The organism is Pseudomonas sp. ADAK13, assembly GCF_012935715.1.
Classification (GTDB): domain Bacteria; phylum Pseudomonadota; class Gammaproteobacteria; order Pseudomonadales; family Pseudomonadaceae; genus Aquipseudomonas.
The window spans coordinates 230686-341614 of sequence record NZ_CP052860.1; the positions used below are offsets into that span (position 1 = coordinate 230686).

A 110929-nucleotide genomic window follows, 5' to 3' on the forward strand; every position below is an offset into this window, starting at 1 on the left:
ATTCGCCAGGTGGAGCGCCAGCTCAATTATCCCCTCGGCATCCTCATGGACCTGCAAGGGCCGAAGCTGCGGGTCGGGCGCTTTGCCGAGGGCAAGGTACAACTGATTCGCGGCCAGGCCCTGCGCCTGGACCTGGACCCGACACCCGGTGACCAGCGGCGGGTAAACCTGCCGCACCCGGAAATCATCGCGGCCCTGCAGCCCGGCATGGACCTGCTGCTGGACGACGGCAAGCTGCGCCTGCGGGTGATCACCAAGCATTCCGAGGCCATCGACACCACCGTGCTCAATGGCGGCGAACTGTCGGACCGTAAAGGCGTGAACGTGCCCCAGGCATTGCTGGAACTCAGCCCGCTGACCGCCAAGGACCGCCGCGACCTGAGTTTCGGCCTGGAACTGGGTGTGGACTGGGTGGCGCTGTCGTTTGTGCAACGCCCGGAAGACATCCGCGAAGCCCGTGAATTGATCGGCGACAAAGCCTTCCTGATGGCCAAGATCGAAAAGCCATCGGCGGTGCAGCGCCTGCAGGAAATCGCCGAGCTGAGCGACGCGATCATGGTCGCCAGAGGGGACCTGGGGGTGGAAGTGCCGGCGGAAAGCGTGCCGCAAATCCAGAAGGACATCATTGGTGTCTGCCGCCAGTTGGGTAAACCGGTGGTGGTGGCGACGCAGATGCTTGAGTCGATGCGCTTCTCCCCGGCGCCGACCCGCGCCGAAGTCACCGACGTGGCCAACGCAGTGGCTGAAGGGGCGGATGCGGTGATGCTGTCGGCGGAAACCGCTTCCGGTGAATACCCGCTGGAAGCCGTGCTGATGATGAGCAAGATCATTCGCCAGGTGGAAAACGGCCCGGATTACCAGGCCCAGCTGGACGTCAGCCGGCCCAAGGCCGAAGCCACAGTGTCGGACGCCATCAGCTGCGCGATTCGCCGTATCAGCAGCATCCTGCCGGTGGCGGTGCTGGTGAACTACAGCGAGTCCGGCACCTCCAGCCTGCGGGCGGCGCGGGAACGGCCAACGGTGCCGATCCTGAACCTGACGCCGAACCTGTCCACGGCGCGACGCTTGAGCGTGGCGTGGGGCGTGCACTCGGTGGTGAATGACCGGCTGCGGCAGGTGGACGAGGTGTGTTCCACGGCGCTGGAAATTGCCCAGGCACAAGGTATGGCGCAGCGCGGGGACACGTTGGTGATTACCGCGGGGGTGCCGTTTGGGCAGCCGGGCTCGACCAACTCGCTACGGATAGAGACGTTGATCTAGCGCCTGTAAGGGCCTCATCGCGGGCAAGCCCGGCTCCCACATTTTGATTTGTGAACCCGTTCGAATGTGGGAGCTGGCTTGCCTGCGATGGGGGCAACTCGGTCCCTCAGACTCACCCACCATGCCCAACCAACCCTGCCCCGACTGGGCCGAAGCCCTGCTCAACGGCTTCAGCCAGATTTTCCTGCAGCGCCACCCGCTGTGTGGCCTGCTCTGCCTGCTGGCGATCCTTGTCGGCGCCCCGGCCCTGCTCGGCGGCGCGCTGCTGGGTGGTGTCGCCGGGCTGCTGACCGCCCAACGCCGCGCCTATCCCAAGGCCGAGCGCCAGGCCGGCCTCTATAGCTACAACGGTGTGCTGCTCGGCTTGCTGATCAGCCAGCACTTCACCTGGTCGGCACTGCTACCGCCATTGATTCTCGCCTGCGGCGGCCTCAGCGCGATCCTTACTCGCCAATGGCTCAAACGCGCTGCCAACCCCGACGACCTGCCCGCCTACACCGTACCGTTTGTGGTACTCGGCTGGCTGCTGCTCGGTACCTCTTCGCCCACCGCCTTCACCGCCAGCGAACCCGGCACCTGGGCACTGCTCTGCGCGCCATTTAAAGGGCTGGCCCAAGTGATCCTGATGGACCAGCCCCTGGCCGGCCTGTTGATCGCCCTCGGCCTGCTGCTCGCCAGCCGCCGCGCCGCGTTGTGGGCGTTGGCCGGCGCCAGCCTCGGCGTACTGATCGCCCTGTTGATGGACGAACCCGCCAGCGCCCTGCTCGGCCTACACAGCTATAACCCGGCGCTGGCCGCCCTGGCCCTCAGCCAGCATCGCCGCCAACCCTGGCTGCCGCTGATCGGCATTCTGCTGGCGATCATCCTCACACCCGGCTTCACCGGCCTGAACCTGCCCGCGCTGACCGCACCGTTTATCCTCGCCACTTGGCTGGTGCGCGCCAGTCATCGGATGATGCAGAAAGCCCGCATGGACAGCCCGTTCGAATCACCCTAGGCTTCGCTGATCTTCAATTCAGGCGGGCTTTATGGACAGCAACAACGACTGGCGTCAGCGGCTCTACGTCATGGTATTCCAAAGCGACACCGTCGCCGGACGGCGCTTCGATGGCATCCTGCTGCTGATCATACTTGCCAGCCTGGTCATCGTGATGCTCGACAGCATCGACCAGATCCACCAGAACTACGCCGATGTGCTGGCCTATATCGAGTGGGGCTTCACCATCATTTTCGCCATCGAGTACGGGCTGCGGCTGTACTGTTCGCCCAAGCCGTTGCGCTATGCCTTCAGCTTTTATGGGCTGGTGGATTTGCTGGCCATCGTGCCCGGGATCCTGGCGCTGTATTACAGCGACGCGCAGTACCTGCTGATTATCCGGATCATCCGGATGCTGCGGATCTTCCGCGTGCTCAAGCTCGGGCCGTACCTCAAACAGGCCAACTACCTGATGTCGGCGCTGCGGGGCAGCAAGCAGAAGATCGTGGTGTTCCTGGTCAGCGTCTGCACCCTGGTGACGGTGTTCGGCACCTTGATGTACGTGATCGAAGGTCCGGAACACGGCTTTACCAGTATTCCCAAGGGCATCTATTGGGCAATCGTGACGCTGACCACCGTGGGCTTTGGCGACATCGTGCCGAAGACCCCGCTGGGCCAGGTGATTTCGTCGCTGGTGATGATCACCGGTTATTCGATCATCGCGGTGCCCACCGGGATCTTCACCGCCGAACTGGCCAACGCCATGCGCGGTGAGCAATTGCAAACGGATTGCCCGGTGTGCAAGAAAAACAGCCATGAGCCCAATGCAGCGTTTTGCTCACGGTGTGGCAGCGCGCTTTTCAAGAAACTGGAATAAGCAAAGTTCTTTTTAATCTTTAAGCGACTATGCGCCCCCCGTTATAGTCGCTGGCATATTGCCCCCATGCGTTTCAAAACCTTCTCGAACAACAAGGAATGAGCAGTGAAAAAACTCGTTAGTGCCTCTCTCCTGGCCGCCGGCCTCGCACTGGCTGGCGTCGTCCAGGCCGCCCCGGTCACCCTGCTCAACGTCTCCTATGACGTGATGCGCGACTTCTACAAGGACTACAACGCCGCCTTCCAGAAACACTGGGCGGCCGAGCATCCAGACGACAAGCTGACCCTGCAGATGTCCTTCGGTGGTTCGAGCAAACAAGCGCGCTCGGTGATCGACGGCCTGCCGGCTGACGTGATCACCATGAACATGGCCACCGACATCAATGCCCTGGCAGACAACGGCAAACTGGTGCCGGACAACTGGGTTACCCGCCTGCCGAACAACAGCGCGCCGTTCACCTCGGCCACGGTGTTCATCGTGCGCAAAGGCAACCCGAAAGCCCTGAAAGACTGGCCTGATTTGCTCAAGGATGGCGTGCAAGTCATCGTGCCGAACCCGAAAACCTCCGGTAATGGCCGCTACACCTACCTGTCGGCCTGGGGTTATGTACTGAAGAACGGCGGTGACGAGAACAAGGCCAAGAAGTTTGTCGGCGACCTGTTCAAACACGCGCCTGTGCTGGACACCGGTGGCCGTGCCGCTACCACCACGTTCATGACCAACCAGATCGGCGACGTGCTGGTGACGTTTGAGAACGAAGCCGAAATGATCGCCCGTGAATTCGGCCGTGATCAGTTCGAAGTGATCTACCCGAGCGTCTCCGCTGAAGCCGAGCCGCCGGTGTCGATCGTCGACAAAGTGGTCGAGAAAAAAGGCACCAAAGTGGCTGCCGAGGAATACCTGAAGTACCTGTGGTCGCCGGAAGGCCAGGAAATTGCTGCCAACAACTACCTGCGTCCACGTGACCCGAAAGTGCTGGCCAAGTACACCGACCGCTTCCCGAAAGTCGACTTCCTGTCGGTCGAGAAGACCTTTGGTGACTGGCGCACCGTGCAAAAGACCCACTTCAATGATGGTGGGATTTTTGACCAGATCTACAGCGGGCAGTAATCCGCTCTAACTGAAGAAATGCAGGCCAGTGTGGGAGCTGGCTTTTGTGGGAGCTGGGCTTGCCCGCGATAGCCTCACCTCGGTTTGTCTGATAGACCGAGGTGCCTGCATCGCGGGCAAGCCCGGCTCCCACACAAGCCAGCTCCCACATTTGTTTCCGTGTTCAGCCGTTACATCGGCGGCGTCACACCATCCTTGCCCGCCGAAATCGCCTGGGCCGTCACGCTCCCATCCGCGCCCTTCGCCGCAAACATCACCACCTTCACCCCAGGCTTCAGCAAGCTGCGATCACCCGGCTCAAGGTTGACGATCGGCACGTCATCCGGCACCACGATCTTCTGCTCGCCGCCCTTGTACTTCACGGTCAATGTCCGGCCCTTGCTCACCACCAGGTCACCCACGGTGCCGTTGGTCATGCTGCTGCCTTCCTTCAGGTCGAACGCACGGTGCCCGTCACCTGTGCCTGCCATGGCCGGCGGGAATACGTGGACTTCCAGCGCCGTCAGGGTGCCATCCGCGTTGGGCATGGCCGCCGACCCGATGTAACTGCCAGGCTTGATGTCTTCGATTTTGGCCAGGGTGACGGCGCGTACCAGGGTGTCCTTGGTCAGGTTCACGGTGACGTCCTCACCGCTGTTGACCTTGACGTGCATCGCATCGCCGTCGATGGCGGTAATCGCACCCCGCACGCCCACACGCGGGGCATCCTGGGCCTGGGCGACGCCAACGGTCATCAGCGCGGCCAGGCTTGAGGCCAAGAGCATCTTGTTGAAAGTCATCTTCATGGCAGTCGATTTCCTGTTTATGCAGTTGTGACTGAATGTATCATCGACCTTCAGCCCGAAAGTTAACGTTTCAGTCATTAATGCCCGGCATGAGTGTTATCACCACAAACGGGCTACTCCCGCCCGGGGCCAGTCTTTATGCTCGCTCGCCTCTTTCCTTCGCTTTTATGAGAACACCATGAACGCTACGCCCCACGCTACAAGCACCATGACCCGAGGCATGGTGATGCTGTTTGCGTTCTGTTGCGGCGCCATCGTCGCCAACATCTACTACGCCCAACCGATCATCGAGCTGATTGCCCCGGACATCGGCCTCACGCCGGCCATGGCCAGCCTGATCGTGTCCCTGACCCAGATCGGCTATGCCTTGGGCCTGTTCTTCCTGGTGCCGCTGGGCGACCTGCTGGAAAACCGCCGGCTGATGATCATCACCACCGTGGTGGCCATCGCCAGCTTGCTGGGCGCAGCCTTCACCGAACAGCCGAACCTGTTCCTGCTGGTGTCGCTGCTGATCGGCTTCAGTTCGGTGTCGGTACAAATCCTGATTCCCCTGGCGGCGCACCTGGCACCGGCGGAATCCCGTGGCCGGGTGGTCGGCAGCATCATGGGCGGTTTGCTGCTGGGTATCCTGCTGGCCCGGCCTGTGTCCAGCGTGGTGGCTGACCACTTCGGCTGGCGCGCCATGTTCATGGCTGCCGCAGCCCTGATGGCGTTTATCAGCGTGGTGCTGATGCTGACCATCCCCAAGCGCCAACCCGATCACGCCGCCAGCTACGGCCAATTGCTGGGTTCCCTGGGCACCTTGCTGCGCCGCCAGCCGGTGCTGCGCCAGCGGGCGTTTTACCAGGGCTGCATGTTCGCTACTTTCAGTCTGTTCTGGACCGCCGCCCCACTGGAACTGTCCCGCAACCATGGCCTGAGCCAAAGCCAGATCGCCCTGTTCGCCCTGGTGGGCGCCCTCGGCGCTATCGCCGCCCCCATTGCCGGGCGCCTGGCGGATGCCGGCCACACCCACCGCGCCTCACTGCTGGCGATGCTGTTTGCGGCGCTGAGCTTCCTGCCCGCCTTCGTGCACCCGCTGTACAGCGTGATTGGCCTGGCGGTCACCGGCGTGGTCCTGGACTTCTGCGTGCAGATGAACATGGTCCTCGGCCAACGCGCCATCTACGCCCTCGACGCCAACAGCCGCAGCCGGCTGAACGCGCTGTACATGACCAGCATCTTCATCGGCGGCGCCTTCGGCTCGGCGATTGCCAGCAGCGTGTACGAACACGGCGGCTGGCTGGGGGTGATGCTGGTGGGCAGCGCGTTCCCGCTGGTGGCATTGTTGCGGTTCCTGAGTGCATCGCGCCAAGGGGCGGTGGCCACCGCCTAGTCAAACTTACAACCGCACCAACTTCTCCAAAGCCGCATCCGCCAGAAATGACGAGCGGCTTTTTACTTTGTGCTCGCGCACATAGCGGTCGATACGCTGGATCACATAGCCGGGCAAGGTCACGTTGACCTTCTCGGTCTTGCCCAGATAGGGCGAAATGTCGAGTTCCAACATCCCCCAGCCCATCCCCGCGTATTCCTCATTGTCATGGTGGGCGGCCACCGACGTTGGCATCGGAATCACCCGACCTTCTGCCGCGATCTCCTGCAGCATGATGTGCGCCACCTCGACGGCGGCGTTGTACGCCTCTTCAAAGCTGTCCCCGGCGGTCACAGCGCCCGGAATATCGGGGATCTGAATACCGGTGGCGACAAAGTCATCGCCCCATTCGATACAGATTGGGTATTGCATGGAAAATCTCCTTAAACCGTCCTAAAACGAAAACAGCCCGGCACGTTTCCTGATACTTCGCACGGTGCCCAGGGACAGATCCTTCTTGGGATGGGGCACCGGTATCGTGTACGGGTTATAGCGATGGGTGAAAAGATGATGGCTGCCCGTCACCCGATCCAGCACCCAACCTGCCTCTTGCAGCTCTTTGATCAATAGCCTGCTTTGCACCACAGCCTCCTTGCTCCGGCCTGAATAAAAGTAACTCTAGAGTTATCTTTACTCAAGCACAGAATTCGTCAGTCTGACTGGTGGCTGTTTTACTGGATGTTGGAAACCCATCAATTCATGCCCTTAGGGAATGAATTCTATGCCAACCGACTGACTTCCCCCCTTATCCCAAAGGCCCCATGATTCCCGAAACGCCACCGCCAAAAGGACATCCCGATGGACCGCCTCACCGCCATGGAAACCTTCGTCCACGTCGTCGAGACCGGCTCGTTTTCCTCTGCTGCCAAACGCATGGGCATTGGCCAGCCCGCCGTGTCCAAAGGCATTGCCCAACTGGAGGCCCGGCTGGCGGTCAGGCTGCTGATGCGTTCCACCCGGGGACTGACGCCCACCGAGGCGGGCCTGGCGTTTTTTGAGAAGGCCAAGCGCGCGGTCGACGAGGCCAACGATGCCGACGACGCCGCCCGGGGCGCCAGCAATGGGCTGTCGGGCACCCTGCGCATCAGCGCGGGCGTGACTTTTTGCCGTTTACAGATCATTCCCAACCTGGGGCCGTTCCTTGAGCAACACCCCGGCCTGAACGTCGACGTCGTACTCGACGACCGCCTGCTCAATCTGGTGGAAGAAGGTATCGACGTCGCGCTGCGCATCGGCAACCTGAGTGACTCCGGCCTGACGGCCCGCAAGATTGGCCAAAGCCCCTGCCGGATTTTCGGCACGCCCGCCTACTTTGAACGCCATGGCGAACCCCACTCCCCGGCAGACCTCCTGCACCACCAGGCGGTGATCTATAGCTTGAGCGAAAGCACCTGCTGGACCTTCACTCAGGGTGCCCATCAATACCCGGTGGTCGCTCACGGGCGCCTGCGCGTCACGTCCTCCGAAGGTATTCGCGCTGGTGTGCTGTCCCACCATGGCGTGGCGATGACCGCCGAATGGATGTTCATGCCGGAGATCGCCAGTGGCGAGGTCAAGGCAGTCCTCACCGACTGGGAACTGCCGCCACGGGACTTGTGGGCCGTGTTGCCCACAGGCCGGATGGTCAGTGCCAAGGCCCGGGCGTTTATCGAGTTTGTGGAGGGTGTGTTGCGCTGATCCTTACCCGTGAAAGCGCGGAATGCGCCCATTCAGAGACGGCCAGTAACTGAACACACACGGGCTGCTCAGCAGACCTTGCTGACGACGCTGTAAATCCTGGATCGCCTGCGCGGCAATGCTGAGCGCGATTTTTTGACCCGGACACTGATGCCTTCCCAGGCCGAAACTGAAGGTTCGTCGTTGCTGGCGCTCGAGTAAAAATCGCTCGGGTTCCGGGTTCGCCGCAGGATCCCGATTGGCCGACGCCAGCAACACCAGCACAGTGTCTCCAGCCTCCAGAGTCCGGCCGCCAATGGTGCAGCGGCTGGCCACGAATCGTCGGGTGTTCTGCACCGGAGAATCGTAGCGAGCGACCTCCTCGACCAACGCAATGGTGAGGGTCGGCGTACGCTGGACGAGTTCCAGCAGATCGGGGCGCCGATGCAGTGTGACCAAGGTGTTGCCGATAAGGCCTGCACTGGCTTCGCAGGTCTGTGACAGCAGCCCGATCAGATTGGCGATCAATGCGTCAGGGGCTTCCCAGGTACTGGCTTCGTAGTTGCGAAGGATGTGCTCCCGCAACCCTGTTTGCGCCAGCAACCCGCTGAACATTTCCCTTAGCCGGCTCGCCCCGATGTGCGCATCGCGGATCTGAGTCTCACTGCTCAGCGGTGAAAGGCAGGCGACAAAATCACGTGTCATCCGGGCGACTTCCCCCAGTTGGTCGCCTGGAAAACCCAGCCAATGCGCGACTGCCGACACCGGTAACGTGAACATGAATTCGTTCAAATCAGCCGCCGGGGGACCGATGCGGGTTATGACATCCGCAGTCACCACCGAAGCCAACGCAGGCTCGATGACCGCCCTGGGGCACCGATGGCCAGCGCCTTCATTCATGCGCATCAATGACGCAAACACCTGCCCCGCCGCGCCTTGCGCAATAGCTGCAGGCACCGGCTCATGCAGCGGCCGCACCCGGCAATCGGGATGCGTCAGAACGGCCTCGACCGTCCTGGCAGTGCTGGCGATCCATAGCCCGAGACCTTCATCGAACAGCAGCTCGCCGTTGAGCCTCAAGCCTGCGTAATACTCATAAGGGTTGTTGTGTGTCGCAGCTTCCAGCGGGGTCATTCAGTACATCCTGTGCCTAAAGAACCGCTACTATCTGCCACCGCACACGGCAACGATTCGTTCAGGAACGAAATATGAATGCCCACCACGAAGACTCTGCCCTCTCCCGGGTCGCCGGCGCGATTGCGGAACCTGCACGGACCAAAATGCTTTGCGCACTGATGGACGGCCATGCGCGCACCAGCACCGAAATGGCAGTCATCGCCGAGGTCAGCGCCTCCACCGCCAGCGCCCACTTGGCCAGGCTCAAGGATGACGGGCTGGTGAAGCTGCATACTCAGGGCCGGCATCGGTATTACAGCCTCGCAGGCCCTCACGTTGCCCAGGTGATTGAAGCGCTGATGGTGATCAGCCAAAACACTGCAACGGCGTTCGTTGCAACCACGCCCAATCGCTTGCAGTTCGCACGGACCTGCTACGACCACATGGCCGGGACGTTGGCCGTGCGCCTGCATGACCATTTCATCGAGGCCGGCTGGCTGATGGGTGACGGCACCTACCAACTCACGCAAGCCGGTGAAAAAGCGATGACCGAATTGGGTGTTGATGTGCAAGCGCTTCGCGTCCAGCGGCGTCGTTTCGCCTGCTCGTGCCTGGACTGGAGCATGCGCCGCCCGCATTTGGCCGGGGCGCTGGGGGCGGCTTTTCTGCAAAGCGTTATCAGCCGCCAGTGGGTCACCCAGGACCTGGATAGTCGTGCGCTTGGGCTTACGCCAAAGGGGCGAAAAGCACTGACAGTCCAGTTTGGAATAAAGCTTTGAGAACGATGAAGGCTCAATGTGGCGAGTTCAACAGTTGGGTTAAATCACCCTGCCATCCCAGCCCACGGTCACGTTGCGCGGCAACTCGCGCCGATGCTGCATCAACCACGCATCCAGCGTATGCCCCACATGAGTCAGCACGCCCAACTCGGCGCCGACGTCCTCAATGCACTGCAACGCCAGCGTCAAATCATTGTGATTACGCGGCGCCTGCGGCTGGGGCGGCATGGAGCAGTCGAGTACCAGCACATCCAGCGGTTCGCGTTGCAGCCAGTCGCGGGTGGCGGGTGGCAGGCCGACGGTGTCGGTGAGGTAGGCAATGCGCCGCCCTTCGCCTTCCAGCAGATAACCCAATGTGGGTTTGGAATGCAGCAGCGGCAACGCGGTGACGCTCAGCTCACCAAACCGGCGGGTTTCAAACTCGCCAAACGGCTGGCTGAAATCCAGGATGCCGGGGTGCTTGTACAGGTCGGACAAACCTTGCGCATCCACCGGCCCATGGACCGGAATCACCAGGCCCTGACCCCAGCGCAAGTGCAGCAGGCCTTGGGCGTGATCGGCATGGTAGTGAGTCTGGAAAATCCCGTTGAAACTGCGCGGCGGGAAGCGCTCGGTGAGGTCGGGCAACCCGCTGTCGATCAACCAGCGCTGGTCGCCGCATTCGATCAACGCGCTGCACGGGCGTCGCCGCAGGCTCTCGTCACTGCGGGCCAGACCACAAGCGGCGCACTCACAGCCATACACCGGGACTTGCCGCGCATCGCCGGTGCCCAGCAGCGTCAGGCGCATGCGGATTGCCCGTCGAGGCAGCGAAGCAGGCGCTCGACCGTGTGTTCCAACTGGCCGGAGTTGTCGAGCAGGAACACGTCCGGTGCACTGCTCAAGCCCTCGGCGAATCGCGCATTGCGCGCCAGCCGCTGATCGATATCGTCCAGGGATTCGCGGCCCCGCGCCAACAAGCGCTGGCGCAACACCGCCTGCTCCACCGTCAGCAACACCACCAGCAGGTTCGGGTAACGCAGCCGGGTCTGCGCCAAATGCCCGCGAGAGCCGTTGACCAGCACGTCGTGCCCCGCCGCCAGCCACTCATCAATCTCCCGGGGGATGCCATAGGACAACCCGTTGGCGTGCCAGCAGAGGGCAAACGCGCCCTCGGCCTCCATCGCGGCAAACTGCGCCGGGCTCACACCCTGCGCGGCTTCGCCCACCGCTTCTGCCGAGCGGGTGATGACCCGCCGCACAATGCGGCAGCCACGCTCGGCCAAACGCGGTCGTGCGGCATCCAGCAGGCTGTCCTTGCCCGAACCCGATGGTCCGATGAGATAGATCAACCTGCCCGCCATCAAAACACCCTCTTCGCTTGTCGCCAGACTTGTTGAACCACTGGCAGTCCGTCGCGGCTTTTTTTCGCTTGCACCAGGTCGGCCCGCAGGCCCAGGGCGATTTCGCCGCGATCGCTTAGGCCCGCGGCGTGTGCCGGCGCCAGGCTGATCATCTTCACCGCCCGGGAAAGATCGCCGCCGTCCTGCTGATCGGCCAGCACGAACGCCGCCTGCAGCAGGCTGGCCGGGTAGTAGTCACTGGAAAGTATATCCAGCAATCCCTCGGCAGCCAGGCCGGCGGCGGCCACATTACCCGAGTGGGACCCGCCACGCACCACGTTCGGCGCGCCCATCAGCACTTTCATGTTCAGCGCCTGGCAGCCACGGGCGGCTTCCAGGGTCGTGGGGAACTCCGCGATGGTCATGCCGTAGCGCGCCGACTCCTCGACATGCGCCAACGTCGCGTCGTCATGACTGGCCACCGACAGCCCGCGCGCCAGGCAATGCTCGACGATCGCCGCACGGTAACGGTCGCTGTACTCCCTGGAGTTGGCCATTTGCAGCACGATGAATGCGTCCATGGTCTCGTCGTTCAGGTGGTACTTGCCCATGTAGTACTCACGGTACTTGGATTCGAGCACGAACTGGCGCTGGCCCGGCGAATGGTCCATCACCGACACCAGGCGCACCAGCGGGTTTTCCACCAGGTCGCGGAACACGCTCAACGTGTCCGGGTGGCACAGCTCGCAACGCAGGTGCAGGTGGTGTTCGGCGCGGGTCAGGCCGGCGCTTTCTGCCGAGGCGATGGCATCGAGCATCGCCGGCAGTTTTTTCATGCGGTTGCCCTTGGGATTCACATCGCCGATGGACACCGCGTCGAACACCGTGGTGATGCCGGCCGCGATGATCTGCGCATCATGGCTGAGCACCGCCGAGGTCGACGGCCAGTCCACTCCGGGGCGCGGGGTCATGTGTTTTTCCAGGTTGTCGGTGTGCAATTCCACAAGGCCCGGCAGCAGGAAATCACCGCCCAGGTCCTGGGCCTGGGGCAGTTGGCTGCGGCCTTCGGCGATGTCGACGATCAGCCCGTCACGCAGCACCACGCTGCCAAGGAACATGCGCTCAGCCGTCACCAGCTGGGCATTACTGAGGATCTGTTCAGCGGGCATGGGCGTATTCCTCTTGGGCAACAGGCGCGGGGGTCATGTCGAAATGGCGGTCGGCGACCGCTTCACGGGCGGCGCGGTCGTGGAAGATGCCGATCAATGCAGCACCGGCGGCCTTGGCTTCGTTCATCAGTTCCAGCACCACCTGGCGGTTGCTGTCATCGAGGGATGCGGTGGGTTCGTCCAGCAGCATCACCGGCCAGGCCACCATGAAGCCGCGGGCGATGTTGACCCGTTGCTGCTCGCCACCGGAGAAGGTGCCGGGCGCCAACTGCCACAACCGCTGGGGGATGTTCAGGCGCGTCAGCAGGTGTTCGGCGCGTGACTGGGCATTGGCCTTCGACCAGCCACGGGCCAGGGCTGGCTCCATCACCACGTCCAGGCAAGCCACACGCGGGATCACCCGCAGAAACTGGCTGACGTAGCCCAGGGTCTGCTGGCGTACCTGCAGAATGTCCCGGGGCTCTGCACCGACCAGCTCCAGCCACTCACCGGCATGCTGCACACGGATGCTGCCGCCCGCCGGCAGATAGTTGCCGTACAGGGTACGCAGCAACGTGCTTTTACCGGCGCCGGACTGGCCGTGCAGCACCAGGCACTCACCGCCCTTCACACTGAATTCCACCCCGCGCAGCACGTTCAGCACCACGCCGTTCTGCTGGTGCAAGGTGAAGGTTTTCGAGAGGTCACGGACCTCGATCAAGGCATTCGTCATGGCTGCAATACCGAAGACACCAGCAGTTGAGAGTAAGGGTGCTGCGGATCGTCGAGGATCTGGTCCGTCAGCCCGGATTCCACCACCCGCGAACGGCGCATCACCATCAGGCGATCGGCCAGCAGACGCGCCACGGCGAGGTCGTGGGTCACGATCACCACGGCCAAATCCAGCTCGCGCACGAGGCCGCGCAACAGGTCGAGCAAGCGCGCTTGCACCGACACATCCAGGCCGCCGGTGGGTTCGTCCATAAAGACCAGGCGCGGGCTGGAGACGAGGTTGCGGGCGATTTGCAGGCGCTGCTGCATGCCGCCGGAGAAGGTCCGGGGCAAGTCGTCGATGCGCTGCGGGTCGATTTCCACCTGGCCCAGCCAGTCGAGACCGGCACCGCGCAGTTGCTGGTAATTGCGTACGCCCTGGGCCATCAGGCGCTCGCCGATGTTGGCGCCGGCCGAGACGCCCATGCGCAAGCCATCCCGTGGGTTTTGCTCGACAAAGCCCCATTCAGTGCGCAGCAAGGTGCGGCGTTCAGCTTCGCTGGCGCTGTACAGATCCAGCCATTCGCCGTCCTTGCCGCGATAGCCGATGTTCCCGGCCTGCGGCGGCAACCGCCCGCTGAGCAACGAGAGCAAGGTGGATTTGCCCGAACCGGATTCGCCGACAATCCCCAGCACTTCGCCGGGGTACAAATCGAAGCTGACGTCCTGGCAACCCTTCTCCGGGCCGTAGAGCAAAGACAGGTCACGTACGTGTAGCAAAGGCTGGCTCACTGGTTGTTCTCCTTGACCCGCTGGGCGCAATACCAGGTGTCGGAACACACAAAACTCTGGGTACCGGCGTCGTCCAGAATCAGCTCATCGAGGAACGATTCATGGCTGCCGCAGATGGCGCAGTTGTGCTCCCACTTCTGCACTTCGAACGGGTGGTCTTCGAAGTCCAGGCTGGTGACCTGGGTGTACGGCGGCACCGCGTACAGGCGCTTTTCGCGACCGGCACCGAACAGCATCAGCGCCGGGCTCATGTCGAGTTTCGGGTTGTCGAATTTCGGGATCGGCGATGGGTCCATCACGTAGCGCTCGTCGACCATCACCGGGTAGGCGTAGCTGGTGGCGATATGGCCGAAGGTGGCGATGTCTTCGTAGAGCTTTACGTGCATCACCCCGTAGTCATTGAGGGCGTGCATGGTGCGGGTCTCGGTTTCCGACGGTTCGATAAAGCGCAGCGGCTCCGGGATCGGCACCTGGTAGACCATGATCTGGTCAGCCTGCAACGGGGTTTCCGGAATGCGGTGGCGGGTCTGGATCACCGTGGCGTCCGGGGTGCTTTCGGTGGTGGCAACCCCCGCCGTGCGCGCAAAAAAGCGGCGGATCGACACGGCGTTGGTGGTGTCGTCGGCGCCCTGGTCGATGACCTTGAGCACGTCATCGGCCCCCAGAATCGCCGCGGTCAGTTGCATGCCACCGGTGCCCCAGCCGTAAGGCAGCGGCATCTCGCGGCCACCAAACGGCACCTGGTAACCGGGGATCGCCACGGCCTTGAGCAAGGCGCGGCGGATCATGCGTTTGGTCTGCTCGTCGAGGTAGGCGAAGTTGTACGCCGGGTCACGCGCAGGCGCTTGAGTCAGGTCATTCATGGCGGGTGCCCTCGGCCGGTTGGCGCAGTTTGCGGATCAGTTCCAGCTCGGACTGGAAGTCCACGTAGTGAGGCAATTTGAGGTGGGACACGAAGCCCGCCGCTTCGACGTTGTCGCAGTGGGACAACACGAATTCTTCCTGCTGGGCCGGCGAGACGATCTCTTCGTTGAACTCGCTGGCCCGCAGCGAGCGGTCCACCAGGGCCATACCCATGGCCTTACGCTCGGCATGCCCGAACGCCAAACCGTAGCCGCGAGTGAACTGCGCCAGCTCGGTGGCCGAACCGACGAACTGGTTGACCATCTCGCACTCGGTGACTTCGATGCTGCCCAGGCAGACCGGGAAGCCCAGCTCTTGCGGGTCAATCCACACCTCGACCTCACCGATGCGAATCTCGCCGGCGAACGGGTGGTTGCGGCCGTAACCGCGCTGGGTGGAGTAACCCAGCGCCAGCAGGAAACCTTCATCACCACGGGCCAGGGCTTGCAGGCGCTGGGCACGGTTGGCCGGGTATTCCAGCGGGTCGCGGGTGATGTCGGCGACGCTGCCGCTGTCGTCGGATTCGTTCTTGATCAGGCCTTCCTTGGCCAGCAAACCCAGGACTCTCGGGCATGCTTCCAGGGTCGCATCCGGCGTGGTGTGCGGGCCCGGGTATTCACCTTCGGCCAGCAGCGCGAAGTCCAGCAGGCGATGGGTGTAGTCGAAGGTCGGGCCCAGCAGTTGCCCGCCCGGAACGTCCTTGAACGTCGCCGACAAACGCCGGCTCAGGGACATCTGCGCGGTATCGATCGGCAGGCTCGGGCTGAAGCGCGGCAACGTGGTGCGGTAGGCCCGCAGCAGGAAGATCGCTTCCACCAGATCCCCCGCCGCTTGCTTGATCGCCAGCGCGGCCAGTTCGGTGTCGTACAGCGAGCCCTCGCTCATCACCCGGGCGACCGCCAGTGGCAGTTGCTCGCGGATCTGCTCCACGCTCAGCTCAGGAACAGACGTATCGCCCCGGCGTTTTTTCGCCAGCAGGCGGTGGGCATTGTCGATGGCCTGTTCGCCACCCTTGACGGCTACGTACATCAGGCACGCTCCTGTGCAATTCGGGTACTGCGGGGCAGGCCGATCAGGTGATGGCCGGCGGCGAACAACACGTCCAGGCCACGGGGAAACGTCTCGCGGCGCTGGCGCTCCAGCCAGAAGGCCTGGGGCACCGGCAGGTTGACCTGACGCTGGGTCTTGATCCCCGGGCCGTGCCAGTTCAAGGCACGACCGGCTTCCAGGTCGGTCAACTGAACCAGCAACGTGCAGGACTGATCGGGGTAGCGATCGTTGCCGTGGTCGAAGCCGCTGAGGTCGAGCAGGTCCTGTTCACCGAGCAAGGCGAACGCGGCCTCTTCCCGGCGCGTGGTCAGCGGGCAGCCGCAATGGAACGCCAGGTTGGCGCGAATCAGCGGCGTGTCGAAACTCGGCGCCAGCCACAGCGGCGTGTCCGTATCCAGCAACGCCAGGCACAGTGCATAGGTGGCCGGTGCCAGGCCTTCAAGGCTGGGCGCAGCGGGCAGGGACTGGATCAAACCGGGCTCGGCGAGGGCCTTGAGGGCCCCGCGAAAACCGCGCTGGGCGTCCAGCACCGGGTCTACAAAAGCCGGTTGCAAGCGTTGGGCATTCATCAGTTTTCTCCTCGAACCAGGGTGAAAAACTCGACCTTGGTGGCGGCGGTATCGGCCTCTTTTTGCGCCCGGCGTTCGGCCTGCGCGTTGGCCAGTGAGCGGATCAGATCGCTGAGCCAGAGACTCGGGTGCGCGCCCTGCAAATGCGCATCTGCCAGGGCCGCCAGTTCGGCATGGACCTTGTCGCGCCCGGCCAAATAGCTGTAGCCGGTGCGGCCGTCAGCCAGGCGCACCACACAGCGGGTCACGCTCATTTCGCCGACGTTGAACGGCGCGCCATTGCCGCCCATGCGGCCGCGCACCAGGGTCATGCCGATTTCCGGGGCGCGGATCAGTTGGTAATCCACGTCGCGCAGAGCGTCTTCATGGGGCAGCAATTCACTGCGAAAGGCGCGGGCGAGCACGCCGATCCAGTGTTGACGCGGGGACAGGTTCATCAGGGTCTCCATCAGGTCACCACTTGGTACTGGAAGCGATCCGAACGGCTGGTGGACTGCGCCAGCTCCACCGGGCGGCCGTCGCGATCGCGGGAAAGGGTAAATACGGTGAGCGCCGGCAAATGCCGGGGCATCAGCAGCAGCGCGGCTTCGTCGCGGTTGGGCAACCGCGCGCCGATCAGGCTTTGGGTGCGGGTCAACGGCATGTCGCGTTCACGCAGGTAGTGGCGAAGCGAGCCACCGTTGTAGTCCGCCAGCAGCGGCGCATGGCTGGCGCAGTAGCGGTGGCGGATCAGGCTGACCGGCTGGTGGTCGAGCTTGCGCAGGGTTTGCAGCTCGATCATCGGCGCCATCTCGGCGATACCCAGTTGTTGCGCCTCGTCGCGACTGGCGAAGCAGTAACGGCGCTTGAGCAACAGCGCTTCCACGCCTACGCCCTGGGCCGACAACGACTGGCTGTAGGAGGTCTCGGCGCCCATCGGGTAAATCAGCGGGCGGTCGAGCACTTGCGTGCCCTTGCCCTGGCGGCGCAACAGGCTGCCTTCGAACACCAACTCGTCGATGGCGCGGCGCAGGGTGTGGCGGTTCACACCAAAGCGTTCGGCCAATTGCACCTCGCCCGGCAGGAAGTCGCCGGCGTGATAGCTGCTCAGTTCACGGCGCAGGATATCGGCGAGTTCGCGGTACACCGGCTCATCTTGTCTAGACAACTGCATGCTTAAAAAAAGCGCCCTGGGGCACCCCTCCGTCGTCAGATGAACTGCTTGCGCAGGCGTTGGGACAGCACGTCGATACAGCTCACCACCACGATGATCACCAGCAGCACCGCGCAGGTCTGCACGAACTGAAAGGCGCGGATGTTCTCCCACAGGATCACGCCGATACCGCCGGCACCGACCATCCCCACCACCGTCGCCGAACGTACGTTGGCCTCGAAACGGTAGAGCGCGTAGGACACCCACAGCGGCATCACTTGCGGGATCACGCCGTAGATCACCTCTTGCAGGGCACTGGCGCCGGTGGCTCGGACGCCTTCAACGGGGCCGGGGTCGATGGCTTCGACGGCTTCGGCAAACAGCTTGGCGAGGACGCCCGTGGTGCTGATCCACAAGGCCAGGACACCGGCAAAAGGACCGAGGCCGACCGCGACCACAAACAACATCGCGAAGACCATTTCGTTGATCGACCGGAACGCATCCATCACCCGGCGCAACGGTTGGTGAATCCACCAGGGCGTGATGTTCTCAGCGCACAGAATGCCCAGCGGCACCGAGCAGACAATCGCCAGCACCGTGCCCCAGAGGGCGATCTGCACGGTGACGATCATCTCCTTGAGGTAGGAGCGCCATTCGTGGAAGTCCGGCGGGAAGAAGTCGGCGGCGAAGGTCGCCATGTTTCCGGAGTCGCGGTACAGCGCCAGCGGGTTCATTTCGGCGCCGTGCCAGGCCCAGGCCAGCAGGACCAGGAACAGGCCCCAGCCCAGGTATTGCGGCCAAGTCCTTTTGCCCACTGCTTCAGCATGCAAGGTAGTCATGGGTCACTCTCAATAAGTGTGTGGGCAAGGCTTATGTGGGAGCCGGGCTTGCCCGCGATAGGATCGACTCGGTTTTACTGTCAGACCGAGTTGCCTGCATCGCGGGCAAGCCCGGCTCCCACACAAGCCCGGGCCTACAGGGGGTTAGCCGTTGGCTGCGGTCTTCTTGTCCAGTTCGGTGATGCGCTCTTGGAGCTTCGCGAGGTCGGCGTCGATGTCGGCGAGTTTCTTGGCCTTGTCGGCGGCTTCCAGGTGGTCGTCGGCGCTGATGGTGGTGCGCTGCTTGAACAGCTCCAGCTGGCGGATCGGCAACAGCTGGTCGTCGCTGGACTTGAGGAACTTGCCCAGTTGCATGTTCTTCAGCACGGCCTTCTCTTCGTCGGTGTCACCGTAGTTGGCGAAGAAATCGCGGATCTTCGTCTTCTCGCTGTCGCTCAGGGCCTTGCTCCACACCATCGGATCGGCCGGGATCAGCGGCGATTTCCAGATGACTTTGAGCATGGCGGCCTTGTCCGGCTGGGTGACTTCCAGGCGGTCCCAGCTTTCAGTGTTGAAGGTGGCGACGTCCAACTGCCCTTTGGCCACGCTCAGTGCGTTGACTTCATGGCTGGAGTTGAGGGTGCGTTTGAAGGCGGTGGCAGCGTCGACGTGGTTCTTGGCGAACACGTAGTAGCCGGGTACCAGGTAGCCCGAGGTGGAGTTCGGGTCACCGTTGCCGAAGGTCAGGTTCTTGGCGTTCTTGAGCATGTCATCGACGTTGTTGATCGGGCTGTCCTTGCGCACGATCAGCACGCTCCAGTAACCGGCGGCACCGTTGGCGGCGGCGGTCTGGGCGAAGATTTCGCCGTTGGAGCGGTCCACCGCTTCCATCGCCGCCTTGTTGCCCAGCCAGGCCACGTCGACCTTGTTGAAGCGCATGCCCTGGATGAGGCCGGCGTAGTCGGAGGCGAAGGTGGCGTTGATGGTGAGGCCGGTCTTCTTGTGCATGTCATCCAAAAATGGCTGCCAGATGCTCTTGAGGTTCTGCGAAGACTCGGTGGACATGATGCCGAAATTGATCGCCTTGTCGGCGGCCTGGGCATTGCCCATGGCCACGCTGGCTAGCAGGACTGCGGACAGAAACACATGACCGATACGGTTCAACATGGAGAGGATTCCTGTGGGTCGTTATTGGGGTTTCAAGCGCGGGCCAGGGCCAACCGTGCGGGGACGACGGGTGTGCGGGTCTGGTCGGAAAACATCAGGCTGGTGTCGACATCGGCACCGTACAAATCATTGAGGAACTGGCTGCTCAGCTCACTTGCGTGGCCGTCGAAATGAATCCGGCCGCCCTTGAGCGCCACGGCTCGGGGGCAATAACGCATGGCGTAATCCACCTGGTGCAGGGTGACCACCACGGTCTTGCCGTCGCGGCCATTGATGTCGGCGAGGATCTCCATAACCTTGCGCGCCGACTCCGGGTCGAGCGAAGCGATGGGTTCATCGGCCAGAATTACTTCGGCGCGCTGGGTCAGGGCCCGGGCGATCGCCACGCGTTGTTGCTGACCACCGGACAAAGTAGAGGCACGTTGTCCGGCGAGATCCGCCAGGCCGACGCAGGCCAGGGATTCCATGGCGAACTGTTTTTCCTCGGCATTGAACAAACCGAGGTTGCCGCGCCAGCGCGGCATGCGGCCCAGGCAACCGAGCAGCACGTTGTCGAGCACACTCAGGCGATTGACCAGGTTGAACTGCTGGAAGATATAGCCGATGTCGGAGCGCAGGCGCCGCACCTTGCCATTCAACCGGCCGCTGGCCTGCACTTCCCGGCCCAGCACCTTGACGCTGCCGCCGTTGCTCTTGTCGCAACAGGCCAGGCCCGCGAGGTGGCGCAGCAAGGTGGACTTGCCGGAGCCGGAAGCGCCAATCAGCGCGACCATCTCACCGGTGGCCACGGTGAGTTCGAGGTCGACCAGTGCGGACTTCTTCGCAAAGGTCTTGTTCAGATGATCGACATGGATAGCTGGAGTCATGGGCTTCTCTGTCTGGTTGAACAGCCGTCCGTGGCTGCGTTTGAGTTCAAACGACAGTAGGCGCGGGCTGTGTCAGCCCTATGACTTGCACATGTCCGGAGTAAAACCGTTTGATGAAGGTTTGATGAAAGGTTGGAGCTGACGTTGAATACCTAACCAGTGGCGAGGGAGCTTGCTCCCGCTGGGCTGCGCAGCGGCCCCAAACCCGGGTGACACGGTCTGTCAGATGTACTGAGGTGGCTGACTTGGGCCTGCTGCGCAGTCCAGCGGGAGCAAGCTCCCTCGCCACAAGGTCTTCGCCCGGCATTGGAAATGTGCCGGACTGTGGTGCAATAGCTGGCCGCCAATATGCGCAAGAGGGCTATGTGATGGGAAAAGACAAGGCATGTCCGGTCGTTCTGCGAACCCGCCAATCCCTGGAAATCCTCGCCTTCAAACACCCACTGGCAGGCCTTCAACTGGTCAAGGGCAGCGTGGAGCCTGGCGAAAGTACAGACGCAGCTGCGATTCGGGAATTACAGGAAGAAGCCGGGATAACCGGCAAGGTGATACGTGACCTGGGCACTTGGCACTCAGCGTCCACGGGGCATACATGGGCCTTTCACCAATGCCAGGTCGCGGAAGAGCTGCCAGATACCTGGACACATTTTGCAGAGGATGATGGTGGCCACAAGTTCCAGTTCTTCTGGCATCCACTGGCGAGCGAACCGTCAGAAGAGTGGCATCAGGTGTTTAAAGATGCCCTGGAGTTTCTAAAGCCGCGTCTTGCCGAAGTATCGCTTCAGGAATAATCAAGATCCCGGTAGATCGGTGATTTTTCCTACGATCTCTATGGCTTGCAGCAGCCTTAACTCGCCGCTAGCCTCTCCAAGTCGCTGCTCATCAGCGATCGGGTTTGGTCGCCCGGGTTAGAATGGCGCACAGTGCCGCGCAAGCGGCATTATCGTGTTCGCTTTATGGCGAGCTGTGCGTGGGAGGGCCCTGGCCCTGCCGGGTTTCCATTCCCTGGTCGACCAACCTGCGTACAACTCGCCACCCTCCTGCTTGGTCGCAGATGTGGTGAGCTCCAATTGAATGGAGAGTCATTGCATGTACAAAGTCACGCCCAATCCGCCAGAAACGTCTGGCTCCAAGTCTGAAAAAACCAAGCTTCAGGACGCCGCCCTGCGGGCTATCGATCACTACCTGAAACCCGCCGAAACCAAAGCGTCCACCAATCAAAAAAAACACTTCAGTCTGTTCACCGTATCAGCCAACGTTGAAACGGAAGCACTGCTGAGCAACGCCTACGAAACACTCCAGTCTGCCAATGCAATGGCGTTGGACCTTTCCGAAAACATTGATGGCAAAGACCGCAGCCTGGTATTGGCGATGCAACAACTGCTGGAGTTGGGATTGTTGTTGGTGGATAGAGCGCTGGATCGAGAGTGCCCGGTGGCCTGATCAAAACCGAAATCCAACTGGCAACATAAATCCAATGTGGGAGCGGGCTTGCTGTGGTGAGGGGGCTTGCTGTGGTGAGCGGGCTTGCCCCGCGCTGGGCTGCGAAGCAGCCCCATCAATCTGTAGTGAACCCGACGGGGGACAAGCCCCCTCACCACAGCAAGCCAGCTCCCACATTTTGATCTTCATCAGGTCCAAATTCGTCGGTGTTATTGGGCGGTGCGCGCCCGCAGCCTTGGCATCACAAAATCCAGAAACGCGCGCAACTTCAGCGGCAACGGCGACTGCCCTTTGTGCACCAGGCTAATGGGCAGCGGCGCCGACTCGAACGCCTCAAGCACCACCGCCAACGCCTCTTCCCGCAGCGCATCCGCCACCTGATACGACAACACCCGAATCACCCCAACCCCCAACGTCGCCGCCGCAATCGCCGCTTCTGCGGTGTTCACCGACAACCGCGAATGCACCGGTACCGAGAGCCCGGTTTTACCCGCGCCAAATCCCCACGCCCCTTGCGACGCCAGCACTTCGAAGGTGATGCAGTCATGTCCCGCCAAGTCCTGGGGTTCGGCTGGTACACCGCGACCGGCCAGGTACGCCGGACTGGCACACACTACCCGCCGCACCGTGCCGACCTGCATAGCCTTCAGCGAGCTGTCGGGCAACTCGCCAATGCGTACCGCCACATCGCAATGCTCTTCCATCAGGTGCACAACCCGGTCGGTGAGGATCAGGTTGATGTCGATCTCCGGGTACTGCGCCAGGAATTCCGCCACCACCGGCACGAGGTGCAGCCGCCCGAAGACCACCGGTGCAGTGACGACCAGTTCGCCCCGAGGCTGGGAATATTCGCCAGTGGCCGCGCGCTCGGCCTCGCCGATGTCTTCAAGAATGCGCCGGCACGCGTCGAGGTAGGAGGCGCCGGCATCGGTCAACGACAGCTGGCGCGTGGTGCGGTGCAGCAGGCGGGTCTTCAGGTGCTTTTCCAGTTCGGCCACCTTGCGGCTGACGCTGGCCAGCGGCATGTCGAGGCGCCGCGCCGCAGCGGTCAGGCTGCCCGCATCAACCACGGCAACGAAGATGGACATGGATTCAAGGCGGTTCATGGCAACCTATCAAATTCTGGAAGGATGATTCCGAATCCTAGGGGATTATCCTGCCAAGCGCGAGTGCGTAACGTTGGCCACTCATCTCCGCCCCCCGGAGACCTGCATTGAAGGAGAGCGCCGTGAGTGGCCAGCCGATGACATCCCAACCTTCCACAGCGCCTGCGGTTCCGCCGCGCGGCAAGATCATCATGATGGCGGTGATCGCCGGCGCGGTGATCACCAATATTTACTGTACCCAGCCGATTTTGCCGTTGATTGCCTCGGACCTCGGCGTGGACGTGACCACCGTCGACCTGGTGGCCGGTTCCGCCCTGCTGGGGTTTGCCACCGGTCTCGCGTTGCTGTTGCCGATGGGCGACCGCTTTGACCGGCGCAAACTGGTGCTGGGGCAAATCGCGCTGGCGTTCTGTTTCGCCCTGGCGGCGGCGTTTTCACCGGGTATCTGGGCGCTGGTCGCGGCGTCATTTGGCTTGGGGATTGTGAGCTGTGTGCCGCAGCAACTGGTGCCGTTCGCGGCGGTGATGTCGCAGCCTCATGAACGTGGGCGCAACGTGGGAACGGTGGTCAGCGGGATCATGGTCGGCATTCTGCTCGGGCGCACGATCGCCGGCGTGGTCGGTGAGGCTTATGGCTGGCGGGCGGTGTACGCGATGGAAGCGGCCTTCATGATCCCGGTGTGGATCGCCGCTGCCAGGTTGCTGCCACGGGGCGTACCGAGCACGAACCTGTCCTACCCTCGTCTGCTGGCTTCGCTGTGGCCGCTGATGCGCGACAACAGCCCGATCCGCCAATCAATGATGGTGCAGGCGTTGTTGTGGGCTTGCTTCAATGCGTTCTGGGTGAACCTGGCGGCGTTGCTGGCCCACGGGCCGTGGCAGCTGGGCAGCGCGTGGGCCGGCGGTTTCGGGATCATCGGTGCGGCGGGTGCGCTGGCGGCGTCACTGGGTGGACGGGCTTCCGACCGGTTGGGCTCACGCAAGGTGATTGGGGCGAGTATCGGGATTGTGACCTTGGCGTTCCTGCTGCTGGCGGGCGCGCAAACCTCGATTATCTTGCTGGTGCTGGGGGTGATCGTGCTGGATATCGGCGTGCAGTCGGGGTTGGTGTCGAATCAGACGCGGGCGTTTGCGGTGGATCCGAAAGCTCAGGGCCGCATCAATAGTTTGTACATGACGGCGACGTTTTTTGGCGGCGCGGTGGGGGCCACGGTCAGCGGCTGGTTGATGGCGCGGTTGGGCTGGATGGGGATTGTGGAGTTTGGGGTGATGCTGGGGGTGATTGCGGGGGTGATCCATTGGATCAGTGGCGCAGGCCAGGCCGAATATCAACAACAGTAGAGGTCCTGTGGGAGCCGGGCTTGCCCGCGATGGCGGTGTGTCAGCAACCACTTCATAACCTGATACACCGCTATCGCAGGCAAGCCAGCTCCCACAGTTGATTGCATTTCATGCCCATGAAAAAGGCGACCCGAAGGTCGCCTTTTCTTATTGCGCGTACTGCTTGCTCAACCCCGGCGGCACGCCATGGACGTCGGTCTCTTCCCAAGGCCCGTTCGGGCTGATGGACCGGCTCCAGCCGTTGCTCCAGCGGTAGTACGTGCGCTGGCGATAGAACGTATCCGGCTGCTCGTCCAGCACGTACACCTGCATCTTCCCGTCCCAGTGGCTGGCAGCACCTGGCGGCGGTGCGAAGGTCGGCGAAGAGCTCGGCACCGGCTTCGACGGTTTGATCACCGGGCCCGAGGGCTGGGTGCCTGGCTGTGTGCTCGGCTGGGTCGACGGCCCGGTGGGCGGGATGGTCGGCCCGGTAGGCGACGGTGGCCGATGGACCGCACAAGCACTCAGCCCCAATACCAGGCTGAGCAGGGTGATACGTGCAATGGCGGTCATGGGCATTTCCTCGAATTATTTATCCGGACTGTCGATGGTCAGCTGCTGCAACGCAGTAGTGCTGCTGGCCAAGGGTTGGCTGCGGCCGATCCACTCGCCAGCGGTGGGAACACCTGCCCGGGATATGCGCGCAACCAGTTGGACTTCGGGAAAGTTGGACAGTTTCAACTGCGGCATCATCGCGTCGGCATCGCCCAGTTCGACGGTGATTGGCAGGTCGGCCACGGTCACGCGCTTGGCTGCCAGCGGCGCCGGCGGGCCTTTGACGGCGCGGGCGAAGATGAACACGCTGTCGGTCGGCAAGGCCTTGGCCTTCACGTCCGCCGCCAGGTCCACGCGCACTTGCATCTGCTTTTGCGCCTTCACGGGTGCCACGGTACCGCCGCTCTCTTTGAGCTTCTCGGCAGCCCGGTCGATCCCGCCTTGCAGCGCGGCGCGGGAGTTGTCTTCCGGCGGCAGTTGCGCCAGCAGGCGGTTCCAGTAGTCGATCGCTTCCTGGTACCGCTGGCCTTCAAAGGCCGCGATACCCAGCAGGCCGAGGCTGGTGACTTCTTTCGGGTCGAGTTTCAGGGCTTCGTCGGTCAAGGCCTGGACCTTGGGCGACCACTGTTTGTTGTCGGCAAAGTACTGGGCCTGGGCCCACTGCCCGAGCAACTCCGGCTGGCGACCGGCCAGGGCCACGGTGCGTTCGAAGACTTTCGCTGCGTCGGCCGAGCGGTCCTGGGCCATGTAGGCACGGCCGAGGAAGTACAGGCCTTCCGGCGAGTCCGGTTGGGCCGCTGCGGCGCGCTCCAGACGGCGGGTCATGTCTTCCATGGACACCGGCGGTTGGGAGAATTCGCGGGTCAGTTCGACCTTGTCGCTGGCGCCATAATGCAGGTACAGCGCCACGCCCAATACCGGCACCAGAAACGCAGCCAGAAACGGCAGCGGTTTGCCGAGGCGCGACTCCCGAGGCTTTTCCACCCCTTCGGTGTCCGCCAACAGCTCACGGGCCGCTTCAGCACGACCGCTGTCCAGTTGGGCGGCATCCAGCACGCCTTCGGACTGCTGGGTTTGCAGTTCCGCCACACGTTCTTGATACAGCGCCACGTTCAGCGCGGTGCGATCCTCTTCACGCTGGGCACGACGGCCGCGTAACACCGGGATCAACAGGAAACTCAAGGCAATCAGAAGCAGCAGACCGGCTGCGAGCCAGAAATCAATCATCAGTTTTTTTGTCCAGCAGTTGGTCGAGGCGTTGACGCTCATCGACGGAAAGCGAGTCCGAGCCATCGGCCGGGGCGACACGACGGCGGCGCACAATCACCGCCATCACCACCACGCCAGCGAGCAACAGCCCGGCGGGGCCGAACCACAGCAGCGCGGTCTTGCCGGTGAGCGCCGGCTTGTAGCGCACGAAGTCACCGTAGCGGTCGACCATGAAGTCAATGATCTGCTGATTGTCCTTGCCCTCGCCGAGCATGCGGAAAATCTCTTTGCGCAGGTCAGCAGCAATCGGCGCGTTGGAGTCGGCGATGTCCTGGTTCTGGCACTTGGGGCAGCGCAGTTCCTTGGTCAGTTCGCGAAAACGCTCGCGGTCCCCGTCCTTGGCAAATTCGTAGGTGTCGATGGCGGCGTGAGCCACGCCGACCATGCTCAAGCCCAATACAGCGGCGGCTAACCAACGCTTCATGGCTTGGCCTCATCCACCAGCGCCTGGTACTTGGCGGCCAGTTGCTCGCGCCACACCACTTCGTCGATCACGCCCACGTACTTGTCGCGGATCACGCCCTTGGCGTCGATGAAGAAGGTTTCCGGGGCGCCGTACACGCCGAGGTTCAGGCCGAGGTTGCCGTCTTCGTCGCGGATATCCAGCTGGTACGGGTTGTGGAATTCTGCCAGCCACTTCAAGGCGGCAGCGTTGTCGTCCTTGTAGTTGATGCCGTAGATCACCACGCCGTTCTCGGCCAGCTTGTTCAGCACCGGGTGCTCGACACGGCAGGAAATGCACCAGGTGCCCCACACGTTGACCAGCGCCGGTTTGCCCTGCAAATCCGCTTGGGTCAGGGTTTTGTCGCCCTGTACGGTCGGCAGCGAGAACGCCGGGAACGGCTTGCCGATCATCGCCGAGGGCAGCTCGGCCGGGTCCAGGTACAGCCCGCGATACAGAAACACCGCCACCACCAGGAACGCCGCCAGCGGTAACACCATCAACCAACGCTTCATACCGCTGCTCCTTGCAGGCCGAGGGCTTCACGCACCCGGCTCTTGACCTTGACCCGATAACGCCGGTCCATCGCGGCCAGCAAACCACCGAAGCCTGTGAGCAGGCCGCCGAACCAGATCCAGCGCACAAACGGTTTGACGTGGACCCGCACGGCCCAGGCGCCATCGCCCAGCGGTTCACCCAGGGCGACGTAGAGGTCACGGGTGAAACCGGCGTCGATCCCGGCTTCGGTCATCATCGAGCTTTGTACGGTGTACAGACGTTTTTCCGGGTGCAGCACCGCGACTTCCTTGCCGTTGCGCACGACGCGCACGGTGCCCTTGTCAGACGTGAAGTTCGGGCCTTCGAAGTGCTTGGCGCCTTCGAAAATGAAGTGGTAACCGGCCAGGTCCATGGACTCGCCCGGCGCCAGACGCAGGTCGCGCTCGGCGCTGTTCTGGCTGGACAACACCACGCCCAGGGCGCACACGGCGATGCCGATATGCGCGACCTGCATGCCCCAGTAGCTGCGGGTCATGGTCGGCAGGCCCTTGATCAGGCCTTTGTGACGGGTCTTGTCGATCAGGTCGCGCACGCCGGCCAGCAATACCCAGGCGGCGAGCATGAAGGTAGCGAGCACGGCCCAGTTGAAGTCGCCGTAGGCAATCCCGGCGATCACCGCCAGCGCGGCGCTGCCCAGCAGCACCGGAGTCAGCATGCCCACCAGCCATTTCACCGGGGTGTCTTTCCAGCGCACCAACACGCCGACCGCCATCACCACCATCAACAATGCCATCAACGGGATGAACAGTGCGTTGAAGTACGGCGGGCCGACGGACAGCTTGGCGCCGCTCAGGGCATCCAGCACCAACGGGTACAGGGTGCCGAGCAGGATCATCGAGGCCGCCACCACCAGCACCAGGTTATTGCCCAGCAGCAGGGTTTCCCGGGACCAGAGGTTGAAGCCGACGTGGCTCTTGACCACGGGGGCGCGCAACGCAAACAGCGTCAGCGAGCCGCCGACCACAAACAGCAGGAAGATCAGGATGAACACGCCGCGCTCCGGGTCGGAGGCAAACGCGTGAACCGAGGTCAGCACGCCGGAACGCACCAGGAACGTACCCAGCAGGCTCAGGGAGAACGCAGCGATGGCCAGCAACACGGTCCAGCTCTTGAACACGCCACGTTTTTCCGTGACCGCCAGCGAGTGAATCAGCGCCGTGCCCACCAGCCAGGGCATGAAGGAGGCGTTCTCCACCGGGTCCCAGAACCACCAGCCGCCCCAGCCAAGTTCGTAGTAGGCCCACCACGAGCCCAGGGTGATGCCGATGCCGAGGAACGCCCAGGCGACGATGGTCCAGGGTCGCGACCAGCGCGCCCAGGCCGCATCAAGACGCCCACCGAGCAACGCGGCGATGGCAAACGCGAAGGCTACCGAGAACCCTACATACCCCATGTAGAGCATCGGCGGGTGCACGATCAGGCCGATGTCTTGTAGCAGCGGGTTGAGGTCGTGGCCGTCTACCGGGATCTGCGGCAGGATGCGGGTGAACGGGTTGGAGGTCATGATCAGGAACAGCAGGAAACCGATGCTGATCATGCCCATCACCGCCAGCACCCGGGCCAGCATCACTTGCGGCAACTGGCGGGAGAAGATCGATACGGCAAAGGTCCAGCCGCCAAGGATCAATGCCCACAGCAGCAACGACCCTTCGTGGGCGCCCCAGACGGCGCTGAACTTGTAGTACCAGGGCAAGGCGCTGTTGGAGTTATTGGCGACGTAGGCGACGGAAAAGTCGTCGGTCATGAAGGCGTAGGTCAGGCAACCGAAGGCGAACACCAGAAAGGCGAACTGGCCCCAGGCGGCCGGCTGGGCCAGGCTCATCCACAGGCGATCACCGCGCCAGGCGCCCAGCAGCGGGACCACGGCCTGGACGATGGCAAAGCACAGGGCGAGGATCATCGCCAACTGGCCCAACTCCGGAATAAACAATGCGGACGTCATGACTTAGCCCTCCTTGGCGGGGGTCGGGGCGGATTGGCCGCTGTCTTTGAGGGCCTTGGTGACTTCCGGCGGCATGTATTTTTCATCGTGTTTGGCCAGCACTTCGTCGGCCACGACCACGCCGTCGGCGTTGAGCTTGCCGAGGGCGACGATGCCCTGCCCTTCGCGGAACAGGTCCGGGAGGATGCCGCGGTAGGTGATGGTCACGGACTTGTTGAAGTCGGTGACGATGAATTTGACGTCCAGGGAGTCGCCGGAACGTTGCAGCGAGCCCTTCTCGACCATGCCACCGGCGCGGATTCGTGTGTCCAGCGGCGCTTCGCCGTTGGCGATCTGGGTCGGGGTGTAGAACAGGTTGATGTTCTCCCGCAGGGCGCTCAGGGCCAGGGTCACGGCAATGCCGACACCGGCCATGATGGCCAGGATGATCAACAGACGCTTTCTACGCAGCGGATTCACTTTTCGGTCTCCCGGCGCAAACGACGCGCCTCTTGTTGCAGGTAACGCTTGCGGGCCAGGATCGGCGCGGCGACGTTGAGGGCCAGCACCGCCAGGCAAATGCCATAGGCCGTCCAGACGTAAAGGGCGTGATGGCCCATGGCGAGAAAATCACTGAAAGAGTTGAAGCTCATCCACGGGCTCCCAGGCTGTTTTGCACTTCGGCCTTGACCCAACTGGTGCGGGCTTCACGCTTGAGCACTTCAAGGCGCATGCGCAGCAGCAGCACGGCGCCGAAGAAGCAGTAGAACCCCAGCACCATCAGCAGCAGCGGCGCCCACATTTCCACGGGCATGGCCGGCTTTTCGGTGAGGGTGAAGGTGGCGCCCTGGTGCAGGGTGTTCCACCACTCCACCGAGTATTTGATGATCGGGATGTTGATCACGCCGACAATCGCGAGTACCGCACAGGCCTTGGCGGCGCTGTCACGGTTGCTGATGGCGTTGCCCAGGGCGATCAGGCCGAAATACAGGAACAGCAGGATCAGCATCGAGGTGAGGCGCGCGTCCCAGACCCACCACGAACCCCAGGTCGGCTTGCCCCAGATCGCACCGGTGACCAGCGCCACCGCAGTCATCCAGGCACCGATGGGCGCGGCGCATTGCAGGGCCACGTCCGCCAGTTTCATCTTCCACACCAGGCCGACGATGCCGCACACCGCCAGCATCACATAGCAGGACTGAGCCAGCATCGCGGCGGGAACGTGGATATAAATGATGCGAAAGCTGTTGCCTTGCTGGTAGTCCGGCGGCGCGAAGGCCAGGCCCCAGACCAGGCCGATGCCGATCAGCAATACAGCGGCGATGCTCAACCACGGCAGCAGTTTGCCACTGATGCCGTAAAACCATTTGGGCGAGCCGAGCTTGTGAAACCAGGTCCAGTTCATGCTGTTTCCATCACGGTTGCTTCTCGTCAATGCGAGGAGCTTAGGGTCTTTACTGACTAAGACAACGCTTGGTCAGACCTCATTATTCGCCGACGCTGATCTTCAGGCCAGCCGCTATAGCAAAGGGTGTCAGGGTTACCGCCAGGGCGGCCAGGCTGCCAAGCCACAGGAGGTAACCGGTCGCCGGCATGCCCTGGAGCGCGGCTTGCAACGCGCCGCTGCCCAGGATCAACACCGGGATATACAAAGGCAAAATCAGCAGGGCCAGCAACAGGCCGCCGCGCTTCAAACCCACCGTCAGCGCCGCACCCACGGCGCCCAGTAGACTGAGAACCGGCGTGCCAAGCAACAAGGAAAGGAGCAACACCGGCAGGCACTCGGTGGGCAACCCCAGCATCATCGCCAGCAGCGGCGCGAGCAATACCAGCGCCAGGCCGGAAAACGCCCAGTGTGCCAGTACCTTGGCCAATACCAGAAGTGGCAGGGGGTGCGACGAAAGGACCCACTGTTCAAGGGAACCGTCTTCAAAATCACTGCGAAACAGCCCGTCCAGCGAGAGCAGGACCGACAAAAGCGCCGCCACCCAGACCAGTCCCGGAGACAAGGTTTGCAACAGTTTAGTCTCGGGGCCGACCGCCAACGGGAACAACGCGATCACAATCGCGAAGAACACCAGCGGGTTGGCCAGTTCGGCCGGGCGGCGACAGAGTAACCGCGCTTCGCGGGCGACCAACAAGGCAAATACACTCATACCGACCACCGGCCCAGATCGAGGTCGCGGTAACCGGCAGGCATGCGCGCCAGCGTGTGGTGGGTGGTGAGGACGACCATGCCGCCCTGCTCGCAGTGGGCCGCCAGATGTGCTTCCAGCTGGGCGACGCCTTGTTTGTCGAGGGCGGTGAAGGGTTCGTCGAGAATCCACAGCGGCGGACCGTCGAGGTACAAACGGGCCAGGGCCACGCGGCGCTGCTGGCCGGCGGACAGGGTGTGGCAGGGAACGTCTTCGAAGCCCTTCAGGCCGACAGCGGCGAGGGCCTGCCAGATGGCCTCACGGCTTGCTGGATGATGCAGGGCACTGAGCCAGCTGAGGTTTTCTTCGGCGGTGAGCACGTCCTTGATCCCGGCGGCGTGGCCGATCCAGATCAGGTTGCGGGCCAGTTCCGTGCGCTGCTCGTGCAGCGGTTTGCCGTTGAGCCGCACTTCGCCCGCCGTCGGCTGCATCAGCCCGGCCAGCAGGCGCAACAGGCTGGTCTTGCCGCTGCCGTTGGGCCCGCTGACCTGCACCATGTCGCCGCCCGCCAGACGCAGTTCGAGGTGTTCGAACAGCATCCGCAGGTCACGTTCACAGGCGAGCGCTACGGCTTCTAGAAGAGGGCTGGTCAAGAGATCGCGGGCCTTTACGGTTCAAGTCGGCGGTGGAACGGCCGTTAAAGAGATGCACATTAACTGCTTTGGCGACCGTTTTTAGAGAGCTGGATCAATCAGTTGTGTTGTTTTTAACGCTCTCTTTGAAGACGGGCGGCATTATACATGTGATGCCCTACTCTAAAGAGGGCAATTTCCCTTGAGACGGCGCGCACGATGACCGGTGAGATCACTCTTCCAACACTTCCTCCGGCGCTTCCGGCCGGGCCTGGCCCCGCGCCGGCGACGGGTGAGCTGCTGAAACTGCTGGAGCCGCAGACCGGCCTGATCGACCCTGGAAAAACCGTGAACGCCGAGGTCCTGGCGCTTAAACAGGGCGGTGATGCGTTTCAGTTGCTGCTCAAGCTGACCCTGGAAGGTGGCCGGCAAACCCTGGTGCAGGCCAGCAGCAGCCAGCCGCTGCCGCTGGGTACCCAGGTGGAAGTCAGCCAGACGCCGTCGGGCAATTTGTCCATCAGCCTGCAGCAGGCGCTGAGTTCCAGCGTTGCCGCACTGACGCGCATCGATACCAACCAGTTGCCGGTGGGCACCCTGCTGCAAGGCAAGGTGCTGACCACCCAGGCGCTGCCCCAGGGCACCAACCAGCCAGTGGTTTATCGCTCGCTGGTGTCAGTCCTCAATAACGTCCTCAGCGGCGCGACCCTGACCGTCGAAAGCCCGCAGCCGTTGCGCATCGGCAGCCTGCTCAGCGCCGTGGTGCAAAGTGCGCAAACCCTGAGTTTTGTACCGCTGAGCGGTCTCAAGGACCAACTGGCCGTGGCCCAGCAACTTTCCACCCAGCAAAGCCGCCAGGGCTCGCTGGACGTGGTGTTCACCGCGCTGCAAAGCCTGCCCGCCACCAGCAGCGACAGCACCTCCGTCGACCTGCGCGCCGCCGCTGCGCGTTTGCTGGCAGCCCTGCCCGACCTGGCCCAGGTGAGCAATCCCAAGGTACTGGCCCAAATCATCCAGAACAGCGGGACCTTTCTCGAAGCCAAGTTGCTGGCAGGACAAAACCCACAGATACCGCCACTGGACATGAAAGGCGCCCTGCTGCGCCTCGTCGCCGACCTGATGCCTGCCCTGCCCGCCAGCACCAACCTCAATGCGATCCTGGCGGCCAACACCCTGGCGCAGATGCTCCCCAGCTTCGTGCGCAGCCCGCTGGGTACCCTCGGCCAGGTCGGCGCCCGACAAGCCCCCGCAGGTTTTCCGCTGCCGGATCGGCTGATGCAACGCCTGGAAGGTGAAAGCGACCTGGAAAACCTGCTGCGCCTGGCCGCCGGGGCCATTTCGCGCCTGCAAAGCCATCAGCTGTCGAGCCTGGAACAGACCGGCACCACTGCCGACGGCAAGCTCTTGACCACCTGGCAGTTGGAGATCCCGATGCGCACCTTGCAGGACATCGTGCCGTTGCAGGTCAAGTTCCAGCGTGAAGAACCGGCCCCCGACAAGGAACAGCCGGAACGCAAGGACAGCAAAGACCCCAAACACATGCTCTGGCGCGTGGAAATGGCCCTCGACATGGAGCCGCTGGGCCCGCTGCAGGTCCAGGCGCAATTGAGCCAGGGCAAACTCTCCAGCCAACTGTGGGCGACCCGGCCCTACACGGCCAGCCTGATCGAAAGCCACCTGGGCAGCCTGCGCGAACGCCTGGTGTCGTCGGGGCTCAACGTCGGCGACCTGGACTGCCACCTCGGCACGCCGCCACGGGGCCCGAAAACCGGGCTGGAACAACGCTGGGTGGATGAAACCGCATGAAAAACCCCAACCCGCCGCGCCAGGCCATTGCTCTCAAATACGACGGCCAGCAAGCGCCGACCCTGACCGCCAAGGGCGACGACGCCCTGGCGGAAGCCATCCTGAAGCTGGCCCGGGAAAATGAAGTACCGATTTACGAAAATGCCGAGCTGGTCAAATTACTGGCGCGCATGGAGTTGGGCGACAGCATCCCGGAAGAGTTGTACCGCACCATCGCCGAGATCATCGCGTTTGCCTGGACGCTGAAGGGCAAGTTCCCGGCGGGATACGACCCGGATGCGGGGCCGGTGGAGCGGGATGTGACGGAAAGAGGCGACGATTATTAATGTGGGAGCGGACTTGATTTGCCCACATTAAGCCGTAACAACGGCGGATTAATCTGTCGCGACCCCTTAATCCCGGAGCACGGCAGTTGAAACGGACTTCAATCCTGGTAGCACTGAGTCTCTGCGTGTTTTCCCTGACGGCAACGGCCAGCAACGAGGCCCATGAATACCTTGCGGCCTGTCGCGAAGCCAGGGAAATGTCGCCGGATGCACCACCTTCCTACCCGTCAGCCTATTGCCTTGGCATCACCACGGGCGTGCTGAGAACACTGGAATACCTGGACGAATTCACCCCCAGAAACCGCCGCCTTTGCCTGCCGGAAAGCTTGGAGCCAGGGCGTTTGGTCGATAGGGTTCTGGCGTACAGCAAGAAATACCCTGCGGCAGAGCGAGGCGGCACGGCCCGGCTGGTCAGGGGTGCAATTACCGAACATTATCCCTGCCCAAAGAAAGGCACCAACTCGCTATAGCGGGAAGCCGCAGCCGCTGATGTATAGCAATTATATCTTTCAAGGTATAGATTATCTCGAACCCGATAGTTCAGGATAACGTCATGAGCCCGATCCGCCCGATCCTCAGTCGAAAGCTACTCGCCGAAGCCCTCGCCCGTGATTTGGCGGGCGAGTCATTTGCCGATTACAGCTCCGGCATGTTCCTCGCGGCCCCTCGCCGCACGGGCAAGAGCACGTTCCTGCGCAACGACCTCATCCCTGAATGCAAGGCGCGCGGCTGGCTGCCGGTTTACGTAGACCTTTGGATGAACCGCGAAATCGACCCCGCCGCGCTGATTTCCGGCGCCATCGGCAAAGCCCTGGGCGAATTCGAAAGCGCCGTGAGCAAAGCAGCCAAGAAAGCCGGTATCGACAAGATCAGCCTGCTGCGCACCCTGAGTTGGGATTTCACCAAGCCTCAACTGCCCGCCGGCACGACGCTTAGCCACGCCCTGGACGTGCTGCACCAGGTCTCGGGACAAATGATCGTGCTGATCGTGGACGAAGCCCAGCACGCCCTCAACAGCGAAAATGGCGTGAACGCGATGTTTGCCCTCAAGGCTGCACGGGATCATCTCAACGGCGGCAGCACGGCAGACGGCCTGCGCCTGGTGTTCACCGGGTCCAGCCGGGACAAACTGGCCAACCTGGTACTCAAGAGCAAACAACCCTTCTTTGGCGCCCACATCACGCCGTTCCCGCTGCTGAGCCGGGATTATGTCGAGTTCGTGACGGACCTGTGGAACCAGCGCCTGGCCGCGACCAACCAGTTCAACCTTGAGGATATGGACTACGCGTTCCAACTCGTCGGCCGACGCCCGGAAATGCTCAACACACTATTGACCGAAGTGAGCGTGGGCCTGGGTGAGGCCAGCAACCTTGGCGAGTTGCTGAGGACTGGGGCGCTCAATCACCAGGCGGGAATCTGGAGCGACTACGAGAGCGCCTACAACGACCTCTCCCCCCTGCAACAGGCGGTGCTTGAGGTGATGGGCGAAAGAACCCTGGGCAAGCAAGCGTTCTCGCCTTTTGCGGAAAAAACCTTCCAGGACGTCAACAGCAAGCTGGAGTTGGCCCAGGTTGAGCCGAACGCCAGCACGCCAAACGTTCAAAAAGCCCTGGAGGTGTTGCGGGAGAAGGAGTTGGTCTGGAAAGCCAATCGTGGCGAGTACGCCCTGGAAGACTCAACCATGGCTGAATGGCTGAGCAAACGGCATCAGTTATAAGCTGCAAGCGAGCCCGCTTGCAGCCCGTCACCGTCAACTGCTCCTGTGCAACTTGCTCATCAACTGCGCCTCAGCCTGGGTCAAGCCGCAGGACTGGGTCAGTTCATCCACCGTGGCGCCCATGCCCACCAGCTTCGCCGCCTGGGCGAATGACAGGCTCGACGGGTCGCGCTGCTCCAGTGCCGACAGTTTGTCCGGCAACGGTGCCAGCACCGAACGCAGCTCGTGCACTTCATCACCCACACGCACGGCGCTCTGCTGGAAGTGGTCGACCCGCTTGACCAGTTCCAGCATGCGCCGGTCGCGCGCAGCTTCGCGTGCGACCTGCTGAGTGGCCACCTCCCGTTGCTGGCGCACATAACGCAGCAGGAAGCCCAGGGTCCCGGCCCACAGGATGGCCAGGACGATCACCGCTACCTCTAGGAACAATCAGATATTCTCCAGGTCCTGCCACTCTTCTTCGCTCATCATCTTGTCCAGCTCAACCAGAATCAGCAGTTCGCCGTTCTTGTTGCAGACACCCTGGATGAACTTGGCCGATTCTTCGTTGCCGACGTTCGGCGCAGTCTCGACTTCAGATTGGCGCAGGTAAACCACTTCCGCCACGCTGTCGACCATGATTCCGACCACTTGCTTGTCGGCTTCAATAATCACAATGCGGGTGTTGTCGTTGACTTCGGTCGGCACCAGGCCAAAACGCTGGCGGGTGTCGATCACGGTCACCACGTTGCCGCGCAGGTTGATGATGCCCAGCACGTAGCTCGGGGCACCCGGAACCGGAGCGATCTCGGTGTAGCGCAGCACTTCCTGCACACGCATCACGTTGATGCCGTAGGACTCGTTGTCCAGTTTGAAGGTGACCCATTGCAGGATTGGATCATCCACCAGACCTTGTGCGGACACTGACTTGTTCATACTCCAGACCCCTTCAAATACCGTTGGTTACGGTGTGTGTTCTTGGGCAGCGCCAGCGCGCTGCGCTTGTTATCAAGTGCGTTTGTTGAGCGGCATATCTTTTACTGCGCCGCTGGCGATCAACTCCGCCAATTCGGCGACATCCAGCAACGCGCACATGTGTTCGATCACGGTGCCCGCCAGCCATGGCCGCTGGCCCCGGTGGCTGCGCCATTTGATTTCGTTGGGGTCCAGGCGCAGCGAGCGGCTGACTTGATGCACCGCCAGCCCCCACTCATAGCCCTGGACCGAAATAACGTACTGCAGGCCCTGGCGGAAATCGTCGCGATAACGGTCGGGCATCACCCAGCGCGCGGTGTCCAGTACCTTCAAGTTGCCCTGCTGGCTCGGCAGGATCCCGAGAAACCACTCCGGCTGTCCGAACAGCGACGTCAACTCCTGGCCCTCCAGAGAGTAGATCGAACCCAGGCACACCAGCGGCACCGCCAGGGTCAGCCCGGCAACGTCGAACAGCAAACATTCGAACGGCTCGGCGGCCCACGCCGGCCGGCCATCGCCCTGTACCGGCGGCGGCGTGATGCTCGGCGGGAGGTGAACCTCAACCACCGGTTCCACCACTGCGGGGGCGACCACGACCGGCGCGACGGGCACGGGCACAGCAACCGGTGCAGGTTCTGCTACGGGCACCACCAACGCATCGCGGGCCTGTTCTTCCAGGACCGCCAACTGAAACTCGTCCAGAGCCGCCGGCTCAGGCTCGATGACTTCATCGAGGATCAGAATCGGTTCCGGCATTTCCTCGGTGGCGTCCTGGAGCAAGGCGTCCAGATAGGACTCCAGCGCCAGTTGCGGCCGGGTCTTGAAATCAACGGGACGGTTCATCTGTATGCCCACGCGCAAGCCCCATCAACCCTGTATTCAGAGGTTATCGGCCTGTGGGTGTCCAGACTTGAATCGGGAGCCGGTTTTGTCAGGAAAACCGCGGCGTCTGCATCGCTGGCAAGCCAGGCTCCTACAGGGCTGTTTATGGTCATCACGCCACCTGCGCCACAAGTTGCTGGGACAGCAGATGCTTGAGCAATGCCCGGTAGGCCAGTACGCCACGGCTCTTGCCGTCGAATTGCGAAGGCGTCAGCCCGGCCCGGCTCGCATCCCGCAGGCGCGTGTCCACCGGGATGTAGCCTTGCCAGATGGTGTCCGGATAGGCGTCACGCAAGACGCGCAAGGTGCCGAGGGATGCCTGGGTACGCCGGTCAAACAGGGTCGGCACGATGCTGAACGGCAGCGCCTGTTTGCGCGAGCGGTTGATCATCGCCAGGGTGCTGACCATGCGCTCCAGGCCTTTGACGGCCAGGTGCTCGGTCTGCACCGGGATCACCAACTGCTGGCTCGCAGCGAGGGCGTTGACCATCAGCACGCCCAGCAACGGCGGGCTGTCGATAATGGCGTAGTCGAAGTCCTGCCACAGCTGCGCCAGGGTCTTGGCGATCACCAGCCCCAGGCCGCTTTGCCCCGGTGACTGACGCTCAAGGGTGGCCAGGGCGGTGCTGGACGGCAACAGCGAGATCTTTTCATTGCTGGTGGGCAACAACAGTTGGCCCGGCAAATCGGCCGGCACGCTGCCCTTGTGCAGGAACAGGTCGTAGCAACTGTGCTCCAGGGCATCCGGGTCGTAGCCGAAATAACTGGTCATGGAGCCGTGGGGGTCCAGGTCGACCACGACCACACGCTTGCCGGCCTCGGCCAGCAAGCCGGCCAAGGCGATGGAGGTGGTGGTTTTACCGACACCACCCTTTTGATTGGCAACTGCCCAGACTCTCATTCGGATTGTTCCTCCCGGCAGGCACAGGCTCGACCGAGAAATTGCATGGGGTTATAGAGCCGGTGACGGAGAATTGACGGCATTCCCGCGAACCGGCGCCTTTACGGGCGCTGGTGCAGTTTGTGTGCCAGCCCGCTTCAAGGCGGCATCCGGTGTTGCATTGGCAGTGCCGGTACCGGTCAGGCTGCGGCGCACATCCAGGTTACGCGACACCACCAGCACCACCCGACGGTTGCGCGCGCGGCCTTCCGCCGTGGCGTTATTGGCCACCGGCTGGAACTCGCCGTACCCCACCGACGCCAGGCGCCCGGGGTTCACGCCCTGCATCGCCAGCATTCGCACAATACTCGCGGCGCGGGCCGAAGACAGCTCCCAGTTGGTCGGGTACTGCGCGGTACTGATCGGCAGGTTGTCGGTAAAGCCTTCAACGTGGACCGGGTTCTCAAACGGTTTGAGGATCGCCGCCACCTTGTCGATGATGGTGAACGCCTGGTCGCTGGGCATCGCATCGGCGCTGGCGAACAACAGGCTGGAATTCAGCTCGATTTCCACCCACAGCTCATTGCCGCGTACGGTCATCTGATTGGAGCTGATCAAATCACCAAAGGCTGCGCTGATGTCATCGGCGATGCTTTTCAGTGGGTCGCTGGTGCCACCGATGCCGGCGGCGGTTTCATCGCTATCGTTGACCAGCGGCTTGGCCGGGGTCACGGTCTTGGGGCGTTCTTCGCCGATCGGAATCGGCTTGAGGGCGCGGTCGGCGTCGTTGAACACGCCGATCAGCGCCTGGGAGATGACTTTGTACTTGCCTTCGTTGATCGAGGAAATGGAGTACATCACCACAAAAAACGCGAACAGCAGCGTAATGAAGTCGGCGTAGGACACCAGCCAGCGTTCATGGTTGACGTGTTCTTCAGGCTCGCGGCGGCGACGGCTCACAACAGATACCTCCCATCAATCCATGAAGCCCTGGAGCTTCAATTCGATGGAGCGCGGGTTTTCACCCTCGGCAATCGAGAGGATGCCTTCGAGCAACATCTCGCGATAACGCGACTGGCGCATGGCAATGGACTTGAGCTTGCTGGCCACCGGCAACAACACCAGGTTGGCACTGGCCACGCCGTAGATAGTGGCGACGAACGCCACGGCAATCCCGCTGCCCAGTTGCGACGGATCGGCCAGGTTGCCCATCACGTGGATCAGGCCCATCACCGCACCGATGATGCCGATGGTCGGCGCGTAGCCGCCCATGCTTTCAAAGACTTTGGCGGCGTTGATGTCGCGGCTTTCCTGGGTGTAGAAATCCACTTCCAGGATGCTGCGGATCGCTTCCGGCTCGGCGCCGTCCACCAGCAATTGCAGGCCTTTGCGCGCGTAGCTGTCAGGCTCGGCATCGGCCACGCCTTCCAGGCCCAGCAAGCCTTCCTTGCGCGCCGTGAGGCTCCAGTTGACCACGCGGTCGATGCCGCCCGGCAGGTCGACCCGCGGCGGGAAGATGATCCAGATGAGGATCTGCATGGCACGCTTGAACGAACTCATGGGCGACTGCAACAACGCTGCGCCCACGGTGCCGCCGATCACGATCAACGCTGCCGGGCCGTTGGCCAGCGCGCCCAGGTGGCCGCCTTCGAGGTAGTTGCCGCCGATAATCGCGACAAACGCCATGATGATGCCAATCAGGCTCAGTACATCCATTAGAGGCAGGCCTCCACCAGGTGCTTGCCGATGTCGTCCAGGCTGTAGACGGCGTCCGCCAGGTCGGCTTTGACGATGGCCATGGGCATGCCATAGATCACGCAGCTGGCTTCATCCTGGGCCCAGATCGCGCTGCCGCCCTGCTTGAGCAGGCGCGCGCCTTCACGGCCGTCGGCGCCCATGCCGGTCAACACCACCGCCAGAACTTTGTCGCCGTAGGACTTGGCCGCCGAACCGAAGGTGATATCCACACACGGCTTGTAGTTCAGGCGTTCGTCACCCGGCAGGATTTTGATCGCGCCACGGCCGTCGACCATCATCTGCTTGCCGCCAGGGGCCAGCAGCGCCAGGCCCGGACGCAGGATGTCGCCATCCTCGGCTTCCTTGACGCTGATGCGGCACAGCTTGTCCAGGCGCTCGGCGAAGGCCTTGGTGAACGCGGCAGGCATGTGCTGGATCAACACGATCGGCGCCGGGAAGTTGGCCGGCAGTTGGGTCAACACCCGCTGCAAAGCCACCGGGCCACCCGTGGACGTACCGATGGCCACCAGCTTGTAGGCTTTGCGCTTGGGCGCAGGCGAATGCGCAGTGGGCGCAGCCGTACGCACAGGGGCGACGGCCGGACGCGCAACCGGCGCAGGTGCCGGGCGACCAAAAGTGCTCGGGGCGGCCGGTGGCGGCGTAACCGGTGCCGGTGCCGGCGCACTGAACAGGCTGCGGCGGTTACTGCGGGAGATGCTGTGCACCTTCTCGCAGAGCATCTGCTTGACCTTCTCGGGGTTGCGCGAGATGTCTTCGAAATTCTTCGGCAGGAAGTCCACCGCGCCGGCATCCAGCGCATCCAGGGTCACCCGGGCGCCTTCGTGGGTCAGCGAGGAGAACATCAACACCGGCGTTGGGCAGCGCTGCATGATGTGCCGCACCGCCGTAATGCCGTCCATCATCGGCATCTCGTAGTCCATGGTGATCACGTCCGGCTTGAGGGCCAGGGCCTGATCGATCGCCTCTTTGCCGTTGGTGGCCGTGCCGACCACCTGGATATTGGAATCCGATGAAAGAATTTCCGAGACGCGGCGGCGGAAGAAACCCGAATCGTCCACCACCAGGACCTTGACTACCATAAACACTCCGTTAGGCCGGGCGAGGGACAACCGCCCTGCCCGGGCCGAATCAAATACGCCGTGCGGCGTAACGCTTGAGCATGCTCGGAACATCGAGAATCAGCGCGATCCGACCGTCACCGGTAATGGTCGCGCCCGACATGCCCGGGGTTCCCTGCAGCATTTTGCCCAAAGGCTTGATGACCACTTCTTCCTGGCCCACCAGTTGATCGACGACAAAGCCGATACGCTGGGTGCCCACGGAGAGAATCACCACATGACCTTCGCGCTGCTCTTCATGCTTGGCCGAGGCCACCAGCCAGCGCTTGAGGTAGAACAGTGGCAACGCCTTGTCGCGCACGATCACCACTTCCTGGCCGTCCACCACGTTGGTGCGCGACAGGTCGAGGTGGAAGATTTCGTTGACGTTGACCAGCGGGAAGGCGAAGGCCTGGTTGCCCAGCATCACCATCAGGGTCGGCATGATCGCCAGGGTCAACGGCACCTTGATGACGATCTTCGAGCCCTGGCCCTTGGTCGAGTAGATGTTGATCGAGCCGTTGAGCTGGCTGATCTTGGTCTTCACCACGTCCATGCCCACGCCACGGCCCGACACGTCGGAAATCTCGGTCTTGGTGGAGAAGCCCGGGGCGAAGATCAGGTTGTAGCACTCGGTATCGGTCAGGCGGTCGGCGGCGTCCTTGTCCATCACGCCACGCTTGACGGCGATGTTGCGCAGTACCGTCGGGTCCATGCCCTTGCCGTCATCAGTGATCGACAGCAGGATGTGGTCGCCTTCCTGTTCGGCCGCCAGAATCACTTTGCCCTGGCGACTTTTGCCCGAGGCTTCGCGTTCTTCCGGCGTCTCGACGCCGTGGTCGACGGCGTTGCGCACCAAGTGGACCAGCGGGTCGGCCAGGGCCTCGACAAGGTTTTTGTCGAGGTCGGTTTCTTCACCCACCAGTTCCAGGTTGATCTCTTTCTTGAGCTGGCGTGCCAGGTCGCGAACCAGGCGCGGGAAGCGCCCGAAGACTTTCTTGATCGGCTGCATCCGGGTCTTCATCACCGCGGTTTGCAGGTCGGCGGTGACCACGTCGAGGTTGGACACGGCCTTTTGCATGGCCTCGTCGCCGCTGTTCAGGCCCAGGCGCACCAGGCGGTTACGCACCAGCACCAGTTCGCCCACCATGTTCATGATGTCGTCCAGGCGCGCGGTATCAACCCGCACGGTGGTTTCGGCTTCACTGGCCGGTTGCTTGTCCGGGGCCGGGGCGGCAGCCGCACGAGCGGGCGCAGGTGCAGCCGTCGGTGCAGGCTTGGCAGCCACGGGCGCAGCGGCCTTGGCGGCCACCGGAGCCGGCGTTGCCACCGCAGCGGCGGCCGCAGCAGCCGGTGCAGCAGTGCCGACGGCTTCGGTGAACTTGCCCTTGCCGTGCAGTTCATCCAGCAGCGCTTCGAACTCGTGATCGGAGATCAGGCCATCGGCAGCCGGTGCAGCGGCAGCGGCGGGTGCTGCAGGTGCAGCGGCCGTGGCGGCGACTTCCGGCAGTGCATCGGCGGCAAACGAGCCTTTGCCGTGCAACTGGTCCAGCAGCGCTTCAAATTCGTCGTCGGTGATTTCATTGCTGGCAGGCGCCGCGGCTTCCGTTGGCGCTGGCGCTGCGGCCACCGCGTCCGGGGCAAACTGGCCCTTGCCGTGCAACTGGTCGAGCAACGACTCGAACTCGGCGTCGGTAATGTCTTCAGTGGTCGGCACCATGGCCGGCGCACTGGCCGCTGGAGCCTCGGCTTCGGCCTTGACGGCGTTCAGCGAGTCCAGCAGTTGTTCAAATTCGCTGTCGGTGATGTCGCCCGCAGGCTCGGCGACAGGCTCAGCCACCGCTTCAACCACCGGTGCATTGGCCGCAGGTTCTGCCAGGCGCGCCAGGGCGGCCAGCAGTTCCGGCGTGGCTGCAGTGATCGGTGCACGTTCGCGCACTTCACTGAACATGCCGTTGACCGCGTCCAGTGCTTCCAGAATCACGTCCATCAGTTCCGAGTCGACGTGCCGCTCACCCTTGCGCAGGATGTCGAACACGTTCTCGGCGATGTGACAGCACTCCACCAGCTCGTGGAGCTGGAGGAAGCCGGCGCCCCCTTTTACAGTGTGAAAACCGCGAAAAATTGCATTGAGCAGGTTCGCATCATCCGGTCGGCTTTCCAGCTCGACCAGTTGTTCGGACAGTTGCTCTAAAATTTCGCCGGCCTCTACAAGGAAATCCTGAAGGATTTCTTCATCGGCGCCGAAGCTCATGGGTGTGCTCCTTAGAAGCCTAAACTGGACAGCAAATCGTCTACGTCGTCTTGCCCGGATACAACGTCTTCACGTTTATCGGCATGAATCTGCGGACCTTCACCCTTGGCGAGGTGTTTTTGTGGATCTTTTTCAGAAAGGATCGCTTCGCGGTCATGTTCGATGCCTGCAAACCGGTCAACCTGACCCGCCATCAACACCAGTTTGAGCAGGTTGCTTTCCACTTCGGTGACCAGTTGGGTCACGCGCTTGATCACCTGGCCGGTCAGGTCCTGGTAGTCCTGGGCCAGCAGAATGTCATTGAGGTTGCTGGAAACCGTGCGGTTCTCCTGCTCGCTGCGGGACAAAAAGCCGTCGACCCGACGCGCCAGTTCACGAAACTCTTCAGCGCCCACTTCCCGCCGCATGAACCGGCCCCAATCGTTGCTCAGGGCCTTGGCTTCACTGGCCATACCGTTGACCAGAGGCGTGGCGTTTTCCACCAGGTCCATGGTGCGGTTGGCCGCCGCCTCAGTCAGCCTGACCACATACGACAGGCGTTCGGTGGCATCCGTGATCTGCGAGATTTCTTCGGCCTGGGGCATGTGCGGGTCAATCTGAAAATTGACAATCGCACTGTGCAACTCACGGGTGAGCTTGCCCACTTCCTGGTACAGGCCGCGGTCACGGGTCTGGTTGAGCTCATGGATTAACTGCACCGCGTCGCCGAACTGGCCTTTTTCAAGGCTTTCGACGAGTTGATGAGCATGTTTTTTCAGGGTCGACTCAAAGTCGGCCTGCGATGATTCTTTATGCTCCATAGCTCCCCCGTGGCAGCATCAATGACCGATGCGTTCGAAGATTTTTTCGATCTTCTCTTTCAAGGCCAGTGCAGTGAATGGCTTGACCACGTAGCCGTTAACCCCGGCCTGGGCGGCTTCGATGATCTGTTCACGCTTGGCTTCAGCGGTCACCATCAGCACAGGCAGGCTGCGCAGTTTTTCATCAGCGCGCACGTGGCGCAGCAGATCGATACCGGTCATGCCCGGCATGTTCCAGTCCGTTACCAGAAAGTCGATGCTCCCGCTGTTGAGGATCGGAATCGCCGTAATGCCGTCATCCGCCTCGACCGTGTTAGTGAACCCAAGGTCACGCAACAGGTTTTTTATGATCCGCCGCATCGTTGAGAAGTCATCAACGATGAGGATTTTCATGTTCTTGTCCAATTCGACCTCCAAGCAGTCTTAAACGCGCCCAGCACCTGGGCGCGCCATATCAATCAACAGGCGTTACACAAAAAGGACTACCGGGGGCGCACCACGGGCCAAGCCCGTCCGGACGCAAGGCCTGGACGGTATCGTTCGCAGTGTCCCCACACTGCCTGTCAGCGCGCTCGCCACTCTCCCAAACGCCCCCGCAAGCGGGCTGCGCACTGGCTGTGTAACTGGCTGACCCGCGATTCGCTGACGCCCAGGACCTCACCGATTTCCTTGAGGTTCAGCTCTTCGTCGTAGTACAGCGCCAACACCAGTCGCTCACGCTCCGGCAAATTGGCAATCGCGTCCGCCAGCGCAGTCTGGAAGCGTTCATCTTCCAGATCGCGTGACGGTTCGAGATGGGCACTCGCGCCGTCCTCGTGCAGCCCTTCATGTTCGCCGTCCTGCAAAAGGTCGTCGAAACTGAACAGGCGGCTGCCCAAGGTATCGTTCAAAATCCCGTAGTAATCATCGAGACTCAATTGGAGTTCGGCCGCAACTTCGTGATCTTTAGCGTCGCGACCGGTTTTTGCTTCAATTGAGCGAATTGCGTCACTCACCATCCGTGTATTGCGGTGCACCGAACGCGGCGCCCAATCACCTTTACGCACTTCATCGAGCATGGCCCCACGGATACGGATACCCGCGTAGGTCTCGAAACTCGCGCCCTTGCTCGCGTCGTACTTGGTCGACACTTCGAGCAAGCCGATCATCCCGGCCTGGATCAAGTCTTCGACCTGGACGCTGGCAGGCAGGCGCGCCAGCAAGTGATAGGCAATGCGCTTGACCAGCGGCGCATAGCGCTCGATCAATTCGACCTGACTGTCACGTGCCGACTTCTTGTAAAGGTTGTAGCCGCTGGCTGTCATAGCACCGGTCCTGCGCTCGTCTGATGCACCAATCGCTCGACGAAAAACTCCAGATGCCCACGCGGGTTGGCGGGCAACGGCCAGGTATCGACCTTCTGGGCAATAGCCTTGAACGCCAATGCGCACTTCGAACGAGGGAACGCTTCATAGACCGCACGCTGCTTTTGCACGGCCTTGCGTACGCACTCGTCGTAAGGAACTGCGCCAACGTATTGTAAGGCGACATCGAGGAAGCGATCTGTGACCTTGGTCAACTTGGCGAACAGATTGCGCCCCTCTTGCGGGCTTTGGGCCATGTTGGCCAGCACACGGAAGCGGTTCATGCCGTAGTCACGGTTAAGCAGTTTGATCAGGGCGTAGGCGTCGGTGATCGAGGTGGGTTCGTCGCACACCACCAGCAACACTTCCTGGGCGGCGCGCACGAAGCTGACCACGGACTCGCCGATGCCGGCGGCGGTGTCGATCACCAGCACGTCGAGGTTGTCGCCAATGTCGCTGAACGCCTGGATCAGGCCGGCATGTTGCGCCGGGCTCAGGTGCACCATGCTCTGGGTGCCGGAAGCGGCCGGCACGATACGAATCCCGCCGGGCCCCTGCAACAGCACGTCGCGCAGCTCACAGCGGCCTTCGATCACGTCGGCCAGAGTATGTTTGGGCGTCAGCCCCAGCAGAACGTCGACGTTCGCCAGCCCCAGGTCAGCATCCAGCAGCATGACGCGACGGCCAAGCTCTGCCAGGGCCAGGGACAAATTCACTGACACGTTAGTTTTCCCGACGCCACCTTTGCCGCCGGTCACCGCGATCACCTGTACGGGATGCATGCTGCCCATTTTATTTCTTTACCTTGTCTTGCTTAGACGCAGGCTACATGACTTGGCCGCGCGAACTGCTGGCAGACCATCGATGTAGATACATTGCACTGTCGTTTTGTGTTGCCTGTTCATGTTGACCTCAGCCGACCCGTTTGTTCGGACTGTGGTAGAGGTCGGCGAACATGTCAGCCATCGCTTCCTCACTCGGTTCTTCCTGCATTTGCACGCTGACAGCCCGGCTGACCAACTGATGACGGCGCGGCAGATGCAAATCATCCGGGATCCGCGGCCCGTCGGTCAGGTAGGCGACCGGTAATTCATGGCTGATAGCCAGGCTCAACACTTCGCCCAGGCTCGCTGTTTCATCCAGTTTAGTCAGGATGCAGCCCGCCAGCCCGCAGCGTTTATAGCTGTGGTAGGCAGCTGTCAGTACCTGCTTCTGGCTGGTCGTGGCAAGTACCAAATAGTTTCTGGATTTGATCCCGCGCCCGGCCAGGCTTTCCAGTTGCATGCGCAAGGCCGGGTCGCTGGCTTGCAGGCCAGCGGTATCGATCAACACCACGCGCTTGCGCAGCAGCGGGTCGAGGGCGTTGGCCAGGGACTGGCCCGGATCGACGTGGGTCACCGGCACATTGAGGATGCGGCCCAGGGTCTTGAGCTGTTCCTGGGCGCCAATGCGGTAGCTGTCCATGCTCACCAGGGCGATGTTCTGCGCGCCGTACTTGAGCACGTAACGGGCGGCCAGCTTGGCCAGGGTAGTGGTCTTGCCCATGCCGGCAGGGCCGACCATGGCAATCACGCCGCCTTCTTCCAGGGGCTCGATTTCCGGGGTAACAATCATCCGCGCCAAGTGGGCCAGGAGCATGCGCCAGGCCTGCTTGGGTTCTTCAATTTGGGTGGTCAGTTGCAGCAGGTCACGGGACAACGGGCCAGACAGGCCAATGCGTTGCAGACGGCGCCACAGGTTGGCCTGCTGCGGCTGGCTGCCCTGCAACTGGTTCCAGGCCAGCGAGCCCAACTGCACTTCCAGCAGCTCACGCAGGCCGTTGAGCTCGAAACGCATCGAGTCGAACACCCGCTGGTCTACCGCTGCCGCCGGGGCGGGCGCAGCAGGACGTGGCGGTTCGACAAAGGTCGGCTCTACCAACGGCTCGGACGCCGTCAGCGGCAGGCCGGCAAACAGCTGGCGGTTGGTGGTGGTGTCGCTGTCGCCACGCATGCTCAGTTCGGCCTGGGCCGAGACAATGCGCGAAGCGGTCTTGCGCAGCTCGTCTTCCAGCTCCATGTTCGGCACACGCGGCGCCAGGGCCGAGGGCTTGTAATCCAGGGCAGCCGTCAGCTCGACACCGCCGGCAATACGGCGGTTACCGATAATCGCAGCGTCGGCGCCCAACTCATCACGCACCAGTTTCATGGCCTGACGCATATCGGCGGCGAAAAAACGCTTCACTTGCATATCCCACTACCTCAGCCGTTGGGCCCTACTGTCGCGACGATAGTCACTTGCTTATTGTCAGGAATTTCCTGGTAAGCCAATACGTGCAAATTCGGTATAGCCAGGCGTCCAAACCGCGACAACATCGCCCGGACGGGGCCAGCCACCAGCAGGATGACCGGATGGCCTTCCATTTCCTGGCGCTGCGCGGCCTCGATCAACGAACGCTGCAGCTTCTCAGCCATGCTTGGCTCCAGCAACACGCCTTCGTCAGCGCCCTGCCCAGCCTTCTGAATACTATTGAGCAATATTTGTTCCAACCTTGGTTCCAAGGTGATAACAGGCAGCTCGGAGTCAAGCCCTACAATGCTTTGGACGATTGCACGCGACAATCCGACGCGCACTGCGGCCACCAGGGCGGCAGTATCTTGACTCTTGGCGGCATTGTTGGCGATGGCCTCGGCAATGCTGCGAATGTCCCGTACCGGTACCTGCTCGGCCAACAGCGCTTGCAATACCTTGAGCAGTTGCGAGGTAGACAGTACCCCCGGCACCAGCTCCTCGGCGAGTTTTGGCGAGGCCTTGGCCAGCAATTGCAAGAGTTGCTGGACTTCTTCGTGGCCAATCAGCTCGTGGGAGTGCTTGTACAGAATCTGGTTAAGGTGAGTGGCGACCACGGTGCTGGCGTCTACCACGGTGTAGCCCAGCGACTGCGCCTGGCTGCGCTGGCTGATTTCGATCCATACCGCTTCCAGGCCAAAAGCCGGATCTTTGGCGGTAATCCCGTTGAGGCTGCCGAACACCTGGCCCGGGTTGATCGCCAGTTCGCGGTCCGGGTAGATCTCGGCTTCGGCCAGGATCACGCCCATCAGGGTCAGGCGGTAGGCGCTCGGGGCCAGGTCGAGGTTGTCGCGGATGTGCACGGTGGGCATCAGGAAGCCCAGGTCCTGGGACAGCTTCTTGCGCACGCCCTTGATCCGCGCGAGCAATTGGCCGCCCTGGTTACGGTCCACCAGGGGAATCAGGCGGTAGCCGACTTCCAGGCCGATCATGTCGATCGGGGTGACGTCATCCCAGCCCAACTCCTTGGTTTCCTGGGCGCGGGCCGGCGATGGCAGCAGCTCCTGTTGGCGTGCCACCTCCTGCTGGGCAATCACTTTGATCTGGTTTTGCTTTCTCCAGAACAGGTAGGCGCCGCCGGCAGCCATGGCCGCCATGCTCAGGAACGACACATGGGGCATGCCGGGCACGATCCCCATGATCGCCATGATGCCCGCCGCCACCGCCAGCGCCTTGGGCGAGGCAAACATCTGCCGGCTGATCTGCTTGCCCATGTCTTCGGAGCCCGAAGCACGGGTCACCATGATCGCTGCCGCTGTAGATAACAACAGTGATGGCAATTGCGCCACTAAACCGTCACCGATGGTCAGCAAGGCGTAAACCTTGCCGGCGTCGCCGAAGGTCATGCCGTGCTGGAAGATGCCGACCGCCATGCCGCCGATCAGGTTGATAAACAGAATCAGCAGGCCGGCGATGGCGTCACCGCGCACGAATTTACTGGCACCGTCCATGGAACCGTAGAACTCGGCTTCCTGAGCGACTTCTAGACGGCGGGACTTGGCCTGGTTCTGGTCGATCAGGCCGGCGTTGAGGTCGGCGTCGATGGCCATCTGTTTGCCGGGCATCGCGTCGAGGGTGAAACGTGCGCTCACCTCGGAAATCCGCCCGGCGCCCTTGGTCACCACCACGAAGTTGATGATCATCAAGATCGCGAACACCACGATACCGACCACGTAGTTACCGCCGATCACCACCTCACCGAAGGCCTGGATCACCTTGCCCGCGGCGGCGTGGCCGTCCTGGCCGTGGAGCATCACCACCCGGGTTGAAGCCACGTTAAGCGCCAGCCGCAGCAGGGTGGCGATCAGCAGAATGGTCGGGAACACCGCAAAATCCAGCGGCCGCAGGGCGTACACGCACACCAGCAACACGACCACGGACAGCGCGATGTTGAAGGTGAAGAACACGTCCAGCAGGAACGGCGGCATCGGCAACATCATCATTGCCAGCATCACCAGCAACAACAACGGCACACCCAGATTGCCTCGCGAGAGGTCAGTCAGGGTGCCACGGGCCGTGCTGAGCATTTGAGAGCGATCCACCGGTATTCCTCGTTTCCTTGAAGCAAACTTTTGACGCCGGTAGGCGTCCTGGAGGCGGTATTGCAAGAAGCCTTCCAACTTTTGCTTGAGGTTTGACCGAGGGGAATTTTTGTTGTCTGAGCGGACGCCTTCGCGAGCAAGCCCGCTCCCACAGTTGGCCGGGAGAATGCGATCAAAATGTGGGAGCCGGGCTTGCCCGCGATGAGGCCGGGAGCGGCGCTGCAAAATCAGGAATCCCGACGCAAATCCGGCGGAATCGGCAGGTCTTTGAGCGGATCCGGACGCTTGCCCTTGCCCGCGCGGTACTGGCGGATCTGGTACACGTACGCCAACACCTGCGCCACCGCCAGATACAACCCGGCCGGGATTTCCTGGTCCAGGTCGGTGGAATAGAAGATCGACCGCGCCAACTCCGGTGACTCCAGCAGCAAAATGTCATTGGCCACGGCAATTTCACGGATTTTCAACGCCGTAAAGTCGCTGCCCTTGGCCAGCAACATCGGCGCCCCGCCCTTCTCCGGGTCGTATTTGAGCGCCACGGCGTAGTGGGTCGGGTTGGTGATGACCACGTCGGCGTCGGGCACCGCCGCCATCATCTTGCGCTGGGACATCTCGCGCTGCAGTTGGCGAATCCGCTGTTTGACCTCGGGCCGACCTTCCTGGTCCTTGTGCTCGTCGCGCACTTCCTGCTTGGTCATCAGCAGCTTCTTGTGGCTTTCCCACAGCTGGATCGGCGCGTCCACCGCAGCAATGATGATCAGCCCGCAGGCCATCCACAGCGTGCTCCAGCCCACCACTTGCACGCTGTGGATGATCGCCAGCTCGATCGGCTCATGGGCGATGCGCAGCAAGTCGTCGATGTCGGACGACAACACGGTCAACGCCACAAACAGGATCAGGATGAACTTGGCCAAGGCCTTGAGCAGCTCCACCAGGGCCTTGGTGGAAAACATCCGCTTCAGCCCCGGGCCTGGGTTCATCCGGCTGAATTTGGGCGCCATGCTGCCAGCGGCAAACAGCCAGCCGCCGAGGGAGATCGGGCCGATCAGTGCTGCCAGCAGCAAGGTAATCAGGATCGGCTGCACCGCGAGAATCGCGATCTTGCCCGAGTGCAGCAGGTACAAGCCCATGGCGCCGGGGCTCAACAGCACGTCACGGGGCAGGGAGAAATTCAGGCGCATCAACTCCATCAGGTCCAGGGCCAGGCCACCGCCGTAGATCAGCAGGCCACCGGAGCCGGCGAGCATGATCGCCAGGGTGTTGAGCTCTTTGGAGCGGGCAATCTCGCCCTTTTCCCGGGAGTCCTTTTTACGTTTCTCCGTGGGGTCTTCTGTTTTGTCCTGGCCACTCTCGCTCTCGGCCATGGCTTACCGCGCCCGCGCCAAGTCACGTAAAAACTGCAAGGCGTCGGTCGCCAGCGGTTGATACTGATTGAGAATGTCAGCCATGCCGACCCAGAAAATCCCCATGCCCAGCACCAGGGTCAACGGGAAACCGATGGAGAAGATGTTCAATTGCGGCGCCGCCCGGGTCATCACGCCAAAGGCGATGTTGACCACCAGCAGCGCGGTGATCGCCGGCAACACCAGCAGCAACGAGGCGCCGAGCACCCAACTGAGGCGACCCACCAACTCCCAGAAATGATTGACCACCAGCCCGCTACCTACCGGCAAGGTGGTGAAGCTTTCAGTCATCACCTCGAACACCACCAGGTGGCCGTTCATGGCCAGGAACAGCAAGGTCACCAGCATCGTCAGGAACTGCCCGATCACCGCCACCGACACGCCATTGGTGGGGTCGACCATGGACGCAAAGCCCATGCCCATCTGGATCGAGATGATTTGCCCGGCGATCACAAAGGCCTGGAAAAACAGCGTCAGGGAGAAGCCCAGCAAAGCGCCAATGATGATTTGCTCGGCGATCAGCATCAGTGCACTGAGATCGAGGGCATTCACCGGCGGCATCGGCGGCAAGCCCGGAACGATGACCACAGTGATCGCCACCGCGAAATACAGGCGAATGCGCCGTGGTACCAGGGTGGTGCCGAACACCGGCATGGTCATCAGCACGGCCGTGACCCGGAACAGCGGCAGGATGAACGACGCCACCCAGGTGCTGATCTGGGTATCGGTCAACGCCAGCATCGAATTCACGGGGTCAGCCGATCAACTGCGGAATACTGCCGTACAGCTGCAGGATGTATTCCATGAAGGTTTGCACCAGCCACGGGCCGGCGACGATCAGGGTGATCAGCATCACCAGCAGGCGCGGCAGGAAGCTCAAGGTCTGTTCGTTGATCTGGGTCGCGGCCTGGAACATCGCCACCAGCAGGCCCACCAACAGGCTGGGCACCACGAGCACCGCGACCATCATGGTGGTCAGCCACAGGGCTTCGCGAAACAGGTCGACTGCTACTTCTGGCGTCATGCGCTAAACCCCACCGAAACTGCCGGCCAGGGTGCCGATAATCAGCGCCCACCCGTCCACCAACACAAACAGCATGATCTTGAACGGCAACGAAATGATCAACGGCGACAGCATCATCATCCCCATGGCCATCAGCACACTCGCCACGACGAGGTCGATGATCAGGAACGGGATGAAGATCATGAAGCCGATCTGGAACGCAGTCTTCAGCTCCGAGGTCACGAACGCCGGCACCAGGATGGTCAGCGGCGCCATGTCGGGGCTGGCGATGTCGGTACGCTTGGACAACCGCACGAACAACTCAAGGTCGCTGGAACGGGTCTGGGACAGCATGAAATCCTTGATCGGGCCCTGCGCCTTGTCGATCGCATCCTGGGCGGTCATCTTCTCTGCCAGGTACGGTTGCAGGGCTTGCTGGTTCACCTTGTCGAACACCGGCGCCATGATGAACAGCGTCAAGAACAGCGCCATGCCGGTCAGGATCTGGTTCGACGGCGTCTGTTGCAGGCCGAGGGCCTGACGCAGGATCGAGAACACGATGATGATGCGGGTGAAGCTGGTCATCAGCATCACGAACGCGGGGATGAAGCTCAGCGCGGTCATGATCAGCAGGATCTGCAGGCTGACCGAATACTCCTGCGCGCCTGCCGCGTTGGTGCCCAGGGTAATCGCCGGGATCGACAACGGGTCCGCCGCGTACGCCAGCGGCGCTGCCAGCAACAGCATGAGCGTCAATAAAACGCGCATTACTTCTTATCCTTCTGATCCTTGCCCAGCAACTCCATGAGGCGCTGGGCGAATTCCGGCGTGGCCGCTTGAGTCTGGGCCACTTCCACAGGCGTCTTGAGCACGTGCAACGGGGTGATGCGGCCGGGGGTGATGCCCAGCAGAATCTGTTCGTCACCGACTTGCACCAGCACCAGCCGGTCCCGCGGGCCCAGGGCTCGTGAACCCACCAGCTCGATGACCTGCGCATTGCCCGGGCCAATGCGTTGTACGCGGCGCAGCACCCAGGCGAGCACGAAGATCAGCCCCACCACCAGCAACAAACCCAGCACCAACTGCGTCAATTGCCCGCCGACGCCACCGCCCAGCGCCGGCGCGGCCGCCTGGGCGACCGGCTCTGCTGCCATTGCGTTCAAGGGCAGCGTCGATAACAGTCCTACCAATGAGCGCTTCATATCAACGCAACTTCTTGATGCGTTCGCTCGGGCTGATCACGTCAGTCAGGCGGATGCCAAACTTCTCGTTGACCACCACCACTTCGCCATGGGCGATCAGTGTGCCGTTGACCAGCACGTCCAGCGGCTCGCCGGCCAAGCGGTCCAGCTCGATCACCGAACCCTGGTTGAGTTGCAGCAGGTTGCGGATGTTGATTTCGGTGCTGCCGACTTCCATGGAGATCGACACCGGGATATCGAGGATCACGTCCAGGTTCGGACCATCCAGGGTTACCGGCTCATTGTTCTTCGGCACGCTGCCGAACTCTTCCATGGGGATGCGATTACCCACCGGTGCGGTGGCCGCATCGGCCGCCAGCAGGGCGTCGATATCGTCCTGGCCGACGTCGCCGGTTTCTTCCAGGGCAGCCGCCCACTCGTCAGCCAGGGCCTGGTCTTCGGCGGAAGTGTTTTCGTGTTCAGTAGCCATTACATGTCCTCGGCGGAGCAGAAATTAGTGTGGATCAGCGACGGTTGATCGGCTCAATCACTTGCAACGCCAGGTTGCCTTTGTGAGAGCCGAGCTTGACCTTGAACGACGGCACGCCATTGGCGCGCATGATCAGTTCTTCCGGCAGTTCGACGGGAATCACGTCCCCCGGCTGCATGTGCAAAATATCCCGCAAACGCAGCTGGCGACGGGCCACGGTGGCGCTCAGGGGCACGTCGACGTCCAGCAGGTCTTCGCGCAGGGCCTTGACCCAGCGTTCGTCCTGGTCGTCGAGGTCGGACTGGAAGCCCGCATCGAGCATCTCGCGCACCGGCTCGATCATCGAGTACGGCATGGTCACGTGCAGGTCGCCGCCACCGCCATCGAGCTCGATGTGGAAGGTGGAGACCACAATGGCTTCGCTGGGGCCGACGATGTTGGCCATGGCCGGGTTCACTTCCGAGTTGATGTACTCGAAGTTGACTTCCATGATCGCCTGCCAGGCTTCCTTCAAGTCGATGAAGGCCTGCTCCAGCACCATGCGCACTACGCGCAGTTCAGTCGGGGTGAATTCACGGCCTTCGATCTTGGCGTGACGGCCGTCACCGCCGAAGAAGTTGTCCACCAGCTTGAACACCAGCTTGGCGTCGAGGATGAACAGCGCGGTACCGCGCAGCGGCTTGATCTTCACCAGGTTGAGGCTGGTGGGCACGTACAGCGAGTGCACGTATTCACCGAACTTCATCACCTGCACGCCGCCCACCGCCACGTCCGCCGAGCGGCGCAGCATGTTGAACATGCTGATGCGGGTGTAACGGGCAAACCGTTCGTTGATCATTTCCAGGGTCGGCATGCGTCCACGGACGATGCGATCCTGGCTGGTCAGGTCGTAGCTTTTGACGCTGCCGGGCTCGGCAGCCATTTCGGTCTGTACCAGACCATCGTCGACGCCATGGAGCAGCGCATCGATTTCATCCTGGGACAGCAGGTCCTGCACGGCCATGTCGTGATCCTACTGCAATACGAAATTAGTGAAGAGCACCTGCTCGATCACAGGTTTGCCGACTTCCTTCTGGGCCACTTCCTGCACACTGGCAGTGACCTTCTGGCGCAGCATTTCCTGGCCCACCGGGGTGGCGAGGGTGTCGAAGGGCTGGGCAGAGAACAGCATCACCAGGTTGTTGCGGATCACTGGCATGTGCACCTTGAGGGCATCCAGGTCTGCCTGGTTACGCGCCAGCAGGGTAATGCTCACCTGCAGGTAGCGTTGGCGGCCGTTCTGATTGAAGTTGGCGACAAACGCCGGAAGCATCGGCTCGAAGATTGCCGGTTGCTTGACGTTGGGGTTGATCTCGGCAGTCGCTGCCGGTTTGCTTGCGGCACTGTGCATGAAGTACCAGGTAGCCCCCACGGACACGCCGATCGCCAGGAACAAGCCCAGAACAATCAGCAGGATAAGCTTGAGCTTGCCCTTGCCTGCGGGTGCTTTTGCTACGTCGTCGCTCTTCGCCATGCCAATAATCCGTCACTATTCGGGGATTCATAGTTCTGGGGAAAGGCAAGAGCAAGTGTTATGCCAGAGTTGTCTGTTCAAACGGGAAGAGTGAGGTGCTCTTACTCACAACGCCGATTAACTGTGGGAGCTGGCTTGCCTGCGATGAGGCCCTGCCAGGCGATATCTTGATTGCTGACCCACCGCTATCGCAGGCAAGCCAGCTCTCACATGACCCGATTCCAACTGGAAATAAGGCCACTCTTCAGATCAGGCGTAATAGTCCACCGCGCTGGAGCCGATCACGGACTGCACAACCGGCGCTGCGACTTCAGCCACTTCACCGACACCGCCGCCATCAGCCCCATCACCCCGCCCGCCACTGCCACTGACGCCGCGGGCCTGGTTCTGCTGTTGCTGGTCCTGGCCCTGTTGACCCTGCCAGCCACGGGACTGGTCGGACACGTTGACGTCGACCTGGCCCATGCCCTGCTGGGCGAACATCTCCCGCAGGCGTCCCGACTGGCTTTCCAGGGCTTCACGCACCACCGCGTGGCCGCTCATGAAGGTGACCTGCGCCTGTTGGTCGGCGGACATTTTCACGCTGATGTCCAGGCGGCCCAGTTCAGCAGGCTGCAACTGGATTTCGGCCGACTTGAGGTTGGCGCTGGACAAGTACATGACCCGGTTCACCACCTCATCCGTCCAGCCGCTCTGGTGCATGGCCAATGGCGCGTTGGCGACCGGCGGCAAGGCATTCGCGGTTTTCGGCGTGGCAGCCTGGGTCAGCGCGGCGAGACGGTTGGCAAAGTCATCGACACGGGTGTCGCTGCTGGCGTCCTTCAGGTCCTTGAGGCCGCCGTCGATCAGGCCGGTAAAGGCTTTGTCGCCGCCCTGGTCGGTGCTGTCCTTGGCCGCTTGCTGATCGACCATATTGGCCAGGCCCGTGGCGAAGTTTTGCGCGGCGGTCGGCTGATCCTGGGTCGGGGCCGGGGCGGTTTTTGCCGGGGTTTGGCTGCTGGCGGAAACGTGTCCGCCCTGCTCCATGGCCAGGCGCACGGCGGGCATGGCGTCCAGCGGATCGGCCTCGGGGTCGAAGGCGGGCTTGGCGTCGTCGGTCGCGGCCACCGCAGGTGCCACCACGGGTTGGGCCTTGTCATCTTTCGCTGCCGCCGGTGCCGGCGTCTCGACGGGCGCCGGCGCTGCGGGAACGGGAACGGGGACGACCGCCGCCACAAGCGCCGGGTCGACGGTGGGGTCAACCGGGGGTTGCTGGGCCAGGGTCGGGTCGTCTGCAGGCGCCGTGTCGTCAGCCTTAGCGGTGGTGTCCGGGGGGTCGGACTTGGCCGGCGGGGTGGCAGGCAAAGTCTTGCCGTTATCGGCAACCGATGGGGTGCCGGCGGCAGGCTTGTCGTTGTTGGCGGCGGGCTTTGCGCTGCTGTCCGCAGGCTTGTCGCGGGTGGATCTGGTGGTGGTGTCGGTGGGTTTTGCCGCAGGCGTGGAGGCCTGGTTGGCGAACACCTGAGCGAAGCCCGGGGCCTTGTCCCGCGGGTCCGCAGCCACTGCCGGTGGATTGGCAGCGGGCGCTTGAGGCTTGGCCGCAGGGGCCGCCTGAAGGAGCGAATTCGGGGTGATTGCCATATATAAGAGTCTCCGCCGCACAGGGGTCGAGGGTGCGGTTACAGGAGGTAGAGCAAGAGTTGGGCCAGCTTTTGGGTTTGGTGTGTATATCCGTTGTTTGGGTTAGGGCCGCTATTGGTTCCGCTCTTACAGCGGCTCACTTTTGAACAGCGCAAAAGTAAGCAAAACGCTCTTGCCCCACCACTCGGCACCTCGCTCAGGCTCGGTGTGCCCTCAACTCCGGTAGTACTCCGCGGGCCGCCGCGACGGGGCGTCCCTGCCCCGTCGCGGCTAAACCGGCGTCCTGCCGGTTTACCCGCTCCGTACTACCTGCGTTCGGCCAGCGTGGTTTAACGGGGCGCCTAAGATCAAGATCAAAAGCAGATCAAAAACACAGCGGCCTACAGGCCGGCTTGAGTGGTGTGAAGCAAAGGCAAGATCAAAATCAAAAGCGGGCACGCGGCGTTTTTCAAGGTAGTTGTCGCGCTCATCGTCGTACTACGCGGCTTTTATTACCACTGTCAGCTCCCTTTCAGGGTTCAGATACACCGTCCCGATAGGGTTCCAGTTGCGTGTCTCACCTGACCATCTTTCCGGTCTTCTCTCTCTGGCTTGCCTGTATACCGCATCTCGGCGAGCCAAGATTTCCCGGTCTTTCCCTTCGTGACGTTGAGCGGGTGTCACGAAGCGGATCCGACTATGACGGTGCACGGTGTTGTACCAGGTCATAAAATTCCTTACCCAGATACGCGCCTCATCCAGGCTGGAAAACCCGTCCTGCGGCCACTGCGGGCAGTATTTCAGCGTTCTGAACAACGATTCCGAGTACGGGTTGTCGTTACTGACCCGTGGTCTACCGCGAGACGGCGTGATGCCCAAGTCGTACATCTTGGTTAGTAGCGTTAACGATTTCATCGGCGCACCGTTGTCCGAGTGAAGCACCAACGGCTGGAGCCAACACTTTTCCTGAGTCACGCTTCGTTGCAGCAACGCGGCTGCTTTTTCACCGCTTTCTGCTTCGTAAACTTCCCAACCCACCGCCTTCCGGCTGTAGATATCCTCGATCAGATAGAGGTAGTAAAACTTTCCGCGAACCGGTGACGGCAAGTAAGTGATGTCCCATGACCACACTTGATTGGCGGCGGTCGCCGCATAAGTCGTGGGCGCCTCATGACGATGCGGCCGCTTGGCACGCGAGCGATGTTGCTGCTGACCTGCCGCGTGCAGTACGCGATAAAATGTCGCCTCCGAGGCCATGTAACGCCCCTCGTCAGCCAGCTGTGGCACGATTTGGCTCGGCGGCAGATGCGCATAGGTTTTGCTGTTGCACAGCGTCACGATACTTTGCCGTTCAAGCTCACTGAGTGCGTTGTTCGGCATCCGCCTGAGCGTCGTCGTGCGCCCATCCGCCAAGATTTCTTCCGGCAAATTCCAGCGTTGCAGTGTCCTCAGTGAAAGGCCTACCTCCTGACAAGCAGGCGCCCTGCGGGCGCCCGCCAGGATGGCTTCATTGAGCCAACCAACGAGTAAATACCGTTCTGGCAACAAGGTCAGTTGTCCTCGTCGTCGCTCCCCCAGTAGGCATTGAGCTTTTTTCTCAGCACCAGTAACGCCGCCGTCTCGGCCAGCGCCGCATCCTTGCGGCGTAGTTCGCGCTCAAGCTCACGGATCCTTTTTTTATCATCCCGTGACTGCCCTGAACTCGCCGTTTTCGCAGCTGGTTTTTGGGTGCTACTGGCGATAAACGCATTACGCCAATCGGTAATCTGCTCGGGAAAAATACCTTTTCTTCGGCAATATTCACCGATCTCCAGTTCCGACAGCGAACCGGTCTCTATGATGACCGTCAGTTTGGATTCGGCTGACCAATTTTCGGCGGGTTGTTTAGCGTCGGACAATTGCGTTCCTCTGGCAGCAGCTTGTTTGCGCCAATAATGGAGAGACATATCGCTGCAACCTTCGCGGCGAGCGACCTCCGCTGCTGAAAGGCTCAGGGGCGGAAGCATCATTTTCAGCAGTGCGGCTTTACGTTCATCTGAGTAGAAAGGCATGACCATACTCTTGCCGCCCCCGAAATGTGTTCAAAAAGCGGTGGACGCGACAACTACCCTGACACCGGGGGCACGGTGAAATGTGGGAGCTGGCTTGCCTGCGATGGCATCGCCTCGGTGTACCTGAAAAACCGAGGTGTCTGCATCGCAGGCAAGCCAGCTCCCACAGAAAAGCAGAGCTGCATCCGTTTCAGATTTGGCTTTCGCTTTTGATCTGGCTTCTACCACTCAAGCCGGCCTGTAGGCCGCTGTGCTCTTGCTTTTGATCTTGATCTGGCTCTGACTGCCCCAATAAGCCCGAGGCCGAACGCAGGGATTGAGGAGCGGGTAAACCGGCAGGACGCCGGTTTAGCCGCGACGGGGCAGGGACGCCCCGTCGCGGCGGCCCGCGGAGCAATGCCGGAGTGAGGGAACACCGAGCCTAGGCGAGGTGCCGACAGGCGGGGCAGAGCCCTTTGGTTACTTTGGGGCTTTTCCAAAGTGACCCGCTGTAAGAGCGGAACCATAAGCAGCCGTTACCGAAATAACGGATATACACCCCAACAGCGTCAGAGCCCAAACCGCTCCCGCTCATGCTCATACAACGGCCTTACCAACGCGAACTCATGGTCAATTTCATCCACCAACCGCCCCAAATCCGCAACCACAGGCTTGGCCGACCGATCCTCAAGCAACTGACAAAGCTCAGCCAACCGCACGGCCCCAAGGTTACCGCTACTCCCCTTGAAGCTATGGGCAATCCGCCCCAACGCCTTGGCATCATCCCGCGCCCGGCGCAGCGCCTCTACCCGCTTCTGCGAGTCATCGAGAAACGTGTCGAGCAGCTTCGGATACTCGCCCTCCATGACCTCCTGCAAGCCGGTCAGCACATCGGGGTCCAGATGAATCTCTGCCACTTGTTCGCTCCTTGATCAAGAATCGGCGGATTATGCCAGAGCCTTCCATGAAAACTCCACGCACACACACCGCCCGCCGTCAGTCCAGCCTACATCGCTGCTCAACTGACGTACCAGGCTCAACCCCCGACCAGACAGACGGTCAACATCCAGCGGCCTGGCCAGCACCTTCTCCACATCAAACCCCGGCCCACTGTCCTCGATCCGCAAGGTCAGGCAACCGCCCTCCCCGGCCGGCACCACATTCAGGTGCACCCGCACATACCCGCTGTTCACCTGCGCCAGCCGCTCATTACGCTCCCGGTAATACGCCGCAAATCCCTGGGCATCCCGCTTCAGCCGCGAATCCAGCCCCAGCACACCATGCTCCAGGGCATTGGAATACAACTCCGCCATCACCGTGTACAACGCACCGCTCTGCTCACGCAGCCCATGAATCTCCAACAGCAGTTGCAGCAAATACGGCAAAGGGTTGTAGGACTTGAGCGTCTCGGCACGAAATTCAAAGCTGACCGACCAATCCAGCGGCGACGACTGGCCGCTGTCGGAATACATCACCGACGGCGAGCGCAACACCTCCCCCGCCTGCAGGCTGATTTCCACCATGCTGATGTCATCGCGCACTTCACCGCGAAAACCCGCCAGGGCCTGCTCGATCTCCTCGAACAACCGGTCGGGCTCGCGATTGGCCGCAAACACCTGCTGCAAACGCTCGGCGCCAAACAATTGCTCGTGGGCATCGGCGGTGTCCAGCACGCCATCCGACAACAAGAACACCCGGTCACCCAGCGCCATCGGCCAGACTTCAGTGCGGTCATCAAACGCCTCGGCCGCCAATATGCCCAGCGGCAAATGCCGAGACAGCAGCGGCGTGCGCTTGCCGGTGGCGATTTCATGCACGTAGCCCTCGGGCATGCCGCCGTTCCACACTTCCACCACCCGCCGCTGGGCGCTGAGGCACAGCAGGGTGGCGCAACAGAACATGTCCACCGGCAAGATGCGCTTGAGCTTGGCGTTCATCTCCCGCAACGTCTGCGCCAGGCCGTAACCCTTGGCGGTCATGCCGTAGAACACTTCCGCCAGGGGCATGGCGCCGACCGCGGCGGGCAAACCGTGGCCGGTGAAATCCCCCAGCAGCACATGCATGTCACCCGACGGCGTATAGGCGGCCAACAGTAAATCGCCGTTGAACAGCGCGTAGGGCGATTGCACGTAGCGAATATTCGGCGCGGCGTTGATACAGCCGGAGTGGGCGACCTTGTCGAACACCGCCTTGGCCACCCGCTGTTCCTGCAACAGATGGTCGTTGTGCCGGGCGATCAGGTCCCGCTGCTGTAATACCGTGGCCTGCAAGCGGCGCAGTCGGTCCATGGCGTTGATCTTCGCCGCCAGGATCACCTGGTTATAGGGTTTGGCCAGGAAGTCATCACCGCCCGCATCCAGGCACTGGGCCAGGGCTTCGCTCTCGCGCAGGGAGGTGAGGAAGATGATCGGCACCAGCGCTTCCCCCGCCAGGTGCTTGATCTGCCGGGCCGCCTCAAAGCCATCCATGACCGGCATCAGGGCGTCCATCAACACCAACTGCGGCCGCTCGCGGATGAACACTTGCACCGCTTCCTCGCCGTTGCTGGCGGTGATCACCTGGTGGCCCTGGCGGCGCACAATGGTCGACAGCAACAACAGGTCAGCGGCGCTGTCTTCGGCGATCAACACCGTCAGCGCCTCAAGGACCGGGGCCAGGACGCTCAAGTGAGGTCGAACAGTTTGTCGAAGTTGGAAATGGCGAGGATCTTGCGCACGTCGGAGTTGCTGTTGACCACCTGCACTTCGGCATTGTCGCCACCGGCATGGTCACGCAACAGCAGGAGCATGCCCAGTGCCGAGCTGTCCATGTAGGTGGTTTCCTTCAAGTCCACCACGTAGATCTCGGGCACCTTGTAGAACCGCTCGTAGGCATCACGAAAGGCCTGGTGGCTACCGAAATCGAATCGCCCCCTGACGGTGATCGTCAACTTCGTCCCGTCCAGGGACACTTCTGATTCGACTGACATACGACTGCTTCCTTGTCATTGGCAATGTGCAACAAGGTTTAGCAGGTGATGGGGAAGTGGGCAAATCCATGCAGCAGCGGTGGCGTGGTTAATAGGGGTTTTGGCGGGGAAGACGTTGGGACAGCTCATCGAGCAATTTCTGCTCGCGTTTGTCTTCCAGCGCACGGGCTTCGTCGATGTAGCGCTGCACCAGTTTGCGCAGGCCTTCGACCCGGGCGTAGGCCTGTTGCCAACTGTCGCGGGCCTTGTCGACGTTGGCCTGGTGCCACGCCAGGCTCTGGCGTTGCTGGCCGACAGCGGTTTCCAGTTGATTGAGAAAGCCCTGGTACCCCATCAGCCATTGCCCGGACACGCCCTTGCTGCCGCGCTCGATCCACTGTTGCTGATACTCGCCGCGAAAGCGCTCCAGGTCGCCCAGTTTGCTTTCCGCCAGGCGAACCTGGCCCTGGAAGTACCCCAGGCGCTGGACGGCGGTCTTTTCGGCTTTTTCGGCCATGTCCACCACTGGGGCAAGGCGCGCGGCACGCGTGTTGGCCATGGGTTATCCGCCTGGCGCCGGCGCGAATATGGTGCCCAGGTGCGCCTCGCTTTCACCCATGCTGATCTTGTCGTTGAGGCCCTGGCGCAGGTAGGTCACCAGTTGCGGTTGCAGGGCAATCGCCAGGTCGGTCTCGCGATCACCGCCGGCCACGTAGGCGCCCACGCTGATCAGGTCGCGGCTCTGTTGATAGCGCGACCAGAGTTGCTTGAATTGCTGCGCACGCATCATGTGCTCGGGTGTGACCACCGACGGCATCACCCGGCTGATGGAGGCTTCGATGTCGATGGCCGGGTAGTGCCCTTCCTCGGCCAAGCGCCGGGACAGCACGATATGCCCGTCGAGCACGCCACGTGCCGAGTCGGCAATCGGGTCCTGCTGGTCATCGCCTTCGGAGAGCACGGTGTAGAACGCGGTGATTGAACCACCGCCGGCCTCGGAGTTACCGGCGCGCTCCACCAGCTTGGGCAGCTTGGCGAACACGGACGGCGGATAGCCCTTGGTGGCCGGCGGCTCGCCGATGGCCAGGGCGATTTCCCGCTGGGCCTGGGCGAAACGGGTCAGGGAGTCCATCAGCAACAGGACGTTCTTGCCCTTGTCGCGAAAATATTCGGCGATGCGTGTGCAGTACATCGCGGCGCGCAGGCGCATCAGCGGCGCGTCGTCCGCCGGCGAGGCGACCACGACGGAACGCTTGAGGCCTTCTTCGCCCAGGCTGTGCTCGATGAATTCCTTCACCTCGCGGCCCCGCTCGCCGATCAGCCCGACCACGATGATGTCGGCCTCGGTGAAGCGCGTCATCATGCCCAGCAACACCGACTTACCCACGCCGGTACCGGCGAACAGGCCCAGGCGCTGGCCGCGGCCCACCGTCAATAAACCGTTGATGCTGCGAATGCCCACGTCCAGCGGCACGCTGATGGGGTTACGCTTGAGCGGGTTGATGGTCGGGCCGTCCATAGGCACCCAGTCTTCCGCCTTCATCCCGCCCTTGCCGTCGAGGGCGCGGCCGGCGCCGTCGAGTACGCGACCGAGCATGCTCATGCCCATCGGCAGGCGGCCCGTATCAGCCAGCGGCACCACACGGGCGCCGGGGGCAATACCGGCAACGCTGCCAACCGGCATCAGGAATACTTTGCTGCCGGAAAAACCCATTACTTCGGCTTCAACCTGCACCGGGTGGTAGCTGTCGTCGTTGATCACCATGCAGCGGCTGCCCATGGCGGCGCGCAGGCCTTCGGCTTCCAGGGTCAGGCCGACCATGCGCAGCAGGCGGCCCTCCAGGATCGGCTGGCCCGGCAACTCGGTGACGTCGGCATAGCCACCCAGGCGCTTGGCGAAGCTGGTGCGATCAAGGCGCATCGGGGGTGTCCAGCTCGACGCTCAAGTCAGGCTCGGCGGGGTGCAGTGCCTGCTCGTGCAACTGGTCAAACAGCTTGGCCATGATCTGGCTGATGCGCGTCTCGATCGTGGCGTCGATGCGGCTGTGTTCAGTCTCCACCCGGCAACCGCCGGGCAGCAGCGCGGCGTCTTCGACGATGCGCCAGGTTTCTTCATGGCGCTCGCGCAGGGCTTTGACCTGTTCGAAATCCTGCGGGTTGATGTACAACCGCACATTGCCGACGCCCAGGGGCAGCAGCTTGAGGGCTTCGCGCATCACGCTTTCGATTTGCGTGGAGTCCAGCGCCAGCTCGCGCTGGATCACCTGGCGAGTGATGTGTTCCACCAGGCCAACCATGGCTTTTTCGATCTGGGAATCCTGCTCGGCAATCGGATCGAACAGGCTGCCCATCAGGGTTTCCAGGCTGGCGAGCTTGACGCTCAGCGCCGCCTCGGCTTCCTGGCGGACCTTGAGGGTGGTGCTGCGAAAGCCGTCTTTCTCACCGGTGGAAAAGCCCTCGTTGTAGGCTTCCTGGCGAATGCTTTCCAGCTCTTCCAGGGTCAGTGGCTGGACTTCTTCCAGCGGCACTTCTTCCATCTCGGCCGGCGGCTCTTCTACCGGCTCCGGCTCAGGCTCCGGGCGATGCGGGTCGAAACTGGGCAGCGACCAGACGTCGAACCCTCCGACGTCCCGTGCGCGAATCAGATCGCTGGGCGTCTCATCTTTGTTCGACATGCGCGGCGCCTTAAATCATTTCTTCGCCGCCCTTCCCACCGAGAACGATTTCTCCGGCTTCGGCCATACGGCGGGCAATGGTGAGGATTTCTTTCTGCGCAGTTTCCACGTCGCTGACGCGCACCGGGCCCTTGGCCTCGAGGTCGTCGCGCAGCAGTTCGGAAGCCCGCTTGGACATGTTCTTGAAGATCTTTTCCTTGACGCCTTCGTCGGAGCCTTTGAGGGCCAGCACCAGCACGTCGGAGGAGACTTCCCGCAGCAACGCCTGGATGCCACGGTCGTCGACATCGGAGAGGTTGTTGAACACGAACATGAGGTCTTCGATCTGCACCGACAGGCTGTCGTCGATCTCGCGGATCGAGTCCATCAACTGGCCTTCCACCGAGCTGTCGAGGAAGTTCATGATGTCGGCCGCACGCTTGATGCCGCCCAACGTGGTACGCGAAGCGTTGGAATTGCCCGAGAACTGCTTCTCGAGAATCGTGTTGAGTTCTTTCAGGGCCGCCGGCTGCACGGTGTTCAACGACGAGACGCGCAGGATGATGTCCAGGCGCACCTTGTGGTCGAAATGGCCGAGCACTTCACCGGCCTGGTCGGGGTCGAGGTACGCCACCACGATCGCCTGGATCTGCGGGTGTTCGTAGCGGATCACATCGGCCACGGCTCGCGGTTCCATCCACTTCAGGCTGTCGAGGCCGCTGGTGTTGCCACCCAGCAGGATGCGGTCGATCAGGCCGTTGGCCTTGTCTTCGCCCAGGGCCGAGGTGAGCATCTTGCGAATGTAGCTGTCGGAGCCGACGCCCAGGCTGGTCTGGTCGCCGACGATCTCGACGAACTCGCTCATCACCTGCTCGACTTGCTCGCGGTGCACATTGCGCATCTGCGCCATGGCCACACCTACCCGTTGAACCTCTTTGGGGCCCATGTGGCGCAGCACTTGGGCGGCGTCGGTTTCTCCCAGGGACAGCAACAGCACGGCGGCTTTGTCGACCCGGGAGAGTTTGGCTACAGCGGCTCGAGCATCACTCATCTGCGTTAATCCACTCTTTCACGACCTGGGCCACACGACCCGGGTCTTCGGCCACCAGGCTCTTGATTGCGTTCAACTGAGCGTCATAACCCTCGCTCGGGCTCGGCAACAGAATGCTTTGCGGGCCACCAAGGCTCACGCGGTCGTTGGCCAGTTCGCCATCGAGGCCACCCATGCCCCCCAACTCGACGTCGCCGCCTGCCAAAGCAAGCTGCTTTTTGCCGTGGCCGGTGATGTTGTTGAGCACCGGACGCAGCACGCCGAACACCAGCACCAGGATAAACAGCACACCCAGCACTTGCTTGACGATGTCCCAGAACCACGGCTGAGTATAGAACGCCGCCTCGGCGATGACTTCGCCACGCTCGGCGGAGAACGGCATATTGATCACGCTGACGCTGTCGCCACGGCTGGCATCGAAGCCCACCGCGTCCTGCACCAGGCGGGTGAAGCGCGCCAATTCATCGGCGCTCCACGGTGCACGGGTGACGGCGCCATCAGCGGCGTTGACCTTGACCTGGTCATCCACCACCACCGACACCGACAGGCGATTGATCCGGCCCTGCTGCTGCTTTGTGTGGCTGATGGAGCGGTCAAGCTCGAAGTTCTTGGTGGATTGTTGACGCTTGTCGGCCGGGTACGGCGCCAGCATCGGCTGGCCGGTGGCCGGGTCCATGATCTGCTGGCCGTTGGCGTCCAGCAGCGGCTGGCCAGGTTGCACCGCGCCTGCGGTAGCGGCAGCGCCACCGGTGGTTTGCGGGGCGGTAGCCGGGGTTGGCGGCTGGTTGCTCAGGGCACCCGGCACACCTTGCGGGCCATTGCTGGCGGTGCGTTGTTCAGTGGTCGACTGCTCGCTGCGCAGGGCCGGTTGGTCCGGGTTGAACTGCTCGGAAGTCGATTCGACCGCGCTGAAATCCACATCGGCCGACACTTCAGCCTTGTAGCGATCATTGCCCAACACCGGTTGCAGGATGTTGTGCACGCGCTGGGTCAGCATGCTTTCCATGCGACGGCTGTAGTCGAACTGCTTGCCGGCCATGGTCAGCGAGGAGTTTTCCGCCATGTCGGACAGCAGGTTGCCCTTCTGGTCGACCACGGTGATTTGCGACTTGCTCAATTCGGGAACGCTGGTGGCCACCAGGTTGATGATCGCCAACACCTGGCCAGGCTCCAGCGAGCGGCCAGCAAACAGTTCGACCAGTACCGAGGCGCTGGGCTTGCGCTCGTCGCGCACAAACACCGAGCTTTTCGGAATTGCCAGGTGCACGCGGGCACCCTTGACGTTGTTCAACGCGGAAATGGTGCGCGCCAGTTCGCCTTCCAGGCCGCGACGGTAGCGGGTGGCTTCCATGAACTGGCTGGTGCCCAGGCCCTGGTCCTTGTCGAGGATCTCAAAGCCGATATTAGCGTCGGACGGGGTCACGCCGGCGGCCGCCAGTTTCATGCGCGCACGGGCTACATCATCGGCCTTGACCAACAGCGCGCCAGAGTTCGGTTCGACGGTGTAGGCAATATCTGCCGCCGCCAGGGTTTCCATGATCTGCTTGGAGTCCATGCCCGCCAGGCTTCCGTACAGCGGGCGGTAATCCGGTTGCTGGGACCACAGCACCACGGCAAAACCAATCGCCACGCTGGCAGCCAGGCCGACCATCAGGCCCACCTGACGCAGCATGGTCATCTCGGAGAGGTTTTCCAGGAACGACAGGCCAAACAGCGGCGGCTTGCCGTCTGCCTTGGCGGGTGCGTTATCCACGACTGCTTCTGCCATGACTCAAATCGTCCTTAAACCGGCATCTGCATGATGTCTTGATAGGCTTGAACCAGCTTGTTGCGCACCTGGGTCAAAGCCTGGAATGAAACGCTGGCTTTTTGCGAGGCGACCATCACGTCGGTGAGGTCCACGCCGCTTTTGCCGATCTCGAAGGCAGTTGCCAACTGATTGGAAGCCTGCTGGGTATCGCTGACCTTGTTGATGGCCTGACCGAGCATGTCGGCAAAGCTGCTCTGACCCAATTCCGGTACGGCTTGCGCGGCGGATTTCGGTTGAGACATGGCATCCATTTGCATGGACCGCATATCCAACATCAACCGATTGAATTCAACACCCTGGCTCATGAACGTTCTCTCCGACGACCCGCAATTTTTTGACACTACGCAACGGTTACTGGGGTGGTAGCAACAAGGGTGCCAGCTCCGTAGCAATTCGTAAGAAAAGGCGACTAACCCTGTCGGCTTCGAGAATTCTCAAGTGGCGTAGAGGTAGGCTTCCACGTCCATTCCGGCATCGCGCATCTGTGCCAACTTGTAGCGCAAGGTGCGCGGGCTGATGCCCAGGCGCTCGGCGGCCTCTTTGCGGCGGCCGCGCTCGGAGCGCAGGGTGTCGATGATCATCTGGAATTCGCGGCGGCGCAGGTCGTCGCCCAAGGCACCGGCCGACTCGGCGGGCGCGGCTTCAATCTGCGGCGCAACCGCCAGCGTCGGCAAGGGCGCAGCGCCCGTGCCCATGGCAAGGCAGAAATCCTGGGGCTGGATCAGGCCGCCCTGCTGCAAAATCAACGCGCGCTGGATCGCATTGTCCAATTCCCGCACGTTGCCGGGCCATGGGTAGCTGATCAGGCAGGCCTGGGCGTCGGCCGACAGGCGCGCCTGGGCATGCTTCATTTTATTGACGTGCTTGCTCAGCAAGCGCTCTGCCAGCGGGATGATGTCTGCCGGACGCTCGCGCAACGGGCGCCAGGCCAACGGGAACACCGAGAGCCGGTAGAACAAATCCTCACGGAAGCGCCCCGCCGCCACTTCGCCCGCCAGGTCGCGGTTGGTGGTGGCGACCACGCGGATGTCCAGCTGGATCGGCTTGCGCGCCCCCACCCGCTCCACTTCGCGCTCCTGCAATACCCGCAGCAATTTGGCTTGCAGGCCCAGGGGCATTTCGGAGATTTCGTCGAGCAGGATCGTGCCGCCGTCCGCCTGTTCGAACTTGCCGGCCTGCGCCGCGATGGCGCCGGTGAACGAACCTTTCTCATGGCCGAACAAGGTGGCTTCGAGCATGTTGTCGGGGATGGCCGCGCAGTTGATCGCAATGAACGGCTGGCTGGCGCGATGGGATTGCTGGTGAATGTAGCGCGCCAGCACTTCCTTGCCGGTGCCGGACTCACCGGAGATCAGCACGGTGGAGTCGCTGCGGGCCACGCGGGCGGCCAGTTCCAGCAATTGCGCACTGGCCGGCTCGAAGGCAATCGGACCTTCACCCTCGGCGGCGCCGAGGGTGCCAAGGGCGTGCCGGGCGACCAGCTCGATCAAAGCTTTTGGTTCGAAGGGTTTGACCAGGTAATCCGCGGCGCCCTGGCGCATGGCATCGACGGCACGCTCCACCGCGCCGTGGGCGGTCATCAACAGCACCGGCAACTGCGGCTGACGCCCACGCAACAGGCCGAGCAATTGATGGCCATCCATGCCCGGCATGTTCACGTCACTGACCACCAGGCTGAAGGACTCCTGATCGACCGCCGCCAAGGCTTCTTCGGCCGAACCGACCGCCCGGTAGTCATGGCCCGCCAGCAGCAGCGTGTCAGCCAATGCTTCACGCAGGGCGCGATCGTCTTCAACCAATAAAACCTTGATAGCCATGACCTTTTACTCCGCGCTGACGGCGCATGAAAACAGCGGCAGCGTGATCAACGCGCACGTGCCTCGACCCAACCGGGAATGCAGCTGCAATTCTCCCTGATGCGCACGGGCGACCGCCTTGACCACGGTCAGGCCCAGGCCAGTACCGTTGGTTTTGGTGGTGAAGAATGGCTCGCCCAGGCGTTGCAGCACCACCGGCTCAATCCCGCTGCCACTGTCGCTGATGCTCAGGCGCAAGGTGTCGCCACGGTTGTACAGGTGCACTTTGAGCCGCGCCCCGGGGCCACTGGCCTGGGTCGCGTTTTCGATCAGGTTGAGCAGCGCGCCCACCAGGGTGTCGCGGTTGCACAGCAGCTCGCCGTGATGGCTGTCGCACTGCCAACGAACTGAAGCTTCCTGGACATGCGTCGCGGCGGCAGCTTGCAGCGACTGCATCAACGCGGCGGGGGTGACGCGGTCGGTCAGCGGCAATTCGCCGCGGGCAAACACCAGCATGTCGCGCACTTGATGCTCCAGTTCGTGCAGGCGCTCTTTGAGGCGACCGGCAAAACGCTGGTGGGTGGCCGCCGGCAATTGCTCATCAGTCAAATGACTGGCGTAGATCAGCGCGGCGGACAACGGCGTACGAATCTGATGCGCCAGAGAAGCGACCATCCGCCCCAGCGACGACAGGCGCTCATGGCGTGCCAACTGGTCTTGCAGATGACGGGTTTCGGTCAGGTCGTTGAGCAGCACCAACTGGCCGGGCTCGGCATCCAGGGAACGGGTGGCGATGGACAGGCGGCGCCCGTCCTTGAGGGAGATTTCGTGGCCATCGTCTTCTCGCGGCGCAAAGCAGCGGGTGATGACTTCGCGCCACAGCTCGCCCTCCAGGGGCAGGCCGAGCATGTCGCAGGCCGCCGGGTTGGCTTCGCGCACGCGGCCCTGGTCGTCGATGACGATCACGCCACCGGGCAACAGGTCGAGGAGGTTTTGCAGACGGTTGGCCAGGCGTTCTTTCTCGGCCAGCTCTTCCATGCGCTGGGCACTGACCACCGCCAACTCGCCTTTGAGCTCGGAAACCCGGGCTTCCAACAGGCTGTAGGAGTCAGTCAACTGGCTCGACATCTGGTTGAACAGGGAAAACGCCTGCTCAAGCCCAAGGCGGCTGATCTGCTCTACGGAGGGGGCAGGCCCCTGAATGTCAGGGACCGAAGATAGTTGGGCGGCGTGGGGCATCATGCTCTCTCGCTTGGCTGACCGTCAGTTAAACGGAACGTTGCGAGTGCTGTAGCAATACCCGTGCCTAAAAAAATAGGCTTAGTTTTCAGTCAGTTGAAAAACAGGCGTCAATCATCCGCCTGTTCATCACCTTCGCGACGGCTCATGCCGTACTTGCGCATCTTCTCCACCAGGGTGGTACGACGGATACGCAGGCGTTCGGCAGCGCGGGCGACGATGCCGTTGGCGTCGTCGAGCGCTTGCTGGATCAGGCCTTGCTCGAGGCTACCGAGGTAGTCCTTCAAGTCCAGGCCTTCGGGCGGCAGCATGGCGGTGGAACCGAAGTCCGGCGTATGGCCGTTGATGGCCACGCGCTCTTCCAGGTCGCTGCGCAGGCTGTCGACCAACTGCTCGTCTTCGTCGTCGACGTAGCGAAATTTCTTCGGCAGCTCGACCACGCCGATCACCCCGTACGGGTGCATGATCGCCATGCGCTCCACCAGGTTGGCCAGCTCGCGGACGTTGCCCGGCCAGCCGTGGCGGCACAGGGACATGATCGCCGCCGAATTGAAGCGAATCGAGCCGCGCTTTTCGTGTTCCATGCGCGAGATCAGTTCGTTCATCAGCAGCGGGATGTCTTCGACGCGCTCGCGCAGGGGCGCCATTTCGATCGGGAATACGTTGAGGCGGTAGTACAGGTCTTCGCGGAAGCTGCCGACCTCGATCATGCTTTCGAGGTTTTTGTGGGTGGCGGCAATAATGCGCACGTCGACGCTTTGGGTCTTGTTGCTGCCCACGCGCTCGAAGGTGCGCTCCTGCAGGACCCGCAGCAGCTTGACCTGCATCGGCAGCGGCATGTCGCCGATTTCGTCGAGGAACAGGGTGCCGCCGTTGGCCAGCTCGAAACGCCCGGCACGGCTGGTGATCGCCCCGGTAAAGGCGCCCTTCTCGTGGCCGAACAGTTCGCTTTCCAGCAGTTCTGCCGGGATCGCCCCGCAGTTGACCGGCACAAACGGCCCGTCGCGGCGCTTGGAATGGTAATGCAGGTTGCGTGCGACCACTTCCTTGCCGGTGCCGGACTCGCCGAGGATCAGCACGCTGGCGTCGGTGTCGGCCACTTGCTGCATCATCTGGCGCACGTGCTGGATCGCACGGCTGGTGCCGACGAGGCTGCGGAACAGGTTGGGTTCGCGGTGACGGCCGCGCTCGCGGGCCTGGTCGTACATCTCGCGGTAGACCTGGGCACGGTGCAGGGAGTCGAGCAATTTGCTGTAGCTGGGAGGCATTTCGAGGGTGGAAAGCACGCGGCGGCGCTGGTCTTCCGGAAGGTCCACGGAAGAAATATCGCCCATCAGCAACACCGGAAGGAACTCATCCCAGGTTGACAGTGTCTTTAACAAGCCCAGAACGGCGCCAGGAGCGTTTACCGTCCCGATCAGCACACAAATGACTTCACGGCTCGACGTCAAAGAGCTGACCGCCTGCTGCCAGTCGTGGCTGCCGCAGGGTAGATTTTCTTCGCCAAGAAAATTCAGGATCACCGCCAGGTCGCGGCGCCGGACGCTATCGTCATCGATCAGCAGAATTTTGGTTTCACGCCACATGCAATAGCAACTTCCCTAGTAAAACTCTAATGCCCTCGAGTTGGGGCAATCTAGATTGCTGTAGGCATTTTCTGCGCTACGGCTTTCTGACGTCTGAAAATAGCACTAGTTAAGTCAAAAAATCGTGCACAGTCAAATTTATGACGCGCGGTGTTCGGATTAACTGAGCCTTCAGCCGAACATATGGTAAACCTTTGACGCGTGTTTAGCTCGGTTGAACTGCGACATCTCTTCGAAAATAGCCTGGCGCTCCCCTGTTGTCGCTTCAAGCAACTGCTGGTAGACCGAAAGCAAGTCTTCCAGTTTTGCCCGAATGGCCGCCTCATCCGCCGAATCCTCGTTGAGCGCAGCATCGATCAACGCGCGGCAGCCCAAATCCAGTTCGCCGATTGCACTCCAGTTGCGCTCAGCCAACGCCTCGGACAGCGCTTCACGGGTCTCGTCGATTTTTTGCAATGCTTGGCTCATGACATCGTCCTCAGGCCTCGCGGCCTACTGTACCTCTGTGGCAATACCATCCCAGCCTTCCTTGAGCGTAATCAAAAGACCTGCGACCTCATCGATCATCGCAGCGTCGTTCTGACGGTTGGCTTCCAGCAGGCGCATGCTCATGAAGGCATACAGGTTATCCAACTGCTGCAGCGCGATCGGGTCCGGTGTCTTCTCGGGGTTAAGACCGTCACGCAACCCAACGAGGATGTCCACCGCCTTGCCCAGCATCAGCCCCTTCTGCGCGATATCACCGCGAGCCATCGCACCTTTGGCCTGCGCCATACGATCCAGTGCGCCTTCCATCAGCAACTGCACCAGGCGGTGCGGGCTGGCTTCGGAGATCTGGGCGTGGGTGTTGACCTTCTGGTATTGGCGAAGGGCTCTCATGGGATTCATGTTTCTACCTCGTGACAGGCGACAACTAAAAAGGGTGGATGCTGATTATTATGTCGACGGCGTTACACAAAACTTTAGCCCGCCTGGCGCTGTGACACAGCGCTTTCGGCGGGCTTTATGTGTCCGTCAATCAGGTGGACTTCGGATTGTTCAGCGAGTTGAGCGTGGTCATTACGCTGTCGCCTTGGGCCTTGAGCTGCGCCACCAGGGAGTCCATCGCGTTGTATTTCAGGGTCAGGGAGGCTGTCAGGGCACTGGAGCGGGTGTCCAGGGCGCTCTGTTGATTGGTCAGGTCCTTGAGGTTGTCCTGAAGCGTCGTGGACTTTTGGGCGAACACCCCGGTCTTGCTCAGCGCATAGTTGGCGGTCGCATTCGTCAGGCCCGTCAACAGCCCGTTGGGGCCGGTGAAGATGCTGTTGATGTCGGAGCCGTTAGTGAGGGCTGCTTTGTCAAACGCCACATCACTGACGCTCAGCATGCCCGTTGTCTGGTCAGTGGTCACACCGAACTGCGCCAGGGATTTGAACGCGCCGCTACCGGTCACCGAGTTCATCACGTTGCGTATCGACGCCATCATGGTACGGACGGAGCTGTCCCCGGTCAGCGCACCTGGCGTGACGGAACCGTCGGCGTTGGTGGTGACCTGAGTCTCGGCATTCACAGCCTTGACCAATGCACTGTAGGTGTCCGTGAAGCCCTTGACGGCCGACTTCAGGGTGGCGGCGTTCGCAGACACCTTGATCGTCGAAGCGCCGTTAGGGCCGTCAGCAGCAGCCGAAACCCCCGTCAAGGTGATGCTCACACCACTGATAGCGTTGGGCAGGGTATTGCTCGTGGATTCTTGAGGGCTGCCGTCCAGGTTATACACGGCGTTCACCGGCGCCGCGCCCACGACCGTAGCGCCCGTATCCAGGCCCGAGGAGCCCTTGAAGGTGATGTCGCTACCTTTACCGGTCGTCGAGGACGTGACCACCAAACGGGAACCGTTGGAGTCAGTCAGGATGTTGGCACTCAAGCCCGCATTGCCGTACTGCGAGTTGAGCGAGTCACGCACCTGCTGCAGGGTGCCGCCCGGCGGCACACTGACGCTGTAATCCTTGCCGGACTGGGAGACCGTAAACACCGTCGCCGAAGCCCCGGAATTGACAACGGCCGTCGGCCCGCCGGGAATCACGGCGGTGGAGACTTTTGACGCCGTGGCCAAATTGGTAACGTTCAACGTAAAGTTGCCGGCGGCGGCGCCCGGGCCCAACGTGATCGTCGCGAGCTTGTCGTTCGAAACCGTCGCACTCAAGCCGCTGAAGTTGACGGTCTTGGTCATGTTATCCAGCGCGCCCCGGAACGCGTCCAGGGCCGCCTGGATTTTACCGATCGAGGTCAGTTGCGCAGTGGATATTTTGGTCTGGCTGTCGATCTGCGCTTGCTTGGGTGCGGTTTGCGAACCCACCAACGACTTCACAAGACCTTGAACGTCGATGCCCGTACCCGGGCCGTTGACCGTTAGACCTGCTACGACTGTCATCGTCTTTCTCCTAATCCGGGGCTGATGCTTTATTGACGAATCACGCTCTAGGCAGTTTTCGCAACAAAGTTCATGCCAGTTTAGACCTTGGCGTCAAACAGCAAGCTGCTGGCGTCATGAAGGCTCTGGGCGAGTTTCAGGGCCAATTCCGACGGAATCTGGCGAATGACCTCACCGCTTTCGGTCGCAATGACCTTGACCACAACCTGGTGGGTGGAGTCATCAATGGAAAAATCCAGTTTGCGCTGGGCAGCCTGGATGAATTCGTTTATGTCGTTGACCGCTTTTTTCAAATCGGTGTGGCTCGCTGGCTGCTGGGCATCTTTCGCGCCAGCAACGGCGTCCACCTTGGGCTTCTGCGGATCGGCACTGACAGGAGCAGGTGCATTCTGTGGCGCTGCCGCAGGGTAAGACAGGTTCAGCTTGACGCTCATGTCCATGACCAATCACCTCATTAGACAAAAGACAAAAGGGCACGTAAACGCGCCCTTCCGTCAGTTACCAAGCGCCGTTATTACTGAAGCAGCTTCAGTACAGCGGATGGCAGTTGGTTCGCCTGGGACAGGATCGCAGTCGAAGCCTGTTGCAGGGTTTGTTGCTTGGTCAGCTGAGCGGTTTCAGCAGCGAAGTCAACGTCCTGGATCACGCCACGGGCAGAAGTGGAGTTGTCCGAGATGCTCTGCAGGTTGGCGATGGTGTTGTCGAAACGGTTTTGTACAGCACCGAGGTCAGCACGCTGGGAGTCGATGGTGGACAGTGCTTGGGTCAGCACGTCAACAGCGCTCTGTGCGTTGGCAGCGGTGGTCACGTCAGTGTTGCTGACAACAACTTTAGCCGAGTTGACAGCGGTAGCACCCGCTGCGCCGAACACACCGGTAACACCGTTACCAGCCAGCGAGTAGCTGGAGCTGGAGTTCAACGAGACTTGGCCAGTAGCAACCAGGTTTGCAGCGGTCAGGGTTGCGGCAGTGCCGAACTGACCGTCGCCGCCCTTGGTTTGCACGCCGATGGTCTGGCCGCCAGCGTCAGCACCGGAGAAGGTGAAGTTCTCACCCGAGTCGGATTTGATCGACAGGGAGTCGGTCGACTGGTCGAAGTTAACGCTGATGCCCAGTTTGGCAGCGTTGGAGTTCAGTTGGTCAGCCAGGTCAGAAGCTTTGGTGATACCGGTGAAGCTAACCGAAGCGCTGCCTACGGCCAGAGTGAAGCTGCCACTTGGGTTAGGAGCCGCGAAGGCTGGAACAGTGAACTTGGCTTCGTTGCTGGCAGAGGCCTGCAGGCCGCCAACCGCGCCGTTCAGTTGAGCAGCGATAGCCTTGGCAGAGGCGCCGGCAGCAATGGTCAGTGCAGCAGAGGTCTGGCCGCCACCGGTAACAGTGATAGTGCCGCCTGCAACGCCGGCGCCTGGAGTCTGAGCACTGGACAGCAGCTGCTGCGAACCAATGTTGTTAGCCGATACGTTGCCCAGGCTCATGTTGATGGTCTGGTTGGCGTTGGCGCCCACTTGGAAAGCGGTAGTACCGAAAGAACCGTCCAGCAGGTTACGACCACCGAAAGTGGTGGTAGAAGCGATACGGGTCAATTCAGAAGTCAGAGCCGCGTACTGAGCCTGGTTCGACTTACGGTCGTCAGCGCTGAGCGAGCCGTTAGCGGACGACAGAGCCAGGGAACGCATGGTCTGCAGGATGTTGGTGGATTGCTGCATCGCGCCTTCAGCAGTTTGCGCGATGGAGTTACCGTCACCGGCGTTCTTGATGGCAACGCCCAGACCGTTGATTTGGCTGGTCAGACGACCAGCGATTTGCAGGCCGGCCGCATCGTCTTTGGCGCTGTTGATACGCAGGCCGGAGGACAGGCGCTGCATGGAAGTTTGCAGGGCGCTGGAAGCCTTGTTCAGGTTGTTCTGAACGGTCAACGAAGCAAGGTTGGTGTTTACTGTTAATGCCATGACGAAATCCTCGTGGGTGGTGTACTGCGGCTTCCGGCCCTGGCAACCGCCGGGTGTGGCCTAGAGAACCTTCGTAATAGTTATCGTCGTGAAAGCAGGTTGCTTGAGGACTTTTTTGATTTTTTTTACTGGCGCCGTGCCACCCCTTTTAATTCAAGCATTTACGATAGCCCAAACCCCAGCAATTGTTGGCTTTCTGGCGCCAAATAAAAAACGCCCATGATCTTTCGATCATGGGCGTTTTTTTGTGCAGCGCCTTTAAGCCATCAAGGGCGGTGCAAAATCGCCGAACCCCAGGACAGCCCCACACCAAAACCACTGATGGCGACGCGCTTCCAGGTGGAGTCGAGCATGTGCTTTTCCAGCAGCAGCGGAATGCTCGAGGACACGGTATTGCCGGTCTCGACCATGTCCTTGATGAACTTGTCCACCGGCGCGTCTTCGAAACGCCGGGCCACGGCGTCGACAATCGCCGCACTGCCCTGGTGGATGCAGAACGCATCGATCTCGTCAGCCTTGAGGTCCGATTCGTTGAGCAGCTCGTGCAAATGCGCCGGCACCTTGAGCAAGGCGAAGTTGAACACCTGGCGGCCGTTCATGAAGAACACGCCATCGCTGACCTTCAAGTGCGGTGCACCGGAACCGTCAGTGCCGAACTTGGACTTGCCCAACTGCCAGGGCGCGTCTTCACCCATCCAGGTGGCAGTCGCAGCATCGCCGAACAGCATGGTGGTGTTGCGGTCTTCCGGGTCGACGATCTTGGAGTACGGGTCGGCAGTCACCAACAGGCCGTTTTTCAGGCCAGTGGCTTCCATGAAGCCCTTCATCGCATAGATGCCGTAGACGTAGCCCGAGCAGCCCAGGGAAATGTCAAAGGCCGCCACGTGCGTCGGCAGGCCCAATTTGTCCTGGACGATGGCCGCGGTGTGAGGCAAGCCCTCTTCGTCGCCGTTCTGGGTCACGACGATCAGCGCGTCAATGGATTCGCGCTTCAAATCGGGGTTGTTGGCAAACAAGGCGTTGACCGCCTCCACGCACAGATCGGAAGTTTCCTGCGCGGCATCCTTGCGCGGCAGGAACGCCGAACCGATCTTGCCAATGATGAATTCTTCATCCTTGGCGAATTTGGCACCCTGGGCGTAGTTATCAATCCCGTCTGCCGGCACGTAACTGGCGATGCTTTTTATGCCAATCATTGTGGCTTCCCAATACTAAATAGCTGGAGAACACCCCGCGAAACACGTCGCCGGGTGCTGACAATAATGGGGATAACCCCGCAAAAAACTCGCCGAAAACCGCCTTTGTACCCTGGCGGCAGGCCCTCGCAGAGACCTGGCGACGACCTATCCTTTTCACACGATACAGTGAAGATGCGCTTTATGACTCACAGGTCACTCAATTTTCTGCGCTTTATGCGAAACACGGGGACATACAAACCCCAAAAACAACAACGGCCCACCCCGTTTCCAGGGTGAGCCGCCGGTTTGCACACGCGGGCATCACATTTTGTTGAACAGGCTCAACTGAGAGATTTTCACAAAGGCCAACTGAGAGGCCTGCAACATGGTTTGCTGAAGTTGCAGGTTGATCGCGGCCTGCCCCATGTCGACGTTGCCCAACGAGCTCATGGTGTTGGTGTTGGCAGTCCCCAGGCTGGTGTTTTCATCCGTTTGAAGGTCCAGGGCGTTCTGGCGGGCACCAATGGAGCCACGCACCTGATCAATCTGCGAACTGGCGTTGTTCAGGTTGCCGATGGTCTTGGCCACCACATCCTTGAGATTGTTCTGCGCGACCAGATTGCCATCCGCCGGCGTTTCCAGGGCTTTACGCAATTGGCTCAGGGTGTCCAGCGCGTTTTCGTTCTTGTTGCTGACAGCGCTGACCGCAAACTGATCGCCCGCCCCCGGCGCACCGCTGAGGTCAAAAGTGACGCCTGCCGCGTTGATCGAGGTCGCACCGGCCGCCATGGTGCCTGTCGCGATGGTCTTGCTGTTTGGGGTGTAGGGCTGCGCATACACCTCATACGTGGTGCCGCTGGTGAATTTGATCACCGCACCGGTATTCGGGAACGTGCTGGCGTAAGCCGCCTGATCCGTCACCTGGCCGCCGGTCACTTGTGCGGTCGACGGGTTGCCGGGCGAACGCGAAGCACTGAACGTGTCCGGCTTGGATTGCAGGGTGAACGCCTTGCCCGCCACCAGCGCATCGGAGGCCGCTCCAGGCGCCACGTCCGTGCCCAGGTTCAGGCTGATATCGAACTTCACGCCCCGCAGGTTGACGCTGGACGAGCCTTCTTTCGTCGCGTCGAAGGTGCCGTTGCCGGGGATCTCGGAGGTAATGTCGTTACCGTCCTTGTCGGTCACGGAATACTGCGTGCTGCTGCTGAAGGTCAGCTTGTAGGGCTGGCCATCGGTAAAACTCTTGGTGTAGGTGACACCGGAGGTCACTGTGCCCGCCGACACCGCAACCTTGCCGTCATTGACCGCAGGCGGCAACAAGTTGGCTTGGGTACGGCCGGTATTGGTCGAGCTTTCCATCAGCGCCTTGCCGGTGTCACCAGCCGCCATCGACAGATTGTCCGAGATCTGCAGGCTCAGCGGCGTCTCGTCGCCCTGATACGTGTAGGTGCCGTCGTTATTGCGGATGTAAGGCGGCGTGTCGGTTTTTGCCCCGGAAAACATGTAGTTGCCGTTGGCATCCTTGGAGTTGAGCAAGCCCAACACCTGATCCTCAAGCGCTCCCACCTCGCTGGCGATGGATTTACGATCATCATCGCTGAGGGACTGGTTAGCTGCACGCAGTGCCAGTTCATTACCGCGCTGCAAGGCGGTGTTGATGCTCTTTAACACCGTCTCCTCGTTGGTCAGCGAGTTCTGCAGGGAGTTGATGTTGCCGTTGAACTGACCCAGCATGTCTTTCTGTTGCTGCAGTTGCAGCAAACGCGCGGCCGCGACCGGGTCATCCGATGCGGTTTGTACCCGGATACCGCTGCTCGCCTGGTCCTGGGCCTTCACCACACCGGAATAGTTAGTCTGATACTTGCTGGCGCTGGTGTCGAAATACTGCTGTGTAGAAATTCGCATCGTCCCAGACTCCTTTAAAGGGCATTAATCAGTGTGCTGAAAGTTTCTTGCGCAGCCTTGATGATCTGCGACGACGCGGTGTAGTACTGCTGGAACTTGATCATGTCACCCGCCTCTTCATCCAGGTTGACCTGGGACACCGAGTTGCTGGCCGCCTTGTTCGCGGCCAACAAGGCACCGGTCGCGGTGGTGTCGGTGGCCGCCTGACTGGCTTTGGAGCCCACCTGCGACACGAGGCGGGAGTTGGCGCTGACCAGGCTTACACCGGTGGTGCCGTCGCCGACGCCCACTGTGGCCTTGGTCTGCAAGTTCAGCAATTGCTGGGCGTTGCGGTTATCGGAGGAGCCCGAGGCGTTGAACGAGAAGGTGGTGCTGTCGCCAGCGGCTGGCGAGCCGCCGACCGTGGTGTCGAAACTGAAGCTCTTGCCGGGGATCAACGCACCCGAGGCATCGCGCATCGGCACGTTGATGCTGATCTTGTTGCCCTGGCCCGGAATGATGGTGCCACTGCCGATCGGGTTACCTTGCGCATCGCTTACCGTATACGACTGGGTACCATCGGCGGCCGGCTTGCCAAACAGCATTTTCACCGGCATGGAGTTTTCGATCCCCGTGCGCAGCTGGGCGGTATTGGCGCCGCCATGAATATCCAGCGGGACCGTCAGCTGCGGCGGTGTGAACGTACCGGTGCCGGTGTTGGTCGTGCTCGCATTCCCCGCCAAAGGGCCCGCGAAGGCCAGCTTGTTGGCGTCCTTCAAGTCAACGCCGATGCCTGTGGCTCCGTTGGCCGTTGGGCTGACCTTGAAGCTGTCACCGGCCGCTACCGGCCCCTTGCCATTCAACGCCAGGGTAAAGCCATCAATCACTGGCGGCGGCGTGGTAGTCGTGTCGAACGACCCCATGGACTTGCCATCGGAGCGCACGACGTTGTACTGGTTACCACTGGTAAACGTCACCTTGTAGTCGAAGGTCGTCAGCTGGCTGCTGTCCGAGATCGAGACATTAAGGTTGCCAGACCCCGCGCTGTTACCGGCCGCGCCCTGGCTGCGCTGGGAAATCGCCGCCGCGCTGTTGATATCACTGAACAGCGACGAACCGAACTCGCCGTTGAGGTCCAGGCCCTGGCCCAACTGGTTGTTGATCGTGTCTGCCGTGGCAATCGCGATTCGCCCCAGATCATTGATGGCAGGCATCAGCACGTCACTGCGATAGCGCAGCAAGCCACCGATACTGCCGCCGGTGACCACATTGCCGAGGTCGATGGAGGTGTCGCCCATCGAGAGCTGGATGGTGTACTGGCTATTGTCGGTGCTGCTGGGTACCGCAGAGATATTATTGGAAATACCCCCTTCTACCAGCGACTGCCCCGTACCGGTCGTAATACTGAACTGTCCGTTTTTTTCCGTGGCGGTTACGCCGATCAGCTCGTTGAGCGAGCGCACCGCCTCGTCACGCGAATCCAACAGGTTGGCCGGCGCACTGCTGGAGGTGCCCTGGGCCTGGGCAATCTGTTTGTTGAGCGACGCGATTGAGGACGTCAGCTTGTTAACCTGATCGCTCATGGTGCTCAACTGGCTGTTGATCGTTTGTTTCTGCTGGTTCAACTGGCCGGAGATAGAGTTGAAGCGGTTGCTCAACGTCTGCGCGCTGGTCAACAGCAGCTGACGTGCAGACACATCGCTTGGCGTGGCGGAAGCGGTCTGCGCCGCCGCAAAAAAAGCACTGAGCACCGAGGACATGCCGGTGTTTGAATCCGACATGGTCTTGTCGATGGCACTGGCTTGGTCCAGGTAGGCATTGGCGTCGCTGTCGAGCGCCGTGCTGTTCTGGTAAGCCGACGTGAGGAACTGGTTGTAAACCCTGCGCACGTCCGCCAGGGTCGTACCGGTACCAATAAATACGCCGCCGTAGGCGTTCGACGCATTCGCGGTCTGAGCGCTCTGCTGACGCGAGTATCCCGGGGTGTTCACGTTGGCGATGTTGTTACTTAAGACCGACAACGATCCCTGGGCGGCATTGAGCCCCGACATCCCGATATTGAGCAAACTCATGATTCAGACCTTATAAATGAGTGGAAGCGCCCGCGGCAGCGTAGTTCTGGTAGCTGTTCATCGTTTTTGCAATCTGCGAAATCTTGCTGGCGTAATCCGGGTCGGTTGCATAACCGGCTTTTTGCAACTCGCGCACAAACTGTTCCGGGTTGTCGGCTGATTTCACAACTTCTTTATAGCGATCATTGCTTTGCAGCAACGTCACCAGGTCATGGAAGCTGTCCTGGTAGGAATTGTAGGAACGGAACTGCGCCGTCTCCTTGACCATCGCACCATCACGAAACTCGCTGGTGATCGCGCGAGCCTGTTCACCCTGCCAACTCTGGCCGGCCTTGATGCCGAACAGGTTGTGGCTGCTGGTGCCATCCTCGGCACGCATCACCGATTTACCCCAACCGGTTTCCAGGGCGGCCTGGGCTACCAGGTAGCGTGGGTCGACGCCAATACGCGCGGCAGCCTGCTTGGCCATCGGCAACATGGTGGCGACAAATTCATCCTGCGAGCTGAAGGCTTTTTTCGCCGGTGCCAACGGTGGCTGGGCCACGGCGCGACCGTAAACCTGCATTTGCCCGCGAGGCAGTGCGGCAAGGCTGCGGGCGGTGCTGTTGACCACCCCGTCATCGGCGGCACTGTTACGCAGCGGCGCGGCCTTGGCGGCAGTGGTGGCCTCGGCGCCCGGCACAATGCCGGCCAGCAGGCGATCGGTGAGCTTGCTTGGCAACGAGATGCGGCGCTGGTTCATCAACGCGATGTCGTTGGCATGGGAGTTGGTGCCCTCGGGCACCGCCACGCGATACGCCCACAATGGCCGCTGACCATTGCTGCGGCCCAACGGGCCATCGGCCTTGGTGCCCGCAGCAATTTCGGTGGGCACATCCACCTTCTTCTCAACTTTATCCGGGCCTTGCAACGTGGCCGCCTGGGCGTCCACCGGCTTGTTCTTCTGCATCTGGCGCAGCAACACGTCCGCCAGGCCAATACCACCGCCCTCGCGAGACAGCGAGACCGCCAATTGCTGGTCGTACATTTCCTGATACTGCTTGGCCGCCGGTGTATTCAGCGGGTTGTCCTTGCCCAGGGCTTCTGTGGCCGAACGCATGGACTTGAGCATCTCGCCAAGAAACAGCGACTCGAATTCCTGCGCGACCTTGCGCATGTTGCCGTCGCTGTTCTTGTCACCGACCTTCAACTGGTTCAGCCGGTTGAGGTCGGAATAGGAACCCGAATCCGCCGTGCTGCTCAGGCCGCTCTTGCGCATGTCCATGGCCATGGCGTCAGATCACAATCAGGTCGGCTTGCAAGGCGCCGGCCTGTTTCAAAGCTTCGAGGATCGCCATCAAGTCGCCGGGCGCTGCGCCCACCTGGTTCACCGCACGGACAATCTCGTCCAGGGTGGTGCCGGGGCCGAACTTGAACATCGGCTTGGCTTCTTGCTGGGCATTCACCCGCGAGCGTGGCACCACGGCGGTCTGGCCGTTGGACAACGGGCCAGGCTGGCTGACGATCGGGTCTTCGGTGATGGTCACGGTCAGGCTGCCGTGGGTCACGGCGGCCGGCGAAACCTTCACGTTCTGGCCGATCACGATGGTACCGGTACGCGAGTTGATGATGACTTTGGCCACCGCCTGGCCCGGGTCGACCTCAAGGTTTTCCAGCAGGGACAGGTAATCGACACGCTGGCTTGGGTCCAGCGGTGCGGTGACGCGAATCGAGCCGCCGTCAATCGCCTGGGCCACGCCCGGGCCCAGCAGGTCATTGATCTTGTCGACCACACGCTTGGCAGTGGTGAAGTCCGAACGGTTGAGGTTCAGGGTCAGGCTGTTGCCCTGGTTGAAGCCGCTGGGCACGGTGCGCTCCACCGAGGCGCCACCGGGAATCCGGCCGGCCGACGGCACGTTGACGGTGATCTTCGAACCGTCGCGGCCTTCGGCATCAAAACCGCCCACCACCAGGTTGCCCTGGGCAATGGCGTAGACGTTGCCGTCGATACCTTTAAGAGGCGTCATCAGCAAGGTGCCGCCGCGCAGGCTTTTCGAGTTACCCATGGACGAGACGGTGATGTCGACCACCTGCCCCGGCTTGGCGAACGGTGGCAGGTCGGCACTGATGGACACCGCCGCGACGTTCTTCAACTGCACGTTGCCCGAGCCCGGCGGCACCTTGATGCCGAACTGCGAGAGCATGTTGTTGAAGGTCTGCAGGGTGAACGGGGTCTGGGTGGTCTGGTCACCGGTGCCGTTAAGCCCCACCACCAGGCCGTAGCCGATCAATTGGTTGGACCGCACGCCGGAAATGCTCGCGATGTCTTTCAAGCGCTCAGCCTGGGCGCCTGCGCTCAGGGCCAGCAGCAACATCGCAGCCATCAGCTGTTTGAAGTTCAAAGTGATCACCTAGAAAGGGAACAGCGGGCTAAGGAAGAAACGGTCAAACCAGCCCGGCTGACTGGCGTCAGCAAACGAACCCGTACCCGAGTAGGTGATGCGTGCATCGGCAATCCGTGTCGACGGCACGGTGTTGTCGGTGGAGATATCGTCTGCGCGAACCATGCCCGCAATGCGCACCAGCTCGTCACCGGTGTTGAGGGTCATCCACTTCTCGCCGCGTACGGCGATGATGCCGTTGGGCAGCACGTCGGCCACGGTCACGGTGATCGAACCGGTCAGGCTGTTGCCCTGCCCGGCCGCACTCTTGCCGTTGGTGGCGCGGTCGCCGCTGTAGCCGGCGTCCAGGCTCAGGTCACCGCTGCCCAGCGGGTTGTTGGTGTTCGGTACACCGCCAAACAACGAGGTCAGGCCGATGCTGGTCTTGCTGGTCTTGCCGATCTGCGAGTTGGCGTTCTTGCTCGCCTGGGTCTTCTCGTTGAGGGTGATGGTGATGATGTCACCGACCCGGAAGGCCTTGCGGTCGCTGTACAGGTTCTGTTCGAAACCGGCCTGGTAGATCGAGCCATTGTTGGCGGCCGCCGGCAACGGCGTGCGCGGCAACACCGGCGCATAGTACGGGTCATTGGGCTTTGGCGTCGGGGCGACACAGCCCGCGAGCGCAGCAATCCCACTCAATGCCAGAACAGAAACATAGCGATTCATGACCCATACCTCACGGTGTTGCAGGCGCCGTCAATGGCGCCCCATAGACTTGATTACAGATTCTGCGTTACGAACGAAAGCATCTGGTCGGCGGTGGAAATCACCTTGGAGTTCATCTCGTAGGCGCGCTGAGTGGTGATCATGTTGACCATCTCTTCAACGGTGCTGACGTTGGACGTTTCCAGGGTGCTTTGCAGGGTGGTACCAAAACCGTTGAGGCCAGGGGTGCCGATTTGCGGCGCGCCGCTGGACGCGGTTTCCAGGAACAGGTTGTTACCGATTGCCTGCAGGCCGGCCGGGTTGATGAAGTCGGCGGTTTGCAGGTTGCCGATCACCTGGGACGCCGGGTTGCCGGCCACGGTGATCGACACGGTGCCGTCGTTGCCGACGGTGAAGGTCTGGGCGTTGTTGGGCACGACAATCGCCGGCTCCAGGGCGAAACCGTTGGCGGTCACGACCTGGCCGTTGGAGTCCAGGTGGAACGTACCGTCACGGGTGTAGGTGGTGGTGCCATCCGGCTGCAGAATCTGGAAGAAACCTTTGCCGTTGACCGCGAGGTCCAATGGCTGGCCGGTTTGCTGCAGGTTACCGGCGCTGAAGTTCTTCTGGGTGCCCACAATCGCCACACCGGTACCCAGTTGCAGGCCCGACGGCAATTCGCTGTCCTGGGTCGACTGCGCGCCCGGCTGCTTCTTGATCTGATAGAGCAAGTCCTGGAACTCGGCACGGTCACGTTTGAAACCCGTGGTGGACACGTTGGCCAGGTTGTTGGAAATGGTGGTCAGGTTGGTGTCCTGGGCGGACAAACCTGTTTTGGCAACGTATAGAGCCGGAAGCATGTTCTTCTCCTTCGTGCGCCTGTTTTATGGCGCCGCGCTACAAAAATTAGTGTGGCTGCTATCAGCTCATCGCCAGGACGCGGGTCATGGCCTGGTCGTCTTCTTTGGCGCTGTTCATCATCTTGATGTGCAATTCGAACTGCTTGGACAGTGCCAGAACCGCCGTCATTTCTTCGACCGCGTTCACGTTGCTTGCCTGCAGGAAGCCCGACGTCAGCTTGACGTTGGCGTCGGCTTGCGCCGGCTGGCCATCCTTGGTGTGGATGGTGCCGTCGAGGCCCTTGGTCATGTTCTTGAGGTCGGGCTGGACCAGCTTTATCCGGTCCACTTCAGCCATCACCCGGGGGCCTTCACCCATGGCGCGGATGCTGATGGTGCCGTCCTGGCCGACTTCGATCTGCTGCTGGGGCGGCACCGCGATCGGGCCACCGTTGCCCATGATCGGCATACCGTTGCCGGCCCGCAGCACGCCCAGTGCATCGACGTTCATGCTGGCGCTGCGCACGTAGGACTCGCCGCCATCCGGGTTTTGCACGGCCATCCAGCCGTCACCGCTGACAGCCACGTCGAGGTCACGGCCGGTTTCAATCATGGCGCCAGGGGAAAAGTCCGTGCCTGGACGCTCGGTCAAGGCAAAGGCCCGCGCCGGAAAGCTGTCACCGAACACCGGCATCGAGCGCGCCTGCTCCAGGTCACGCTGGAAACCATTGGTGGAAACGTTCGCCAAGTTGTTGGCGTGGGCCTTCTGCGCCAGTGCATTCTGGCTGGCGCCGGTCATTGCCACGTAAAGGTACTTATCCACGCTCTTTCCTCTTTCTGACGGACGCTTGCCGCCCACCGCTGTACTGATGAGGCTTAAGCAATTTGCGAACCAACTTTTTGAAATGAGGAAAAGTCCAGGCGGGGCGGGGGTTTGCGGATTGAGTTGCGGAAATGGAGGCTTGAGGAGAGTCGAAAAAACGGCGGACTTATGCCGCTAACGGCAAGTGCAGGTATCAAGAACGACAAAGATCAACTGTAGGAGCTGGCTTGCCTGCGATGGCGGAGTATCAGCCACTACCTGTTTTGCTGACCCACCGCCATCGCAGGCAAGCCAGCTCCCACAGGTTTAACCGCGTTCGGCTTTGACGACTTCGTAGTCGCGCAATTTGTTGGCGATGGTGGTGTGGGACACGCCCAGCCGCTTGCCCAACAGCCGGCTGCTGGGATGTTCGGCGTACAACTGCGCCAGCACGGCCTTTTCAAAGCGCCCGACAATCTCTTCCAACCCGCCTTCCAGGGAAAAATCCCCCAGCGGCTGGCGCACGCCATAGTCAGGCAGGCGAATGTGCTCGGCCTTGACCGTACCGCCCTCGCACAGCGAGACCGCCTGGAACAGCACGTTCTCCAACTGCCGCACATTCCCCGGCCAGTGGTAATGACTGAGCCGCTCCATCGCCCCCGGCGCCAGCTTGGGCAGCGGGCAGCCAATCTGCCGGCTGGCCTGATCCAGAAAGTGCTCCACCAGCGGCGGCAAACCGTCGAGGCATTCGCGCAGTGGCGGGATATGCAGCGAGAGCACGTTGAGCCGGTGGTAGAGGTCCTGGCGGAATTCACCCCGGGCGCACAGTTCGGAAAGATCGACCTGCGTCGCGCAGATCACCCGCACGTCGAGGTACACCTCTTCATCACTGCCTACCCGGCGAAAGCAGCCGTCCTGCAAAAAGCGCAGCAACTTCACCTGCAACCGCGCGCTCATTTCCCCGACACCGTCGAGAAACAGGGTGCCGCCAGCCGTCAGCTCCAGCAGCCCCAACTTGCCTTCCGCCCTCGCCCCCTCAAAGGCGCCCGGGCCATAACCGAACAGCTCGGTCTCGGCCATGGACTCCGGCAAACCGGCGCAGTTGAGGGCCATCAGCGGCGACTGCCCGCGCGGGCTGGAAAGGTGACAGGCGCGGGCCAGCAGCTCCTTGCCGGTGCCGGTTTCGCCTTCTATTAATAGAGGCGCATCCAGCGGTGCCATGCGCCGGGCTTCACGCACCACGGCGGCCATGACTTTTGAGCTTTGGAAAATGCTGTCGAAGCCGCGCAATTCTTGTTTGCGCACATTGTAGATACGCTCACCGACGCGGTCGGCACGGTGCAGGGTCAGCACAGCGCCGGCCATGGCCTCGCTGTCGTCATGCTCGGAGGATTGCAGCGGCGCGATATCGGCCAGGAACACATCGCCCTTGACCTTGACCCGCAGGCCATTGATCCGCGATTTACTGGCCCGCACCAGTTCCGGCAAATCAAAGTCTTCGGCATAACGCGACAATGGAATGCCGGGCACTTCATCCACTCGCACGCCGAGCAACTGCGCCGCCGCACGGTTGGCAGCGACGATGGAGCCGCCCATGTCGATGGACAGCACCGGAAACTCCAGGGCACCCAGCAGAGCGTTGAGCTCCATATGCCGACGTTCGCTGGGCATCAGCCCTACCCGCTTCACACCGAATACCCCGGCAATCGCTTCGAACTGCGGGCGCAGTGCCTGGAACTGCAGGTTCACCAAATTCGGGCAGTACAGGTAGATGGCGTTGCCATGCTCGCCGCCGACCTCGCCCTTGGCCACGTTCACGCCGTACTCCACCAGCAGGTTGAGGATGTCCCGCAGGATGCCGATGCGGTTCTGGCAATGCACTTTGATACGCATGAGAAGGCCCGAAGAGGTGGAGGCGCCGCGTCTTTTTGCCGCTGGGCGCAGATAATCGTCAAGATTATGTGACAGCTGCGAGGCGAATCACACTCAGAATACGCCATATACAGAACGATTCGGCCTAACCGTAACGAAAACTTTACGAAACGCAGTAAATTTCCTACAGAACAGTGACCACAGAGGATGGCTTCCTGGCCCAGGCGGGGTATCAATAGGCTCATCGCAGGACATAACAAGAACGAATGCCTAGCAGGAGAGCAGTATGAAGCAGACGCAGTACGTGGCTCGCGAGCCCGACGCGAACGGTTTTATCGACTACCCGCCCGAAGAACACGCGGTGTGGAACACCTTGATCACGCGCCAATTGAAAGTGATCGAAGGCCGCGCCTGCCAGGAATACCTGGACGGCATCGACAAGCTCGGCCTGCCCCACGACCGCATTCCGCAACTGGCGGAAATCAACAAAGTGCTGGCCGAAACCACCGGCTGGCAAGTAGCCCGGGTACCGGCGCTGATTCCCTTCCAGACCTTTTTCGAATTGCTCGCCAGCAAGCAGTTTCCCGTGGCGACGTTTATTCGTACCCGTGAAGAGCTGGATTACCTGCAGGAACCGGACATTTTTCACGAGATCTTCGGCCACTGCCCACTGCTGACCAACCCCTGGTTCGCGGAATTTACCCACACCTACGGCAAGCTCGGCCTGGCCGCCACCAAGGAACAGCGCGTGTACCTGGCGCGCCTGTACTGGATGACCATCGAGTTCGGCCTGGTGGACACGCCCGAAGGCCGGCGCATCTACGGCGGCGGCATTCTGTCTTCGCCCAAGGAGACGGTGTACAGCCTCTCGGACGAGCCTGAGCACCAAGCCTTCGACCCGCTGGAAGCGATGCGCACGCCGTATCGCATCGACATCCTGCAACCGCTGTACTTCGCCCTGCCCAACCTCAAGCGCCTGTTCGAAGTGGCGCAGGAAGACATCATGGGCATGGTCGAACGCGGGATGCAGCTGGGCCTGCACGCGCCGAAATTCCCGCCCAAGCCCAAGGCGGCGTGAACCGCGGCTTTTAAGGCCAGGTGAGTCTGTTCCCTGGCCGCGCGTTGCTTTAGGGTGACGCCACTGACGACCGTTTTCCAAACACTCGATTTCAGGAATACCCACATGACCACGTTGAACCAAGCCCACTGCGAAGCCTGCCGCGCCGACGCCCCGCAAGTCAGCGACGAAGAGTTGCCGGTGCTGATCAAGCAGATCCCCGACTGGAACATCGAAGTACGCGATGGCGTGATGCAGCTGGAAAAGGTCTTCCTGTTCAAGAATTTCAAATTTGCCCTGGCCTTCACCAACGCCGTTGGCGCGATCTCCGAAGCTGAAGGCCACCACCCGGGCCTGCTCACCGAATGGGGCAAAGTCACCGTGACCTGGTGGAGCCACTCCATCAAGGGCCTGCACCGTAACGACTTCATCATGGCCGCGCGCACTGACGAAGTGGCGAAGGATGCCGAGGGCCGCAAGTAATGCATTTTGACGCAATTGGCCGGGTGCCCGGGGACCCGATCCTCGGGCTGATGGAGCTGTATGCCCAGGACCCGAACCCGAACAAGTTCGACCTCGGCGTAGGCGTGTACAAGGACGATCAGGGCCTGACGCCGATCCCGCATTCGGTGAAGCTGGCCGAACAGCGCCTGGTGGAGCAACAGACCACCAAGACCTACATCGGCGGCCACGGCAATGCCGCGTTCGGCACGTTGATCAGTGAGCTGGTGCTGGGCGCCGGTTCGCCGCTGCTGAGCGAACGTCGTGCCGGCGCTACCCAGACGCCTGGCGGCACCGGCGCGCTGCGCCTGAGCGCCGACTTTATCGCCCACAGCCTGCCTGGCCGTGGCATCTGGCTGAGCAACCCGACCTGGCCGATCCACGAAACCATCTTCGCCAAGGCCGGGCTCAAGGTCAGCCATTACCCGTATGTGGGCAGTGACAACCGACTGGATGTGGCGGCGATGCTGGCCACGCTGTCCACGGTGCCAAAAGGCGATGTGGTGCTGCTGCACGCCTGCTGCCACAACCCGACCGGCTTCGACCTGTCCCGGGACGATTGGCGCCAGGTGCTGAAAATCGTCCGCGAACGCGAACTGCTGCCGCTGATCGACTTTGCGTACCAGGGTTTTGGTGACGGCCTGGAGCAGGATGCGTGGGCGGTGAGGTTGTTTGCGACCGAGCTGCCTGAAGTGCTGATCACCAGTTCCTGCTCGAAGAACTTCGGCTTGTACAGCGACCGTGTCGGCGCGTTGATCGTGTGCGCGACGAATGCCGAGAAGCTGACGGATGTACGCAGCCAGCTGGCGTTTATTGCGCGTAACTTGTGGTCGACGCCGCCGGACCATGGTGCCGCTGTGGTGGCGACCATTCTCGGTGATGCCGGGCTGAAAAAGCAGTGGGCCGAAGAAGTTGAAGCGATGCGCGCACGGATTGCACAGTTGCGTTCCGGGTTGGTGGAAGCGTTGGCGCCCCATGGGTTGTCGGAGCGGTTTGCGCACATCGCGGCGCAACGCGGGATGTTTTCCTATACCGGACTGAGTGCCTCACAGGTGCAACGACTGCGGGAGAAGCACAGCGTGTATATGGTCAACTCCGGGCGTGCGAACGTGGCGGGGATTGATGCGACGCGGTTGACGCTGTTGGCTGAAGCGATCGCGGATGTTTCCAATACCTAATTGAAGAAACCGGATCAAAATGTGGGAGCTGGCTCGCCTGCGATGCAGACGACTCGGTCTGTCTATAAAACCGAGTTGATGCTATCGCAGGCAAGCCAGCTCCCACACTTGGACCGAGCCAATCTTTAACCAGCCACCATCTCGGCCTTGAGCTGCGCCTCTTTGGCCTGGGCATCCGCCAACCGATACAACTCGATATGCCCGTCCCAGTGCTCGATCAGCGCCGTGCACGACTCCACCCAATCCCCACAATTGAGGTAATCCACCTCGCCCACCTTGCGAATCTCCGCGTGGTGAATATGCCCGCAGACCACGCCGTGCAATTCGCGCTTGGTCACTTCGTGGGCAATCGCTTCTTCAAAATCACTGATAAAGCTGACCGCCGTCTTGACCTTGTGCTTGAGGTACGCCGACAACGACCAGTAGCCGTAGCCATAACGCGCCCGCCAGTGGTTCAGCCAGCGGTTGAGGGTCAGGGTGAACTCGTAGGCCGAGTCGCCGAGGAACGCCAGCCAGCGGTGATAGCGGGTGATCACGTCGAACTGGTCGCCATGGATCACCAGCAAATGCCGGCCATCGGCAGTCACGTGCACCGCTTCGTCCACCAGTTGGATATTGCCGAGGATCAGCTTGGAATAGCGCCGCAGAAACTCATCATGGTTGCCGGTGACGTAGATCACCTCGGTGCCGCGCTTGCTCATGGTCAGCAGGCGGCGGATCACGTTGGTGTGGGCCTGTGGCCAATACATGCCGCTGCGCAGTTTCCAGCCGTCAATGATATCGCCCACCAGGTAGACCTTGTCGGCGTGGTAGCCCTTGAGAAAATGCGAAAGGTGTTCGGCCTGGCAATCCCGGGTGCCCAAATGCACGTCGGAAATCCACAGGGTACGCACGCGTTGCTTACGGCTGGGCTTGGCGAGTTCGGCGCTGGTCATGGGCATGCCTCACGGTGTTTTCGCGAGCTTGCGCCCATGGGATTAATAGCCCATGACAGTGTTGCGTCAGTCTGATGACAGCGCCCAATACGGCCGAAGCGATGTAAACTGCACGCCTGCCCAGGAGACTGCGATGAGACCCAACCTCACGCTACGCCACTATGTCGAAGAGCCCATCGCCCACAGCCACGACCACGCGCAGCTGGTGTTTGGCCTGTCCGGGCATCTGGACTTCGAGGTGGATGGCCGAGGCAGCCAGGTGCAGCACAGCAGCGTAATGGTGCTGCCCTACGCCGCACACCACGCGTGCATCAGTCGCGATGGCAGCCGCTGCCTGGTGCTGGACGTGCCCGATGAACACTGGTTGGCGCAGTCCTTGGGCGAGCATGCCGACGCCAGCCGCCGCTTGCTCGACCAGTCCGCACACCTGACCCTCGACAACCGCCAAAGCCAACTGGTGCAGTGGCTGGCGAGCAGTCCGGTGGACGATCCGCTGATCGTCCAGCAAGGCGCCGTATTGCTGCTGGCGAGCCTCAATCTCACACAGCTGCCGACGGGCAAGCGCCTGCCGTACGCCGCATTTAATGCGCATATCCAGCGACACGCTGCGCACCCGCTGCAAGTCGCGGACCTGGCAAAGCTCGCCGACCTGTCCGTGGCCCGCCTGCATGCGCGGTTTATGGCGGAATGCGGACAGACGCCGATGGACTACATCCGCACCCGCCGCCTGCAGATGGCCCGCGACCTGTTGCGCGACAGCCCGCTGCCCATCGGCGAGATTGCCGCGCGGGTCGGTTATGGTTCGCAAAGTGCGTTTGCCGCAGCGATGTTGCGGGAGTTTGGCGCATCGCCCGGCGCCATTAGACGAGCGCGGTCTCCCGTGGGAGCTGGCTTGCCTGCGATAGCAGTGGATCAGCTAATAATTGATTGACTGGCCCTCCGCTATCGCAGGCAAGCCAGCTCCCACATTTGATCTCCTCTGCTTTTGAAACAAGAGCCCTGCGACAAAATCCGCGAGCCCGACGACAGACGCAAACGCGTACAACCCTCTAGACTGCGATCCTGTAAACCCGTTGTTTAAGGATCGCAATGACTCCCCGCACAGCCCTCGGCGCCCTGCATATCGGCGCATTGATGTTTGGCCTCACTGGCGTGTTCGGCAAACTGGCGGCCGCTTCGCCGGCGATTATCGTGTTTGGCCGCGCGGCGTTCGCGGTGATTGCATTGGCGATCTTCGCGCGCTTCGCCAGCAACACCACCTGGCAAACGCTGCAAGCCCGGGACTGGCGCCGCCTGCTGGTCAGCGGCCTGCTGCTGGCCGGGCACTGGGTGAGCTTCTTTATTGCGGTGAAAATCGCCGGCGTGGCCATCGCCACCCTGGGCTTCACCACGTTCCCGGCGTTCACGGTGATTCTGGAAGGCCTGATTTTCCGTGAGCGGATCCGCGCCAATGAAATCCTGCTGGTGGTACTGGTGAGCATCGGCCTGGTGCTGGTCACACCGGATTTCAACCTCGCCAGCCAAGCCACCAGCGGCCTGTTGTGGGCGGTCGGTTCCGGCTTGTTGTTCTCGCTGCTGTCACTGAACAACCGCGCCAGCGGGCGCATTCCGCCGGTGCAGGCCGCCTTGTGCCAGAACGTGGTGGTAGCGCTGTGCCTGTTGCCGGTTGCCGCGCCCGGGCTGGCCGAGGTGCGTGCGCTGGACTGGCTGTGGATCGGCCTGCTCGGGGTCTTCTGCACCGGCCTCGCCCACAGCCTGTTTGTCGCCAGCCTCGCGGTGCTCAAGGCGCGTACCGCGGCGGTGGTGTTTGCGATGGAGCCGGTGTACGGCATCACGGTGGCCTGGTTACTGTTTGCGGAAACGCCGACCTTGCGCATGCTGATGGGCGGCGCGCTGATCATCGTCGCCATCGTGGTGTCCGGGTTGATGGGCAGCGCCAAGCCGGCCAAACAACCCGCCGCCACGGCCTGATCTATACTTTGGGTGTCCGTGACAGTGTGTGGTCGTTCAACGGATCCAGACTTCTCGACGACAGCCCGGGTGCTTTTTGAAGTTGCTGCAAGCGAGTGGTCATTCCATCAACGCTATGCAGGGGTTGCACCATGGAAATGTTCATCAGCCTGGTCCTTCAAATCATCAGCGGCGCCATCGGCGGGCAGATCGCTGGCCTGGGCAAACAAAGCCTGGGGACCGGCCTCAACACGCTGGTCGGCGGGGTTGGCGGCCTGGTCTTGGGCCAGATCGTCTCCCTCATCACCGGCACTGAAACCGCCAGTGACCTGACCCTTGCCGCCCTGGCCAGCAACGTTATCGGCGGCGGTGTCGGCGGCCTGGTCCTGACGCTGGTGGTCGGCTGGCTCAAACAGCGGATGGCCACCAAGTAGGCACGCCGCAAGGTCACCGCCAGCGGCAGTGGCCTTTATTGCACGCGGTCGTTATGCCCCAGGTCCCGTTGCGGGTCGATCTGGTCGCGCACCCGTTGCTTGAGCACCTTGGCTTCCGGGAAGCCACCGTCAGCCTTGCGCTCCCAGATCTGCACGCCGTCGCAGGTAATCCGAAACGCACCGCCCGTAGCCGGCTCCAGGGACACTTTGCCGAGGTCATCGGCGAACGTGCTCAACAGCTCCTGGGCCAGCCAGGCGGCGCGCAGCAGCCACTGACACTGGGTGCAATAGGTGATGACAATCTCGGGTTTGGCCGCAGACATGAATTGACAGGCTCCTGCTTGGCGGGTTGAAAGGATCGAGTGGCTATAATACCGGCCTTTATCGTCCAGCCTTGAGATTGATGATGCGCCGCCTGTTGTCCTGCCTGTTGCTGTGCCTGTTCCCCGTCCTCGTCCAAGCCGTCGAAAACCCGCGCCCGAAGATCGGCCTGGTACTCTCCGGCGGCGCCGCCCGTGGCCTGGCGCACATTGGCGTGCTCAAGGCCCTGGAAGAGCAAGGCATCCACATCGACGCGATTGCCGGCACCAGCATGGGCGCGGTGATTGGCGGGTTGTACGCTTCGGGCTACAAGATCGACGAGCTGGAAAAGCTCGCGCTGAACATCGACTGGAAGCTCGCCCTGTCCGATGCGCCGCCGCGGGAAGACGTGCCGTTCCGGCGCAAGCAGGATGACCGGGATTTCCTGGTCAAACAGAAACTCAGCTTTCGCGATGACGGCAGCCTCGGCCTGCCACTGGGCGTGATCCAGGGCCAGAACCTGGCCCTGCTGCTGGAAAGCATGTTCGCCCACACCAGTAACGTCCGGGATTTCGACAAGCTGCCGATCCCCTTCCGCGCCGTGGCCACCGACATTACCAGCGGCGAAAAGGTGGTGTTCCGCAAAGGCCACTTGCCCCAGGTGATCCGCGCCAGCATGTCGATCCCGGCGGTGTTTGCCCCGGTGGAACTGGATGGCCGGCTGCTGGTGGACGGCGGCATGACCGATAACATCCCGCTGGATGTGGCGCGGGAAATGGGGGTCGACATCGCCATCGTCGTCGACATCGGCACCCCGCTGCGCTCACGCAAGCAACTCAACACCGTGGTGGACGTGCTCAACCAGTCCATCACCCTGATGACCCGGCGCAACTCCGAAGAACAACTCAAGGCCCTGGCCCCGCGGGACGTGCTGATCCAGCCGCCGTTGGCCGCCTACGGGGTGACGGATTTCGGCCGTGCCAAGGACATGATCGACGCCGGCTACCGCGCCACTCGCGCCCTCGACGTGCGCCTGGCGCACCTGCGCCCGGCCGAGCCGGTGGACCCTTCACTGGTAGCGGCCCGCACGCCCGGCGAGCGCAACCCGGTGATCACCGCGATCAAGGTAGAGAACGACTCCAAGGTGGGCGACGAGGTGATCCGCTACTACATCCGCCAGAACCTCGGCGAGCCTCTGGACCTGGCCCGTCTGCAAACCGACATGGGCACCCTGTACGGCCTGGATTATTTCGAACAGGTGCAATACCGCGTGGTGAAAAAGGGCAAGGACAACACCCTGGTCATCAGCGCCCGGGGCAAACGCAGCGGCACCGACTACCTGCGCCTGGGCCTCAACCTGTCGGATGACATGCGCGGCGACAGCGCCTTCAACCTCGGCGCCAGCTACCGCATGAACGGCATCAACCGCCTCGGTGCCGAATGGCTGACGCGGGTGCAGATCGGTGATAAGCAAGAGCTGTACAGCGAGTTCTATCAGCCGATGGACACCGGCTCGCGCTACTTCGTCGCGCCCTATATCAGTGCCCAGGCGCAGAACGTTGAACTGATTGAAGACAACAACCCGATCTCCGAGTACCGCCTGGAGCGCTACGGCTTCGGCCTGAACGTGGGCCGGCAGATCGGCAACAGCGGCGAGATTCGTTTCGGCGTCGGCGAGGCCTGGGGCAAGGCGGATGTGCGCATTGGCGACCGCAACTCGCCGAGCATCAACTTCAGCGAAGGCTTTTACGAGCTGAAATACTCCTTTGACTCGTTCGACAACGTGTACTTCCCCCACACCGGCGAAGACATCGGCCTGGCCTTCCGTGAGTTCGAACCGGGGCTGGGCTCTGACCAGCGCTATCGCCAGTGGGAGTTCAAACTGGACAAGGCCATGAGCAGCGGCCCGGACACATTGATCCTCGGCGGGCGCTATGGGCGCACGCTGGATCAGTCGGACGTGGTGATTTCCAGCTTCCTGCTGGGGGGCGCGCGGCAGTTGTCGGGGTTCCGCGAGGATGCGATTGCCGGGCAGAACATCAGCCTGATGCGCGCGGTTTACTATCGCCGGCTGACGCCACGGTCTTATTTGCCGCTGGATTTCCCGTTGTACCTGGGCGCGTCACTGGAACGCGGGCGGGCGTGGAACAACGACAATGAGTACGACAGCGGATACATCAACGCCGCCAGTATTTTCCTGGGGTTTGATACGCCGCTGGGGCCGTTGAATTTCAGTTATGGGTTTAACGATGACAGTCAGCAGGCGGTGTATCTGAACCTGGGGCAGACGTTCTAATTACACCGCAAAACCAATGTGGGAGCGGGCTTGTTGTGGTGAGCGGGCTTGCCCCGCGTTGGGCTGCGAAGCAGCCCCATCAATCTGCGGTGAACCCGACGGGGGGCAAGCCCCCTCACCACAACAAGCCCGCTCCCACATTTTTTGATCATCGGAGTACGGGGATCAGGACTTCTCGAGGTTTCCGAGGATGTGCTCATGAACCCGCATGCACACCCGCAGATCCTCTTCATCGACGCCCACAAACAGCTCATGGCGCAAGGCCGTGGCGATGGTTTCGATCTGTTCGATCAAGGGCTTCGCGGTGTCGCACAGCACGATGCGCTTGGCGCGGCGGTCTTCCACCACGGCCTGGCGCTCCACCAGGCCCTGCCCTTCCAGGCTGTCGAGCAAACGGGCCAGGGTGGGGCCCTCGACTCCGACGCTCTGCGCCAGCTCACGTTGGGTAGGCGGCTCGGTAAAACGCGCCAGGTGCAGCAGCACCAGCCAGCGTGCCTGGGACAGGCCCAAACCTGCCAGGCGACGATCCAGTTCGGCACGCCACCCTCGGGACATCTGCGCCAACTGCATGCCAAAACGGTGTTGATCGGTTAACGGCATAAAAAACTCATGGATTAGACTGAAAATAAAGTGTGGCTAATTATTAGTCAGCTAAGCATGACCCATGCCAGTAGGCAAGACCCGGTATGTACTGATTCGTTACATTGTCGTAATTGGCACATCAAATCTCGAATTCCGACTGCAAAGCAGCCCTCACGCAGTACAAAACGCCTTCGGGAACCCGACCGGTAAACAGTGGTGAGATCTCGGAAACAGGTGGCAATTCGCCTTCTCCGTCGAGAAATGCATCCTGGATTTCTCCGAGCAAATCTTCCGGCAAATCAAGGGCCTGCTCCAACGACAACTGCTGCTTGCCGATGGACTCGGCGAGCAAGGTGTAGACGTTCTTTTCCGAGCATTGCAGTTGCCCGGCGATCTGGATCGGGGTCATGCCGGCGCGGGCCAGGCTGATCAGCTCGTGGCGAATGTCGGCGACCTCTTTTGGCGCCTCGACCTGCCCGCCGAGCACCTCGAGGAAGGCCTGGCCATAACGCTCCAGCTTGCGCGCGCCGACGCCGCTGACCCTGGCCATTTCGCCCAGGGTGGTGGGATGCTCGCGGAGCATTTCCAGCAAGGTGGAGTCGGGAAAGATGACGTAAGGCGGAACGCTGTGTTCCTGCGCGAGCTTCTTACGCAGCGCGCGCAAGGCTTCCCACTGTTCGCGCTCTTCGAAGCGCACCAGTTGGCTGGCCTGGCTGGTGCTGCTCTTGGCGGTGGTTTGCGGCTTGAGGTCGCGGCGCAGCTCCAGGCTGACTTCGCCCTTGAGCAACGGCCGGCAACTGTCGTTCAGGCGCAGGCCGCCGTAGCCTTCCAGGTCGATATCCACCAGCCCACGGGCGACCATCTGCCGGAACAGCGAGCGCCACTCGCCTTCGGCGCGGGCCTTGCCGACGCCGTAGACCGAGAGTTTTTCATGGCCGAAGCTGCGGATCTTTTCGTTGTCCTTGCCCAGCAACACATCCACCAGATGGCCGACGCCATAGCGCTGGCCGGTGCGGTAGATCGCCGACAACGCCTGGCGCGCAGGCTCGGTGGCGTCCCAGGTCTGTACGCCGTCCACGCAGTTGTCGCAGTGGCCGCAAGGCTCGGGCATGTCTTCGTCGAAGTACGCGAGCAGGGTCTGGCGACGGCAGCGGGTTTCTTCGCACAACGACAACATCGCGTCGAGCTTGTGCTGTTCCAGGCGCTTGTGGCGCTCGTCGCCTTCGGAGTTCTGCAGCATCTGCTTGAGCATCACCACGTCCTGCAGGCCGTAGACCATCCAGGCATCCGCCGGCAGGCCGTCACGGCCGGCACGCCCGGTTTCCTGGTAGTACGCCTCGAGAGATTTGGGCAGGTCCATGTGGGCCACGAAGCGCACGTTGGATTTGTCGATGCCCATGCCGAACGCGATGGTGGCGACCATGATCAGGCCTTCCTCGTTGAGGAAGCGCTTCTGGTGGAACGCCCGCAGTTCATTGGGCAGGCCGGCGTGATACGGCAGCGCCGGGTAGCCTTGTTCACTGAGGAACGCGGCGACCTCGTCGACCTTCTTGCGCGACAGGCAATAGACAATGCCGGCATCGCTGCGTCGATCGGAGAGGAACGCCAGCAACTGCTTGCGCGGCTGTTCCTTGGGCACGATGCGGTAAAAAATATTGGGACGGTCGAAGCTCGACAGAAAACGCTCGGCGTCCTGCAGGTGCAGGCGCTCGACGATTTCTTCACGGGTGCGTTTGTCGGCGGTGGCCGTCAGGGCAATACGCGGGACGTTCGGGAACAACTCCGCCAGTTGGCCGAGCTGCAGGTATTCGCGACGGAAATCGTGGCCCCATTGGGACACGCAGTGGGCTTCGTCGATGGCGAACAGGGCGATTTCCAGGCTCTGCAGGAACGCCAGCATCCGCGGCTGCACCAGGCGCTCGGGCGCCAGGTAAAGCATCTTCACTTCGCCGCGCTTGATCCGGGCGGCGAGGTCGCGCTGCTGTTCGGCGCTGAGGGTGGAGTTCAGCGACGCGGCAGCCACACCAAGTTCTTCCAGGGTGGCCACCTGATCGTCCATCAGGGCGATCAACGGCGATACCACCACCGCGAGCCCGTCACGCAGCAAGGCCGGCACCTGGAAACACAGCGACTTGCCGCCGCCGGTAGGCATCAGTACCAGGGCGTCGCCACCGTTGGCCACGCGCTCAATGATCGCACCCTGGCGGCCACGAAAACTGTCGTAGCCGAAGATGTCCTTGAGGACGCGTTGAGCCTGCTCGAGCATGAAAAACTCCAAATATCGCCGAAATCCCTCTGTACAGGCTGGTCGAAAAAGCACGCTTGGTCGGGAAATAATCCGTAAGCGAACTTTTCCCGCGCCAGGCGCTTGGCCTGCAGGGGCATCACAAAACGCGGCAGTATACCCGAGCGTTACCCGGCAAAGGGTGCCGTTGGTGAATTGCCGCCGGGCTCAAATACCTCCCAAATCTGTGCTGCGGCTGGCCTGGGCGCTCAAGAAAGCCTAGAATTGCCCATCGTTTATTCCCAAGGTAGTCCGTCAATGTCCTTCGCTGAGCAACTAACCCGCCTGCAAGCCTTCCTCGATGCCGATGAGCTGCACGACGAGGCGCTGGACTACGTGGCCGCCCACGGCTATCTGACCGCGCTGTCGATCTGCTCCGACGTCGTGCCCGACCGTGAATGGATCGACGCACTGTTCTCCGAAGAGCCTCACTACCGTGATGCCGCCGAGCGCGAAGAAATCGAATCCACCCTGCTGGCCCTCAAGGCTCACATTGGACGCCAACTGGCGTCCGATGAAGAGTTTGAACTGCCTTGCGACCTGGACCTGGGCGAAGAGCCGGACGACTCCGAACTGCGCGGCTGGTGCATCGGTTTCATGGAAGGCGTGTTCCTGCGGGAAGAGGCCTGGTTCGAGACGGCTGAAGAAGAAGTCAGCGAAATGCTGCTGCCGATCATGGTCGGTTCGGGCCTGTTCGACGAGCAACCCGAGTTCTCCGACATCGCCGCCGACGCCAACCTGATGGACGACATGATCGTTCAGATCCCGGAAGCACTCACCGCGCTGTACCTGCTGTGCAACGCACCTGACGAAAAGCCGGCGATCCTCAAGCCTCGCCACCACTAAGACCGTTGCCCGTGGCGCCCATGGGCAACCGTTCTGTGATCACGCGCTACGTTCTGCTGGCCATCGGCTGGTTGAGCGTGGCGCTCGGGGTCATCGGCATCTTCCTGCCGGTACTGCCCACTACACCCTTCCTTCTGCTGGCTGCCGCCTGCTTCGCCCGTAGCTCCCCGCGCTTCTACCAATGGCTGGTGGAACACCCGCGCCTGGGGCCGTGGATCCGTGACTATCTGGATGGCAACGGGATTCCGCTCAAGGGCAAGGTGTATGCCATTGGGTTGATGTGGGTGAGTATCGGGTTTTCCTGCTACCTGGTGCCGCTGGTCTGGGCGCGGGGGTTCATGCTGACCAGTGCGGTGCTGGTGACGGTTTATATCTTGCGGCAGAAGACGTTGCCCACGCGTTGAAGGTGTGGTGAAGGGCTTGTCTGTGGCGAGGGGGCTTGTCCCCCGTTGGAGTGCGCAGCGCTCCCGTTATTCTTGGGGCCGCTGCGCAGCCCAACGGGGGACAAGCCCCCTCACCACAAAAGCCCTACCCAGCCAACAATCTCGGAGTTAGCGCATTGGCGGCAAGCCATACGCCGCCAGGTCAAAATCCGCCAACTTGCGAATAATCTGGTCGGCATGGTGATACTTGCTGTCCGCCATCGCCTCATCCGGCACCGCAATCGCGGTCATGTGCGCCGCCTTGGCGGCCGTCACGCCAAACGGCGAGTCCTCAAACACCAGGCAATCCTCGGGTGCCACACCCAACCGGCGCGCCGCCGTGAGGAAGATATCCGGCGCAGGCTTGGCGGCCCCCACTTCCGGATCATCCGCCGTGACGATGGTGTCGAACAGCCCAAACCACTCGCGGTGCAACGTGGTCTTGTGGCCAAACGAGTTGCGCGACGAGCTGGTGCCAACGGCGATCGGAATGTTATGCGCCTTCAAGTGCCGCACCAGCGCCTCAGCGCCCGGCATGCCCAGGGCCTTGGGGAAACGCTCGCTCATCAGCGGCTCGCGGATCACCAGAAATTCTGCGGGCGTAATCGGCAGGTCGAGCGCCTTGACCACGTAGTCGGCCAGGTCCTGGGCGCCGCGACCAATGATGTGCTGCTTGATCCCCCAGTCATAGGTGCGCCCGTAACGTTCGGCGATGATCTGTGTAACTTCGGTGTAGATGCCTTCTGTGTCCAGCAACAACCCGTCCATATCGAAAATCACAGCCTTGATCGGGACAGCGGTACGCGGTGCATTCATCACTACAGATCCGTGGGCAAAGAACTAAAAGGATTCAGCACAATAACGGCCCGCCTTGCCTGCAAGCAACCGTTACGAAGTTGTGCCGAACCCTGTCAGCGCTTCACTCAGGAAAATCAGCGCCCTCGGTCACATCCGCCCACGCGTCAAAATCCGCACTCAACGCCTTCACCTTGATCCGCGCAAAGTTCAGCGCAGCCTTGCCCAACAACAGGCGCAATGGCGGCTGCTCAGCCTCCACCGCCTTGACGATGGCAATCGCCGCGCGCACCGGGTCACCCGGCTGCTTGCCGCTGTAGCTGCGAACCATGTTGGCCCGGGCCACGGCCGTTTCCTTATAGTCGGCAATCCCGTGGGCCGCCTCGTTGGCCGAACGCCCGGCCCAGTCGGTACGGAACGGGCCCGGCTCGACCAGCAACACCTTGATGCCCAACGGCGCGACTTCCTGGGACAACGCCTCGGAAAGCCCCTCGACCGCAAACTTGGTAGCGTTGTAGAAACTCAACGACGGGAACGCCGCTACACCGCCCACCGAGGAGATGTTCACGATGCTGCCCGAACGCCGGGCACGCATGCCCGGCAAAGCCGCGCGGGTCATGGCGCTCAAGCCCCACACGTTGATTTCGAACATGTTGCGCACATCATCCAGGTCGCTTTCTTCGAAGGAGCCGAAATAGCCGACACCGGCGTTGTTGACCAGCACGTCGATATGCCCGAAGCGTGCTTCAGCCGCTTTCACGGCGGCGTCGACCTGGGCCTGGTCGGTCACGTCCAGCGTCAGCACCAGGGCGTTGTCTTCGTGACCGGCGACGATGTCCTGCACCTGTTGCGGATTACGCGCGGTGACCACGGTCGGGTAACCGAGGCTCAAGGTGTGCAGCGCCAACTGGCGGCCGAAACCGGTGGAGCAACCAGTGATGAACCAGACGGGTTTTGCGGTGGAAGTCGTCATGAAGGGCCAATCCTCGTGTGTGTAGGAAAAGTATGCGCGCCGCTGTTCTTGCTAAAAAGATGCATAATCCGCAAGGCCCTTTCGGAAATACCACACAATGGACACGCCCGATTTCCAGCAATTACGCCTGTTTTTGCAGGTCGCCCGCTCGAAAAGCTTCACCCAGGCGGCCGACGCCAACAGCCTCTCGGTGTCGACCGTCAGCCATCGCGTGCGTGCCCTGGAAAAACAGCTGGGCGTGCAACTGCTCAACCGCACCACCCGCAGTGTCAGCGTGACCGAGGCCGGCGAGCAGTTGATCCAGAAGATCACCCCGCTGCTGGAAGAACTGCAAACCAGCCTGCACAGCGTAGCGGCGGCCACCGTCGACGCTGCCGGCACCTTGCGCCTTAACATTCCCTCCACCGCCAGCAGAATGGTCCTGCAACCATTGCTCCAGCGCTTCCTGCGCAAATACCCGGGCATCAACCTGGAAGTGGCGGTGGACAACAGCCTGGTGGACATCGTCGCCCAGGGCTTTGATGCGGGCATCCGCTACGACCACGTGCTGGCCGAAGACATGGTGGTGGTGCCGGTGGCGACGCAACTGCGATTCGTCATCGTCGCCACGCCGGAGTATTTGCAGGGGCGCAAGCTGCCGACTCATCCCCACGATTTGCTGGAGCATGAGTGCGTCAACTACCGCAGCGCGCAGACCGGCTCACTGCACCGCTGGGACTTTGAAAAAGCCGGCAAGCAAATACGGGTGACGGTAAAAGGCCGGCTGGCGACCAATGACGTGGAGTTGATGGTGCGCGGTGCGCTGGACGGGTTTGGCTTTGCCTACGTCGCGCGCTCCAGCGTCGAGCAGTACCTGCAACGCGGCGAGTTGGTGGAGGTTTTGGACGACTGGATTGCCCACAGCGCGCTGTATTTGTATTACTTCAACCGCACGAACACGCCGAAGAAACTGCGGGTGTTCATTGAGTTCCTGAAGGAAGAATTCGGGACCTGATCCATTCAAAAAGCGAGCCCCATCATGCTCTACCGTTTTGCCGCCGACGGCCTGGTGCTGTTTCACCTGTTGTTCATTCTGTTCGTGCTGTTCGGCGGCTTGCTCGCCCTCAAATGGCGACCGGTCATGTGGCTGCATTTGCCTGCCGCCGCGTGGGGCGTTGCCGTTGAAGTGTTCCATCTGCCCTGCCCGCTGACCCGCTGGGAAAATCTGTTTCGTCATTTGGCCGGGCAGGACGGTTATGGCGGCGGCTTTATCGAGCATTACATCCTGACCCTGATCTACCCGGCCGGGCTGACCCCGCAGATCCAGCTGGGGCTGGGCGCACTGGTGCTGTTGATCAATATCGCGGTGTATGTGCGGCTGATCAGGCGCGCTTAGGCAAACAGCCGATGCCCACCAATGTCGCCTCAACCGCTTCATCCAAAGGCGTGTGCGGTTCGCTGCCCAATGTCTGTACGAGGCGGCGGTTATCCATGCGCACCTCGGTTTGCCACAGGTAGCGCATTTCCTGCATCTCGCGGAAGGTGGTGACAAAGGGCGCGGCCAGTTTCAGCAGCCACCACGGGAAAGCACGTACAGAAGGCTGCTGGCCGGTCCGGCGTGACACCACCCGCTGAATCGCCTGGCTCATCTGCCGGCCATCGGCGTCAATATGCCCCGCCATATGAAAACGGGCGAAGGCCTCCAGGGTGTCGCGGCGTGCGATCAGCTCGACCATGGTGCTCGCCACGTCAGGCAGGTAGGCCCACTGATGCCCCACGCCTGGCGCGCCTGGATAACTCACGCTGGACACCGGCTTTGCGGGCTTGATCAAGCCTTGGGAGAATCAGCTGCTGCCGGCCTTGGCACCGAAGAAATCGCCGGCGCGCACGATCAACACCCGGGCGCCACGCTCGGTGGCCTCCCGCAAACGCTGTTCCATCTCCACCCGGATCGCGCCCTTGCGGGTGAGTGGATGCTGGGGTGAATCCTCCTCCAGCCGCGCAAATGCGTCGGGGCCGTAGTTATAAACCGTGCCTGGCAAGACAATCATTGCCCCTTCAGCGATTGCCGCGGCGATGCTGTTGTCGATCATCGGCAACACCAGCTCCGCCCAACGCTGGTAGCCGGGCGGGTTGACGGCATGCACGATCACCGAACAGCCCTTCGCCGCCGCAAGCACTTCCTCACGGTTCAGGGCATCACCTTTTATCCAGGTGAAATCGGCGTTCTGGGTGTGGGCCTTATCCACATCCCTCGTCAGCGCACATACCTGCCAGCCGGCAGCAAACAACTGCCGCGCCACTTCGCCACCAATCCCGCCTGTCGCACCCAACACCAGAACCTTGTTCATGCTTTTTCCCCTTGGGGTTGTTTGATGAGGCGATTCTGTTCGCCGGCGGGCTATAGAGGAATTGCCGAAGATCATCCAGACGCTATACATTTATGCATGGCATCGACTATTGGTTGGGAGCTTTACCGGTCATTCCTCGGGGTACTCAAGGAAGGATCGCTGTCGGGGGCCGCACGGCAGCTCGGCATTACGCAGCCCACCGTTGGGCGGCACATCGCTGCGCTGGAAAAATCCCTGAACGTGGTGCTGTTCACCCGCTCTGCCAGCGGCCTGCTGCCCACCGCCGTCGCCCTCACCCTGCGCACCCACGCCGAAACCATGGAAACCACGGCCGCCGCTCTCGAACGGGCCGCCTCGCCCCAAGGTCCCGAAGTGCGTGGCGTGGTGCGGGTGTCGGCCAGCGAAGTGATTGGCGTGGAAGTGCTGCCGCCGATCATCACCCGCCTGCGTCAACAGCACCCGCACCTCAAGGTCGAACTGGTGCTGAGCAACCGCCTGCTGGACCTGCTGCAACTGGAAGCCGACATCGCCGTGCGAATGGTCCGACCCAGCCAGGAACAACTGCTGGCGAAACGCATCGGCGTGATCGAAGTCGGCCTGCACGCGCGTAACGACTACCTGCAACAACACGGCACGCCCCAGAGCCTGAACGACCTCACCACCCATTCAGTCATCGGCTACGACCAGGAAAGCGCTTTCATCCGCAGCCTGGCCGTCAAAGGGTTCGAGCGCAGCGCTTTTTCACTCAGCAGCGACAGCGACCTCGCACAACTGGCCCTGATCCGCGCCGGCGCCGGCATCGGCGGCTGCCAGGTCAAACTGGCCCGGCAAGACGCCCGCCTGAGCCGGGTCCTGCCGGACGCATTCGCCCTCCAGCTCGACACCTGGGTCACCATGCACGAAGACCTGCGCAACAGCCCGCGCTGCCGCGTCACCTTTGATGCCCTGGTCGCCGGTTTGCAGCATTACGTACAGGATTGAGACAGCTTCGCTGGTGAAGAATCAGAGTCCCTCAAACCCTTCATAGACGCCCCCATGTCCGAAGCCTTCGAAGTCCCCAGCCCCCACGAAAAACACGTCGAACACGCCACCGAACATGCCCACAGGCAGGGCGACAATTTCGCCAGCCGCATCGCTGTGATGACCGCCATCATGGCCACCGTCGGCGCCATGCTCAGCTACCAGGCCGGCTCCACCGAAAGCGAAGCGGCGATGGACAAAAACAACGCCGCCATCTTCAAGACCGAAGCCGCCAACCAATGGAACTACTACCAGGCCAAATCCAGCCGGCAGAACCTTGCGGAGCTGGCGACGCATATCCCGGGCATCGACGCCAAGCACTACACCGACGAGATCGAGCGTTATAAAACCCAGAAGGAAGACGTGCGCAAAAAAGCCGAAAAGCTTGAAGCCACCTCGAAAGAATGGGATGAAAAGTCAGAGCAGGCGCTGCATCAGCATCACCGCTGGGCGCAAGCAATGACCGCGATTCAGATCGCGATTTCGCTGGCGGCGATTACCTTGCTGACAAGGAAGGAATGGTTGAAGCGCATGGCGTATACCGCCGGGGGCGTGAGCGTGGTGTTGGGTGGGATGGCCTGGCTGCATATTTGAGAGCTGGATTTTCATCGCCCCTCGAAAGCAGAAATACGACGTCACGTATCGTCGTATTTCGCTGATAGCTATCACCAAACCAAACCGACTATAAAACTCGCCATCGCTCGCAACGTGCCGGAGGTACGAAATGCTTATTACGACTTCGCAAACAAAACCTTCCGAGACACTGCGGGCCGACAGCTTCTGGATGGAAATCTGGCAAAGTGGAGCTTTGAGCATCCAGGAAGCCGAAAGGCGGGCGCAGGGCTCGCGACGCTTAAAAGAGGCCTACTCGTCGGTACCCTTCTACGCGAAGAAGGCAGCTCGAGACTCTCAATTCTGGAGCAAATTTTACGCGAGCCGCGTGAACTCGTAGAAAAAGGCAATCTTGCCGGAATCTTCTACTGACCATCTGATGCCCCCTCCTCCCTGACTCACTCATATTCACCAGACCCCTCGCGCCAGAAAACATCGGCATATCCACTTGGGGTCGTACATCTACTCGCTATATAGTAAAACGCATAACGCCTGACACTATAAAGCCGAGGAAAAGCCGGTGACCGCACAATCATCCAAGGAAGCTGTGGGCGTCGCCTATAGCATCGACTCAATGCGCTACGCCCAGGCCATGACCTGGCGCGCCATCGAAGCGCTGTCCAAACTCATCCGCCCCGGCATGCTCGAATCCGAAGCCCGCGAACTCGGCAAAAAGGTCCTCGCCGACCTCGACATGCAACGCATCTGGCACCCGCTGCTGGTGCGCTTTGGCGCCAACACCCTCAAAACCTTCAAGGAACGCTCCGACGGCGACCCGGCGCTGGGGGAAAACGACATCTACTTCATCGACATGGGCGCCGTGTGGCAAGGCCATGAAGGTGATGCGGGTGCGACCTTCAGCACCGGCAACAACCCCGAGATGGCCGCGTGCGCGAGCGCGGCGAAAGAGTTGTTCGACCGGGTTGAACAGCGCTGGAGGAACGACAAAGTCGTCGGCCTGGAGCTGTATCGTTTTGCCGAAGAGCAAGCAAAGGAAATGGGTTGGGTGCTGAACCTGGACATCAAAGGGCATCGCGTCAGCGATTACCCCCATGCGATTTATCGTGGCGGTGATCTTGGGGATTTTGACCACTATCCGAATGAAGGGCTGTGGATTCTTGAGATACAGATTGCGCACCCGAGCGGAGCTTATGGTGCGTTTTACGAAGATTTGCTGGCTTAACTTTTCAAGGAATAAAGATGGAACGCTCGACCGAATTTCCCGTGCTGTTGTTTTCCTACGGCACGTTGCAGGACAAGGCCGTTCAACTGTCCAACTTTGGGCGGGAGCTGGCGGGTCAGCAGGATGCGATGCTGGGGTACTCGAAAAGCTGGGTGGAGATTACGGATCCTGAGGTGTTGGCGGCCAGTGGCAAAACTCATCATCCGATCGTTGCTCCCAGCGGGCGCAATGAAGACAGTGTTGAAGGGATGGTGTTTCAGATTACCGAGCAGGAACTGGCAGCGGCGGATGCGTATGAGGTGTCGGACTATAAACGGGTTTCGGTGGGGTTGGCTTCAGGGTTGACGGCTTGGGTGTATGTGCAGGCGTGAGAGCGTGTAGTTCGTCAACCGGAGTGATTTCCTACAGATCAATCGGAAGGTGTGCACTCCCCGCTTGTTGATGCCAAGCCTATAGTCCCTCGGTCGCCCTCATGGCGACCGAGTTTGGCGACTCGAAGACAAATCTGAAAACTAAAACTCGGCGAACCAGTTTTCCAGGTGACGGCTGTTTTATGAAGGACTAGCTTGAAAAAGGTTAGTCAACTTTTCTATTTGTCTCAGATGGACTCCTGCATGAATCAATACATGGCACTCACCAGCAACGACTCCACCACACCCGCCCTTTTCGTAGACACCACAGCACCGCTGGACGTCTTGCTTGATGCTGCAAACTATCGGATTCGCGCCGTAACCCAAGTTCTTGAAAACCTGGCGCTGCGTGCGGAAATCAGCAGCGATACGGTCGTACTCAGCGATTTTTCATTGCTCTGCGCAATTCCGTTACGCGATGGATGCGATTTGCTGGATGTCATAGGTCGGAGGATGGCGGCTCAGTATTCCTGAACCCATTGGCTTGATCCCGCAAAAACGAAAAAGGGACGACCTCTCAGTCATCCCTTTTTTGCGAACATTGTTCCGTCCTGAATAAGGTTTACACCTTCTGACCCATTCTCAGGAGGGAGTAATGAATACGGGAGAAAGGCGCAGTCAGCGTGATTACACGCTAACCTTTAAATTGTCGGTCGTCGATCAGGTCGAAAAAGGCGAGTTGAGTTATAAAGAGGCTCAAGAGCGCTATGGCATTCAGGGTAAAACGACTGTACTGAATTGGTTACGCAGGCATGGTCGGCAGGACTGGAGTCAAGGCGCGTCCATTCGCTCCAAGAGACCTCGTTCCATGGATGAGCCCGATAAACCGCTGACACCCGAACAGCGAATCAAAGAGCTTGAAGAAAAGCTTGCCCAAGCCAACCAGAAAGCTCAGTTTTTCGAAGCCGTCGTTGATGTTTTGAAGAACGACTTCGGTGTTTCTGTCGTAAAAAGCGATCCGGCAAGTCCTCTCCCAGGGGCAGATCCAAGACCTGAGCATTAGTCGGGCTTGCCAGTTCATGGGGATTTCCCGCCAGGCTTATTACAAGCGCAACCGGGCGTGTGATGCCCGGGCCCGTCATGCCCAGGAAGTGATGGGATTCGTGAGGGAAAAGCGACTTCGGCAACCGCGCATTGGCACCCGAAAACTTCACAATCTAATGCGCACTGAGCCAGAAGTGACCGTAAAGGTTGGTCGAGACCGTTTATTCGATATCTTGCGAGATCGGCGCGAACTGGTTCCCCGCAGACGGGCCTATCACAAAACGACAGACAGCCATCATCGCTTTCGCCGTCATCCAAACCTGCTCAAAGATGGGCCGATTCAGGTAGTCGCCAAGGCGCCAGAGCAAGTATGGGTTGCGGACATCACCTACTTACCAACGCAAACGGGTGTGGCTTATCTGAGTTTGATCACCGATGCGTACTCTCGAAAAATCGTGGGGCACCATATCCATGAAAGCTTGCACGCCGAATCGGTGATCCAGGCGTTCAAAAAAGCCCTCAAGCAGCGGACAACGGAACAACGCCTGGTGCATCACTCGGACAGAGGCGTCCAATACTGCTCCGAGCTTTATCAGCGGCTGCATGCCAAGTACCGCATCACCTGCTCAATGACCGATGGCTACGACTGCTACCAAAATGCATTGGCTGAGCGTGTGAATGGGATTTTGAAAAACGAGTTATTGCTGCATCGCCCCAAAGATTTTGCAGAGGCCATCCGGATGGTAGACGAGTCGGTGCTGATCTATAACAACGAGCGGCCTCATCTGTCGCTGAAATACAAAACGCCCGATGCGGTGCATCGGGCGTTTTGAGGCTAAAACAGGTGTAAACCTATTTCAGGACTAGACACATTACCAATCTAAACGCAACGCGTGCCACGAGCCTTATGCTCGTACTCCCACCCCTTACACGCCAACCCCACGTGCTTGGGAATCAGAGCGGCCCCGCTGCTGTAGGAAGTAATGGTCCTACGAGTGAAGCCCAGTTCCACAGCCGCAGCGGAGAGCGACAGATTGTTGCTGAGCATCCACTTTCTGAAGTCCTGCGTCAGCATGACCTCGCCGGACTGTTCCAGCGCCAAACGATGCAAGGTGCCGGCGGACAACTCAAGGTCATTGCCCCAAGTCACGTCAAAGCCCCACTCACCGACTTCAACCCGACCAAATAGAGCCAAGTCCTGAAGGGGTTTTAGAATCGGAAAGGTATTTATGTGATCAGTGAGATCAACGGTATGCCGCTTGCCGTTATTCCACTCAATTTCGATGGCATGCTTGCCGGCAACTGGTTGCACAGCAGAGATGCGAAGCTTGCTGGTCATAAGTCAGTTCCTCCGGTTTTGTTCATTCCATACGCGCCAAAGATCAGTGGTATGGACTCTTGCCCAAAGCAGGGCAGCTTTCAAGGCCTTGGTTTCGGCACCTTTGCCGAG

The 110929-nt window shown here is 61.5% G+C and carries 118 protein-coding genes and 1 pseudogene (2 of these 119 running past the window's edge); 32 read left to right on the plus strand and 87 right to left on the minus strand.

Going from position 1 to position 110929, the window contains the following annotated elements; genetic code table 11:
• From pyk to HKK54_RS01015, 4 genes are all read left to right on the plus strand, one after another.
• Positions 1-1260, plus strand: the 3' portion of a protein-coding gene (pyk, locus tag HKK54_RS01000) for a pyruvate kinase (protein WP_010166207.1). Its footprint begins 156 nt before the window's first position; only the last 1260 of its 1416 coding nucleotides appear in the window; its start codon lies off the left edge, out of view; the stop codon is at positions 1258-1260.
• A 121-nt stretch (positions 1261-1381) separates the two neighbouring features.
• The gene (locus tag HKK54_RS01005; RefSeq protein WP_169385928.1) at positions 1382-2257 is read left to right on the plus strand and encodes an urea transporter; all 876 of its coding nucleotides are present in this window, start codon (positions 1382-1384) and stop codon (positions 2255-2257) included.
• A 31-nt stretch (positions 2258-2288) separates the two neighbouring features.
• Positions 2289-3113 carry an ion transporter gene (locus HKK54_RS01010; protein WP_010166204.1) on the plus strand — a complete coding sequence of 275 codons (825 nt, stop codon included), beginning with the start codon at positions 2289-2291 and terminating at the stop codon, positions 3111-3113.
• 105 nt (positions 3114-3218) lie between these two features.
• Positions 3219-4223: a sulfate ABC transporter substrate-binding protein gene (locus HKK54_RS01015; RefSeq protein ID WP_010166202.1), complete on the plus strand. Its 1005-nt coding sequence runs from the start codon at positions 3219-3221 to the stop codon at positions 4221-4223.
• A gap of 170 nt (positions 4224-4393) precedes the next feature.
• Here HKK54_RS01015 and HKK54_RS01020 read toward each other — a convergent pair whose 3' ends face one another.
• Positions 4394-5008 carry a DUF5666 domain-containing protein gene (locus HKK54_RS01020; protein WP_169385929.1) on the minus strand — a complete coding sequence of 205 codons (615 nt, stop codon included), beginning with the start codon at positions 5006-5008 and terminating at the stop codon, positions 4394-4396.
• 178 nt (positions 5009-5186) lie between these two features.
• On the opposite strand from HKK54_RS01020, the gene HKK54_RS01025 reads away from it, so the two are divergent.
• Entirely contained in the window at positions 5187-6383 is a 1197-nt protein-coding gene (locus HKK54_RS01025; protein ID WP_169385930.1) for an MFS transporter, read from the plus strand.
• Positions 6384-6389: 6 nt separating this feature from the next.
• On the opposite strand, the gene HKK54_RS01030 is transcribed toward HKK54_RS01025, so the two are convergent.
• Both HKK54_RS01030 and HKK54_RS01035 read right to left on the minus strand, forming a co-directional pair.
• Entirely contained in the window at positions 6390-6794 is a 405-nt protein-coding gene (locus HKK54_RS01030) for a type II toxin-antitoxin system HicB family antitoxin (protein WP_010166194.1), read from the minus strand.
• 21 nt (positions 6795-6815) lie between these two features.
• The gene (locus HKK54_RS01035) at positions 6816-7004 is read right to left on the minus strand and encodes a type II toxin-antitoxin system HicA family toxin (protein ID WP_169385931.1); all 189 of its coding nucleotides are present in this window, start codon (positions 7002-7004) and stop codon (positions 6816-6818) included.
• 216 nt (positions 7005-7220) lie between these two features.
• On the opposite strand from HKK54_RS01035, the gene HKK54_RS01040 reads away from it, so the two are divergent.
• Positions 7221-8099 (plus strand): LysR family transcriptional regulator, encoded by an 879-nt coding sequence (locus HKK54_RS01040; RefSeq protein ID WP_169385932.1) that lies wholly within the window; start codon positions 7221-7223, stop codon positions 8097-8099.
• A 3-nt stretch (positions 8100-8102) separates the two neighbouring features.
• On the opposite strand, the gene HKK54_RS01045 is transcribed toward HKK54_RS01040, so the two are convergent.
• Complete coding sequence (locus HKK54_RS01045; protein WP_169385933.1) at positions 8103-9212, minus strand: cytochrome P450; 1110 nt, start codon at positions 9210-9212, stop codon at positions 8103-8105.
• Between the two features lie 74 nt (positions 9213-9286).
• Between HKK54_RS01045 and HKK54_RS01050 the strand changes: the two genes are divergently transcribed.
• The gene (locus HKK54_RS01050) at positions 9287-9973 is read left to right on the plus strand and encodes an ArsR/SmtB family transcription factor (RefSeq protein WP_169385934.1); all 687 of its coding nucleotides are present in this window, start codon (positions 9287-9289) and stop codon (positions 9971-9973) included.
• A gap of 39 nt (positions 9974-10012) precedes the next feature.
• On the opposite strand, the gene phnP is transcribed toward HKK54_RS01050, so the two are convergent.
• The 13 genes from phnP to phnC form a co-directional block, all read right to left on the minus strand.
• Positions 10013-10762, minus strand: a complete 750-nt coding sequence (gene phnP / locus HKK54_RS01055) for a phosphonate metabolism protein PhnP (protein ID WP_169385935.1) — start codon at positions 10760-10762, stop codon at positions 10013-10015.
• Complete coding sequence (gene phnN / locus HKK54_RS01060; protein WP_169385936.1) at positions 10753-11316, minus strand: phosphonate metabolism protein/1,5-bisphosphokinase (PRPP-forming) PhnN; 564 nt, start codon at positions 11314-11316, stop codon at positions 10753-10755. Before phnN ends, phnP begins: the two co-directional genes overlap by 10 nt.
• Positions 11316-12464, minus strand: a complete 1149-nt coding sequence (locus HKK54_RS01065) for an alpha-D-ribose 1-methylphosphonate 5-triphosphate diphosphatase (RefSeq protein WP_169385937.1) — start codon at positions 12462-12464, stop codon at positions 11316-11318. The genes phnN and HKK54_RS01065 overlap by 1 nt, the downstream gene beginning before the upstream one ends.
• Positions 12454-13176, minus strand: coding sequence for a phosphonate C-P lyase system protein PhnL (phnL, locus tag HKK54_RS01070; protein WP_169385938.1), 723 nt, complete (start codon positions 13174-13176; stop codon positions 12454-12456). Before phnL ends, HKK54_RS01065 begins: the two co-directional genes overlap by 11 nt.
• The gene (gene phnK, locus HKK54_RS01075) at positions 13173-13982 is read right to left on the minus strand and encodes a phosphonate C-P lyase system protein PhnK (RefSeq protein ID WP_085989900.1); all 810 of its coding nucleotides are present in this window, start codon (positions 13980-13982) and stop codon (positions 13173-13175) included. The genes phnL and phnK overlap by 4 nt, the downstream gene beginning before the upstream one ends.
• Complete coding sequence (locus HKK54_RS01080; RefSeq protein ID WP_169385939.1) at positions 13943-14809, minus strand: alpha-D-ribose 1-methylphosphonate 5-phosphate C-P-lyase PhnJ; 867 nt, start codon at positions 14807-14809, stop codon at positions 13943-13945. The genes phnK and HKK54_RS01080 overlap by 40 nt, the downstream gene beginning before the upstream one ends.
• Positions 14802-15878 (minus strand): carbon-phosphorus lyase complex subunit PhnI, encoded by a 1077-nt coding sequence (locus HKK54_RS01085; RefSeq protein ID WP_169385940.1) that lies wholly within the window; start codon positions 15876-15878, stop codon positions 14802-14804. The genes HKK54_RS01080 and HKK54_RS01085 overlap by 8 nt, the downstream gene beginning before the upstream one ends.
• Positions 15878-16468, minus strand: coding sequence for a phosphonate C-P lyase system protein PhnH (gene phnH, locus HKK54_RS01090; RefSeq protein WP_169385941.1), 591 nt, complete (start codon positions 16466-16468; stop codon positions 15878-15880). Before phnH ends, HKK54_RS01085 begins: the two co-directional genes overlap by 1 nt.
• On the minus strand, positions 16468-16905 hold the full coding sequence (gene phnG / locus HKK54_RS01095; RefSeq protein ID WP_032881727.1) for a phosphonate C-P lyase system protein PhnG: 438 nt from the start codon (positions 16903-16905) through the stop codon (positions 16468-16470). The genes phnH and phnG overlap by 1 nt, the downstream gene beginning before the upstream one ends.
• 11 nt (positions 16906-16916) lie before the next feature.
• Positions 16917-17621: a phosphonate metabolism transcriptional regulator PhnF gene (gene phnF, locus HKK54_RS01100; protein ID WP_169385942.1), complete on the minus strand. Its 705-nt coding sequence runs from the start codon at positions 17619-17621 to the stop codon at positions 16917-16919.
• Between the two features lie 35 nt (positions 17622-17656).
• Positions 17657-18439: a phosphonate ABC transporter, permease protein PhnE gene (gene phnE / locus HKK54_RS01105; protein ID WP_010166166.1), complete on the minus strand. Its 783-nt coding sequence runs from the start codon at positions 18437-18439 to the stop codon at positions 17657-17659.
• A gap of 144 nt (positions 18440-18583) precedes the next feature.
• Positions 18584-19585, minus strand: coding sequence for a phosphonate ABC transporter substrate-binding protein (phnD, locus tag HKK54_RS01110; protein WP_169385943.1), 1002 nt, complete (start codon positions 19583-19585; stop codon positions 18584-18586).
• A gap of 32 nt (positions 19586-19617) precedes the next feature.
• Positions 19618-20451, minus strand: a complete 834-nt coding sequence (gene phnC, locus HKK54_RS01115; protein ID WP_169385944.1) for a phosphonate ABC transporter ATP-binding protein — start codon at positions 20449-20451, stop codon at positions 19618-19620.
• Positions 20452-20819: 368 nt separating this feature from the next.
• Between phnC and HKK54_RS01120 the strand changes: the two genes are divergently transcribed.
• Both HKK54_RS01120 and HKK54_RS01125 read left to right on the plus strand, forming a co-directional pair.
• Positions 20820-21242 carry an NUDIX hydrolase gene (locus HKK54_RS01120; protein WP_169389229.1) on the plus strand — a complete coding sequence of 141 codons (423 nt, stop codon included), beginning with the start codon at positions 20820-20822 and terminating at the stop codon, positions 21240-21242.
• A gap of 298 nt (positions 21243-21540) precedes the next feature.
• Positions 21541-21894: a DUF6124 family protein gene (locus tag HKK54_RS01125; protein ID WP_169385945.1), complete on the plus strand. Its 354-nt coding sequence runs from the start codon at positions 21541-21543 to the stop codon at positions 21892-21894.
• Positions 21895-22103: 209 nt separating this feature from the next.
• Here the strand turns inward: HKK54_RS01125 and HKK54_RS01130 are convergent, their stop codons facing one another.
• Positions 22104-23000, minus strand: a complete 897-nt coding sequence (locus HKK54_RS01130; protein ID WP_169385946.1) for a LysR family transcriptional regulator — start codon at positions 22998-23000, stop codon at positions 22104-22106.
• Between the two features lie 137 nt (positions 23001-23137).
• Here HKK54_RS01130 and HKK54_RS01135 point away from each other — a divergent pair, with 137 nt between their 5' ends.
• Positions 23138-24340, plus strand: a complete 1203-nt coding sequence (locus HKK54_RS01135) for an MFS transporter (RefSeq protein ID WP_169385947.1) — start codon at positions 23138-23140, stop codon at positions 24338-24340.
• A 147-nt stretch (positions 24341-24487) separates the two neighbouring features.
• On the opposite strand, the gene HKK54_RS01140 is transcribed toward HKK54_RS01135, so the two are convergent.
• The 10 genes from HKK54_RS01140 to ccmA form a co-directional block, all read right to left on the minus strand.
• Positions 24488-24892 (minus strand): hypothetical protein, encoded by a 405-nt coding sequence (locus HKK54_RS01140; RefSeq protein WP_003210627.1) that lies wholly within the window; start codon positions 24890-24892, stop codon positions 24488-24490.
• A 15-nt stretch (positions 24893-24907) separates the two neighbouring features.
• Positions 24908-26101, minus strand: coding sequence for a c-type cytochrome biogenesis protein CcmI (gene ccmI, locus HKK54_RS01145; RefSeq protein ID WP_010166152.1), 1194 nt, complete (start codon positions 26099-26101; stop codon positions 24908-24910).
• Positions 26094-26567: a cytochrome c-type biogenesis protein gene (locus HKK54_RS01150; RefSeq protein WP_010166149.1), complete on the minus strand. Its 474-nt coding sequence runs from the start codon at positions 26565-26567 to the stop codon at positions 26094-26096. Before HKK54_RS01150 ends, ccmI begins: the two co-directional genes overlap by 8 nt.
• A complete protein-coding gene (locus HKK54_RS01155) occupies positions 26564-27100 on the minus strand; it encodes a DsbE family thiol:disulfide interchange protein (RefSeq protein WP_010166147.1) in 537 nt (178 codons plus the stop codon). Before HKK54_RS01155 ends, HKK54_RS01150 begins: the two co-directional genes overlap by 4 nt.
• Positions 27097-29085: a heme lyase CcmF/NrfE family subunit gene (locus HKK54_RS01160; RefSeq protein WP_017477482.1), complete on the minus strand. Its 1989-nt coding sequence runs from the start codon at positions 29083-29085 to the stop codon at positions 27097-27099. Before HKK54_RS01160 ends, HKK54_RS01155 begins: the two co-directional genes overlap by 4 nt.
• A 3-nt stretch (positions 29086-29088) precedes the next feature.
• The gene (gene ccmE, locus HKK54_RS01165) at positions 29089-29544 is read right to left on the minus strand and encodes a cytochrome c maturation protein CcmE (RefSeq protein ID WP_008434786.1); all 456 of its coding nucleotides are present in this window, start codon (positions 29542-29544) and stop codon (positions 29089-29091) included.
• Positions 29541-29717, minus strand: coding sequence for a heme exporter protein CcmD (gene ccmD, locus HKK54_RS01170; protein ID WP_008434788.1), 177 nt, complete (start codon positions 29715-29717; stop codon positions 29541-29543). Before ccmD ends, ccmE begins: the two co-directional genes overlap by 4 nt.
• The gene (locus tag HKK54_RS01175; protein ID WP_003210634.1) at positions 29714-30469 is read right to left on the minus strand and encodes a heme ABC transporter permease; all 756 of its coding nucleotides are present in this window, start codon (positions 30467-30469) and stop codon (positions 29714-29716) included. The genes ccmD and HKK54_RS01175 overlap by 4 nt, the downstream gene beginning before the upstream one ends.
• Positions 30470-30551: 82 nt before the next feature.
• Positions 30552-31220 (minus strand): heme exporter protein CcmB, encoded by a 669-nt coding sequence (ccmB, locus tag HKK54_RS01180; protein ID WP_003210635.1) that lies wholly within the window; start codon positions 31218-31220, stop codon positions 30552-30554.
• Positions 31217-31798, minus strand: a complete 582-nt coding sequence (ccmA, locus tag HKK54_RS01185; protein ID WP_237151040.1) for a cytochrome c biogenesis heme-transporting ATPase CcmA — start codon at positions 31796-31798, stop codon at positions 31217-31219. Before ccmA ends, ccmB begins: the two co-directional genes overlap by 4 nt.
• A 252-nt stretch (positions 31799-32050) precedes the next feature.
• Between ccmA and fliK the strand changes: the two genes are divergently transcribed.
• The 4 genes from fliK (at position 32051) to HKK54_RS01205 (ending at position 35677) form a co-directional block, all read left to right on the plus strand.
• Entirely contained in the window at positions 32051-33634 is a 1584-nt protein-coding gene (gene fliK / locus HKK54_RS01190; RefSeq protein WP_169385949.1) for a flagellar hook-length control protein FliK, read from the plus strand.
• The gene (locus HKK54_RS01195; protein ID WP_169385950.1) at positions 33631-33960 is read left to right on the plus strand and encodes an EscU/YscU/HrcU family type III secretion system export apparatus switch protein; all 330 of its coding nucleotides are present in this window, start codon (positions 33631-33633) and stop codon (positions 33958-33960) included. The genes fliK and HKK54_RS01195 overlap by 4 nt, the downstream gene beginning before the upstream one ends.
• Positions 33961-34085: 125 nt before the next feature.
• Positions 34086-34430 (plus strand): Rap1a/Tai family immunity protein, encoded by a 345-nt coding sequence (locus tag HKK54_RS01200; protein ID WP_169385951.1) that lies wholly within the window; start codon positions 34086-34088, stop codon positions 34428-34430.
• Positions 34431-34513: 83 nt separating this feature from the next.
• The gene (locus tag HKK54_RS01205; protein ID WP_169385952.1) at positions 34514-35677 is read left to right on the plus strand and encodes a hypothetical protein; all 1164 of its coding nucleotides are present in this window, start codon (positions 34514-34516) and stop codon (positions 35675-35677) included.
• Positions 35678-35710: 33 nt separating this feature from the next.
• On the opposite strand, the gene HKK54_RS01210 is transcribed toward HKK54_RS01205, so the two are convergent.
• The 50 genes from HKK54_RS01210 to HKK54_RS01455 all read right to left on the minus strand — a co-directional run bounded on the left by HKK54_RS01210 (position 35711) and on the right by HKK54_RS01455 (position 88408).
• Complete coding sequence (locus HKK54_RS01210) at positions 35711-36106, minus strand: DUF2802 domain-containing protein (protein WP_169385953.1); 396 nt, start codon at positions 36104-36106, stop codon at positions 35711-35713.
• Positions 36107-36592, minus strand: a complete 486-nt coding sequence (locus HKK54_RS01215; RefSeq protein ID WP_003210641.1) for a chemotaxis protein CheW — start codon at positions 36590-36592, stop codon at positions 36107-36109.
• Between the two features lie 72 nt (positions 36593-36664).
• Positions 36665-37474 (minus strand): CheW domain-containing protein, encoded by an 810-nt coding sequence (locus HKK54_RS01220; protein ID WP_169385954.1) that lies wholly within the window; start codon positions 37472-37474, stop codon positions 36665-36667.
• Positions 37475-37625: 151 nt separating this feature from the next.
• Entirely contained in the window at positions 37626-38414 is a 789-nt protein-coding gene (locus HKK54_RS01225; RefSeq protein WP_003210643.1) for a ParA family protein, read from the minus strand.
• 51 nt (positions 38415-38465) lie between these two features.
• Complete coding sequence (gene motD, locus HKK54_RS01230) at positions 38466-39353, minus strand: flagellar motor protein MotD (protein ID WP_010166126.1); 888 nt, start codon at positions 39351-39353, stop codon at positions 38466-38468.
• 15 nt (positions 39354-39368) lie between these two features.
• Positions 39369-40109: a flagellar motor protein gene (locus tag HKK54_RS01235; protein WP_010166125.1), complete on the minus strand. Its 741-nt coding sequence runs from the start codon at positions 40107-40109 to the stop codon at positions 39369-39371.
• Positions 40109-41230, minus strand: a complete 1122-nt coding sequence (locus HKK54_RS01240; RefSeq protein ID WP_010166124.1) for a protein-glutamate methylesterase/protein-glutamine glutaminase — start codon at positions 41228-41230, stop codon at positions 40109-40111. The genes HKK54_RS01235 and HKK54_RS01240 overlap by 1 nt, the downstream gene beginning before the upstream one ends.
• 49 nt (positions 41231-41279) lie before the next feature.
• Positions 41280-43502 (minus strand): chemotaxis protein CheA, encoded by a 2223-nt coding sequence (locus tag HKK54_RS01245; RefSeq protein WP_169385955.1) that lies wholly within the window; start codon positions 43500-43502, stop codon positions 41280-41282.
• 11 nt (positions 43503-43513) lie between these two features.
• A complete protein-coding gene (locus HKK54_RS01250; protein ID WP_010166122.1) occupies positions 43514-44302 on the minus strand; it encodes a protein phosphatase CheZ in 789 nt (262 codons plus the stop codon).
• 18 nt (positions 44303-44320) lie between these two features.
• Positions 44321-44695, minus strand: a complete 375-nt coding sequence (locus tag HKK54_RS01255; RefSeq protein ID WP_005790040.1) for a chemotaxis response regulator CheY — start codon at positions 44693-44695, stop codon at positions 44321-44323.
• A gap of 170 nt (positions 44696-44865) precedes the next feature.
• A complete protein-coding gene (fliA, locus tag HKK54_RS01260) occupies positions 44866-45606 on the minus strand; it encodes an RNA polymerase sigma factor FliA (RefSeq protein WP_010166121.1) in 741 nt (246 codons plus the stop codon).
• Entirely contained in the window at positions 45603-46436 is an 834-nt protein-coding gene (gene fleN / locus HKK54_RS01265; RefSeq protein ID WP_003192912.1) for a flagellar synthesis regulator FleN, read from the minus strand. Before fleN ends, fliA begins: the two co-directional genes overlap by 4 nt.
• 121 nt (positions 46437-46557) lie before the next feature.
• Complete coding sequence (flhF, locus tag HKK54_RS01270; RefSeq protein ID WP_169385956.1) at positions 46558-47874, minus strand: flagellar biosynthesis protein FlhF; 1317 nt, start codon at positions 47872-47874, stop codon at positions 46558-46560.
• Positions 47875-47885: 11 nt separating this feature from the next.
• Positions 47886-50000 carry a flagellar biosynthesis protein FlhA gene (flhA, locus tag HKK54_RS01275; protein ID WP_442962327.1) on the minus strand — a complete coding sequence of 705 codons (2115 nt, stop codon included), beginning with the start codon at positions 49998-50000 and terminating at the stop codon, positions 47886-47888.
• A gap of 242 nt (positions 50001-50242) precedes the next feature.
• The gene (gene flhB, locus HKK54_RS01280; protein ID WP_010166105.1) at positions 50243-51379 is read right to left on the minus strand and encodes a flagellar biosynthesis protein FlhB; all 1137 of its coding nucleotides are present in this window, start codon (positions 51377-51379) and stop codon (positions 50243-50245) included.
• 3 nt (positions 51380-51382) lie between these two features.
• The gene (fliR, locus tag HKK54_RS01285; protein WP_010166103.1) at positions 51383-52159 is read right to left on the minus strand and encodes a flagellar biosynthetic protein FliR; all 777 of its coding nucleotides are present in this window, start codon (positions 52157-52159) and stop codon (positions 51383-51385) included.
• Positions 52160-52172: 13 nt separating this feature from the next.
• Complete coding sequence (gene fliQ / locus HKK54_RS01290; RefSeq protein ID WP_003214552.1) at positions 52173-52442, minus strand: flagellar biosynthesis protein FliQ; 270 nt, start codon at positions 52440-52442, stop codon at positions 52173-52175.
• 3 nt (positions 52443-52445) lie between these two features.
• Positions 52446-53189 carry a flagellar type III secretion system pore protein FliP gene (gene fliP, locus HKK54_RS01295; RefSeq protein ID WP_003214554.1) on the minus strand — a complete coding sequence of 248 codons (744 nt, stop codon included), beginning with the start codon at positions 53187-53189 and terminating at the stop codon, positions 52446-52448.
• The gene (fliO, locus tag HKK54_RS01300) at positions 53189-53623 is read right to left on the minus strand and encodes a flagellar biosynthetic protein FliO (RefSeq protein ID WP_169385957.1); all 435 of its coding nucleotides are present in this window, start codon (positions 53621-53623) and stop codon (positions 53189-53191) included. Before fliO ends, fliP begins: the two co-directional genes overlap by 1 nt.
• Before the next feature lies 1 nt (position 53624).
• A complete protein-coding gene (gene fliN, locus HKK54_RS01305; protein ID WP_010166093.1) occupies positions 53625-54092 on the minus strand; it encodes a flagellar motor switch protein FliN in 468 nt (155 codons plus the stop codon).
• Between the two features lie 34 nt (positions 54093-54126).
• Positions 54127-55095, minus strand: coding sequence for a flagellar motor switch protein FliM (fliM, locus tag HKK54_RS01310; protein WP_010166091.1), 969 nt, complete (start codon positions 55093-55095; stop codon positions 54127-54129).
• Positions 55096-55104: 9 nt separating this feature from the next.
• Positions 55105-55605: a flagellar basal body-associated protein FliL gene (gene fliL, locus HKK54_RS01315; RefSeq protein WP_169385958.1), complete on the minus strand. Its 501-nt coding sequence runs from the start codon at positions 55603-55605 to the stop codon at positions 55105-55107.
• Positions 55606-55854: 249 nt separating this feature from the next.
• Positions 55855-57225, minus strand: coding sequence for a flagellar hook-length control protein FliK (locus HKK54_RS01320; protein ID WP_169385959.1), 1371 nt, complete (start codon positions 57223-57225; stop codon positions 55855-55857).
• Positions 57226-57702: 477 nt separating this feature from the next.
• Positions 57703-59255, minus strand: a protein-coding gene (locus HKK54_RS01325; RefSeq protein ID WP_169385877.1) for an IS3 family transposase whose coding sequence is annotated in 2 segments (ribosomal slippage) — positions 57703-58793 and positions 58793-59255 — 1554 coding nt in all. Because the reading frame shifts where the segments join, the coding sequence is not laid out codon by codon here.
• Positions 59256-59803: 548 nt separating this feature from the next.
• Complete coding sequence (locus tag HKK54_RS01330) at positions 59804-60151, minus strand: Hpt domain-containing protein (protein ID WP_169385960.1); 348 nt, start codon at positions 60149-60151, stop codon at positions 59804-59806.
• Between the two features lie 30 nt (positions 60152-60181).
• Entirely contained in the window at positions 60182-61900 is a 1719-nt protein-coding gene (locus HKK54_RS01335; protein WP_010166065.1) for an ATP-binding SpoIIE family protein phosphatase, read from the minus strand.
• Positions 61897-62202, minus strand: coding sequence for an STAS domain-containing protein (locus HKK54_RS01340; RefSeq protein ID WP_010166062.1), 306 nt, complete (start codon positions 62200-62202; stop codon positions 61897-61899). The genes HKK54_RS01335 and HKK54_RS01340 overlap by 4 nt, the downstream gene beginning before the upstream one ends.
• Before the next feature lie 88 nt (positions 62203-62290).
• Positions 62291-62740 carry a flagellar export protein FliJ gene (fliJ, locus tag HKK54_RS01345; RefSeq protein ID WP_008434833.1) on the minus strand — a complete coding sequence of 150 codons (450 nt, stop codon included), beginning with the start codon at positions 62738-62740 and terminating at the stop codon, positions 62291-62293.
• Positions 62741-62743: 3 nt separating this feature from the next.
• Complete coding sequence (fliI, locus tag HKK54_RS01350; protein ID WP_010166057.1) at positions 62744-64102, minus strand: flagellar protein export ATPase FliI; 1359 nt, start codon at positions 64100-64102, stop codon at positions 62744-62746.
• Positions 64092-64856: a flagellar assembly protein FliH gene (gene fliH / locus HKK54_RS01355; RefSeq protein ID WP_169385961.1), complete on the minus strand. Its 765-nt coding sequence runs from the start codon at positions 64854-64856 to the stop codon at positions 64092-64094. Before fliH ends, fliI begins: the two co-directional genes overlap by 11 nt.
• A 10-nt stretch (positions 64857-64866) precedes the next feature.
• Positions 64867-65886, minus strand: a complete 1020-nt coding sequence (gene fliG / locus HKK54_RS01360; RefSeq protein ID WP_010166053.1) for a flagellar motor switch protein FliG — start codon at positions 65884-65886, stop codon at positions 64867-64869.
• Positions 65879-67654 (minus strand): flagellar basal-body MS-ring/collar protein FliF, encoded by a 1776-nt coding sequence (fliF, locus tag HKK54_RS01365; protein ID WP_010166051.1) that lies wholly within the window; start codon positions 67652-67654, stop codon positions 65879-65881. The genes fliG and fliF overlap by 8 nt, the downstream gene beginning before the upstream one ends.
• A 14-nt stretch (positions 67655-67668) precedes the next feature.
• A complete protein-coding gene (fliE, locus tag HKK54_RS01370) occupies positions 67669-68001 on the minus strand; it encodes a flagellar hook-basal body complex protein FliE (RefSeq protein ID WP_010166049.1) in 333 nt (110 codons plus the stop codon).
• 129 nt (positions 68002-68130) lie between these two features.
• A complete protein-coding gene (locus HKK54_RS01375) occupies positions 68131-69513 on the minus strand; it encodes a sigma-54-dependent transcriptional regulator (protein WP_169385962.1) in 1383 nt (460 codons plus the stop codon).
• A 6-nt stretch (positions 69514-69519) separates the two neighbouring features.
• Positions 69520-70731, minus strand: a complete 1212-nt coding sequence (locus HKK54_RS01380; RefSeq protein ID WP_010166045.1) for a sensor histidine kinase — start codon at positions 70729-70731, stop codon at positions 69520-69522.
• Between the two features lie 110 nt (positions 70732-70841).
• Positions 70842-72317: a sigma-54 dependent transcriptional regulator gene (locus tag HKK54_RS01385; protein ID WP_010166043.1), complete on the minus strand. Its 1476-nt coding sequence runs from the start codon at positions 72315-72317 to the stop codon at positions 70842-70844.
• A 171-nt stretch (positions 72318-72488) separates the two neighbouring features.
• A complete protein-coding gene (locus HKK54_RS01390) occupies positions 72489-72785 on the minus strand; it encodes a hypothetical protein (RefSeq protein WP_010166041.1) in 297 nt (98 codons plus the stop codon).
• Positions 72786-72809: 24 nt separating this feature from the next.
• Positions 72810-73205, minus strand: a complete 396-nt coding sequence (gene fliS / locus HKK54_RS01395) for a flagellar export chaperone FliS (RefSeq protein WP_010166039.1) — start codon at positions 73203-73205, stop codon at positions 72810-72812.
• Between the two features lie 130 nt (positions 73206-73335).
• Entirely contained in the window at positions 73336-74727 is a 1392-nt protein-coding gene (gene fliD, locus HKK54_RS01400) for a flagellar filament capping protein FliD (RefSeq protein ID WP_169385963.1), read from the minus strand.
• Between the two features lie 80 nt (positions 74728-74807).
• Complete coding sequence (locus tag HKK54_RS01405) at positions 74808-75167, minus strand: flagellar protein FlaG (RefSeq protein ID WP_169385964.1); 360 nt, start codon at positions 75165-75167, stop codon at positions 74808-74810.
• A gap of 74 nt (positions 75168-75241) precedes the next feature.
• Positions 75242-76675 carry a flagellin N-terminal helical domain-containing protein gene (locus tag HKK54_RS01410; RefSeq protein WP_169385965.1) on the minus strand — a complete coding sequence of 478 codons (1434 nt, stop codon included), beginning with the start codon at positions 76673-76675 and terminating at the stop codon, positions 75242-75244.
• 266 nt (positions 76676-76941) lie between these two features.
• Positions 76942-77871 carry a ketoacyl-ACP synthase III gene (locus HKK54_RS01415; protein WP_003214601.1) on the minus strand — a complete coding sequence of 310 codons (930 nt, stop codon included), beginning with the start codon at positions 77869-77871 and terminating at the stop codon, positions 76942-76944.
• A gap of 303 nt (positions 77872-78174) precedes the next feature.
• Entirely contained in the window at positions 78175-79758 is a 1584-nt protein-coding gene (locus HKK54_RS01420; RefSeq protein ID WP_169385966.1) for a flagellar hook-associated protein 3, read from the minus strand.
• Positions 79759-79772: 14 nt separating this feature from the next.
• Positions 79773-81809 carry a flagellar hook-associated protein FlgK gene (gene flgK / locus HKK54_RS01425; RefSeq protein ID WP_169385967.1) on the minus strand — a complete coding sequence of 679 codons (2037 nt, stop codon included), beginning with the start codon at positions 81807-81809 and terminating at the stop codon, positions 79773-79775.
• A 10-nt stretch (positions 81810-81819) separates the two neighbouring features.
• Positions 81820-83079 (minus strand): flagellar assembly peptidoglycan hydrolase FlgJ, encoded by a 1260-nt coding sequence (flgJ, locus tag HKK54_RS01430; protein ID WP_169385968.1) that lies wholly within the window; start codon positions 83077-83079, stop codon positions 81820-81822.
• A 4-nt stretch (positions 83080-83083) separates the two neighbouring features.
• Positions 83084-84172, minus strand: a complete 1089-nt coding sequence (locus HKK54_RS01435) for a flagellar basal body P-ring protein FlgI (protein ID WP_169389231.1) — start codon at positions 84170-84172, stop codon at positions 83084-83086.
• A gap of 27 nt (positions 84173-84199) precedes the next feature.
• On the minus strand, positions 84200-84895 hold the full coding sequence (gene flgH, locus HKK54_RS01440; RefSeq protein WP_010166028.1) for a flagellar basal body L-ring protein FlgH: 696 nt from the start codon (positions 84893-84895) through the stop codon (positions 84200-84202).
• Between the two features lie 53 nt (positions 84896-84948).
• Positions 84949-85734, minus strand: coding sequence for a flagellar basal-body rod protein FlgG (gene flgG / locus HKK54_RS01445; protein ID WP_003214609.1), 786 nt, complete (start codon positions 85732-85734; stop codon positions 84949-84951).
• 61 nt (positions 85735-85795) lie between these two features.
• Complete coding sequence (locus HKK54_RS01450) at positions 85796-86536, minus strand: flagellar basal body rod protein FlgF (RefSeq protein WP_003214611.1); 741 nt, start codon at positions 86534-86536, stop codon at positions 85796-85798.
• A 306-nt stretch (positions 86537-86842) separates the two neighbouring features.
• Complete coding sequence (locus HKK54_RS01455; RefSeq protein WP_169385969.1) at positions 86843-88408, minus strand: sigma-54-dependent transcriptional regulator; 1566 nt, start codon at positions 88406-88408, stop codon at positions 86843-86845.
• A gap of 265 nt (positions 88409-88673) precedes the next feature.
• On the opposite strand from HKK54_RS01455, the gene phhA reads away from it, so the two are divergent.
• The 3 genes from phhA to HKK54_RS01470 all read left to right on the plus strand — a co-directional run bounded on the left by phhA (position 88674) and on the right by HKK54_RS01470 (position 91123).
• The gene (gene phhA, locus HKK54_RS01460; RefSeq protein ID WP_169385970.1) at positions 88674-89465 is read left to right on the plus strand and encodes a phenylalanine 4-monooxygenase; all 792 of its coding nucleotides are present in this window, start codon (positions 88674-88676) and stop codon (positions 89463-89465) included.
• Positions 89466-89570: 105 nt separating this feature from the next.
• Positions 89571-89927 carry a 4a-hydroxytetrahydrobiopterin dehydratase gene (locus HKK54_RS01465; RefSeq protein WP_010166022.1) on the plus strand — a complete coding sequence of 119 codons (357 nt, stop codon included), beginning with the start codon at positions 89571-89573 and terminating at the stop codon, positions 89925-89927.
• Positions 89927-91123 (plus strand): amino acid aminotransferase, encoded by a 1197-nt coding sequence (locus HKK54_RS01470; RefSeq protein WP_169385971.1) that lies wholly within the window; start codon positions 89927-89929, stop codon positions 91121-91123. Before HKK54_RS01465 ends, HKK54_RS01470 begins: the two co-directional genes overlap by 1 nt.
• A gap of 125 nt (positions 91124-91248) precedes the next feature.
• On the opposite strand, the gene HKK54_RS01475 is transcribed toward HKK54_RS01470, so the two are convergent.
• The gene (locus HKK54_RS01475; RefSeq protein WP_003214618.1) at positions 91249-92058 is read right to left on the minus strand and encodes a UDP-2,3-diacylglucosamine diphosphatase; all 810 of its coding nucleotides are present in this window, start codon (positions 92056-92058) and stop codon (positions 91249-91251) included.
• Positions 92059-92191: 133 nt separating this feature from the next.
• Here HKK54_RS01475 and HKK54_RS01480 point away from each other — a divergent pair, with 133 nt between their 5' ends.
• The 3 genes from HKK54_RS01480 to HKK54_RS01490 all read left to right on the plus strand — a co-directional run bounded on the left by HKK54_RS01480 (position 92192) and on the right by HKK54_RS01490 (position 94442).
• Positions 92192-92989 carry a helix-turn-helix transcriptional regulator gene (locus tag HKK54_RS01480; RefSeq protein WP_169385972.1) on the plus strand — a complete coding sequence of 266 codons (798 nt, stop codon included), beginning with the start codon at positions 92192-92194 and terminating at the stop codon, positions 92987-92989.
• A gap of 158 nt (positions 92990-93147) precedes the next feature.
• A complete protein-coding gene (locus HKK54_RS01485; RefSeq protein ID WP_169385973.1) occupies positions 93148-94029 on the plus strand; it encodes a DMT family transporter in 882 nt (293 codons plus the stop codon).
• Between the two features lie 131 nt (positions 94030-94160).
• A complete protein-coding gene (locus HKK54_RS01490; RefSeq protein ID WP_169385974.1) occupies positions 94161-94442 on the plus strand; it encodes a hypothetical protein in 282 nt (93 codons plus the stop codon).
• Between the two features lie 35 nt (positions 94443-94477).
• On the opposite strand, the gene HKK54_RS01495 is transcribed toward HKK54_RS01490, so the two are convergent.
• On the minus strand, positions 94478-94765 hold the full coding sequence (locus HKK54_RS01495) for a SelT/SelW/SelH family protein (protein ID WP_010166010.1): 288 nt from the start codon (positions 94763-94765) through the stop codon (positions 94478-94480).
• A gap of 83 nt (positions 94766-94848) precedes the next feature.
• Between HKK54_RS01495 and HKK54_RS01500 the strand changes: the two genes are divergently transcribed.
• Complete coding sequence (locus tag HKK54_RS01500; protein WP_010166008.1) at positions 94849-97038, plus strand: patatin-like phospholipase family protein; 2190 nt, start codon at positions 94849-94851, stop codon at positions 97036-97038.
• Between the two features lie 165 nt (positions 97039-97203).
• Here HKK54_RS01500 and HKK54_RS01505 read toward each other — a convergent pair whose 3' ends face one another.
• Complete coding sequence (locus tag HKK54_RS01505) at positions 97204-97638, minus strand: MarR family transcriptional regulator (RefSeq protein WP_010166006.1); 435 nt, start codon at positions 97636-97638, stop codon at positions 97204-97206.
• Between the two features lie 121 nt (positions 97639-97759).
• Positions 97760-99886 (minus strand): DNA helicase RecQ, encoded by a 2127-nt coding sequence (recQ, locus tag HKK54_RS01510; protein WP_169385975.1) that lies wholly within the window; start codon positions 99884-99886, stop codon positions 97760-97762.
• A 276-nt stretch (positions 99887-100162) separates the two neighbouring features.
• Between recQ and HKK54_RS01515 the strand changes: the two genes are divergently transcribed.
• Entirely contained in the window at positions 100163-100750 is a 588-nt protein-coding gene (locus HKK54_RS01515; RefSeq protein WP_010166002.1) for a UPF0149 family protein, read from the plus strand.
• A gap of 20 nt (positions 100751-100770) precedes the next feature.
• On the plus strand, positions 100771-101154 hold the full coding sequence (locus tag HKK54_RS01520) for a YbaN family protein (protein ID WP_169385976.1): 384 nt from the start codon (positions 100771-100773) through the stop codon (positions 101152-101154).
• Positions 101155-101301: 147 nt separating this feature from the next.
• Here the strand turns inward: HKK54_RS01520 and HKK54_RS01525 are convergent, their stop codons facing one another.
• Together HKK54_RS01525 and HKK54_RS01530 are read right to left on the minus strand one after the other, a co-directional pair.
• Positions 101302-101988, minus strand: a complete 687-nt coding sequence (locus HKK54_RS01525; protein ID WP_004371166.1) for an HAD-IA family hydrolase — start codon at positions 101986-101988, stop codon at positions 101302-101304.
• Positions 101989-102091: 103 nt separating this feature from the next.
• Positions 102092-102940 carry an oxidoreductase gene (locus HKK54_RS01530; RefSeq protein WP_010165996.1) on the minus strand — a complete coding sequence of 283 codons (849 nt, stop codon included), beginning with the start codon at positions 102938-102940 and terminating at the stop codon, positions 102092-102094.
• A 97-nt stretch (positions 102941-103037) separates the two neighbouring features.
• Between HKK54_RS01530 and HKK54_RS01535 the strand changes: the two genes are divergently transcribed.
• Together HKK54_RS01535 and HKK54_RS01540 are read left to right on the plus strand one after the other, a co-directional pair.
• Entirely contained in the window at positions 103038-103934 is an 897-nt protein-coding gene (locus HKK54_RS01535) for a LysR family transcriptional regulator (protein WP_169385977.1), read from the plus strand.
• A 24-nt stretch (positions 103935-103958) separates the two neighbouring features.
• Positions 103959-104315: a DUF2784 domain-containing protein gene (locus tag HKK54_RS01540; RefSeq protein WP_010165993.1), complete on the plus strand. Its 357-nt coding sequence runs from the start codon at positions 103959-103961 to the stop codon at positions 104313-104315.
• On the opposite strand, the pseudogene HKK54_RS01545 reads toward HKK54_RS01540, so the two are convergent.
• Positions 104302-105270, minus strand: a pseudogene (locus HKK54_RS01545) (SDR family oxidoreductase). The gene HKK54_RS01540 and the pseudogene HKK54_RS01545 sit on opposite strands and share 14 nt — an antisense overlap.
• 96 nt (positions 105271-105366) lie before the next feature.
• On the opposite strand from HKK54_RS01545, the gene HKK54_RS01550 reads away from it, so the two are divergent.
• From HKK54_RS01550 to HKK54_RS01580, 7 genes are all read left to right on the plus strand, one after another.
• On the plus strand, positions 105367-106251 hold the full coding sequence (locus tag HKK54_RS01550) for a LysR family transcriptional regulator (protein WP_169385978.1): 885 nt from the start codon (positions 105367-105369) through the stop codon (positions 106249-106251).
• A gap of 54 nt (positions 106252-106305) precedes the next feature.
• Entirely contained in the window at positions 106306-106884 is a 579-nt protein-coding gene (locus HKK54_RS01555) for a DUF4337 domain-containing protein (RefSeq protein ID WP_169385979.1), read from the plus strand.
• Positions 106885-106998: 114 nt separating this feature from the next.
• Positions 106999-107274, plus strand: a complete 276-nt coding sequence (locus tag HKK54_RS33880) for a hypothetical protein (protein ID WP_169385980.1) — start codon at positions 106999-107001, stop codon at positions 107272-107274.
• 148 nt (positions 107275-107422) lie between these two features.
• Positions 107423-108085, plus strand: a complete 663-nt coding sequence (locus tag HKK54_RS01565; RefSeq protein WP_169385981.1) for a M24 family metallopeptidase — start codon at positions 107423-107425, stop codon at positions 108083-108085.
• Between the two features lie 17 nt (positions 108086-108102).
• Entirely contained in the window at positions 108103-108456 is a 354-nt protein-coding gene (locus tag HKK54_RS01570) for a gamma-glutamylcyclotransferase family protein (protein ID WP_169385982.1), read from the plus strand.
• Positions 108457-108699: 243 nt separating this feature from the next.
• The gene (locus HKK54_RS01575) at positions 108700-108969 is read left to right on the plus strand and encodes a short-chain dehydrogenase (protein WP_169385983.1); all 270 of its coding nucleotides are present in this window, start codon (positions 108700-108702) and stop codon (positions 108967-108969) included.
• Positions 108970-109090: 121 nt separating this feature from the next.
• Positions 109091-110312, plus strand: a protein-coding gene (locus HKK54_RS01580) for an IS3 family transposase (RefSeq protein WP_169385984.1) whose coding sequence is annotated in 2 segments (ribosomal slippage) — positions 109091-109446 and positions 109445-110312 — 1224 coding nt in all. Because the reading frame shifts where the segments join, the coding sequence is not laid out codon by codon here.
• Positions 110313-110359: 47 nt separating this feature from the next.
• Here HKK54_RS01580 and HKK54_RS01585 read toward each other — a convergent pair.
• Positions 110360-110818, minus strand: coding sequence for a DUF2442 domain-containing protein (locus HKK54_RS01585; protein WP_169385985.1), 459 nt, complete (start codon positions 110816-110818; stop codon positions 110360-110362).
• 3 nt (positions 110819-110821) lie between these two features.
• A protein-coding gene (locus HKK54_RS33885) for a DUF4160 domain-containing protein (protein WP_169385986.1) crosses the window boundary here: on the minus strand, positions 110822-110929 show its 3' end. 126 nt of this gene lie beyond the right edge of the window; the window shows 108 of its 234 coding nt (coding positions 127-234); its start codon lies off the right edge, out of view — the gene reads right to left on this strand; it ends in the stop codon at positions 110822-110824.

Excerpts from the sequence above, each read along its gene's own strand:
- HKK54_RS01005 (WP_169385928.1), top strand. The coding sequence starts at position 1,382 with ATGCCCAACCAACCCTGCCCCGACTGGGCCGAAGCCCTGCTCAACGGC.
- HKK54_RS01010 (WP_010166204.1), top strand. The coding sequence starts at position 2,289 with ATGGACAGCAACAACGACTGGCGTCAGCGGCTCTACGTCATGGTATTC.
- HKK54_RS01020 (WP_169385929.1), bottom strand. The coding sequence starts at position 5,008 with ATGAAGATGACTTTCAACAAGATGCTCTTGGCCTCAAGCCTGGCCGCG.
- HKK54_RS01025 (WP_169385930.1), top strand. The coding sequence starts at position 5,187 with ATGAACGCTACGCCCCACGCTACAAGCACCATGACCCGAGGCATGGTG.
- HKK54_RS01030 (WP_010166194.1), bottom strand. The coding sequence starts at position 6,794 with ATGCAATACCCAATCTGTATCGAATGGGGCGATGACTTTGTCGCCACC.
- HKK54_RS01040 (WP_169385932.1), top strand. The coding sequence starts at position 7,221 with ATGGACCGCCTCACCGCCATGGAAACCTTCGTCCACGTCGTCGAGACC.
- HKK54_RS01045 (WP_169385933.1), bottom strand. The coding sequence starts at position 9,212 with ATGACCCCGCTGGAAGCTGCGACACACAACAACCCTTATGAGTATTAC.
- HKK54_RS01050 (WP_169385934.1), top strand. The coding sequence starts at position 9,287 with ATGAATGCCCACCACGAAGACTCTGCCCTCTCCCGGGTCGCCGGCGCG.
- phnP (WP_169385935.1), bottom strand. The coding sequence starts at position 10,762 with ATGCGCCTGACGCTGCTGGGCACCGGCGATGCGCGGCAAGTCCCGGTG.
- phnN (WP_169385936.1), bottom strand. The coding sequence starts at position 11,316 with ATGGCGGGCAGGTTGATCTATCTCATCGGACCATCGGGTTCGGGCAAG.
- HKK54_RS01065 (WP_169385937.1), bottom strand. The coding sequence starts at position 12,464 with ATGCCCGCTGAACAGATCCTCAGTAATGCCCAGCTGGTGACGGCTGAG.
- phnL (WP_169385938.1), bottom strand. The coding sequence starts at position 13,176 with ATGACGAATGCCTTGATCGAGGTCCGTGACCTCTCGAAAACCTTCACC.
- HKK54_RS01080 (WP_169385939.1), bottom strand. The coding sequence starts at position 14,809 with ATGAATGACCTGACTCAAGCGCCTGCGCGTGACCCGGCGTACAACTTC.
- HKK54_RS01085 (WP_169385940.1), bottom strand. The coding sequence starts at position 15,878 with ATGTACGTAGCCGTCAAGGGTGGCGAACAGGCCATCGACAATGCCCAC.
- phnH (WP_169385941.1), bottom strand. The coding sequence starts at position 16,468 with ATGAATGCCCAACGCTTGCAACCGGCTTTTGTAGACCCGGTGCTGGAC.
- phnG (WP_032881727.1), bottom strand. The coding sequence starts at position 16,905 with ATGAACCTGTCCCCGCGTCAACACTGGATCGGCGTGCTCGCCCGCGCC.
- phnF (WP_169385942.1), bottom strand. The coding sequence starts at position 17,621 with ATGCAGTTGTCTAGACAAGATGAGCCGGTGTACCGCGAACTCGCCGAT.
- phnE (WP_010166166.1), bottom strand. The coding sequence starts at position 18,439 with ATGACTACCTTGCATGCTGAAGCAGTGGGCAAAAGGACTTGGCCGCAA.
- phnD (WP_169385943.1), bottom strand. The coding sequence starts at position 19,585 with ATGTTGAACCGTATCGGTCATGTGTTTCTGTCCGCAGTCCTGCTAGCC.
- phnC (WP_169385944.1), bottom strand. The coding sequence starts at position 20,451 with ATGACTCCAGCTATCCATGTCGATCATCTGAACAAGACCTTTGCGAAG.
- HKK54_RS01120 (WP_169389229.1), top strand. The coding sequence starts at position 20,820 with ATGGGAAAAGACAAGGCATGTCCGGTCGTTCTGCGAACCCGCCAATCC.
- HKK54_RS01125 (WP_169385945.1), top strand. The coding sequence starts at position 21,541 with ATGTACAAAGTCACGCCCAATCCGCCAGAAACGTCTGGCTCCAAGTCT.
- HKK54_RS01130 (WP_169385946.1), bottom strand. The coding sequence starts at position 23,000 with ATGAACCGCCTTGAATCCATGTCCATCTTCGTTGCCGTGGTTGATGCG.
- HKK54_RS01135 (WP_169385947.1), top strand. The coding sequence starts at position 23,138 with ATGACATCCCAACCTTCCACAGCGCCTGCGGTTCCGCCGCGCGGCAAG.
- HKK54_RS01140 (WP_003210627.1), bottom strand. The coding sequence starts at position 24,892 with ATGACCGCCATTGCACGTATCACCCTGCTCAGCCTGGTATTGGGGCTG.
- ccmI (WP_010166152.1), bottom strand. The coding sequence starts at position 26,101 with ATGATTGATTTCTGGCTCGCAGCCGGTCTGCTGCTTCTGATTGCCTTG.
- HKK54_RS01150 (WP_010166149.1), bottom strand. The coding sequence starts at position 26,567 with ATGAAGCGTTGGTTAGCCGCCGCTGTATTGGGCTTGAGCATGGTCGGC.
- HKK54_RS01155 (WP_010166147.1), bottom strand. The coding sequence starts at position 27,100 with ATGAAGCGTTGGTTGATGGTGTTACCGCTGGCGGCGTTCCTGGTGGTG.
- HKK54_RS01160 (WP_017477482.1), bottom strand. The coding sequence starts at position 29,085 with ATGACGTCCGCATTGTTTATTCCGGAGTTGGGCCAGTTGGCGATGATC.
- ccmD (WP_008434788.1), bottom strand. The coding sequence starts at position 29,717 with ATGAGCTTCAACTCTTTCAGTGATTTTCTCGCCATGGGCCATCACGCC.
- HKK54_RS01175 (WP_003210634.1), bottom strand. The coding sequence starts at position 30,469 with ATGAACTGGACCTGGTTTCACAAGCTCGGCTCGCCCAAATGGTTTTAC.
- ccmB (WP_003210635.1), bottom strand. The coding sequence starts at position 31,220 with ATGAGTGTATTTGCCTTGTTGGTCGCCCGCGAAGCGCGGTTACTCTGT.
- ccmA (WP_237151040.1), bottom strand. The coding sequence starts at position 31,798 with ATGCTGTTCGAACACCTCGAACTGCGTCTGGCGGGCGGCGACATGGTG.
- fliK (WP_169385949.1), top strand. The coding sequence starts at position 32,051 with ATGACCGGTGAGATCACTCTTCCAACACTTCCTCCGGCGCTTCCGGCC.
- HKK54_RS01195 (WP_169385950.1), top strand. The coding sequence starts at position 33,631 with ATGAAAAACCCCAACCCGCCGCGCCAGGCCATTGCTCTCAAATACGAC.
- HKK54_RS01205 (WP_169385952.1), top strand. The coding sequence starts at position 34,514 with ATGAGCCCGATCCGCCCGATCCTCAGTCGAAAGCTACTCGCCGAAGCC.
- HKK54_RS01215 (WP_003210641.1), bottom strand. The coding sequence starts at position 36,592 with ATGAACAAGTCAGTGTCCGCACAAGGTCTGGTGGATGATCCAATCCTG.
- HKK54_RS01220 (WP_169385954.1), bottom strand. The coding sequence starts at position 37,474 with ATGAACCGTCCCGTTGATTTCAAGACCCGGCCGCAACTGGCGCTGGAG.
- HKK54_RS01225 (WP_003210643.1), bottom strand. The coding sequence starts at position 38,414 with ATGAGAGTCTGGGCAGTTGCCAATCAAAAGGGTGGTGTCGGTAAAACC.
- HKK54_RS01235 (WP_010166125.1), bottom strand. The coding sequence starts at position 40,109 with ATGGATGTACTGAGCCTGATTGGCATCATCATGGCGTTTGTCGCGATT.
- HKK54_RS01240 (WP_010166124.1), bottom strand. The coding sequence starts at position 41,230 with ATGGTAGTCAAGGTCCTGGTGGTGGACGATTCGGGTTTCTTCCGCCGC.
- HKK54_RS01245 (WP_169385955.1), bottom strand. The coding sequence starts at position 43,502 with ATGAGCTTCGGCGCCGATGAAGAAATCCTTCAGGATTTCCTTGTAGAG.
- HKK54_RS01250 (WP_010166122.1), bottom strand. The coding sequence starts at position 44,302 with ATGGAGCATAAAGAATCATCGCAGGCCGACTTTGAGTCGACCCTGAAA.
- HKK54_RS01255 (WP_005790040.1), bottom strand. The coding sequence starts at position 44,695 with ATGAAAATCCTCATCGTTGATGACTTCTCAACGATGCGGCGGATCATA.
- fliA (WP_010166121.1), bottom strand. The coding sequence starts at position 45,606 with ATGACAGCCAGCGGCTACAACCTTTACAAGAAGTCGGCACGTGACAGT.
- fleN (WP_003192912.1), bottom strand. The coding sequence starts at position 46,436 with ATGGGCAGCATGCATCCCGTACAGGTGATCGCGGTGACCGGCGGCAAA.
- flhF (WP_169385956.1), bottom strand. The coding sequence starts at position 47,874 with ATGCAAGTGAAGCGTTTTTTCGCCGCCGATATGCGTCAGGCCATGAAA.
- flhA (WP_442962327.1), bottom strand. The coding sequence starts at position 50,000 with ATGCTCAGCACGGCCCGTGGCACCCTGACTGACCTCTCGCGAGGCAAT.
- flhB (WP_010166105.1), bottom strand. The coding sequence starts at position 51,379 with ATGGCCGAGAGCGAGAGTGGCCAGGACAAAACAGAAGACCCCACGGAG.
- fliR (WP_010166103.1), bottom strand. The coding sequence starts at position 52,159 with ATGCTGGCGTTGACCGATACCCAGATCAGCACCTGGGTGGCGTCGTTC.
- fliQ (WP_003214552.1), bottom strand. The coding sequence starts at position 52,442 with ATGACGCCAGAAGTAGCAGTCGACCTGTTTCGCGAAGCCCTGTGGCTG.
- fliP (WP_003214554.1), bottom strand. The coding sequence starts at position 53,189 with ATGCGCGTTTTATTGACGCTCATGCTGTTGCTGGCAGCGCCGCTGGCG.
- fliO (WP_169385957.1), bottom strand. The coding sequence starts at position 53,623 with ATGAAGCGCTCATTGGTAGGACTGTTATCGACGCTGCCCTTGAACGCA.
- fliN (WP_010166093.1), bottom strand. The coding sequence starts at position 54,092 with ATGGCTACTGAACACGAAAACACTTCCGCCGAAGACCAGGCCCTGGCT.
- fliM (WP_010166091.1), bottom strand. The coding sequence starts at position 55,095 with ATGGCCGTGCAGGACCTGCTGTCCCAGGATGAAATCGATGCGCTGCTC.
- fliL (WP_169385958.1), bottom strand. The coding sequence starts at position 55,605 with ATGGCGAAGAGCGACGACGTAGCAAAAGCACCCGCAGGCAAGGGCAAG.
- HKK54_RS01320 (WP_169385959.1), bottom strand. The coding sequence starts at position 57,225 with ATGGCAATCACCCCGAATTCGCTCCTTCAGGCGGCCCCTGCGGCCAAG.
- HKK54_RS01340 (WP_010166062.1), bottom strand. The coding sequence starts at position 62,202 with ATGTCAGTCGAATCAGAAGTGTCCCTGGACGGGACGAAGTTGACGATC.
- fliJ (WP_008434833.1), bottom strand. The coding sequence starts at position 62,740 with ATGGCCAACACGCGTGCCGCGCGCCTTGCCCCAGTGGTGGACATGGCC.
- fliI (WP_010166057.1), bottom strand. The coding sequence starts at position 64,102 with ATGCGCCTTGATCGCACCAGCTTCGCCAAGCGCCTGGGTGGCTATGCC.
- fliH (WP_169385961.1), bottom strand. The coding sequence starts at position 64,856 with ATGTCGAACAAAGATGAGACGCCCAGCGATCTGATTCGCGCACGGGAC.
- fliG (WP_010166053.1), bottom strand. The coding sequence starts at position 65,886 with ATGAGTGATGCTCGAGCCGCTGTAGCCAAACTCTCCCGGGTCGACAAA.
- fliF (WP_010166051.1), bottom strand. The coding sequence starts at position 67,654 with ATGGCAGAAGCAGTCGTGGATAACGCACCCGCCAAGGCAGACGGCAAG.
- fliE (WP_010166049.1), bottom strand. The coding sequence starts at position 68,001 with ATGAGCCAGGGTGTTGAATTCAATCGGTTGATGTTGGATATGCGGTCC.
- HKK54_RS01375 (WP_169385962.1), bottom strand. The coding sequence starts at position 69,513 with ATGGCTATCAAGGTTTTATTGGTTGAAGACGATCGCGCCCTGCGTGAA.
- HKK54_RS01380 (WP_010166045.1), bottom strand. The coding sequence starts at position 70,731 with ATGCCCCACGCCGCCCAACTATCTTCGGTCCCTGACATTCAGGGGCCT.
- HKK54_RS01385 (WP_010166043.1), bottom strand. The coding sequence starts at position 72,317 with ATGTGGCGTGAAACCAAAATTCTGCTGATCGATGACGATAGCGTCCGG.
- HKK54_RS01390 (WP_010166041.1), bottom strand. The coding sequence starts at position 72,785 with ATGAGCCAAGCATTGCAAAAAATCGACGAGACCCGTGAAGCGCTGTCC.
- fliS (WP_010166039.1), bottom strand. The coding sequence starts at position 73,205 with ATGAATCCCATGAGAGCCCTTCGCCAATACCAGAAGGTCAACACCCAC.
- fliD (WP_169385963.1), bottom strand. The coding sequence starts at position 74,727 with ATGACAGTCGTAGCAGGTCTAACGGTCAACGGCCCGGGTACGGGCATC.
- HKK54_RS01405 (WP_169385964.1), bottom strand. The coding sequence starts at position 75,167 with ATGGACATGAGCGTCAAGCTGAACCTGTCTTACCCTGCGGCAGCGCCA.
- HKK54_RS01410 (WP_169385965.1), bottom strand. The coding sequence starts at position 76,675 with ATGGCATTAACAGTAAACACCAACCTTGCTTCGTTGACCGTTCAGAAC.
- HKK54_RS01415 (WP_003214601.1), bottom strand. The coding sequence starts at position 77,871 with ATGATTGGCATAAAAAGCATCGCCAGTTACGTGCCGGCAGACGGGATT.
- HKK54_RS01420 (WP_169385966.1), bottom strand. The coding sequence starts at position 79,758 with ATGCGAATTTCTACACAGCAGTATTTCGACACCAGCGCCAGCAAGTAT.
- flgK (WP_169385967.1), bottom strand. The coding sequence starts at position 81,809 with ATGAGTTTGCTCAATATCGGGATGTCGGGGCTCAATGCCGCCCAGGGA.
- flgJ (WP_169385968.1), bottom strand. The coding sequence starts at position 83,079 with ATGGCCATGGACATGCGCAAGAGCGGCCTGAGCAGCACGGCGGATTCG.
- HKK54_RS01435 (WP_169389231.1), bottom strand. The coding sequence starts at position 84,172 with ATGGCTGCGATGTTGCTGCTGGCCCTGAGCGCAGGCGCCCAGGCTGAG.
- flgH (WP_010166028.1), bottom strand. The coding sequence starts at position 84,895 with ATGAATCGCTATGTTTCTGTTCTGGCATTGAGTGGGATTGCTGCGCTC.
- flgG (WP_003214609.1), bottom strand. The coding sequence starts at position 85,734 with ATGCTTCCGGCTCTATACGTTGCCAAAACAGGTTTGTCCGCCCAGGAC.
- HKK54_RS01455 (WP_169385969.1), bottom strand. The coding sequence starts at position 88,408 with ATGCGTATCAAAGTGCATTGCCAGAACCGCATCGGCATCCTGCGGGAC.
- phhA (WP_169385970.1), top strand. The coding sequence starts at position 88,674 with ATGAAGCAGACGCAGTACGTGGCTCGCGAGCCCGACGCGAACGGTTTT.
- HKK54_RS01465 (WP_010166022.1), top strand. The coding sequence starts at position 89,571 with ATGACCACGTTGAACCAAGCCCACTGCGAAGCCTGCCGCGCCGACGCC.
- HKK54_RS01470 (WP_169385971.1), top strand. The coding sequence starts at position 89,927 with ATGCATTTTGACGCAATTGGCCGGGTGCCCGGGGACCCGATCCTCGGG.
- HKK54_RS01475 (WP_003214618.1), bottom strand. The coding sequence starts at position 92,058 with ATGACCAGCGCCGAACTCGCCAAGCCCAGCCGTAAGCAACGCGTGCGT.
- HKK54_RS01480 (WP_169385972.1), top strand. The coding sequence starts at position 92,192 with ATGAGACCCAACCTCACGCTACGCCACTATGTCGAAGAGCCCATCGCC.
- HKK54_RS01485 (WP_169385973.1), top strand. The coding sequence starts at position 93,148 with ATGACTCCCCGCACAGCCCTCGGCGCCCTGCATATCGGCGCATTGATG.
- HKK54_RS01490 (WP_169385974.1), top strand. The coding sequence starts at position 94,161 with ATGGAAATGTTCATCAGCCTGGTCCTTCAAATCATCAGCGGCGCCATC.
- HKK54_RS01495 (WP_010166010.1), bottom strand. The coding sequence starts at position 94,765 with ATGTCTGCGGCCAAACCCGAGATTGTCATCACCTATTGCACCCAGTGT.
- HKK54_RS01500 (WP_010166008.1), top strand. The coding sequence starts at position 94,849 with ATGCGCCGCCTGTTGTCCTGCCTGTTGCTGTGCCTGTTCCCCGTCCTC.
- HKK54_RS01505 (WP_010166006.1), bottom strand. The coding sequence starts at position 97,638 with ATGCCGTTAACCGATCAACACCGTTTTGGCATGCAGTTGGCGCAGATG.
- recQ (WP_169385975.1), bottom strand. The coding sequence starts at position 99,886 with ATGCTCGAGCAGGCTCAACGCGTCCTCAAGGACATCTTCGGCTACGAC.
- HKK54_RS01515 (WP_010166002.1), top strand. The coding sequence starts at position 100,163 with ATGTCCTTCGCTGAGCAACTAACCCGCCTGCAAGCCTTCCTCGATGCC.
- HKK54_RS01520 (WP_169385976.1), top strand. The coding sequence starts at position 100,771 with ATGGGCAACCGTTCTGTGATCACGCGCTACGTTCTGCTGGCCATCGGC.
- HKK54_RS01525 (WP_004371166.1), bottom strand. The coding sequence starts at position 101,988 with ATGAATGCACCGCGTACCGCTGTCCCGATCAAGGCTGTGATTTTCGAT.
- HKK54_RS01530 (WP_010165996.1), bottom strand. The coding sequence starts at position 102,940 with ATGACGACTTCCACCGCAAAACCCGTCTGGTTCATCACTGGTTGCTCC.
- HKK54_RS01535 (WP_169385977.1), top strand. The coding sequence starts at position 103,038 with ATGGACACGCCCGATTTCCAGCAATTACGCCTGTTTTTGCAGGTCGCC.
- HKK54_RS01540 (WP_010165993.1), top strand. The coding sequence starts at position 103,959 with ATGCTCTACCGTTTTGCCGCCGACGGCCTGGTGCTGTTTCACCTGTTG.
- HKK54_RS01550 (WP_169385978.1), top strand. The coding sequence starts at position 105,367 with ATGGCATCGACTATTGGTTGGGAGCTTTACCGGTCATTCCTCGGGGTA.
- HKK54_RS01555 (WP_169385979.1), top strand. The coding sequence starts at position 106,306 with ATGTCCGAAGCCTTCGAAGTCCCCAGCCCCCACGAAAAACACGTCGAA.
- HKK54_RS01570 (WP_169385982.1), top strand. The coding sequence starts at position 108,103 with ATGGAACGCTCGACCGAATTTCCCGTGCTGTTGTTTTCCTACGGCACG.
- HKK54_RS01575 (WP_169385983.1), top strand. The coding sequence starts at position 108,700 with ATGAATCAATACATGGCACTCACCAGCAACGACTCCACCACACCCGCC.
- HKK54_RS01585 (WP_169385985.1), bottom strand. The coding sequence starts at position 110,818 with ATGACCAGCAAGCTTCGCATCTCTGCTGTGCAACCAGTTGCCGGCAAG.